Consider the following 83,945-nt stretch of genomic DNA (forward strand, 5'->3'; position numbering starts at 1 on the left):
TCGCCTTCGCGGGGGCCGCCTTCTTCGCCGCTGCCTGTTTGGGCACCGCCGTCTTCTTCGCGGCGCTCTTCTGCTGGGCGGCCGTGGGCTGCTCGAGCCCTGGACCCCCGCCTCGCCCACCCACCACCCGACACGGCCGGATGAGAGACGAGAGGCCCCCGCAGGCCCGACGGGTGAGAAGCGAGGGCCCGTTGTCGCCGTTGCCGGTGGGGCCGCCTTCACCTTCTCCTACGCCGAACACACCGAGCTCCTCACCGCCGCCGGTGCCGACGTCGTCGCCTTCGACCCCCTGCGGGACGAGGAACTGCCCGAGGGAACCGCCGGGTTGGTGATCGGCGGCGGGTTCCCCGAGGTGTACGCCTCCGAGCTGTCCGCCAACGAGCCCCTGCGCAAGGCCGTCGCCGAGCTAGCGGCGAGCGGCGCTCCCGTGGCCGCCGAGTGTGCCGGGCTGCTGTACCTGTGCCGGGAGCTGGACGGCCTGCCGATGTGCGGGGTGCTGGACGCCTCGGCACGGATGACCGAGCGGCTCACTCTGGGCTACCGGGACGCCGTGGCCGTGGGCGACAGTGTGCTCGCGTCCGCCGGGACGAGGATGCGCGGGCACGAGTTCCACCGGACCGCCGTGGAGCCCGGCTCGGGGGCGCAGCCCGCCTGGGGGGTCCGCAACCCCCGGCCGCGGGTCGAAGGTTTCGTACAGCGCGGTGTGCACGCGAGCTATCTGCACACGCACTGGGCGTCCGAGCCCGGTGTCGCCCGTCGGTTCGTGGAGAGGTGCCGGACGTCATGAGCAGCAGGCTGATCGGAGTCGGGGTCGGTCCCGGGGATCCGGAGCTGGTGACCGTCAAGGGCGTGAACGCCCTGCGGGAGGCGGACGTCGTCGTCGTGCCCGTGATGGACACCATGGAGCGCGGTCGGGCCGAGGCGACCGTGTTGCACTACGTGCCCGAGGAGAAGGTCGTCCGGGTCGTGTTCGCGCTGAACGAGCGCAGCGACCGGGGGCGGCGCGAGGCCGCCTGGGACGCGGCGGGCGCACGCGTCGCCGAACTGCTGCACGCGCACGGCGCCGTGGCCTTCGCGACCATCGGTGACCCCAACGTGTACTCCACGTTCACCTATCTCGCGCAGACCATCGACGCGCTCGTGCCCGGCACCGTCGTCGAGACCGTGCCCGGGATCACCGCCATGCAGGACCTCGCCGCCCGCTCGGGCGCCGTGCTGACCGAGGGCACCGAGCCGCTCACGCTCGTGCCCGTCACCGCCGGGGCGGCCGTGCTGAAGGACGCCCTGGCCGGGCCCGGCACCGTGGTCGCCTACAAGTTCGGGCGGCAGGCGCACGAGGTCGCCGAGGCGCTGCGGGAGACCGGGCGGCTCGCCGACGCCGTGTGGGGATCGGCGCTCGGGCTCCCGGAGGAGTCCGTGCGCCCGGCCGCCGAGCTGGACGAGACGCCCCTGCCCTACCTGTCGACGCTCATCGCACCCGCCCGGCGCGAGGGCGGACGGGGCGGCAAGCTCTGACCCGCCCGTCCGGCATCACCCCCCTTCACCCCTTGTACGAGAGGACCCATCCCATGGCCGACGCCCCTGCCGGCAAAGTGACCTTCGTCGGTGCCGGCCCCGGCGCCGCCGACCTGCTGACGTTCCGTGCCGCGCGCGCCATCGCCGAGGCCGACGTCGTGATCTGGGCGGCCAGCCTGGTCCAGGAGGAGGTCCTGGAGCACGCCCGTGAGGACGCGGAGATCCTCGACTCGGCGACCATGTCGCTGGAGGACGTGGTCGCCGTGTACGAGCGGGCCCGGGGCGAGGGGCTCAAGGTCGCCCGGATCCACTCCGGTGACCCGGCCCTGTGGGGCGGTACGCAGGAGCAGGTCGACCGGTGTGCCGGGATCGGCATCGCCACCGAGATCGTGCCCGGGGTGTCCTCCTTCTCGGCCGTCGCGGCGCTCGCCCAGCGCGAGCTGACCATCCCGGAGGTCGCCCAGTCCGTCGTGCTGACCCGGCTCGGTGGCGGCAAGACGCCGATGCCGCCCGGGGAGGAGGTCCGGGAGTTCGCCAAGCACGGCACCACCATGGCGGTGTTCCTCTCCGCCGCCCGCAGCGGGCAGCTCGTGCGGGAGCTGCTGGAGGGCGGTTACCCGACGACGACCCCGGTCGTGGTGGCGTACCAGGCGACCTGGCCGGAGGAGCTGGTCGTGAAGTGCACGATCGGCACGCTGGAGGAGACGGTCAAGGAGCACAAGCTCTGGAAGCACACCCTGTTCCTGGTCGGCCCGGCGCTGGACGCGCACGGCACGCGCTCGCACCTGTACCACCCGGGTCACTTCCACGGCTACCGCAAGGCCGACCCTCAGGCCCGGCGGGCGCTGCGCGAGCGGGGAGCGAGTACGTGATCACGGTGGTCGGCACGGGGACGGGGGCGGCGCCTTCCGACGACGTCCTCGCCGGTGCCGGGCTGGTCGTGGGCGGGCGGCGGCATCTCGACGCCGCCCGGCTGCCGGAGACGGCCGAGCGGGTCGTGCTCGGGCCTCTCGCGCCGGCCCTGGACACCATCGGCGCGTACGTCGCCGAGGACCGCCCCGTGCTGGTGCTGGCCTCCGGGGACCCCGGGTTCTTCGGGATCGTGCGGGTGCTGGCCGAGCGGTTCGGACCGGAGCGGCTGGACGTGCGGCCCGGGGTGTCGTCCGTCGCCGCCGCCTTCGCGCGGATCGGGCTGCCCTGGGACGACGCCGTGGTGGTGAGCGCCCACGGGCGGGAGCTGCGGACGGCCGTCAACGTGTGCCGGGCACAGGCGAAGACGGCCGTGCTGACCGGGCCGGGCGCGGGTCCGGCGGAGCTGGGTGCCGCCTTGCGGGACGTGCCACGGACGCTGGTCGTCGCCTCCGGTCTCGGCTCGGAGGCGGAGCGCGTGGAGCGGGTGACGCCCGCCGAGGCCGCCGCCCGCGACTGGGGAACGGCGGTGAACGTGGTGCTGTGCCTGGACGAGGCGCGGGCGCTCGGCGCCGTACGGACGGTCGCGGGCCCCGGTGAGCGGCCCGCCGGCTGGGCCCTGGAAGAGGCCGAGTTCGCCCACCGGGACTCGATGATCACCAAGTTCGAGGTGCGGGCGCTGGCCCTGGCCCGGCTGGGGCCGCGCCCGGGCGACCTGGTGTGGGACGTGGGCGCGGGCTCGGGGTCCGTGGCCGTGGAGTGCGCGCGGCTCGGTGCGGCCGTCACCGCCGTGGAGAAGACCGCGGACGGGGTCGAGCGGATCGGCGCCAACGCCACCGCGCACGGTGTGGACGTGCGGGTGGTGCACGGCGTGGCACCGGACGCGCTGGCGGATCTCGACGAGGCCCCGGACGCCGTGTTCGTCGGGGGCGGCGGGCGCGAACTGCCCGCCGTGGTCGCCGCGTGCGCGCGGCGTGCCCGGCGCACGGTGGTCGTCGCCATGGCCGCGCTCGACCGGGTACCGGCCGCGCGCGGGGCCCTGACGAGCGCCGGTTTCCGCTGTGACGGCGTGCTGTTGCAGTCGTCGCGGCTCGCGCCGCTGCCCGGGGACGTGACCCGGCTCGCGGCCACCAACCCCGTTTTCCTGCTGTGGGGCGTCCGGCCCCCGGCAGCTGTCGAAGAAGGAGTCGCTCAGTGATCGGCCTCATTTCCGCCACGGCGGCGGGAGCTGCCGCGCGGGACCGGCTGGCCGCCGCGTGGCCGGACCGCACGCGTGTGTACGAGGGTCCCGTCGGGGACGCCGTACGGGCCGCGTTCGCGCAGTGCGAGCAGCTCGTCTGCTTCCTGGCCACGGGGGCGGTGGTGCGGCTGGTGGCACCGCTGCTGTCCGGCAAGACCGAGGACCCGGGCGTGGTGTGCGTCGACGAGGGCGGGCGGTTCGCCGTGTCCCTGCTGGGCGGGCACGCGGGCGGCGCCAACGAACTCGCCCGCGAGGTCGGCGAGTTGCTGGATGCCGAGCCGGTCGTGACGACGGCCACGGACGCCGTGGACCTGCCGGGCCTGGACACCCTCGGCCTGCCCGTGGAGGGCGATGTCGCCGGGGTGTCGCGGGCTCTGCTGGACGGCGAGGCGGTGGCGCTGCGGGCCGAGGTGGCCTGGCCGCTGCCGCCGCTGCCGGTGACGGACGGGGGGCCGTACACGATCCGGCTGACCGACCGGCTCGTCGAGGCGGCCGAGCGCGAGGTGGTGCTGCGTCCGCCGACGCTGGTCGTCGGGGTCGGGGCGTCCAGGGGCGCCCCGCTGGAGGAGGTCCTCGGGCTGGTGGAGGAGTCCCTGCGGGAGGCCGGGCTGTCCGTGGCGTCCGTCGCGGAGCTGGCCACCGTCGACGCCAAGGCCGAAGAGGCCGGCATCGTCGGGGCCGCGCGGCGGCTCGGGGTGCCCCTGGTGACGTACTCCGCCGGGGAGCTGGCCGGGGTCGACGTGCCCAACCCGTCCGACGCGCCGCTCGCGGCCGTCGGGACGCCGTCCGTGGCGGAGGCCGCCGCGCTCGTCGGCGGGGGCGAACTCCTCGTCCCCAAGCGGAAGTCGGCCGCGAGCCCGGCGATGGCGACCTGTGCCGTCGTACGGCGGCCCGGGCGCGGGCGGCTCGCGGTGGTCGGGCTCGGGCCCGGCGCGCGGGACCTGGTGACGCCGCGTGCGCAGGCCGAGCTGCGGCGGGCTTCCGTGCTCGTCGGGCTCGACCAGTACGTCGACCAGATCCGTGATCTGCTGCGGCCCGGCACCCGGATCCTGGAGTCGGGGCTCGGGGCCGAGGAGGAGCGGGCGCGCACGGCCGTCGAGGAGGCCCGCAAGGGGCAGGCCGTCGCGCTGATCGGCAGCGGGGACGCGGGCGTCTACGCCATGGCCTCCCCCGCGCTGGCCGAGGCCTCGGACGACATCGACGTGGTCGGTGTGCCCGGGGTGACGGCGGCGCTCGCGGCCGGTGCGATCCTGGGCGCCCCGCTGGGCCACGACCACGTGTCGATCAGTCTGTCCGACCTGCACACGCCGTGGGAGGTCATCGAGCGGCGGGTGCGGGCGGCGGCCGAGGCGGACATCGTGGTCACCTTCTACAACCCCCGTTCGCGCGGCCGGGACTGGCAGCTCCCCAAGGCCCTGGGCATCCTCGCCGAGCACCGGACACCGCGGACGCCCGTGGGTGTCGTGCGCAACGCCTCGCGTCCGGACGAGTCCAGCCGGCTCACCACGCTGGGCGCCCTGGACCCGGCGACGGTCGACATGATGACGGTCGTGACCGTGGGCAACACGGCGACCCGGGACATCGCGGGGCGCATGGTGACCCCGCGCGGCTACCGCTGGCAGTCGGCGCAGGAGGGCTCCGAGTGAACCGAGTCGTTCATCCCATCGAGGTGGAGTCCTACCGGCGCATGCGCGCCCGGCTGGACACCTCGCACCTCCCGCCGCTGACCCGGGCGGTCGTGGAGCGGGTCGTCCACTCCGCCGCCGACCTCGACTACGCCTCCGACCTCGTCATGGACGAGGGCGACCTGGAGAAGGCGCACGCGGCGCTGCACGCCGGGGCGCCCGTGGTCGTGGACGTGGCGATGGTCGGCGCCGGCATCACCCGCCGCGAGACCGTCTGCCGCCTGAAGGACGCCGAGTCCGGTCCCGGGCTGACCCGGTCCGCGCACGCGATCCGGCTCGCTTACGAGCAGGTCGGGCCCGGTGCCCTCTGGGTGATCGGCAACGCGCCGACCGCGCTGGAGGAGCTGCTGACCCTCGACGCCGGCCCCTCGCTCGTCATCGGGCTGCCCGTCGGGTTCGTCGGAGCCGTCGAATCGAAGGCCGCGCTGCGCGAGAGCGGGCTGCCCGCCGTGAGCAACGTGTCCGAAAAGGGCGGGTCGGCGGTCGCCGCCGCCGCGCTCAACGCCCTGCTGTACCACCCCACTTCCGCCGAGGAGAAACTGTGACCACCCCGCCCGCCCTGCTCATCGCCGGCCACGGCACCCGGGACGACGCCGGAGCCGAGGCGTTCCGCGACTTCGTACGGCAGCTGGGGGCCCGGCACCCCGAACTGCCCGTCGCGGGCGGCTTCATCGAGCTGTCCCCGCCGCCGCTGGGCGAAGCCGTCACCGAACTGGTCGAGCGGGGCGTGCGGCGCTTCGCCGCCGTCCCGCTGATGCTGGTGTCCGCCGGGCACGCCAAGGGCGACATCCCGGCGGCCCTGGCCCGCGAGAAGGAGCGGCACCCGGGCATCTCCTACACCTACGGGCGTCCGCTCGGCCCGCACCCGGCGCTGCTGAACGTGCTGGAGCGGCGGCTGGACGAGGCCCTGGGGTCGGCGGGCCGCACGCCGGGGGACCGCTCCGACGTGACGGTGCTGCTGGTGGGGCGCGGCTCCACGGACCCCGACGCCAACGCCGAGGTGCACAAGGCGGCCCGGCTGCTGTGGGAGGGGCGCGGTTACGCGGGCGTCGAGACGGCGTTCGTGTCGCTGGCGGCGCCGGACGTGCCGAGCGGGCTCGACCGCTGTGTGCGGCTGGGCGCGCGGCGGATCGTGGTCCTGCCCTACTTCCTGTTCACGGGCATCCTGCCGGACCGGGTGCGGCACCAGACGGAGGGCTGGGCGGCCGCCCACCCGGAGACCGAGGTGCTGTCGGCCGACGTCATCGGGCCGGAGCCGGAGCTGCTCGACCTGGTCTGGGAGCGGTACGAGGAGGCCGTCAAGGGCGATCTGCGGATGAACTGCGACTCGTGCGTGTACCGCATCGCGCTGCCGGGCTTCGAGGACAAGGTGGGCATGCCGCAGCAACCGCACTTCCACCCGGACGACGACGACCACCACCACGGGCACGGTCACGGGCACCACCACGGCGCTCACTCGCATGCGCACTGAGAGCGGGCACGATCTGCGTCACCACGGGGACGCGGAGGTCCGTGACGACGGCCGGGCGCTCGTCGACCTGGCCGTGAACGTCCGCGCGGACACGCCGCCGGTCTGGCTGCGGGAGCACATCGCCGCGTCCCTCGGCGGGCTCGCGGCCTACCCTGACGGGCGTGCCGCGCGGGCGGCGGTGGCCGCGCGGCACGGACTGCCGGTGGAGCGGGTGCTGCTGACGGCGGGTGCGGCGGAGGCGTTCGTGCTGCTGGCTCGGGCGCTGAAGGTGCGGCGGCCGGTCGTCGTCCACCCCCAGTTCACGGAGCCGGAGGCGGCGCTGCGCGATGCCGGACACGCCGTCGGCCGGGTGCTGCTGCGGGAGGAGGACGGTTTCCGCCTGGACCCGGCGGCCGTCCCCGAGGACGCGGACCTGGTGGTCATCGGCAACCCGACGAACCCGACGTCGGTGCTGCACACGGCGGACGCGATCGTCTCACTCGCCCGGCCCGGGCGGGTGCTGGTGGTGGACGAGGCGTTCATGGACGCGGTGCCGGGCGAGCACGAGGCCCTGGCCGGGCGCGTCGACGTACCCGGCCTCGTGGTCCTGCGCAGCCTGACCAAGACGTGGGGGCTGGCCGGGCTGCGGATCGGGTACGTGCTGGCGGCGCCCGAGACCGTCGAGGACCTTCAGCGGGCGCAGCCGCTGTGGCCGGTGTCGACCCCGGCGCTGGCCGCTGCCGAGGCGTGTGTGGGGCCGCGGGCGCTGGCGGAGGCGGCCCACGCGGCCCACCGCATCGCCGCGGACCGCGCCCATCTGCTGGCCGGCCTCGCCCGCTTCGCTCCGGCCGGGCTGCGGGTGGCCGGGCCCGCGCGGGGCCCGTTCGTCCTGGTCCGCGTGGAGCGGGCCTCCGCGGTCCGCCGTCACCTGCGCGACCTCGGCTACGCCGTGCGGCGCGGCGACACGTTCCCCGGCCTGGACGAGGAGTGGCTCCGCCTGGCGGTACGGGACCGCACGACGACCGACGGGTTTCTGCGGGCTCTGGAGTCGGCGCTACAGCGCTGAGACCGGGGTCCATCCGGGCTCTGGAACAGGCTCGGCAACACCGGGGCAGGCGCTTCCAGAGGGCGGGCGCCCGGCAGACCAGAAGCGCCGAGGCCCCGGCCGCGCCGGCGGTCGACCGGGCCGAAGCACGGGGGGCCCCAGGTGGACCTGAGGTCCGAGCCCCAAGGCCTCCCTCCCCTGACCCCCGCCGGGGATCAGCCCCTGCGGCGGGACAGGGCCACCGCTCCCCCGCCCGCGGCGAGCAGGGCGACGGCGGCGCCCACCACGTACGGCGTGGTCGAGCTGCCGCCCGTCTCGGCCAGGTCCGCCTCGGCGGGTTCTCCCTGCGGCTTCACGTCGGCGGGCGGGGTGGACGGCTCGGCCGGGGGCGGTGCGGCGGATGCGGGCTGCGGGGTCTTGCAGGTCGCCTCTGCCAGCGTGACGGTGCCGTCGACCTCGGCGACATTCAGCTTCGCCGGGTTGACGGACACCTTGAGTTCGAGGGCGGTGGCGGCGGCCGTCCGGGCCGTGGTCCGGGTACTGGAGAGGTCCAGGCGCACCTCGCCGACGCCCGGAACCCTGACGTCCGTCGGGCCGCCCGCGGTCAGCGCCACGCGCTTGCCGAGCACGGTCACCGTGCCGGGCAGGCCGGTCGTGGCGAACGGCTTCCTCCCCACCTCGCAGGTGGCCCGGGCCGTGACCTGCTCGACCTCGATCAGGGACAGCAGCGGGAGGCCGGGGACGTGCAGGCGGGCCTTCGCCAGGGTGGTGACCCCCTCGGCCTTCGTGGCGGTGGCCGTGGCCCTCGCCTCGGCCACCTCCGCGCGCAGCACGCTGAAGGGCCGGCCGCCGTCCACCGCGTCGAGCGTGGCCGTCAGGGTGGTCTTCTCGGCGCTGCGCGGGGCCCGGACGTCGTTGAGGGAGACGGCGAGGGGGACGTTCACCGACTTGTTCAGCAGGGAGACGTCCAGGCCGGTGCGCAGGACGACGGCGCTCGCGCGGCCGTGGTCGCCGGTGGCGTGCGCCGGGCTCACGCAGGTCAGTGCCACGGGCCCGGCGGCGAGGGCCAGGGCGGCCGCGGCGGTCGTCAGCCGGCGTGCGGGCATGCGGAAGGAAGGGCTGTTCACGGTGGGGACTCCAGGGGAGACAGGCTCGGGACCCGGAAAGAATCGCCGCACCGCGCACACGGCGTCAGCGATGTGACGCCGTTTCACTCCAACGTGGCGAGACCGGGGATCCATTCGAATCCCCCGGCACAGGCGTTCCCCGCCATCACCCCACGGCTACCCGACCACGCGCCCGTTCAGCACCACCCGGCGCGGCGACGCCAGCACCCGTACGTCGGCGCGCGGGTCCTCGTCGTAGACGACCAGGTCGGCCGGGGCGCCCTCGTCCAGGCCGGGGCGGCCGAGCCAGGAGCGGGCCGCCCAGGTGCCCGCGGCGAGCGCCTCGACGGGCGGGATGCCGGCGGTGACGAGTTCACCGACCTCGGCCGCGGCCAGGCCGTGCGCGAGGCCACCGCCGGCGTCGGTGCCGACGAAGACCGGGATCCCGGCGTCGTAGGCGCCCCGGACGGTGTCGTAGCGGCGTTCGTGGAGCCTGCGCATATGGGCCGACCAGCGGGGGAACTTGCTCTCGCCGCCGTCCGCGAGCTGCGGGAACGTGGCGATGTTGACCAGGGTCGGGACGATGGCGACGCCGCGTTCGGCGAACAGCGGGATGAGGTCCTCGGTCAGGCCCGTCGCGTGTTCGATGCAGTCGATGCCCGCCTCGACGAGGTCCTTGAGGGAGTCCTCCGCGAAGCAGTGCGCGGTCACCCGCGCGCCCAGGCGGTGGGCCTCGGCGATCGCCGCCTCGACGGCCCCGCGGGGCCAGCAGGCCGAGAGGTCGCCGAGGTCGCGGTCGATCCAGTCGCCGACCAGCTTGACCCAGCCGTCGCCGCGCCGGGCCTCCTGGGCGACGTAGGCGACCAGGTCCTCCGGCTCGATCTCCCAGGCGTAGTTGCGGATGTAGCGGCGGGTGCGGGCGATGTGCCGTCCGGCGCGGATGATCTTCGGCAGGTCCTCGCGGTCGTCGATCCAGCGGGTGTCGGAGGGCGAGCCGGCGTCGCGGATGAGGAGGGTGCCCGCGTCCCGGTCGGTCAGGGCCTGCTTCTCCGCGACGTCCTCGGGGACCGGCCCGTGCCGGTCGAGTCCGACGTGGCAGTGCGCGTCGACGAGGCCGGGCAGGGCCCAGCCGACGACCGTGCGGACGTCGCGGGCGCCGGCGGGACGGTCGAAGGAGATGCGGCCGTCGACCATCCACAGCTCGTCCCGGACGTCCTCGGGCCCGACGAGCACCCGCCCCTTCACGTGCAGCACCGTGCGATCGCTCATGCACCGCACCTTAGTGAGCCGGCCACCCGGCCTCGAAGGGGGCCGGTCTCCCCGGGACGCGCCGCACGGGGGCCGGAGGGCCGCCGGTTACCCTCGATGCGATCGAACCTGTGAGTGAAGAGAGCACTGCCGTGACGCATCCGTTTCTGGACCTGGCCCCGCTCGGCGCGGACCGCTTCGCCGCGATCGAGGACCGTGTGGCGCGGCTGCTGAGCACCGAGCAGGACGTCGTGATCATGCAGGGCGAGGCGCTGCTGCCGCTGGAGGGGGCGATCCGCGCCGCGGCCGGTGCGGGCACGACGGCGCTGAACGTCATCACGGGGCCGTACGGGCAGACCTTCGGCGACTGGCTGCGGGACTGCGGGGCCACGGTGATCGACCTGGCGGTCCCCTTCCACACGGCGGTGACGGCCGAGGAGATCCGGCAGGCCTTCGCCGAACACCCGGAGATCGACTTCGTGTCGCTGGTGCACGCGGAGGCGGCGACCGGCAACACCAACCCGGTCGCGGAGATCGGCGAGGTCGTGCGGGAGCACGGGGCGCTCTTCTACCTGGACGCCGTGGCCTCGATCGGTGCCGAGCCGGTGCTGCCGGACGCGTGGGGCGTGGATCTGTGCGTGATCGGCGCGCAGAAGGCGATGGGCGGTCCGGCCGGGGTGTCGGCGGTGTCGGTGAGCGAGCGGGCCTGGGCGCGGATGGCCGCCAATCCGAAGGCGCCGCGCCGGTCGTACCTGTCGCTCCTCGACTGGAAGGAGCGGTGGATCGACGGCGGCCGCAAGACGCTGCTGCACGCTCCCGCCCAGCTGGAGATGCTGGCGCTGGAGGCGTGCGTGGAGCGGATCGAGGCGGCGGGACCGCAGGCCGTGATGGCCCGGCACGCGTCCGCCGCGGCGGCGACCCGGGCCGGTGCCGTCGCGCTCGGTGGCGGTCTGGAGCCGTACGTGTACGAGGCCCGGGACGCTGCGCCCGTGGCCACGACGCTGCGGGCGCCGTCCGGGCTGGTGGCGTCGGAGCTGGTCCGGCGGGCGCTGACGGCGGACCCGGCCGTGCCGCTGGCCGCGGGCGGGGGTGCGCTGGCCAAGGAGATGATCCGGGTCAACCACTACGGCGCGGACGCGACGCCCGGGGCCGTGCGCGCGAGTCTGGCGGCGCTGGGCGCGGCGCTGTCCGAGCAGGGGCTGACGGTGGACGTGGAGGGGGCGCTGCGGGCCGCCGAGGGGGCGTGGGGGTAGTCGTCGGCCGAGGTACTCCGGGGCACCGGTGACGGTGCCCCGTGTCATGCTCGCCGTATGACCGTCGACCCTTCCGCTGAGACCCCGGCCCTTCCCGACGGCCGCCCCGTCCCGCACGTGACCGGTGACGAGCGCGCCATGCTGGAGAGCTGGCTGGACTTCCACCGGGCCACGCTGGAGCTGAAGTGCGCCGGTCTGGACGACGCGCAGGTGCGGATCGCGGCGGCCGAGCCGTCGTCGCTGACCCTGCTCGGGCTGGTGCAGCACCTCGCGGAGGTCGAGCGGAACTGGTTCCAGCGGGTGGCCGGCGGGGTGGCCGTGGCGCCCGTGTTCGAGGACGCGACCGGCTACACGCTCGATCCGGCGCGCGGGCTCGGCGAGGCGCTCGGGATCTGGCGGCGGGAGATCGCGCGGGGGCGGGAGCTGTGCGCCGGGCTGCCACTGGACCACATCGGGCGGGTCGCCGAGGGACCGGTGCCCGGGATGGAGGTCAGTCTGCGCTGGGTGCTCATCCACATGATCGAGGAGTACGCGCGGCACAACGGTCACGCCGATCTCCTGCGGGAACGCATCGACGGAGTGACCGGGGCCTGAATTCCACGTGCTTTCCGCGCTATCTCACATGTAAGCTGGCACACAATTAATAAATTCTTTCAAGAACGGCTTCCCGTATTCTTCTGCCCGCTTTTCCCGGTCCTAAACGCGCAGATTTCGAGGACACTCGGAGGGGAAAGTCTGACAGCCCCCGCGCGGCCTGCACGGCTGTGACGCGTTACACACTGTGACCATTTTGCCCGGGAATTACCGGACAATATCGGGCATCTCGGCGCCCTGACGCGTGAACCCTCGCGCTCGCGCGATAACACAGACGGGGTTCATACGTAACCCCCATCGGCGATGCAATTTTGAATTTCGCTGGGTAAGTTCAATTCGCATGACTGCCGTACAAGCAGATCCGCAAATCGACCGCCCCACGGTGGCTGACGGAGCCGCACTCTGGCGGATGGCGAAGGACTCGAAGGTTCTCGACCTGAACTCGTCCTACAGCTATCTGCTGTGGTGCCGGGACTTCGCCGCCACCTCGGCCGTCGCCCGTGACGAGCAGGGCGAGCCGATGGGTTTCATCACCGGGTACGTGCGGCCGGACAGCCCGCGCACCCTGCTGGTCTGGCAGGTGGCGGTGGACGAGGCCCACCGCGGGCGCGGACTGGCCGCCGCGCTGCTCGACGGCCTGGTCGCACGGACCACGGCCGAACTGGAGGTGACGACGGTGGAGACCACCATCACCCCGGGCAACACCGCCTCGGAGCGCCTGTTCACGTCGTTCGCCGAGCGTCACGGCGCGCGGCTGGAGCGCGAGGTGCTGTTCGACACGGGCCTGTTCCCCGACGGGCCGCACGACGCAGAGGTGCTGTACCGCATCGGCCCGCTGCCCCACTGAGACTTCCCGCCCCACCCCACACCCGCAGACTTCCCCCACGTACCGAGGAGCGATTCGTCGTGACCATCACCCAGCCCGACCTGAGCGTCTTCGAGACCGTCGAGTCCGAGGTGCGCAGCTACTGCCGCGGCTGGCCCACCGTCTTCGACCGTGCGGTGGGCAGCCGCATGTACGACGAGGACGGCCATGAGTACCTCGACTTCTTCGCCGGAGCCGGGTCACTGAACTACGGGCACAACAACCCGGTCCTGAAACGCGCGCTGATCGACTACCTGGAGCGGGACGGCGTCACGCACGGGCTCGACATGTCGACCACCGCCAAGCGCACGTTCCTGGAGGCCTTCCAGAACCTGCTGCTGCGCCCGCGCGACCTGCCGTACAAGGTCATGTTCCCCGGCCCGACCGGCACCAACGCCGTGGAGGCCGCGCTGAAGCTGGCGCGCAAGGTGAAGGGGCGCGAGTCGATCGTGTCGTTCACCAACGCCTTCCACGGCATGTCGCTGGGCTCGCTGGCCGTCACCGGCAACGCCTTCAAGCGCGCCGGCGCCGGTATCCCGCTGGTCCACGGCACCCCGATGCCGTTCGACAACTACTTCGACGGCACGGTCGAGGACTTCCTGTGGTTCGAGCGGCTCCTGGAGGACCAGGGCTCGGGCCTCAACAAGCCGGCCGCCGTGATCGTCGAGACCGTGCAGGGCGAGGGCGGCATCAACGTGGCCCGGGCCGAGTGGCTGCGCGCCCTGTCCGAGCTGTGCGAGCGGCAGGACATGCTGCTGATCGTCGACGACATCCAGATGGGCTGCGGCCGTACCGGCGCGTTCTTCTCCTTCGAGGAGGCGGGCATCACGCCGGACATCGTCACCGTCTCCAAGTCGATCAGCGGATACGGCCTGCCCATGTCGCTGTGCCTGTTCAAGCCCGAGCTCGACGTGTGGGAGCCCGGCGAGCACAACGGCACGTTCCGCGGCAACAACCCCGCGTTCGTCACGGCCACGGCGGCCCTGGAGACGTACTGGGCCGACGGTTCCGCCATGGAGAAGCAGACCCGCAAGCGCGGCGAGCAGGTCGAGCAGGCGATGATCTCCATCACCGAGGAGAACCTGGCCGACGTGAAGGAGTACCGGGGCCGCGGCCTGGTGTGGGGCATGGAGTTCCACGACAAGGCCCGCGCCGGCAAGGTCGCCAAGCGCGCCTTCGAGCTCGGACTGCTCATCGAGACGTCCGGCCCGGAGAGCGAGGTCGTGAAGCTGCTCCCGGCGCTCACCATCACGCCCGAGGAGCTGGACGAGGGCCTGAGCATGCTGGCCCGCGCCGTCCGAGAGACCGCCTGACACAGCACCGAGAGCACCACCCATCTAGGAGGCATCGCAGCACCGTGATTGTCCGTTCGTTCAAGGAGATCGAAGGTACCGACCGGCACGTGAAGGCGGCGTCCGGTACGTGGGAGAGCAAGCGCATCGTCCTCGCCAAGGAGAAGGTCGGCTTCTCCTTGCACGAGACGGTCCTCTACGCGGGTACGGAGACGTCGATGTGGTACGCGAACCACATCGAGGCCGTCGTCTGCACGGAGGGCGAGGCCGAGCTGACCGACCACGAGACCGGGCTGACGCACACCATCACGCCCGGCACCATGTACCTCCTGGACGGGCACGAGAGGCACACGCTGCGGGTCAAGCAGGACTTCCGCTGCCTCTGCGTGTTCAACCCGCCCGTGACCGGACGGGAGGACCACGACGAGAACGGCGTCTACCCGCTGCTCACCGAGGAGGTGTGACGTTTCCATGACCGCCACCACCGACACCACCACCGGTATCCCCGACCTCTACCCCAGTCGGGGTGCCACCGAGGCACTGACCCCGCGCCAGGACCCGGTCGTCTGGGGCGCACCCGACGCCCCGGGCCCGGTCGCCCCGGCCGACCTGCTGTCCTTCGAGCGCGACGGCTTCCTGGCCATCGACGAGCTCATCACCGAGGACGAGGTCGCGGTCTACCGCAACGAGCTGAACCGGCTGGTGCACGACCCGGACATGCGTGCCGACGAGCGGTCGATCGTCGAGCCGAAGTCCAAGGAGATCCGCACGGTCTTCGAGGTGCACAAGATCAGCGAGGTGTTCGCCCGGCTGGTCCGCGACGAGCGGGTCGTGGGACGGGCGCGCCAGATCCTCGGCTCGGACGTGTACGTCCACCAGTCGCGGATCAACGTCAAGCCGGGGTTCGGCGCCAGTGGTTTCTACTGGCACTCGGACTTCGAGACGTGGCACGCCGAGGACGGTCTGCCGCGGATGCGCACGGTGTCGGTCTCGATCGCGCTGACCGAGAACTACGACACCAACGGCGGCCTCATGATCATGCCGGGGTCGCACAAGACGTTCCTCGGGTGCGCGGGGGAAACCCCGAAGGACAACTACAAGAAGTCGCTGCAGATGCAGGACGCGGGCACGCCGTCCGACGAGGCGCTGACCCAGCTGGCCACGCAGCACGGCATCAAGCTGTTCACGGGCAAGGCCGGTTCGGCGACGTGGTTCGACTGCAACGCCATGCACGGTTCCGGCGACAACATCACGCCGTTCCCGCGCAGCAACGTGTTCATCGTGTTCAACAGCGTGGAGAACACGGCGGTGGAACCGTTCGCGGCCCCGGTGCGGCGGCCGGAGTTCATCGGGGCGCGGGACTTCACGCCCGTGCGGTGACCACCGTCTGCGGTGACCGGTGACGTGACCGCCGTCCGCGGTGGGACAACCGTGTGACAGAGCTGCCGGGTGGGGCCTCCTCGTGTGGGACGGGAGGCCCCACCCGGTTCTGTCATGCCGCGAGCACCTCCAGGAGCCGGTCCACGTCCGCGGGCGTGTTGTAGAGGTGGAACGCGGCCCGCAGGTTTCCGGCCCGGTTCGACACCTCGATGCCCGCCCGGCTCAGTTCGCCCTGCCGCCGGCCGAGCCCCGGCACCGACACGATCGCCGACCCCGGTGCCGGCACGGGCTCCTGGCCCAGCCCGGCGAGCCCGGCGCGGAAGCGGTCCGCGAGGCCGACGTCATGGGCGTGCACGGTGTCGACGCCGATCTCCTCCAGCAGCTCCAGTGAGGCGCGCAGCCCCGCGTAGGTGAAGAGGGCGGGACTGACGTCGAACCGCCGCGCCGAGTGGGCGAGTTCCGCCACCGGGCCGTAGCAGCTGTCCCAGGGGACCTCACCGGCGACCCAGCCGGCGAGCAGCGGTGTCAGCCCGCCGAAGTCCTGCGGGGCGATGAAGAACGAGGCCCCGTGCGGGCCCATGAGCCACTTGAATCCGACGGCGGCGAGGAAGTCGTCGGCGTCGGCCTCCATCGGCAGCCAGCCTGCCGACTGGGAGGCGTCGACGTAGGTGCGGGCGCCGTGCGCCCGGGCCGCCTCGCGCACCGCGGCCAGGTCGGCGAGGCGGCCGTCGGCGGACTGTGCGGCGCTGACCGCGACGAGCGCGGTCCCGGGACGCACGGACTCGGCGAGCCGCTCCAGGGGCACGGCCCGCACCTTGAGGTCGCCGCGCACGTGGAACGGGTTCACCAGCGAGGCGAAGTCACCTTCCGCGGTGAGGACTTCGGCACCGGCGGGCAGCGAGGCGGCGATCAGCGCGCCGTACTCGGCGACCGAGGCCCCGGTCGCGACGCGTTCGGCCGGGACGCCGGCCAGCCGGGCGAAGGACGCGCGGGCGGCCTCCACGTCCTCGTAGAGGGGACCCAGGGGCGTGCCCTCGGCGCGCATCCGCACCGCCTGCTGCACGGCGGTGACGGTGCGGGCGGGCAGCAGCCCGTTGCTCGCGGTGTTGAGGTAGGTGTGCTTCGGGGTGAACTCGGCACGGACGAGGTTCTCGAAGGTCTCCATGGGACCACTCTGCGTCCCCGGGATCTCCCCGTCCATTGCCGATTTCTGCGTGATGCCGCTAAGGAGCGCTTATGGATGTGCTCCGAGCTGGGCGTTTCAGCGCTGGGGCACGGCGCAGCCGTCCGGGCCGCAGGCGTCCGCGTCCTCCGCGCCGTCGACGATCTCCAGGGGCGGGCGCTCGCCGTACGCCTGGGTCAGGGCCTGGGCGAAGACCTCGGCGGGCTGGGCGCCGGAGACGCCGTACTTGCGGTCGAGCACGAAGAACGGCACACCGCTCGCGCCGAGCTGCGCGGCCTCCCGCTCGTCGGCACGCACGTCGTCGGCGTAGGCCTCGGCGTCGGCGAGCACCGCACGGACGGCCGCCGCCTCCAGTCCGGCGGCGACGGCGAGTTCCACGAGCCGCTCGTCGTCGTCGAAGACGGAGCGCTCCTCGGCGAAGTTGGCCCGGTACAGCAGGTCGAGCAGCTGCTCCTGGCGGCCCCGCTCCTTGGCCAGGTGCAGCAGGCGGTGCATGTCGAAGGTGCTGCCGTGGTCGCGGCCCCGGGTGCGGTAGTCGAGGCCCTCCGCGGCGGCCTGGGCGCCCAGGTCGTCCTCCCCGGCCTCGGCCTGCGCGGCACTCATCCCGTACTTCTTGGTGAGCATCGTGATCACGGGCTGGACGTCGCCCTTGGCGCGGCCCGGGTCCAGCTCGAAGGAGCGGTGCACCACCTCGACGTCGTCGCGGTACGGGAAGTCCCGCAGCGCCTTCTCGAAGCGGGCCTTGCCCACGTAGCACCAGGGGCAGGCGATGTCGCTCCAGATCTCGACGCGCATGTCTCGGCTCTCTCCAGGTCGTACGGGTCGCGGAGACTCCCTCCGCCGAGTGCATGAACGTTCAAGCAGGCCGCTTCATTCCCCGGTCATTCCCCCGTCATTCCCCGGGCAGGACGAACCGCATCCGCAGATGGTGGTCTCCCGGCCCGGCCGGTTCCGCGACCCAGCCCTGCCTCCGGTAGAACCCCTGCGCCCGCAGGTTGTCCACGTGCACGTCGAGCACGGCCGTACGCCTGCCGTCGGCCTGCCACTCCTCCACACAGGCGGCGTGCAGCGCGCTGCCGGCTCCCTGGCGCCAGTGGTCGGGATCGACGTGGAACTGGAACAGTTTCACCGTGTCCGCCGGGGTGCCCTCGGGGACGCGGAAAGAGGCCAGCCCGACGATGCGGCCCTCCTGCACGACGCAGAGCACCCTGCCGTCCGGCCGGGTGAGGGCGCTGCGCCAGTTGGCGGACCAGTCGGTGCCGTCCTGCGGCAGCCCGTCGGGGTAGTACGTGGCGCGGGCCCGCGCATGCAGCGCGACGACGTCCGCCACCTCGGCGGGCAGGACGGTGCGGATCACACGGTCGGGGATCACTCGGTCGTTGATCATGCAACGGAGGACGAGAGCGGGCCGGGAGGCGGTTCCCGGCCGGGCCTCAGCTGCCGTCGCGCAGATCGTCCGGCCAGCTCGGCCTGTGCTCGATGTGGTCGTACGTCACCACGCAGCCCTCACCCATCGGGGACTGCGTCATGAAACCGACGAGGGCCGCGTCCGTCTCCTTCTCGTCGCCGAGGGTGAAGAGGCGGACGAAAGTCCAGCGCTCGCCGTCGCGGGATGCGTGGAAGGCGAAGGCGCGGCCGGTGCGGCTCACCCGCAGCCAGACGGAACTGCCGTCCACCGTGAAGGAGTTGGCGTCGTCGGAGTGCCCCCGGGTCACCACCGTGCAGACGGTGGGGACGTCCGGGGAGTACTCCAGGCAGAGCTTGGCCCAGGCCCGCTCCCCCACGTGGACGTAGAGCACCCCGGCGTCGAAGGCCGCGCCGAACCCGACGGTGACCTTGGCGATCAGCTGGAAGTCGCCCTCCGGCGCCCCGAGCAGCCGGGGCGCGTCGGACGCGGGGTCAAGACCCTCACCGGTGGGCGGCACGAACCGGTCCTGCCGCGCCCCGGCCCACCCGGTGAGCACGCCGTCCTCGTAGGACCAGTGACCGTCGGGCCCGTAGGTGCGCAGGGGGAAAGGGAGTTCGGGAAGTTCGAGATCCATTCGACCAAGTCTTTCAGGTCCGCCCCTCAGGGGCGCGGGGAACTGCGCGACAAGCCACAGCGAACCGCAAGCCGGCAACCCCCCACGCCCCTAAGGCGCCTACCGCTCCAAACGCCCGTTGAACCGCCGGGGCAGCCCCAGCGGGTTCTCATCCCGCAGCTCCTGCGGCAGCAACGCCTCGGGGGCGTTCTGGTAGGCAACCGGCCGCATCCACCGCTCGATCGCCGTCCCGCCCACCGACGTGGACGTCGACGTCGTGGCCGGGTACGGCCCGCCGTGGTGCTGGGCCGGGGCGACGGCGACCCCCGTCGGCCAGCCGTTCACCAGCACGCGCCCGGCCAGCGGCGTCAGCTCCGCGAGGATCTCGGCGCCCCGGCCCTGGCCGGCCGCCTCCTCCTCAGACAGCTGCACCGTCGCCGTGAGGTTGCCGGGCAGCCGCGACAGCACCGACTTCACCTCGGCCTCGTCCTCGTAGCGGGCCACCACGGTGACCGGCCCGAAGCACTCCTCCAGGAGCAGGTCGTGCTCGCCCTCCGTGGCCAGCCTGCTCGCCGGCACCGTGAGGAAGCCCGCACTGACGGTGTGCTCGCCGCCCGCGCCCGGGGTGACCGGGGAGTCGACGTCGGGCAGGCCCGCCCGCTCGGCGACGCCGGCCACGAAGTTGTCGCGCATGCGGTGGTCGAGCAGGACCCCGGCGTCGGTGTCGCTGACGGCGTCGGTGAGGGACTTGAGCAGCGCGTCGCCCGCGGCGCCGGCCGGCGCGAGGACGAGGCCCGGCTTCACGCAGAACTGGCCGACGCCCAGCGTCATCGAACCGGCCAGACCGGCGCCGATCGCCTCGGCCCGCTCGGCGGCGGCGGCCTCGGTGACGACGACCGGGTTCAGGGAGCCCAGCTCGCCGTGGAAGGGGATCGGGACCGGGCGGGCGGCCGCCGCGTCGAAGAGCGCCCGGCCGCCGCGCACGGAGCCGGTGAAGCCGGCCGCCGCGACCAGCGGGTGCTTGATCAGCTCGACGCCCGCCTCGAAGCCGTGGACCAGGCCCACGACGCCCTCGGGGATGTCGTGCCGGGTCGCGGCGCGGCGCAGCACCTTGGCGACGTACTCGGACAGGGCCGGGTGGTCGGGGTGGGACTTGACGACGACCGGGCAGCCGGCGGCGAGGGCGCTCGCGGTGTCGCCGCCCGCGACGGAGAAGGCGAAGGGGAAGTTCGACGCCGAGTAGACGGCGACGACGCCCAGCGCCACCTTGTACCGGCGCAGGTCCGGGATCGGTGGCGTCGCGGTGTCGTCGGGGTGGTTGATGACCACGTCGAGGAAGGCGCCCTCATCGACGATGTCCGCGAAGGCGCGCAGCTGGTAGCAGGTGCGGGCGAGCTCGCCGGTCAGCCGGACCGGGCCGAGCGCGGTCTCGGCGTCGGCGGTCTCGACGAGAGAGTCCTTGGCCGCCTGGAGCTCCTCGGCGGCGCTGCGCAGGAAGGCCGCTCGGACCGTGCGGTCCGCGAGGGCGCCGCGCGCCTCGTGCGCGGCACGGACGGCGGCGTCCACCTCCTGGGCCGTGGCCTCCACCGCAACCTGTTCACGCTGCTTCCCGGTTCGGGGGTCGACACTCCAGACTGGTGCTGCTGCCACCGCGGGTCCCTCCACACATGTATTGCCGCAGTACTGGGTCATCCACCAGGGACGTTCGATATACTGAACGCTGTCTCCGATGATGAATATGCTGTGGAGACTATTTCCCGTCCAACGAAGGGGTCAAGGGCGATGTCGGCTGGCGAGACGGGCGGCGGGGCGCAGGTCAAGTCCGCGGTGCGAACGGTTGAACTGCTCGAATACTTCGCCGGACGCCCCGGCATGCACTCCCTCGCGGCGGTCCAGGAGGCCGTCGGATATCCCAAGTCCAGCCTCTACATGTTGCTGCGCACCCTGGTCGAGCTGGGCTGGGTGGAGACGGACGCGACGGGCACGCGCTACGGCATCGGCGTGCGGGCCCTGCTGGTCGGCACCTCGTACATCGACGGTGACGAGGTCGTCGCGGCGGCCCGCCCGACCCTGGACCGGCTCTCGGACGACACCACCGAGACCATCCACCTCGCCCGCCTCGACGGCACGAACGTCGTCTACCTGGCCACCCGCCAGTCGCAGCACTACCTGCGCCCCTTCACCCGGGTCGGCCGCCGGCTGCCCGCGCACTCCACGTCCCTCGGCAAGGCGCTGCTGAGCACCTACTCGGACGAGCAGGTGCGCAAGATGCTCCCGGAGACGCTGCCCGCGCTGACCGAGCACACCATCACCGACCGGGAGAAGCTCATCGAGGAGCTGCGCCAGGTGCGGGAGCAGGGCTTCGCCGTGGACCGTGAGGAGAACACACTGGGGCTGCGCTGCTTCGGCGTGGCGATCCCGTACCGCACCCCGGCGCGGGACGCGATCAGCTGCTCGGTACCGGTGGCCCGGCTGACCCCGGCGCACGAGCAGCTGGTGAAGGACGCGCTCTTCGACGCCCGGGACCGGCTGACACTGGCCACCCGTAGGCTCTGAGGCATGAATGTCGAGCTGCGCCAGGTCCACGACAGCGATCTGCCGGTCTTCTTCCGGCAGATGAACGACCCCGAGTCCCTGAGCATGGCGGCCTTCACCCCGGAGGACCCCTCCGACCGGGCGGCCTTCGACACCCGGTGGTCCCGGCAGCGCTCCTCCCCCGATGTCGTCGCGCGGACGATCCTGGCCGACGGTGACGTGGTCGGCAGCGCGGCCGTGTACGGGGTGCCGGGCGAGCGCGAGGTGACGTACTGGATCGACCGCGCGTACTGGGGCAAGGGCATCGCCACGCAGGCCCTGCTGGCGCTGCTCGCCGAGGTGCCCGAGCGCCCGCTGTACGCGCGGGCGGCGGCGGACAACGCGGGGTCGCTGCGCGTGCTGGAGAAGTGCGGGTTCCGTGTGGTGGCGGAGGCCCGGGGGTACGCCCCGGCCCGCGGCGCCGAGATAGACGAGACGGTGCTCCTCCTGGAGGGCTGAGAGGAGCCTGCCGCCCCTCCCCCGCCCGGCGGAGGCGGATCGTCGCCGGGCAGGAGGTGCCCGCGGCCCCCGGCGCGGGAGCCTGACCGCATGCCCCAGTCGATCGCTCCCCTCGCCGCCCCCCACCCGGCCGGTGCCGGCCGGACCCGGCGCGTCCTGCGTGCCGTCGCCGTCGTCTCCTGTGCGCCGTACCTCGCCCTCAAAGCGGCCTGGATCGCCGGGAGTCACGTCGGGATACCCGCGGGCAGCGCGCTGCTGGACGACCGTCTCGCCATGGCCCTGATCAACGGTTTCTCGGTTCTGGTGGACAGCGGGGTGATCGTGCTGGCGCTGGTGCTGACCCGGCCGTGGGGGCTGCGGGTGCCCGCGTGGCTGCTCGTGTTCCCCGTGTGGGTCGCGACCGGGCTGCTCGCACCGATCATGGCCGGGTTCCCGGCGCAGCTGGTGGTGAAGTGGTTCGGCGGCGGTGCACCGTCCGCCGGCCGGGAGGCGTTCCTGGACGAGTGGGTGTTCGCCGTCGTCTACACGGGGTTCATCGCGCAGGGGCTCGCCCTCGGCGGCCTCTTCGCGCTCTACGCCCGGGACCGCTGGGGGCACTTGTGGCGCGGGCGGGTGCGGGAGCTGCCCGCCGGTTCCCTCGGCCCGGCCCACCGGGTGCTCGCCGTGCTCGCCCTGCCGCCGCTCACCCTCCACGCCCTGTGGGCCTGCGGTGTCTCCGCCGGGCTCGGCGAGGGCCGGGCCGCGGACCGGGGCAGTGACTTCTACGTCCTGGAGGCCCTGTACGTCGTGTTCCTCCTCGCGGCGCTCGCCGGTGCCGTGCTGCTGGCGTTCCGGCGCGGCGGGGCCCTGCCCGTGTCGGTGCCGCTCGCCCTGGCCTGGGTCGGCTCGGGTGCCGTGGCCTGCTGGGGCGGGTGGCTCTCGCTGGCCTCCCTCAGCGGCGTGGCGGACCTCGCCGACCGCCCCACGCCGCTGATGCATCTCGCCTACGCTGGCCAGATGCTCGTGGGCCTCCTCGTCGCCGCCATCGGCGCCTACCACGTCGCGGAGCGCTCGGCCGGGGCCGCGCGACGGGCGGCGTGAGCGCACTGGCCCGGCTGCTGTTCGGCCGCCGGGCACGCCTGCGGTGGATCCATCTGATCCTCGGCGGCGCGCTGGCCATGCCCTACGTCCTGGTCGGCTCGGTGGTCATCGGCCCGGTCACCGGCGTCACGGACGTCTTCGGGTCCTTGCCCCTCCAGCTCGGCTCGTTCGCCGTGGGCCTGCCGCTCGCGGCCGTCACCTCGCTGTTCCCGCTGACCCGGCCGCTGGAGTCGGCCGCCGTGCGCTGGCTGTGCGGCGTGGACGCGGACCGGCTCGCCCTCACCCCGGCGCGGACCCGGGACGAGAAGGGCCGTACGGCTGCCTGGTTCACGCTGCATCTCGGGTTCGGCGGGATCATCGCGGGGATGTCGCTGGCGCTGCCGCCGTTCGCCGCCGTACTGATCGTGCTGCCGGTCCTCGCGGGGCTGCGCGACGACCGGCTCGGACTGCCCGAAGTCCTCGATCAGGCCTGGGCGTTGGCGCTCGCTCCCGTCGCGGGCGCGCTCTCGCTGGTGGCCCTCGCCGGCTGTGCGGCCGGCAGCGGCGCGCTGCTGGCCCGCTGGGCGCCCGCGCTGCTCGGTCCCACACCCCGGGAGCGGCTCGCCGCCGCCGAGGCGCGCGCCGCAAACCTCGCCGTACGCAACCGGCTCGCGCGCGAGCTGCACGACTCCGTCGGTCATGCCCTGAGCGCGGTCACCCTCCAGGCGAGCGCCGCCCGCCGGGTCCTCGACAGCGACCCGGAGTTCGTCCGCGAGGCCCTCGCCGCGATCGAGGACACCACCCGGCGCACCGTCGGCGAACTCGACGCCGTGCTGGGTGTGCTGCGCGAGGGCGACGCCCCCGGCACGGCCCCGGCGCCTACCCTCGCCGCCGACCTCGACGGCCTGCTGCGGCGCACCCGGGCGGGCGGACAGCGGGTGAGCGCCACCGTGGACGCCGACCCGGAGGCACTGCCCCCGATGCTGTCCCGCGAGGCCTACCGCATCGTGCAGGAGGGGCTGAGCAACGCCCTCAAGCACGCCGGTGAGCGGGCCGCGGTGGAGCTGCGGATCGCGGTGACGGGCGGGGAGCTGGAGATCACCGTGGAGAACCCGGTGGACGGTCCCGCGCCCTCCCGCGCCGGCGGCGGCCACGGGCTGCGCGGCATGGCGGACCGGGCCAGGCTGCTGGGCGGCAGCGCGACGGCCGGGCCGACCGGGACGCAGACCTGGCGGCTGCACGCGACGCTGCCGATGACAGGGCCCGTAGGACGCGACCCGAATGACAGCCCGTACGACAGGCCCCGTAGGAGAGGACCCGCATGACCCGCCCGGCCCCGATCCGTGTCGTCCTCGCCGACGACGAGCGCATGGTGCGCACCGCGCTGCGCGCCATCCTGTCCGCCGAGCCGGACCTGGAGGTGGTGGGCGAGGCGGCCACGGGCGCCGAGGCGGTGTCGCTGGTGCGGGAGGTGGGGCCCGACGTCGTCCTCATGGACGTCCGGATGCCGGAGACCGACGGGATCCGCGCCACCGAGCAGATCCTCGCCACGATGGCCGAGCCGCCGCGGGTCGTCGTCGTGACGACGTTCGAGAACGACTCCTACGTGTACGACGCGCTGCGGGCCGGAGCGGCCGGCTTCCTGCTGAAGCGGTCGGAGGCGGACGCGCTGGTGCAGGCCGTCCGGCTGGTGGCGCGCAGCGACAGCCTGCTGTTCCCGTCGGCCGTGCGCACGCTCGCGACCGAGCACGCCCGCCCGCGCCCGGCACCGCCCGCGTGGGTGGCGAAGCTCACGGGCCGTGAGCGGGAGGTGCTGCGGCACATGGCGCAGGGGCTGACCAACGCGGAGATCGCCCGCCGGATGGAGGTCGGCGCGGCCACGGTGAAGTCGCACGTCGCGGCGGTGCTGGCCAAGACCGGCACCCGGGACCGCACGCAGGCGGTGATCGCGGCGTACGAGGCGGGCTTTCTGAACGGCGGATGAGAAAACCGCCTGCCGGATGAGAAACCAGGACGGACGGGAACGTTCCGCCCGGTGTGGCTCGTCCTCCTGTTCGGAATGAACAAGACGATCAGACGCGCTTCGGTCTTCGCACTGCTGTTGGTGTTCGCTCTGCTGGTCAGGGCGACCTGGGTGCAGTTCTACGAGGGCCAGGCGCTGGCAGACGACAAGGACAACCGGCGGAACGCGATCGAGACGTACTCGGCGCCGCTCGGGAACATCATCGTGGGCGGCCGGTCGGTCACCGGCTCGGCGCCGACGAAGACGGGCGACCTGAGGTACAAGCGGACGTACACGGACGGTCCGCTGTACGCGGCGGTGACGGGTTACGCGTCGCAGGCGTACGCCCCGACTCAGCTGGAGGGCATCTACACCGATCTGCTCAACGGCACGGACAGCCGGCTGAAGTCCGTGATGGACACGCTCACCAACCAGCGGGCCGAGCCGGGCAACGTGGTCACGACCATCGACCCGGACGTGCAGAAGGCGGCCTACAAGGCACTCGGCGACAAGAAGGGCGGTGCCGTCGCCGTCGATCCGAAGACCGGGAAGATCCTCGCGGTGGTGTCGACGCCCTCGTACGACCCGTCCTCGCTGACCGACGCCAACACCGCGGGGGCGGCGTGGCAGAAGCTGACCACGGACCCCGAGAAGCCGCTGGTCAACCGTGCGCTGCGGCAGCCGCTGCCGCCCGGTTCGACGTTCAAGCTGGTCGTGGCGGCGGCCGCGCTGGAGGACGGGCTGTACTCGTCGGTGGACGAGCGGACGGACAGCCCGGATCCGTACACGCTGCCGGGCACCAGCCGGGACCTGACGAACGAGAACCCGAACGCGCCCTGCACGAACGCCACGATCCGCACGGCGCTGGAGTACTCGTGCAACAACGTCTTCGCGAAGATGGCCGTGAAGCTGGGCCAGGACAAGGTGAAGGCGATGGCCGACAAGTTCGGCTTCAACGACGACGAGCTGGACGTGCCGGTCCGGGCCTACACGAGTGTGTACCCGTCGGACATGGACCCGTCGCAGACGGCCCTGACGGGCATCGGCCAGTTCGACGTCACCGCCACACCGCTCCAGATGGCCATGGTGTCTGCTGCCATAGCCAACGGCGGCAAGCTGGTGTCGCCGCATATGGTCTCCCAGATCACGGACAGCGGCGGTGACGTGCTGCGGGACTACGACGACGAGGCGGGCAGCAAGGAGATCGTCAGCTCCTCGACCGCCGAGCAGCTCCAGTCGGCGATGGAGACGGTCGTGAGCAAGGGCACGGGCACGAACGCCCAGGTGCCGGGCGCGACCGTGGGCGGCAAGACGGGCACGGCCCAGCACGGCGAGAACAACAGCCAGGTGCCGTACGCCTGGTTCACCTCGTACGGCAAGTCCGACTCGTCGGGCAAGGAGGTCGCCGTGGCGGTCATGGTCGAGCAGTCGGACGCGGCCCGCTCGGAGGTCAGTGGCAACGGCCTGGCGGCTCCGGTCGCCAAGGCGATGATGCAAGCGGCGTTGAAGAACTGAACCTCCGACGCCGATAAGCCGTCTGTACAGACGAGACGGGCCGCCCCCTTCCCCCCGGGGGCGGCCCGTCCTCGTGTCACCGGCCGCCCGGCGTCACTTCGCTCCGAGGAGCTGCTCGATCGGGTCGATCGCGAAGTACACGAGGAACAGCGCCGAGGTCCCCCAGAGCAGCCAGTGGACCTCCTTGGCCTTGCCGAGGACGGTCTTGATGACGACGTAGGCGAGGAAGCCGGCGCCGATGCCGTTGGTGATGGAGTAGGTGAACGGCATCACGGCGATGGTGAGGAACGCGGGGATGGCGATGTCGTAGCGGTCCCAGTCGATGTGCTTGACCTGGGTCATCATCAGGAAGCCGACGGCTACCAGGGCGGGGGCGGCCGCCTGGAGCGGGACGATGGTGAGCAGCGGGGTCAGGAACAGCGCGAGGCCGAACAGGCCGCCGGTGACGAGGTTGGAGAAGCCTGTGCGCGAGCCCTCGCCGACACCGGCGGCGGACTCGATGTAGGAGGTCGCCGAGGAGGCGGAGCCCGCACCGCCGGCGACCGCGGCGGCACCGTCGATGAGCAGCACCCGGCCGAGGTTCGGGACCTTGCCCTCCTCGTCGAGCAACCCGGCCTCGGCGCTGATGCCGACGACCGTGCCCATGGTGTCGAAGAAGTCGGACAGGATCAGGGTGAAGATCAGCAGGACGACGGTGATGACGCCGACGCCGGGGGCGCTGAAGGCGCCGAACAGGTCGAAGTCGCCGATGAGTCCGAAGTCGGGGGTGTCGACGAGCCGCTCCGGCCAGGAGGGTGTGGTCAGGCCCCAGGACTTGATGTCGGCGAGGGAGTTGATCACGATCGCCAGCGCGGTCATGGTGACGATGCTGATCAGGATGGCGCCCTTGACCTTGCGGGCGAGCAGTCCGATCGTCAGCAGCACGCCGAGGCAGAAGACGAGCATCGGCCAGCCGGCGAGCGTGCCGGTGCCACCCAGCTGAACGGGGACGGTGCTGTTGGCGGCGTCCGGGATGCGGCTGACGAACCCGGCGTCGACGAAGCCGATGAAGGCGATGAACAGGCCGATGCCCACGCTGATCGCCTGCTTGAGCGGCTGGGGTATCGCATGCATGACGGCCTCGCGCAGACCGGTCACCACCAGCACGCAGATCAGCAGGCCTTCGAGGACGATCAGACCCATCGCGTCGTCCCAGCTCATCAGCGGGGCGATCTGGAACGCCACCACGGCGTTCAGGCCGAGTCCGGCGGCGAGCGCCAGGGGCAGGTTGCCGCCGACGCCCATGATGATCGTCATGACGGCGGCCACCAGGGCGGTGGCGGTGGTGAGTTGGACGGCGTCCAGCTGGTGCCCGAACTTGTCCTTCGCGCTGCCCAGGATGATGGGATTCAGGACAAGGATGTAGGCCATCGTGAAGAACGTGGCGAAGCCGCCGCGGATCTCCCGGCCGAAGGTGGACCCCCGCTCGGAGATCTTGAAGAACCGGTCGACGCTGTTCGCCGCCGGTGGCGCGGCGTCGGACCGATCGGCCACCTTCTGCGATTCGGACATGGCGCGTGCTCCTTGATGCCTGGGTGATCGGTGTGCGGGTGCTGGCTGGATTTTCGTCGCGTTGAACCACGTTCAGGTTTTGTTCGTGTTACGAAATCGAAGTCCGGCCCGCCATACGACGTTCGAAGCTCCGTACGAACCATCCGACGATCGCTGCTACGCTTCCCGATCTCGTCCGGGCCTCTCCCGGATGATCACATGTCATCTACATGACAGCCACAAGGCGCCCCGGCCGGGAGCGCCCGCAGCCGCTGCGAGGAGAGGTCGCCCGTGGGCACAGTCGTCGACGACGCCGCCTCCGTGGAGTTCCACGCCTTCTTCGAGCGTCACTACGCCGAACTGTCGCGTCTGGCCTACCTGCTGACGGGTGAGTCGGACACCGCCGACGACCTGGCGGCGGACGCCTTGCTGGCGCTGTGGCACCGCTGGGACCGGGTGCGCGCGGCCGACCATCCGGTGGCGTACGCGCGCGGCGTGGTCGCCAACCTGGCCCGCACCCGCATCCGCAGCGCGGTGCGCGAGCGGCGGCGCATCGCGCTGTTCTGGTCGCAGCGCGAGGAGAACACCGAGAACCCGGACATCGCGGGCATGGTCGACGTGCAGGAGGCGTTGCGCAGGCTGCCGTTCCGCAAGCGGGCCTGTGTGGTGCTGCGGCACGCGTTCGACCTGTCGGAGAAGGACACCGCGCTCGCCCTCGGCGTCTCGGTGGGTACGGTGAAGAGCCAGACCTCGAAGGGAATGGCCGAACTCCAGCGGTTGCTGGGGACGCGGGGCGTGCCCCAGCGGATGCACGCGACGCTGGGTGCTCCGCGCTGCTCGCCCGCCGTGGAGGGCGTGCGCACCGGTGAGGGCGGAGGGAGGGACCGATGAGCATGCGGCGGGACGTGCACGAGGAGGTGCGCGCCCGGCTGCACGAGGCGGCCGGGGCGCACGAGCCCGACCGGGAGCGCATGCTGGCCCGGGTCGAACGCGGCATGGCCGGTCCGGCCGTTGCCGGCCACCGGGCGACGCGTCCGCCGGTGTTCGGCTGGATGCGGGTGGCCGGTGCGACGGCCGCGGTCGCCGGCGTCCTGGCGGTGGGCGGTTACGCGGTGGCATCGGCGGTGAAGGACGAAACCGCCCCGCGGCAGCAGGAAGTGGCCACGTCGGCGACGCCCACGCCGTCCCCCGAGGCGACGAGCCGGGCGCCCGCGCCTCCGGCTCCGGTGGAGCCGTCGCCGAGCCGGTCGCCCGAGCGCCGCGCGTCGAACCCGCCGCCGTCGAGGACGCCGAGCGCCCCGGCCGCCGAGCGGCCGTCCGCCGCCCCCACCGAGGAGGGGCCACTGTGGTCGGACGGTTCGGTCGACCCGCACAGCAACGACTTCTGGGCGCAGAGCAACATCACCCTCAGGACCCGCGAGCAACTGACCGCTCTGACCGTGCGCTTGAAGGTGGCACAGACCGGTGGGGTCTCCGACGCGGGCGCGTGGCGCTCCCTGCCCGAGACCGACTTCACCCTCGCGGTGGCCGAGCGGGACGGCTTCCTCGTCTACACCTGGACCCTCAAGGAGGGCCGTACGGTCCCGGCGGGCGAGTGGGTGTTCGCGGGGCAGTTCGACCACGCCCGCGGCGGCCGCGACGCGGGCGGGGACCGCTACGCGGTGACGGCCGCCGCCGGTTCGCGGCAGCTGTCGGTGGGCGGTTCCTTCGCCGCCGCGGAAGACGGCGACGGCGGCCCGTGAAAAAGTTCTGGAGACGCGGCAACCCTTTCCTCACCGGTGACGACCACCAGGCGCAAGGTCACCCATCTGAGGAATCGGTACATGACTGCACCAGCAGAACAGCGCGTCCGCCACCGCCGCAGCGTCACCAAGCGGCGGACGGTGATCGCCGCGGTGTCCGCGTTCGGCATCACGGGAGCGGCGGTCGTCACCACGTCGATGCTGTCGACGGCGGGCGCCGCGTCCTCCTGGCCCACGGACAAGGGCAAGACGCCCGTGTCGAAGACCATCCCGGTCTCCGGTGTGCGCGACGGCGGGATGAAGATGTTCTACGGCACCGGCGCGCTCGGTCAGGACAACCAGGACGAGGGCCAGGACCCGATCTTCGAGCTGGCCGACGGTGCGGTCCTGAAGAACGTCGTCATCGGCACTCCCGCGGCGGACGGTGTGCACTGCAAGGGCAGTTGCACGCTGCAGAACGTATGGTGGACGGACGTCGGCGAGGACGCGGCCAGCTTCAAGGGCAAGTCCTCCTCCGCGGTGTACAAGGTGATCGGCGGCGGCGCGAAGAACGCCGACGACAAGGTTCTTCAGTTCAACGGCGCCGGCACGCTGAACGTGTCGGGCTTCCAGGTACGCAACGCCGGCAAGCTGGTCCGCTCCTGCGGCAACTGCAAGACGCAGTACAAGCGCACGATCGTGCTCAGCGACATCGACGTGACGGCTCCGATGAACTCGATCGTCGGCGTGAACGCCAACTACGGCGACACCGCGGCGCTGTCGAAGATCCGCATCCACGGCGACAGCAAGAAGAAGATCAAGACGTGTGTGCGCTTCGAGGGCAACAACACGGGCAAGGAGCCCAAGGAGCTGACGCCGCCCGGTCCGGACGGCAGGAGCTGCAAGTTCAAGGCCTCCGACATCAGCTACTCGTAGGCACTGCCCCCCTGTGACTCCGGTTGGCCCTCGTCCCCCCTTGGGCCCACCGGAACGCCGGGTGTCCGGCCCCCCAGCCGGACGTCCCGGCACCTCGGCCCTCCGGAGCCCCCCTCCGGACGGCCGGACGGTACCGGCCGAGCCCCCCTCGGCCGGTCGGCCAGACGCCCCCGTCGCTTCGCACCGACGGGGGCGTCGCCATGCGCACGGGCGCGGCCTCACTCCATCGTCGAGCCGACGGCCGTGGAGCCGGTCGTCAGGAACGTCGTCCTGGGCAGGGAGCCGTCCGCCCGGCGGGGACCGTCCGCGCCGGCCGCGTCCGTCGCCCGGAAGGGCGGGGTGGCGATGCCGCTGTCCCAGGTGTTGCCGGCGGAGACCGCCGAGGGGCCGAGCCGCACCGCTCCGCCCTTGTCGCCGGCGGCGAGGTTCCCGCCCAGGCGGGCGCTGCCGGTGGCGAAGGAGAAGCCCCTCCCGGCATTGGCGTAGGCGGTGTTGCGGTGCAGGGCGACGGCGCCGGTGTTGGAGTTCCCGGTGAAGCCGTGCCGCGTGTTGTCCCAGGCCGCGTTGCCGGTGACGACGTGGGCGGCGGACGCGCCCCCGCCACCCAGCTCGAAGCCGTTGCCGTTGCCCTCGAAGGCCGTGTCGGGCCGGCGGTCCTCGCCGTTGCCGAAGGCCCAGGAGTCCTCGATGGCCACCGGCGAGGAGAACTGCCACAGGTCGAGGCCGTCGTCGGCGTTGCCGTACAGCCGGGCCCCGATGATCCTGTTTCCGGTGCCGGAGCCGAACTTGACCGCGATGCCGTCGGCGTTCCGGCCGCGGCCGGCCGGGTCGTGGTTGCCGTGGCTGTCCAGGTTCTGCACGAGGTTGCCGGTGGTGCCGTCGCCGCGCAGGGTGAAGCCGGAGTCGCCGTTGTCCGCGGTGACCAGGTTCCTGAAGACCCCGCCCACCGAGGAGGTGGCGACGAACCCTTGGGCCGGGGCGTTGACGAAGGCCAGGTCCTGGACGGTCCAGTGATCACCGGCTATCCCGGCCAGCCAGGAGCCGGGGGGCAGTCGGGATCCGTCGATCCGCACCTTCTCCCCGGCGTACGCCCGCAGGGTGATGGGCGCCGAAACGGTGCCGTTCGCGCTGGACTCCAGGGTGGCGGCCGGACGGTAGGTGCCGCCGCGGACCTGGATCACGGTGCCGGCGGTGGCGTTCCGCACGGCCGCGGCGAGCTGGGCCGCGGTGGAGACGGTGACCGTCGTCGAGGCGGCCCGTGCGCCGCCGGTCGTCAGACCGAGGTAGACACCGCCGGCCCCGGCGGCACAGGCCACGGCCGCGGCGATGGAGAGCGTACGGGTGCTGCGACGGCGTCCGGTGCTCGGCGGCACGGAGCGTTCCTTTCCTGGGGGGCGGGGACGGAAACGGTTCGGAGGGGCCCGCTCCGGCCCGTTTCCCGTCCGTCAGTCGCCGCCGCGCCGGAAAGGGTTGCCGCCGTCACGTGCACCGGAGGCGCCGCCGTTCCGAAAGTTTCGGAACCACGGGCCTCACGCCGACCCGTTGACGCCCTGCGTCCCTCCGGTGAAACTCCGAGGGCCGCTATCCAACAGAATCCCCCACACTCCGACAGGAAGTGTCATGCGCCCCCGCATCGCCCGCACGCTCCTGCTCCCCTTCCTGGCCCTGACCGGCCTCCTCATGACCCTCCTCACGGCACCGCCCAGCACCGCAGACCCCGGAGCCCCACCCGTGAAGCACAGCAAGTACGCCGGCTATCTCTTCGCCTACTTCACCGGCGAGGGCACCGCCGACGGCGAGCAGATCCGCTACGCCCTCAGCCGCGGCAACGACCCGCTGCACTGGCGCGAGCTGAACGCCGGCCAACCGGTGCTGACGTCCACGATCGGCGAGAAGGGCCTGCGCGACCCGTTCGTCATCCGCTCACCCGAGGGCGACAAGTTCTACCTGATCGCCACCGACCTGCGGATGTACCAGAACTCCAGCGGCAGCTGGGACCAGGTCCAGCGGCACGGCAGCAAGTCGATCATGGTCTGGGAGTCCACGGACCTGGTCCACTGGACCGACCAGCGCCTGGTGAAGGTCTCCCCGGACAGCGCGGGCAACACCTGGGCCCCGGAGGCCTACTGGGACGACGAGCTCGACGCGTACGTCGTCTTCTGGGCGTCGAAGCTGTACGCCGAGGACGACCCGGAGCACAAGGGCGACACGTACAACAAGATGCTGTACGCGACCACGAAGGACTTCCGGACCTTCAGCGAGCCGAAGATCTGGAACGACCCCGGCTACTCGGTGATCGACTCCACGGTCGTGAAGTACAAGGACGAGTACTACCGCTACACCAAGGACGAGCGCGACCCCGGCTCCTCCAGCCCCTGCTCGAAGTTCATCACCGGCGAGAAGTCCACCTCCCTGACCTCGACGACGTACGACTTCGTGGCCGACTGCATCGGCAAGGGCGCGATGGACCGGGGCGAGGGCCCGACGGTGTTCAAGTCGAACACCGAGAAGAAGTGGTACCTGTTCATCGACGAGTACGGCGGCCGCGGCTACCTCCCCTTCGAGACCACCGACCTCGCATCCGGCAAGTGGACCCCGTCCACGAACTACCAGCTCCCGGCGAGCCCCCGGCACGGAACGGTGCTCCCGGTGACGCAGCAGGAGTACGACCGGCTGCTGGCCGCCTACCCGTCCACCCCCACCTCGGTGACGGACGCGACGGCCAAGCACCAGAAGGGCTATGCGATCGTCACCGACAGCGCCTCGAAGGTCGTGCTGCCGATGGAGCCCAAGGCCGATCTGCGGGGCCTCGCCCCGAAGCTCTGGGTGGGTGAGGGTGCCACGCTGAGCCCGAAGTCCGGTACGCGCCGCGACTTCCGCAAGCCGCAGAAGTACACGGTCACGGCCGCCGACGGCACCAAGCGCACCTGGACGGTCGAGGCGGTCCGCACCCGCAGCCCGCTGCTCCCCGGCCTGAACGCCGACCCCGACGTGCACTATCTCGACGGCAGGTACTGGATCTACCCGACCACGGACGGCTTCCCGGGCTGGAGCGGCACCCGGTTCAAGGCGTACTCGTCGAAGGACCTGGTCAACTGGAAGGACCACGGCGTCATCCTCGACCTCGGGCCGGACGTGACCTGGGCCGACAAGAACGCCTGGGCACCCGCGATCGCCGAGCGGGACGGCAAGTACTACTTCTACTTCTGCGCCGAACAGCAGATCGGCGTGGCGGTGGCGGACTCCCCCGCCGGTCCCTTCAAGGACGCGCTCGGCAAGCCCCTGGTCGCCAAGGGCGGTTCGCTGAAGGGCCAGATGATCGACCCGGCGGTCTTCACGGACGACGACGGCCAGGCCTACCTGTACTGGGGCAACGGCCACGGGTACGTGGTGCCGCTGGACGACGACATGGTGTCCTTCGACGCGTCGAAGGTGCGGGACATCACCCCGGACAACTTCCGCGAGGGTTCCTTCGTGATCAAGCGGAAGGGCACGTACTACTTCATGTGGTCGGAGGACGACACCCGCAGCGAGAACTACCACGTGGCGTACGCGACGGGGCCGTCCCCGCTCGGCCCGTGGACCAAGCGCGGGACGATCCTTGAGAAGCGGCCCGAGTACGGCATCCTCGGCACCGGTCACCACTCGGTGGTGAACACCCCCGGCACCGACGACTGGTACGCCGTGTACCACCGCTTCGCCCTCAACGGGCCCGGCCGGCCGGGCGGCGACGGCATGCACCGCGAGACGACCATCGACCGCATGGAGTTCGCGGCCGACGGCAGCATCAAGCCGGTGGTGCCGACGCTGGAGGGCATCGAGCCGGTGCGGCGGTGAGCCTCACAGGACGTCGTCGAGCCAGCTGACGACCTCGTCCTGCATGGGTGCGGTGAAGACGTGGCCGAGCTCCGGCCACGTCTTCGTCCGTATCCGCTCCTCGGCGTGGTGCGAGCGCCAGACGGCACGCAGCCTGTCGTAGGCGATCCGCACGCCCTCGGCCGGGAACAGCGTGTCGAGTCCGCCGTCGAAGAACAGCATCGGCCTGGGGGCGGCGATGCTCGCCACGTCCGGGATGTCGAGGTGCCGGGCGAGGCCGGGGTGGAGCATGCAGTACGCCGACTGCCCGCGCAGCGTGTTGTTGCCGGGCACCATCATCTCCTTCAGGCCGGTCATCCAGCACATGCTCGCGGCGGCCGCGACGTGGTCGCTGAGGGCGGCGGTCTGCCAGGCCCGGTAGGCGCCCATGGAGAAGCCGACGGCCGCGACCCGCCGGGCGTCCACCCGGTCGAGTCCCGCCAGGAAGGCGGCGGCCCGCTGGTCCTCCCTGGCCATGAGCCCGGCGAGCGAGGAGCCGAGGTTGAAGAAGTTGGCGGCCAGCGCCTGCTGCTGCTCGTAGGCGAGGGGCCCGCGGTCACCCCATCCCAGGGCGTCCAGGCAGAGCACCACGTAGCCCCGCCGGGCCAGTTCGTCGCCGACGAACCGTCCGCTGAAGTACTTGTCCGCCCAGGCGCGGGCGGAGGCGAGACGGGTGTCGTCGTACCAGGGCCGGACGAGTTTCTCCTTGCCGATGTCGAACCGGGAGCCGTGGTCGTGCAGGAGCAGCACCGCGGGGAAGGGCCCGCGGCCGTGCGGGGTGAGCAGGGCGCCGCGGACCCGTTCGTAGCGGGTGAGGGAGACGGTCACCAGCTCGCGGGTGTACTCCCGCGTCCGGGAGCGGCTGGTGAACTCCGGTGCGTACGGCGTCCCGTCCTGCCGCTCGACGAGGAGGTGCTCCTCGACGGTGGCGCGGGCGGCCCGCCGCCAGGCGCGGAAGTCGCGGATCGGGGAGCGGCCCCAGGCCAGCGGGAAGGTCAGGGCGTCCTTGAGTGCCGGGTGGAAATCGGGCAGCGGACCGTCCACGACCGCCGCCTGTGCCCCGCTCACCGCTCCCCCGGCCAGCAGCGCGGCCCCCGCCCCGGCCACGAACGTCCGTCGCCTGAGCGCGTCATGGGCGTTCATGCGGCCTCCCGGCTCCGGCGTGCCGCAGTACGTATCGCTCGACGGCCGTCGGGGAGGTGAGGACGCGGTGGTCGGAACGCCGGGCGGGGTTCCAGCCGACGTCGCCGCCGAGGCCGAGTTCGGTCGGCTCGCCGTCGTTGGTGAGGGCGGCCTTGAGTTCGGCCCGCGTGTCCACCGTCCAGGTGCGGCCGCCGCCCGCCCCGCCGGTCGTGCCGGGGCCGGCCGAGGCCCAGCCGGTGGGGGCGCGGCCGGCAGGGGCACGTTCGGCGGCGGAGGCCGGTGCGGCCGGCCAGAGCGGGCAGAGGCCGAGGAGGAGCACGGCGGCCCTACGCATACGGCCGCCAGTCGCCCAGCCAGGCGGCGCGGGTCGCGGAGCGGGCCTGCCGGGGGGTGAGCTGTGGCCGGTTCTCGGGGACGGTGATCTCGGCGCCCGGGCCGGTGTTGCGGTACTCGGCGAAGCGCTGGTTCTGCCAGGGGTGGGCGTCGCGCATGGTGGCGTAGGGCGCGACCGCGTCGATGCCCGGCCCGAGCCGGGTGTCCCGCACGGTGAGCATGGGGCGGGCGGTGGTGTCGGAGCTGGGCACCCAGGGCCGGGCCAGTTTGTAGTAGCCGTCGGGTGCCTCGCTGCTGACGCTACTGCGGGTCACCAGGTAGCCGAGCGGATTGGCACCGGCGGTCGAGGGAGCGAAGACGAACCCGTAGGGGGCGCCGGCCAGGTCGGTCCTCGACAGGGTCCGGAAGTGGCACCGGTCGAAGACGGCGGTCGCCCGTCCGAAGACGAAGTCGACGTCGCCCTCGGCGTAGCAGTGGGTGAAGTACTGGCGGGCGAAAGTGCCGAGGGCCATGGAGTCGGCGTACAGGGTGTCCTGGTGGCCGAGGAACCGGCAGTGGTGGAAGGCGGAGCGGTCGCCCTGGACCTTGAGGGCGACGGCCTGGGTGCCGGTGGTCCCGGGGTGGTCGGCGCGCAGCCATTCGTTGGCGAAAGTGATCCAGCGGGCGGTGAAGCCGTCGGCCTGGACGGTGGCGGTGGCCGAGCCGGTGGTGCCGTGGGTGCCGCCACCGGGCTTGGGCGTTCCGGCCGCGTTGTCGTACACGATCACGACGTCACCGGGGTCCTCGCTCGCCCCGACCCAGGTCATCCCGGTGCGGGTGCGGTCGACGGCGACGGTCTGCCGGTAGACGCCCGGCGCGATGACCAGCGTGTATCCGCCGCCGTCGGCGGCGGCCACGGCGTCCCGGACCGTGGTGAAGTCACCGGCTCCGTCCGGGTGGACGTACAGGGTCCGGGGATCGCGGCGCGCGGCGGGCGATCCGTACCGGCAGAACGGCCGCGATCGGGTGCCGGCCCGCGCGGGGCCGGGGGCGAGGCCGAGGAGGGTGCCCGCCGCGGTGCTCGCGGCGAGGAACCCCCGGCGGGAGAGGGAGGAAGGGTCGGACTGCGAGAGCATGCGGCTGCTCCTTCGCGGTGCGGCGGGTGCGGGGTGGGAAGGGGCCGGGGCGGGCGCACCCAGGGGCGGGGGTGCGATGCGGGCCGCCCCGGCCGGTTGGGGTGGATCAGCAGAGGCGGCCGGCGCCCGCCCGGGCGTCGACGATGCCCGGGACTGCCTTCGCCGGGTCGACGTCCGCGCGCAGGCTCGGCGTCCAGCCGGCGCCCGACTGGAGCGCCTCCCCGGGGATCTCCGCGTTGTGCACGGCGATCAGGTCGACCGCCTTGCCGTTGACGATGTTGGAACCCGCGGTGACCGGCGCCTCGTTCCACTTCTTGAGGATCTTCGCCGGGCTGATGCCCCGCGCCAGCGTGAACGCGTTGTGCTCGGCGACGAGCCGGGACTCCTTGCCGATGCCGTAGACGTAGCCCCACTTCTGGCCCTTGGTGACCACGAAGTGGTTGTTGTACGAGTCGACCTGCCCGAACCGCACCCGCGGCGCCCGCTCGACGATGCCCTCGAAGCGGTTATGGTGCAGCGTGACCTTCAGCTTCCCGGTGTCGTCGGCGGTGGCGCTGTCACTGTTGCCGATCAGCATGGTCTTGTCGTGGTCCTTGAACGCGTTCCAGGACACGGTGACGTGGTCGGAGCCGCGCACGATGTCGAGCAGCCCGTCGTGCTGCTGGTAGGTCTTGCCGAAGTAGGAGGGCAGCGAGCTGTCGGGGTAGCGGCCGTCGGTCAGCGTGTTGTGGTCGACCCACACGTGTGTGGAGCCGTAGACCACGATCCCGTCGTACTCGCTGTTCCAGGCGCCGGTCCCGTTGTCGTCGGTGGGGTCCCACTGCGGGAAGCAGTCGATCGGGGCCTCGAAGGCGAGATTGCGGACGATGACGTTGTCCACGCCTCTGATCTGCAGACTGCCGCCGCGGATCCCGGAGCCCTTGCCGACGCCCACGATGGTGGTGTTGGCGGGCACGCTCGCCTTGATGGCCTTGTCCTGCGCGGCGGCGGACGCGGCCCGCAGGTCCTCCTGCTCACCGCTGACCGGCTTGTCGTGGCCCCAGACGGCGGGGTCGTAGGCGGCGAGGTACTCCCGGAAGTCGTACCCCTCGGCCGCGAACGCGTCGCAGCCCTGGGAGACGGCGTCGATGACGCCCTTGACCTTGATGACCCTGGGTGCGGTCCCGCCGTCCTTCAGCGCGGCCCTGAACTGCTCCCAGGTGGTGACGGTGTAGACGTGCTGCGCGTCGGCCGCCGCTCCGCCGGTGGTGCCGGTGCCGTGGGAGCCCCATCCGTCGCCTGCTCCGAGGGTCTGGCGCGCGATGTCCCGGGGCTGGGCCTGGGCTCCGGTGCCGCTCAGGGACAGCACGAGGGCGGTGCAGCCGAGGAGCAGGGCGGCTCTCGCGATGGCATGATCATGACACTTCGGTGCGTTCATGGTGCGGCTCTCTTCCTTCTTCGTCGAGGGGTGTTACGCGGCCGGTTCCGGCCAGGCGATCCAGGACTCGGGAATCCGCTCGTCCAGCCGCCGCACGTCACGCGGCCCGAGCACCCGGGTGCGCAGCAGCTCCCGCGCCACGAGCCGGGCCACCTCGATGGCCCCGGGCGGGTTGAAGTGCGTGTTGTCCTGCTCGGTCGCCGTCCAGTTGAAGTACTTCTTGGTCTCCTCGACCCCGAGCCGCTGCCACAGGGCGAGGGACAGCGCCTGGACGTCGAGCAGCGCGACCCGCTCCTCGGCGGCGAGGGCCCGCATGGCCGCCGGGTACTCCCCGTGGGTCGGCAGGGCCTTCCCGGCGGCGTCGAACCGCCGGCGTTCCACGGAGGTGGCGAGCACGGGCCGCGCCCCACGCGCCCGGGCGCCGTCGAGGTACATCCGCAGATACTCCTGATACGTCGACCAGGGCTCGGTGTACCGGGTGGGGTCTTCCCGCTTCTCGTCGTTGTGACCGAACTGCACGAGCAGCAGGTCCCCGGGCCGGATGACGGACAGGATCCCCTTCAGCCGCCCCTCGTCCACGAAACTCTTCGAACTCCGCCCGTTCACGGCGTGGTTGGAGACGGCGAGCCGGGAGTTGTGCAAGAAGAACGGAATCGCCATGCCCCACCCGGTCTCGGGCGCGGCATCGGCGTACTTCTGCGCGGCGGTGGAATCACCGGCGATATAGAGGGTGGGATGGCGACGTGCGCCGGCGTGAGCGGTTCCGGCCATGGAGTAGGCCAACGGCACGGCGGCCGCGGCGACAGCGACCTGTCTACGACTGAGAGACACGCAGAGTTCCTTTCAACGGGGATGGCTGTCGCACCTCAGGGGCGCGGGGAACTGCGCGAACAACCACGGGCGGCCCGCACCCTGAAAACCACGGGCCGCCTCACGGCGACAGCCAGAACTAGCCGTTCTGCTGGTTCCATTCCTCCTGCGCGGCGTTCAGCTGGTCGGCCATCGTGTCCAGGAACTCCTTCGCGCTCATCTTCCCCAGCAGCACCTTCTGGAAGTTCGGCTCGTTGTCCGCCTTGGAAATCGTGTTCCAGTCCGGCAGGTAGTAGGGCAGCTGCACGATCGTCGTCGACCCGTCCGACAACGCGTCGGCGGCCAGCTTCGTGGGCTCGGCCTTCGAGATCCACGGGTCCTTCGCCGCGTCCGTGTTCGACGGCACCTGCCCCGCCGCCTCGTTGAACTTCGAGTTCTCCGCCCTGGACGTGGCGAACTCGATGAACTTCCAGGCGGCGTCCTTGTTCTTGCCGCTCTTGAACAGCCCCAGGCCGTCCACCGGGTTGGACACCTGCACCCGCTTGCCGCCGGCACCGATCGGCTGCGGAATGCCCCGGAACTTCTCGGCCCCGAGCGCCTTCACGTGGTCCTGGTACGACCCCAGGTTGTGGTTCAGCATTCCGATGGTGCCGGAATCCCACTGCGCGACCATCTTGGTGAAGTCGTTGTTGAGGTCGGCGGCCGGAGTGACCTTCTTGTACAGCCCCGCGTACTTCTCCAGCGCCGCGACGTTCTTGGGGTCGTTGACCGTGGTCTTGTCACCGCTGGAATCCCAGAACGACGTGATACCGGACTGCCCGTACATCGCGTCCAGGGCCTGGGCGATGGAACCCGCACCCCCGCGGATGGTGTAGCCGAACTCGTTCTTGTCCGCGTTCGTCAGCTTCTTCGCGGCCTCGTAGAAGCGGTCCCACGTCGTCGGCTCCTGGAGCCCCGCCTTCTGGAACAGATCGGTGCGGTAGTACAGCACACCGTTGTTCGCGGAGGTGGGGATCGAGTACAGCTTGTCGTCCCCGCCCCCGGCGGCCTTCAGCGACTCGACCATGTCCTTGTTGAGCTTGCCGTTCAGCGACGATGTGCCGAGTCGCTCGTCGAGCGGCTCCAGCGCGCCCTGTGCGGCGAACCCCGCGAGCATCGCCGCGCCCACGCCGCCGACGTCCGGCAGGCCGCCGCCCTGGATGGCGGTGTCGACCTTCGACTGGTACTCGGTCGAGGCGATCCCGACGTAGTCGACCTTGATGTCCGGGTTGGCCTTCTCGAAGTCGGCGATGACCTCCTTCCAGATCTCGGTGCGGACGCCGCCGTTGTTGTCCCAGAAGACGATCTTGCCCTTGCCGCTTCCGTCGGCACCCTTGTCGCCGCCCGCTCCGCTGCCGTCGTCGCCGCAGGCGGTCGCGGTCAGCGCGAGCACGGCCCCCAGGGCGACGGCGGCCGAGGTCCGGCGCCCGCCTCTGCTGCTGGTGCGATTGCTGATCTTCATTGGTCGGCTCTCTTCTTCTGGATCCTGCGGAACTTGAGGGTGTGGAGGGTCAGTGGCGGATGTGCGGCGCCCAGCCGTCGCTGCCCGCCAGGTAGGCGGTGACGGTGTGGGAGCGCGCGTCCCGGTCGCTCATCTGCGGACGATCGGCGGTGACCGTCGCGCCCGGGCCGTAGTTGCGGTGTTCGGTGAAGCGCGCGTCCTTCCACGAGAAGCCGCTCATGTCCGTCCACGGTGAGGACTTGATCGCCGCGGGCAGCCGGGTGTCGCGGATCAGCACCTGGCCCACCGCGTTCGGCTCGCCGCCCGGGTGCCAGGGCCTGCCGAGGTGGAAGCTCCCGGCCGGCGCGTCGCTGACGATCTTCGAGCGGGTGATCAGGAAGCCGTACGGGTTGCCCGTCCACGTCGAAGCGGCGGTGACCCACCCGTTGTTGGTCGTCGACCCGCGGCTGAGCGCCTTGATCACGGACCGCTCGATCACGGTCGTGGCCCGCCCGTAGATGAAGTCGACGTCGCCCTCGATGTACGAGTCGCGGACGTACACCCGGCTGATCAGGTTCAGCTTGGGACTGTCGGTCATCAGGGTGTCCTGGTTGCCGAGGAAGGCGGTGTCCTCGAAGACGATCCGGTCGCCGGTCGTCTTCATGGCCAGGGCCTGCTCGCCCTTCAGTTCGACCGCGGCCTCGTCGAAGTCGTTGCTGAAGGTGAGGTTGCGGGCGGTGACGTCGTCGGCGGCGATCCGCACGGTGGCGCTGCCCGTCGAGCCGCCGTACTCCGCGGGCGTGTTGTGGACGATGACGGTGTCGGAGCGGTCGCGCCCGGTCCCCCGCAGCAGGATCTTCGGCTTGCTCGCCGGGATGAACACCTTCTCCCGGTAGGTGCCCGGTGCGACGGCGATCGTCACCGGCACGTCGTTGCCGTCGGGCACGGCGTCCACGGCTGCCTGCACGGTCGGGTAGGCGCCCGGGACGTCGAGGGTCACGCCGATCCGGCCCTGCGGACCGGAGAACTTCTTCACCAGGGCGGGGACCGCGGCGGCGGGATCGAGCCGGTAGTCGTAGAAGTCCCGCGGGTCGAAAGCGGCACCCCACTCGTCGGTCCGCCCGCTCGTCTTCCTCAGGATCGACCCCCGCTCCACCAACTCCGCGGTGGTGTCGGCCTGGTAGGGGTGCTGGACCCGGTCGTAGTAGCTGTTCTCGATGACCATCTTGCTGCGGCCCCGGGACCAGTTCCCGTACGTCCACACGGGGTCGCCGTCGGCCACCTGTGCCGACATGTAGTTGTTGTAGAGGTGCGCGTAGGCGCAGTTGTCCGCCGAGGGATTGCGCTGCTTCGTGCCGGTGAACCAGTTGTGGTCGATGGTGATCTGGGTCCGGACGTTGTCCGTCCAGCCGATCCCGAGCGCCTTGTTGTGATCGGCGAACTGGTTGTAGGAGACGGTGACGTACTGGCTGTCCTTGCGGATGTCGAGCAGACCGTCGCCCATGCGGGTGAAGCGGTTGTGGTCGATCCAGACATGGTGGACGGTGTCCATCTGGATGGCGTCGAAGTCGGAGGTCTTGCCGTCCCAGTCGCCCTCGACGTAGGAGTCGCGGATCGTCAGGTTGCGGATGATGACGTTGTGCGTGCCGGGCTTGAGGTGCAGTTCGCCGTGGACGATCTCGCCGGTGTCGCCGACGCCGATGATCGTCTTGTTCGAGGCGACGACGATGTCCGAGCCGAAGGGCTGGACGGCGACCGTGCCCGCCACCCGGATGACGTACGGCTCCTCGGCGGCCGCGTACTTGGCCAGCGACGCCTGGTCGGTGACCGTGACGACCTTGCCGCCCGCACCTCCCGTGGTGCCTCCGGCCAACGAGGCGAAGCCGTGGGCCTGGTCGGTCCAGCGGGCGGCCGCCGGTGTGTGGGTCGCGGCACGGGCGGGTTCGGCGGCCCTCGCCTCACCGGTCGCGCCCAGCCCCAGGGCGGCGACCAGGCCGGCTACGGCGGCCAGGGCGACACCCGGTCTCGGCAAGCGCTTGCTACGGAGGTGCGTCATTGCGGCTCCAACAGGCGTGAGGGAGGTGCGGATGCGGTTGTTTACCGGTCGGTGATCCGGAAGTGCGTGAACGTGGCGGCGCCCGCGTGACCCGGTCCGGCGGGCGCGAGGGCGAAGAGGCCGAGCAGGGCGCCGACCCAGCGCCAGGGGGTGGCGGCGAACACGGGACCCGACGGCCGGAAGCCGTCGCCGACGTCGGCGGAGAAGCGGCAGCGTGCCCCCGCACCGATCTCGATCCGCAGCCGGGCTCGGCCCTCCGGAGCGAGCCGGGGGTGGGCGGCGTCGCGTTCGCCCTCCGCCACGGCCTCGGCGAACCGGTGCACGAGGTGGACCGTGCCGTCCGTGCCGCGCTGGAGTCCGATCCAGCCGAACGCGTCCCCGAGGACCGCGAGTCCGGCCCGGGCCCCGGGCTCGTCGCTGTCGAGCCGCAGCTCCACTTCGGCGGTACAGGGTGCGCCGGGCAGCCGCTGGGTCAGCACATGGGGCAGTTTCCGCAGGTCGTGAGCGTCCTGCGAGCGGACGCAGGTCAGCCGCAGCCCGTCCCCGGAGTGCTGGGTCGCCCAGCCCTCGCCCGGGTTGGCCGTCCACTGCCACTGCCGGCCGTACCGTCCGCCGGGGAAGTCGTCGTCGGTGGCGGGCGCGGCGGGCGGCTGCGGCAGCAGGTCGGGGCGGCGGTGCTCGGCGACGGGGGCGCCGTCGTCCCCGATCACCGGCCACTCTCCCCCGGGACCCCAGCGCATCGGCTGGAGGTGGACGACCCGGCCGTGGGCGCCGCGCTGCTGGAAGTGCAGGAACCAGTCCTCCCCGGACGGCGTGCGCACCCAGCCGCCCTGGTGGGGTCCGTTGACGTCGGTGTCCTTCTGCTCCAGGACGATTCTCTCCTCGTAGGGCCCGAAGAAGTCGCGGGAGCGGAAGGCGCCCTGCCAGCCGGTCTCCACGCCGCCGGCGGGGGCGAGGATCCAGAACCAGCCGTCGTGGCGGTAGAGCTTGGGGCCTTCGAGGGTGAACCAGCCGGGTATGCGGTCCCCGTCGACGATCACCTTGCCCTCGTCGAGGAGGCCGGTGCCGTCGGGGCGCATCCGGTGGCCGGAGAGGCGGTTCTTGACGCCGGCGCGGGACTTGGCCCAGGCATGGACCAGGTAGGCCTCGCCGGTCTCCTCGTCCCACAGGGGGCACGGGTCGATCAGGCCCTTGCCCGCCTTCAGCAGGTGCGGGCGGGTCCAGGGGCCGCGGATCGCCGGGGCGTTGACCTGGAAGAGGCCCTGGTCGGGGTCGCCCCAGAAGATCCAGAAGCGTTCGTCGTGGTACCTGAGGGAGGGGGCCCAGACGCCGCAGTCGTGGCGGGGCGCCGCGAACTCCTCGGCCGGCTCCAGACGTTCCAGGGCGTGGCCGACCAGGGTCCAGTTGACCAGGTCCCGGGAGTGCAGCAGCGGCAGGCCGGGGGCGCGGCCGAAGCTGGAGGCGGTCAGGTAGAAGTCGTCGCCGACGCGGACGACGTCCGGGTCGGACCAGTCGGCGTTCAGGATCGGGTTGCGGTAGGTGCCGGAGGTCACGGGCTCACCGCCTTGCGGACGAGGGAGGCCGCGGCATCTCGGTCGAGGCGGCCGTCGGCGACGACGGTGACCACCCGGCGCACGACGGTCTCGCCCGGCTGGACCGGCACCCGTCGGTCGTGGGCCAGGGAGGAGCCGACCCCCGGGTACTCCTCCGTGCGCACGAACCACGGGTCGCGGCGGGTCCGTTCGGTGGCGCCGGCGAAGACCAGTGTCCAGGTGGCACCCCGCAGGGCGAGCCAGTCGGCGGGGTTGCCGTGGACCTTCTCCTCGCCGTCGGCGGCGGCCGTGAAGACCTCCGGCGCGCAGGACTCCTTGCGGGCCCGCCAGAAGAAGCCCCCGTAGGCGGCGCCCGGTCGTCCGTTGGTCGCGGGGCTGCCGATCGACAGCGGGTTCCCGGTGACGTTGGTGAGGGAGAACGTGAGGTCCAGCGCCCAGGCCCGGTCGGTGAGTTCGGTGGCCGCGACCGTCCGGCGTTCGCGCAGCAGCTCGCCGCCCGCGCCCACCCAGCGCAGCTCCTCCACGAAGCCGTCCGGGTCGCGCAGCTGGAAGGCGACGTGCCGCTGCGCGCCGTGGTTGTCGAGCTCGGTGGGGCCCTGGTCGCGGACGTAGGTGCGCCCGCCCCAGAAGTTGAACCCCTCGACGTCGGGAACGGCGACACCGACGCCGAGGTGGTGTGCGTGGTCGGCCGGGGCGAGTTCGGTCACGGCCGTGCCGGCCAGGGTGGTGACGGGGTGCAGATAGGGGCGCGGGGAGAGCCGGGCCGGCAGCTCCGGGCGGGTGACGTACCGGCCGACCGGCCGGCCCGCGACGCGCAGGACCACGGTGTCGTTGCTGGTCATCGGGTGCTCACCTCGTTCGACGGGGGCGCCCAGGGGGCGCCCAGCTCGGAGTAGAGGGAGAGGGTGTCGGCGGCGGCCGCGACGAGTCCGCCGATGCCCGGCACGACCCGGCGGTTCTCGCCGGGGACGCGGTGCCAGGCGGTGTCCGGCAGCGGAGCCGGGTCGGGAGCGGTGCGGATGGCCTCCACGACCTTCATGAAGGCGCCGGTCTCGTCCGGCGGGACGAGCAGGTCCGCGCCGGTGGTGAGGTGGTCGACGAGGTTCTCCAGCAGATCGGTGCGGCCGTGCTCGGACTCCTCCGGGCCGTGCCCCGCGCGCTGGAGCAGCACGCGGTCCTGCTTGTACCAGAAGGTGATCCGGCCGCTGCTGCCGTGCACCAGCACGTACGGCTCGTCCGCCTGCTCGGCGCACAGGGTCGCGGCGACGGTGACCGGGTGGCCCTGCGCGGTGGAGATCCGGACGCAGGAGGTGTCGTCGGACTCGATGGCGTTGGCGCGCAGCAGCTCGGTCTCGATGCCGGTGACGTCCTCGGCGCGGGTGCTGCCACCCAGGGCGAGGGCGGTGGCGACGGCGTGGGCGAGGGGGTTGGTCAGTGCCCCGTCGATCACGTCGACGCCGTTCAGCCGCCGTCTGCCCGCCCAGGGAGCCCGCCGGAAGTAGTCCTCGTCGCGCACCCAGGCACCGGCGCCGCCGAGCCCGACGAGCGTGCCGATCGCGCCCTTCTCGATCAGCTCGCGGACGGCCGTCAGGGCGTGCGAGCCCAGCGACTGGAAGCCGATCTGGCAGACGACCCCGGCAGCGGCGACCCCGTCGGCCATCCGGCGGAACTCGGCGTAGGAGGGGGCGGGCGGCTTCTCCAGGAGGAGGTGCACCCCCCGTTCGGCCGCCGTGAGGGCGAGGTCGGTGTGGGTCGGGATCGGGGTGCAGATCACCGCGACCCGGGCGCCGGTGGCGTCCAGCAGGGCGCCGAAGTCGGCGGACTGCTCGGGAGTGCCCAGGTCGCCCAGTTCCTCCTGGTTCAGCGGCGTCAGCTCGCAGATCCCGGCGAGCCGGACGATGCCCTTCTTCTGCAGGCGGCGGATGTTCTCGACGTGCCAGCGGCCGTGCCCGCGGGCTCCGGCGAGGACGACGGGCAGGGGCGTGCTCGGGCGATCGTTCAGGGGTTCGCTCATGGAGTCGATCATGCGACCGGTCATGGGATCCTCCCCGCACCCGCGCCGCGGGCCACCGCCCGGTCGGCCTCCCGGGCAGTGTCGATGCGCCCGTGCAGGGCGGGCGTCCAGCCGACGTCGGCCGTCAGGTCGCGCTCACTGCCGGAGTTGTAGGCAATGTGGATCGCGAGCAGGTCGACCGGGAAGCCGTTGAAGAGCGTGCCGCTCTGGTGCAGGGCGCTGCCGTTCCAGCTCTTGACCAGATCGGCGACCTCCACGTGGCCGGGCGCGTGGAAGGCGTTGTTCTCGGCGTAGATCTTGGACTCGGTGGAGACGCCGAGGGAGTAGCGGTGGTCGTCGCCGGTGATGTCGTAACGGTTGTTGTAAAGGTGCACCTGGCCGAAGCGGACGCGCGGGGCGCGCTGGACGACGGACTCGAAGGCGTTGTGGTGCAGGGTGACCCGGAGCCTGCCCCGGTCGCCGGTCGCTGTGTCACTGTTGCCGATCAGCATCGCCTTGTCGTGGCCGGCGAAGCGGCTCCAGGAGACGGTGACCAGGTCGGAGCCGTTCGTGATGTCCAGCAGGCCGTCGTGGCGCAGGTAGTTGCGGGCGAAGTGGGTGGGTTCCTCGGCGTCCGGGTGGCCCTTGTCGCTCAGGGTCACGTGGTCCACCCACACGTGGGTGGCGCCGGTCAGCCAGATGTTGTCGTAGGCCGTCTTCCAGTCGCCGAGGCCGCCGGTGTTCGGCTGCCAGACGGGGAAGCAGTCGTAGGCGTCGCGCAGGTCGAGGTTGCGGACGATGACGTTGTCCGCGTTCTTGATCTGGAGGCTCGCGCCCTTCAGGACGGCCGAGTCGCCGAGGCCGATGATGGTGGTGTTCGAGCCGACGGGCAGCACGATCCGCTCGGCCTGCCGGGCGGCGGAGGCCTGGCGGGCCTCCTCCTGGGGGCCGGCGGGCCTGGCGGAGCCCCAGGTGCGGGGGTCGTAGGCGGCGAGGTACTTCTTCAGGGCATAGCCGCCGGTGGCGTAGTCGGCGCAGTCCAGCCGGTCGCCGTCGTCGTCGGTGTTGGCGTCGATCGTCCCGGCGATCTTGATGATCTTCGGGATGTCGCTGCCGCCGTCGAGGGCCCGGACCAGCCTGGCCCGGTCGGTGACCGTGTACACATGGTCGGCGTCGGCCGCCGCACCTCCGGTGGTACCCGCTCCCTCGGCGGCCCAGCCGTCGTTCGCGGGGAGGGTGTCGCGGCCGATGTCCCGGGCCTCGGCGTGCGCGGGCACGCAGAGCACCCCCAACAACCCGGCCACGACAGTCAGTTGTCTGACCCTCATCCCTTCACCGCCCCCGCGCTGAATCCGGTGATCAGCCACTTCTGGATGAAGGCGAACACGATCACCACCGGCACGGCCGCGATGATGCCGCCAGCGGCGAGCGCGCCCAGGTCGACGCTGTCGGCGCTCATCAGGGAGTTGAGGCCGACGGGGATCGTCTGCTTGTCCTGGTTGTTCAGGAACATCAGGGCGAACAGGAAGTGGTTCCAGGAGTGGACGAAGGCGAACGAGCCGACGGCGATCAGACCGGGCCGCAGCAGGGGCAGCACCACGATCCGGAAGGCCGTCATGCGGTTGCAGCCGTCGACCCAGGCCGCCTCCTCCAGGGAGTACGGCACGTTCTTGATGAAGTTGCTGATGAGGATCATCGACAGCGGCAGCTGGAAGACCGTCTCGGCGAGGATGACACTGCCCAGCGAGTTGATCATCTGTAGTTCGGCGAAGATCTCGAACAGCGGCACCAGCAGCAGCGCGCCCGGCACGAACTGGGAGCAGAGCAGGGCCAGCATGAACGCCCGTTTGACCTTGAAGTCGAACCGGGCCAGGGCGTACCCGCCGGCCAGCGCGACAAGGGTGGTCATGAGCAGGGTGGCGACGCCGACGAGCACGCTGTTGGTGAAGTAGGTGCCGAAGCTGCGGTCCGTCCAGACCTTCTCGAAGTGGTCGAAGGTCATCGGCCAGGGCACGAGCGAGGTCGAGCCGGCCGGGCGCAGTGAGAAGAGCAGGATCCAGTAGAAGGGGACGAGGGTGAAGATCAGGTAGATGCCCAGGGGCAGGTAGATCTGCCAGCGGGGTGCCTCGTCCCAGGCGCGGTTCCTCTTCACGGGCCGGGTCGGTTCGGGGGTGTCGCGCACGGGGGCGGGCAGGGCCTTGGTGGCTTCCTTGACGCTCACTTGCTCTCGCCTCCGAACTTGCTCAGCCGCAGGTAGACCATCGAACAGAAGAGCAGGATCACGAACGCCACCGTGGTCAGGGCCGACGCGTAGCCGAAGTTGTGGGCGTCGACGGAGGTGTTGGCGATGTACAGCGGCAGCGTGGTCGTCTCGCCCGCTGGGCCACCGCCGGTCAGGGTGTAGAGCAGGTCGACGTTGTTGAACTCCCAGACCGCCCGCAGCAGCGTGGACAGGATGATGGCGTCCTTCAGGTGCGGCAGCGTGATGTGCCAGAACTGTTTGATGCGGCTGGCGCCGTCGACCTCGGCGGCCTCGTACAGGTCCTTCGAGACGGACTGGAGGTCGGCGAGGATGAGGATCGCGAAGAACGGCACGCCGCGCCACAGGTCGGCCACGACCGCCGCCGGGAACACCGTGGAGGTGTCCGACAGCCAGCTCGTGCCGTAGGAGCCGATGCCCATGTCGGCGAGGTAACGGGTGATGCCCGTCTGGGAGTTGTAGAGCAGCACCCAGATCGCGGAGGTCAGCACGCCGGAGACGGCCCACGGGGAGAAGACCAGGGCGCGTCCCAGGCCCCGGCCCACGAAGGTCTGGTTGACGATGAGGGCGAGGGCGAGGCCGAACAGCAGCTGGAGTCCGACCTCGACGACGACCCACTTGGCGCTGAAGACCAGCGTGTCCCAGAAGACGGGGTCCTCGGTGAAGGCGTGGACGAAGTTGTCGAAGCCCGCGTAGCCGTTCCGCCACGGCTTGGTGGGGTTGTAGTGCTGCAGGCTGTAGTAGAAGACGCTGATGACCGGGTAGGCGATGAACCCCAGCATGAGCAGGGCGGCCGGTGCGATCAGCAGGTACGGGAGCCTGCGCGGCGTGGCGGAGGCCCGGCGCCGCCGGGGTGGCGCGGGCGGTTTCGCCACGGCTGCGGCTTGGGCCATGACAGGGTCTCCGATCTCGGTACGGCTTGCTTTCGTGGCGCGGAAAGCGCTTTCTCGCTGTGCGTGGGTGCCACGTGAGGTGGCGTGGCGGGTGCGGTGCGCTGTGGCCGGGCGCGCGGTTCCCCGCGCCCCTCGGGTGGGTGCAGTCAGCCTGCGTACGGATCCGGGGCCGTGCCCGGGCGTGCCAGGAACTCGAAGTCGCAGCCTGTGTCGGCCTGAGTGATCTGGTCGTTGTAGAGGGCGCCGTAGCCTCGCTCGTGGCGAATGGGCGGTGGGGTCCAGTCCTTGCGGCGGCTCTCCAACTCCTCGTCGCTGACGTTGAGGTGGAGGGTGCGGGCTTCGACGTCCAGGGTGATCGAGTCGCCGGTGCGGACCAGGGCGAGCGGGCCGCCGATGTACGACTCGGGCGCGATGTGCAGGGCGCACGCACCGTAACTCGTACCGCTCATCCGGGCGTCGGAGATCCGGACCATGTCCCGTACGCCCTCCTTCAGCAGGCGGTCGGGGATCGGCAGCATGCCGTACTCGGGCATGCCCGGGCCGCCCTTGGGTCCCGAGTTGCGCAGCACCAGCACGCTGTCGGCGGTGATGTCCAGCCCGGGGTCGTTGATGGTGCGTTGCATGGTCTTGTAGTCGTCGAAGACGACCGCGGGACCGGTGTGCTTGAGCAGGTGCGGCTCGGCGGCGATGTGCTTGATGACCGCGCCGTCGGGGCAGAGGTTGCCGCGCAGCACGGCGACCCCGCCCTCGGCGGCGACCGGGTTCTCGCGGGTGCGGATCACGTCGTCGTCGTGGACGACGGCGCCCTCGATCTGCTCTCCCAGGGTTCCGTTGACGGTGGGCCGGTCCAGGTGCAGCAGGTCGGTGATCCGCGAGAGGAAGGCGGGCAGACCTCCGGCGAAGTGGAAGTCCTCCATGAGGTAGGTCTGTCCGCCGGGCCGGACGTTTGCGAGCACCGGCACGGTGCGGGCGATCCGGTCGAAGTCGTCGAGGGTGAGCTCGACCCGGCAGCGCCCCGCCATCGCGATGAGGTGGATCACGGCGTTGGTGGAGCCGCCGAGCCCGAGCACCGTGGTGACGGCGTCCTCGAACGCCTCACGGGTGAGGATCCGGGACGGCTTGAGCGCGGTCCAGGCGAGCTCCACGGCACGGCGCCCGGAGGCGGCGGCCATCCGCTCGTGCCCGGAGTCGACGGCCGGGATCGAGGAGGCGCCCGGCAGTGTCATACCGAGGGCCTCCGCCGCCGCGGTCATGGTCGACGCGGTCCCCATGGTCATGCAGTGCCCGGGCGACCGCGCCAGTCCGCCCTGAAGCTCCCGCAGTTCGCAGTCGGTCAGATTGCCGGCGCGGTGCTCGTCCCAGTACTTCCACATGTCGGTGCCGGACCCTAGGGTCTCGCCGCGCCAGTGGCCCGGCAGCATCGGCCCCGCGGGCACGAAGAGGGCCGGTACGTCGGCCGAGGCCGCGCCCATGAGCAGCGCGGGCGTCGACTTGTCGCAGCCGCCGAGCAGCACCGCCGCGTCGATGGGGTACGACCGCAGCAGCTCCTCCGTCTCCATCGCGAGCAGGTTGCGGTAGAGCATCGGGGTCGGCTTCTGGTACGTCTCGGAGAGCGTGGCGACCGGGAACTCCAGCGGGAAGCCGCCGGCCTGCCACACGCCCCGCTTGACCGCCTCGGCCCGCTCGCGCAGGTGGACGTGGCAGGGGTTGATGTCGGACCAGGTGTTCAGGACGGCGATCACCGGGCGGCCCTCGTACTCCTCGGCCTCGTAACCGAGCTGCCGCATCCGGGCGTTGTGCGACCAGGTGCGCAACTGTCCCTCGACGCCGTACCACTGGTGGCTCCTGAGCTGCTCGGGACGCAGTCGGCCGGTCATATCGACCACCCCGCGGCGATCGCGGCGACCTCGGCGCGCTGCTCTTCCCGGAGCGTGCGGCTCGGCGGGCGGACCTCGCGGCGGCACAGCCCGAGGGAGGCGAGGGCCTCCTTGACGACGGTGACGTTGTCGGCGGAGCCGTTCGCCGCGCGCAGCTCCTCGAAGCGGCGGATCTGCTCCCAGACCTTCATGGCGGCCCGGTAGTCGCCGGAGCGCAGCGCCTCGATCATGTTCAGCGAGACGGCCGGGGCGACGTTCACCAGCCCCGAGGTGAAGCCGGTGGCACCGGCGGAGAAGTAGGAGGGGGCGTACGGCTCGGCGAGCCCGGCCACCCACACGAACCGGTCAAGACCCGCGTCCCGGGCGAACGCGGCGAACCTGGCCGCGTCGGGGACGGCGTACTTCACGCCGATGACGTTCGGGCAGGTGTCGGCCAGTTCGGCGAGCCGGGCGCCGGTGAGCTGCGCGTTGCGGATGTACGGCACGACACCCAGCTCGGGCACGGCCTCGGCGACCGCGCGGTGGTAGTCGACCCAGCCGGCCTGGGAGACGTACGGGTGGACCGGCTGGTGGACCATCACCATCTGGGCGCCGAGCTCCCGGGCGTGCCGGGCGGAGGCGACGGCGGTGGGGATGTCGTGCCCGACACCGACCAGGACGACGGCCCGGCCCCCGGCCTCGTCGATCGTCAGCTCCGTGACGAGCCGGCGCTCTTCGGGGGTCAGGGCGTAGAACTCGCCGGTGTTGCCGTTCGGGGTGAGGGTCGTGATGCCGCCGTCGAGCAGGCGGCGCAGCAGGGCCCGGTGGGTGTCCCGCGCGACGGAGCCGTCCGCGGCGAACGGGGTCACCGGGATCGCCACCACGTCGGCCAGAGCCGCCCGCTGGGTCTCGAACGCCACGCTGCTCATGCCTGACCTTCCTGTTCCAGTCCTGCCTGGGGGAAAGCGCGCTGCACGAAGGACGCGATGTGGGCGTGCAGGGCACGCGCCGCGCCGTCGGCGTCACCGTCGAGGGCGAGCCGCAGGATCTCCCGGTGCTCGCCGGCCTCCCGCTCCCAGGAGGGCGAGGCGGCCCAGGCGACGGCGGAGACCAGGGCGGCCTGGTCGCGGACCTCGTCGAGCATCCGGCCGAGCAGCGGGTTGCCGCACGGCAGGTACAGGGCGCGGTGGAACTCCCGGTTGGCGAGGGAGCGTTCGGCGGTGTCGGTGGCGGCGTCGGCCCGGGTCAGCGCCTCGCGGGCGACGTCCAGGGAGGCGCCGCGCTGCACGGCGCGCCGCAGCGCCTCCGGCTCCAGCAGCAGCCGGACGTCGTAGACCTCGCGCGCCATGTCCGCGTCCACCAGGCGCACGGTGACGCCCTTGTACTGGTTCATCACGACCAGCCCGGTCCCGGCGAGGGTCTTGAGCGCCTCGCGCACCGGTGTCTTCGACACGCCGAACTGCGCGGCGAGTTCGGTCTCGACCAGCGCCTGTCCCGGCGTCAACTGCCCGGTGAGGATGCGGTGTTTGATCCCCTCCAGCACGTACTGCGTGCGGGAGGGGATCGGCGTGGGCACAGAGGTCATGCGCGCCTCTCGGATCTCGCGTCTCGTGGATCGCGTATCGGATCTCGCGTATCGCGTCTCATATATGACGTACGAAGTACGACGCGATGACGGTAGGAGGGCGCGTGGGGTTCGTCAATGCTTTCGACAGAGGAAGGTGCAATCGCTTTCTACGAAGTGCCGTCCGGGGTGGTGCGTTCTGACGGGATACGTCCTAGACGGCGCGCGTCCACCCCGGGTCCCGCCCGCTCAGTCCCACCGCACGGTCCAGCAGGGACGCGGTCGCGTCGACGGTGACGATCGGCCCGAAGATGGCGTCGCGCTGGGGGTCGTCGGCGGAAGCGGCGAGGAACTCGTGGCAGGCCCGGAGCGCGGCCGGGTCGGGGTGGTACGGCTGTCCGGTGGCGCGGGCCAGGTCCCAGCCGTGGATCACCAGTTCGTCGACGGCGACGAGACCCGCGATCTCGCCGGGCAGGTCGACGCCCCCGGCCCGGGTCATGCCGGTCCAGGCGGCGGGGTCGCGCCAGGCCTCGGCCAGTTCGGCGAGGACCTCGGGCAGTTCCTCGCGCCAGCCGGGCGCGAGGTCGGGGAGTGCGGAGTCCGGGCTGGTGTCGTTCGTGGCGCCGAGGTCCTTGCGGGCGGCGTCACGGAAGGCGGCGGACAGTCCCGCCAGGTGGCCGAGCAGGTGGCGCACCGCGTACTCGGGGCAGGGAGTCGTCCCGGCCAGCTGTTCGCCGCCGACGCCGGCGACGAGCTGAGCCAGGGCCTCCGTCTGCGGTCCGAGGTCGAGGGTCGGGCTGGTCCTGCCAGTGGTGCTGTCGGTCATGGGGCTGCTCCTCCGTGTGGCGTCCGGAAGGTAGACCGGCACCTGCCGCAGAACTCATCGCCCCCGCGACGCGTTCCCGCTCCCCGGCTCCGGCCCCGCACCACACGGGCCGGCCTGTGTGATGGCCGTAGCGCGCGGCCCACCGGGCGGGATGGCGCCCCCGACGGCCGGGGCGGGACGCGAATCCACCCGGCCATTGGGGCTCGGGTGCTTGCCGGGGTTGCCCTCCCTGACGTCCCTCACCGGTACCGGACAACGTGCAACCGGTGGACCCCCGCCGGGTCCAGGACGGCCGGCTCGCCCGACGAACCGTCGACCAGGACGACGCCGTCCTCCAAGCGGAGCGCGTTCACCAACTGCCCGACGGCCTCGCGTCCCCGGCCGTCCGTACGGCGAGCCCAGATCAACGCGCGGGCTGCGACCGGCAGCGCGGAGGCCGCCTCGACCGCCGCCGCCCAGTCCTGGTGCTCGGACACGGACAGCACAGGGCCGAGGTCGGCGAGCGTCGACTCGAACCACGCGGCGCGGGCGGGAGGCGGTGGCTTCGGTAGGTCGGCGCTTCCGAAGGTGCCGCCCGCGTCCCAGCGGGCGAGCCAGCCCCACGGGTCGGTGTTGGGCAGGCCGAAGGGTGCGGCCTCATCCTTCGGGACCACGACCGTCGCATCGAGCATGCAGTCCCGCCAGTGGCCTTCGCGCAGGAAACGACTCGTGTTGCAGGAGAGGACCCAGCCGCGCGTGGTCTCGTCCTGCGCCGTCGGGGCATGCAGTTCCACTTCGCCGTGGTAGGCGTCCTGAAGCCAGCGACGTGCCTTGTCGACCGCGGAGGCGAAGTCGGGCGCCGGGTGCTCCCACGGGGTGAGGCGCGGCGTGAACGCCCCCGGGCGCGCCCGGATCAGCACGAGCTCGCGGACCAGGGACGAGTCGAGGCGGGCGAGGGAGGAGGTCAGCGCGTCGAGGAGAACCACCTGTCCGTTGTGGTTGTGCGCGTAGAGCAGGTTGCCGGTCGCCTCATGTCCACCGACCTCCCGGCGGACCCAGACCACGCCACGGGTGTCCGGCCCGGTCTCCGTGACCGCCCGGATCACGTCGTCCCAATCGCCGACCCCGACTCGCGTGAACTCGGGGAAATAGCGGCGCGCAAGCCGGTCCCACCAGCCGGGCGCCTCGTCCGATGGCTGCCAGGGCAGAGGCGTGGACGGGGCGCCGTTGATCGCGGAGTGCAGCGTCACGACACATCCGCGGATGTTGATCCGCCGGGCCTGCGCCCCGGCCCGGCGAGCCGCGTCCTCCGGCGGTACGGGCTCCAGGTCAGCGAGTAGGCCACTGGGCGCGGGGTGGAAAGGGGTCCCGCCGTCCTTTGGTACGACGACCGACGCCGCCATCATCGGCGTCTCCGGAAACCCCGGCTGCGGCAGCGGCCGGCAGGCCATCAGCCATGCGGCGGCCGTTTCGTGCACGGGGTGCCCGACGGCCAGCCGCACGAGACCACCGTAGGTGGCGTTCAGCCAGGCGGTTGCCCGCTGGTCGGGAATCGACATCTTTTACTGCCCCCCCTTCGGCGGCCATCCATGAGGCCATTCACCCGTCTCACGCAGTTCCATGTACTTATCCGCCGGAAGATAGGTCGGGGAGAAGTGCGCAGCGGTGCCATCATGCGGTACCACGATGAGCGACGTGAACGGAGCCTGCGTGGGGTCGCCCGTATCGATGTGTTCCTTGAAATCGAAACGCACGGTCCAGCCATAGGTGAACCGGATAGCCGTATCCGGCAGCATTACTACCGAATCAGGCTTCTCGGGGAAAGCCTTGGTTTTCAGGTACTCGGCGGCCGCTGCCACAGCCTCGTCGCGACTCAGCACTTAGGAGCTCCCATTTCGATAAGGAATGTGTCCGATCGATGACACGTTTTTCTCCAGGATCCCGAGGGTTCCTGACTGCCCGTCGAGGAAAACGACTCCATGATTGGTATACACGGCGTTGAACACGTGGGCGCTGCCGTCGGGTCGGCTCACGTACACGGCACTTCTTGAACCCTCTCCGCGCGCCTGGATATCCCGGATGATGTCATCGTAGCTGTTCACCATGTCGTAGTGACCCTTGGCCCTGTCCTTGAGGCCGAGTTGCTCCGGGGGAATGTGATCTGGCTGCAACTTGGGCGCCGCACTCACTTCGACCCCGTCCAGCCTGCGGTCCACGGAGACCACGTTGTGACTGCAGTTGTCCCGGTAGCCGGGAGTGCCGGTATTGTTGACTTCTTTCATCCACGGAAATTCGCTGTCCAGAAACTCCTGGGCCTTCTGGGGGTCCACGGAGTCGTAATGGATGGCTTTTTCCTTGACGTGGTCCGTCGACCGCGCAAGGTCACTCCAGTCCTTCGGCGCCGCATCGGCGACCTCGTCCGCGACCTTCGCACCGTTCGGTGCGACCTTGGCGGTTCCGGCTCCGGTTTCCAACCCCTCCCTCATCGCAGCCCGCAGGCCGCCCCGCGCGAGCCCCGCACCTTTCGTGCCGATGAGCTCGGGAACCAGGCGGCCGATGAACTCGGACGGATCTTTCTTGAAGCCCTCCACCGCGGCGTTCAGCGCCCGCTCGGGGTGGGCCACGGTCGAGACCAGGCCGGAAAGCGTCAGGGAAATGTTCTGGAGGTACTCGGCAGGGTGGGTCAGGTTGTAGGGGTCGACCGGGTTCAGGCCGCGGGCGAAGCTGACCAGGCCCGCCGTTCCTTTGACGACACCGCCCACCACGTGGTTGAGCTCGACGCCGGTCGCCACGAGGCCGTCGACCACGTTGCCGGTCAGGCGGTCCAGCGGGGGCGGCTCCGCCGGGGCGTGGGTGAGGACCTTCTTGATGTCCGCCTCGGCGTCACCGGCGGCAGTGTTCCGCTGAGCGCGGGCCCGGGCCAGCTTCTCCCGCGCCTGCTGGATGGTGTCCTTGCCAGGATCGTGGAACGGCCCGGGAGTGGGGCCGGGCTCCTGGTCCGCCCGCACCTTGGCGTTGTAGGCGTCGACCTTCTGGTTGTACTCCCCGATGGCCTCCTCGGAAGCGCTCTTGCCACGCGCGTACAGCTCGATGGCCTCCTGCGCCTGCTGCTGCGCCCACTTCACGGTGCTCGCGTACGCGTCAAGCGCAGAGGCGGCGGCTTCGCAGGCGTCGGCGGCCTGGAGCCACTTCGAGGGGTGGACTCCGAACCTCTCGCGGAAGGTGTCCCCGGCCTTGCCGCGCCAGGCGGAGGAGTCGACCTTCTTCATCCCCGAGCCGACCTTGTCGAAGGCGGCGGAAAAGTCGCGCAGGTGCTTGGCACTGCTCCGGATCTTCTCGGGGTTGCCGTGGATCAGCTCGTTGGCCTCTTCGGTCCGGCCGAGCTGCTGCTCGCCCGGTGTGGCGCCGAGGTCGGACGCGACCTCGTCGCCCCAATCCTCCACCGCGTCGCCGGCATCCTCCAGGCCGACCCGGTCAAGGCCGTCACCGAGCCGGTCGGTCCCCCAGTCGATGCCCTCGCCGACGACCTTCTTGCCGGCGTCGACACCGTCCTCGAGAGCGTTCAGGCCGTCATTGACGCCGTCCTTCAGCCTGCCCAGGCCGCTGCCGATATCGTCGAGTACGCCCATCAGCCCTCGCCCCCGCCGCCCTGCATGCGGGCACGCTCCTCCGGCGAGGGGCCGAACTGCTCGTCCAGCATCCGCTCCCACGTGGCCTCCGAGACCCCCGCACGCTCGCGGATGCTCTCGGGCGCCTGCGACCCCATGCCGGCCAGGTTCTCAGACGTCATGACGTCCCGGCCCGCGTCCCGCCAACCCTGGGCGCTGGTCTCCCAGGCCCGGTCGAAGGACTCCTTGCTGTAGTCGGCGTCCCTGATCTGGGTGACCGGGTTGTTCGACCAGACCTCGCCCCAGTCCTTGCCGGTGATCTCATCCTCCGAGGCGTGTGGATTGCCGATCACCGAGTTGACGCCGACCTTCATCGCTCCTTCGACGTACTGGTCGGTTTCGTAGTACGTCCCGGCCGCGAGCCCTGTCTTCAGCGCGAACCCGTTGCCCTCCTGGATCAGCGAACGGACGCCCCACTCCCACCGCTCGCAGAAGGAGCCGAAGGTGCCGGTGAGACCCTCCGCGCCCAACTCGAGGCCGGACAGTGCGATGTCGCCGAAACCACGGCCCGCGCCGGCCTCACCGACCATGCCGAGCTCTTTCAACTCGCCCAGCGCCGCCGTCAGTCCCTTGGCGATCTCGTCGAGACCGATGGCCGCCAGATCATGGCCGTTGCCGCCGCCCCCCGTCATCGAGGCATCCCTCCTTGGTGTACATGGTCCACTGCGAACGCGTCGGGCACGATTCCCGTCACCGGGGGGAGCAGCAGCGCGTGTTCGGCACCGTCGGCCGCGTCCAGCGCCACCCCGCACGGCACGCCGGCCTCCGGTACCGCCACGTCCAGCAGCCGCGCCCCGAGGACCGTCCGGTACGTCCACTCCCGGTCGGCCTCTTCCCGAGCGAGCGCGTACCGGGACAGCGCCGACTCGTCGGAGAAAGCCAGGATCCAGCGAATCCCGCCGAAGTCGGCGGTGAGCCAGCCGCCGTCGCGCAGCGGGACCAACACCGCCGTGTCCCGGAACGCCTCCAGCAGCATGGCGAACCCGCGGCGCCGGGCGGCCACTTCCGCCTCGGTGGGCTCCGGCGCCCCAGGTGGCCTCGGGGCGCAATCCGGCTCAGCCGGTCGAATTTCCTCGCAGGAACCGGACTTGGCGGGAACAGGCTGCCGACCGGGAGCCACGGGTGACTCGGGCCGTTGGGTCAACTCTGCGTACTCGGCCAGTCGGGAACGCCGCATCGGCGTCTCCGGACCACCCCCGAAATCTGTCACGCCGCAACCTTTGCACAGGACACACCGACGCTTCTCCCCGGCCTCATGGGTCACTTGGGCGGGCCTTTGGACAGAGACAGACCCACCGACGGAGATGTCTTTACGGAACCTGCCCCATCCGCCACCCGGCGCCTTAGAGCCACGATGACCAAGCATGACAACCGAGACGACCTGGCCGCTCGTGCGCGTCCTGCGTGACCGCGACGCCGGGCTCTACCTCTCCGGCGTGGTGGTCTCCGGCTTCGGCACCTCGGCCCTGTGGCTGGCGTCCGGCGTGTGGGTCAAGGACCTGACCGGCTCGGACGGCCTGGCCGCGCTGTGCATGCTCGCCATGTGGCTGCCGACCCTGGCCGGTCCGCTGCTGGGCACCCTCGCCGACCGGGGCCGCCGCAAACCGCTGCTGATCGGCGTGAACGTGCTGCTCGGGGCCCTCCTGCTCACCCTGGTGGGCGTCGACGCCCCGGGCGACCTCTGGCTGCTGTACGGGGTGCTGTTCGTGTACGGGGCGGCGGGCGTCGTCCACGACGCGGCCGAGTCCGCGCTGGTCGCGGCCGCCGTCGACCGGTCCCTGCTCGCCGACTTCAACGGCCTGCGGATGACCGCCACCGAAAGCATGAAACTCCTGGCCCCACTGGCGGGCGCGGGCCTGTATGCGGCGTACGGCGGCGCGGGTGTCGCCCTCCTGGACGCGGCGACGTTCGTGCTGGCCGCAGGCCTGTACGCGGCGCTGCGCGGGCGGGAGGAACAACCCGCCCGGCCCCGGGACGGCCGCCGGCTGGGGACGGCCGAGGGGATCCGCCACCTGTGGGCCCACCCGGTGCTGCGCCCCCTGGTCCTGGCGGGCGGCGCCGCCATGCTGTGCGCCGGCCTGAACGGCGCGCTGGTCTACGCCGTCGTCGACGACCTCGGGCACTCCCCCGCGTACGCCGGTGTCCTGTACGCCGTGCAGGGCGCCGGGTCGGTCGCGGTCGGGCTGTTGTCCGGCGCCGCCCTGCGCCGGCTGGGGGCGCGGCGCTTCGGGGCGGCCGGCATCGCCCTGCTGGCGATCGCGGTGGCCCTGCGGGCGGTGCCGTCCGACCCGGTGGCGCTGGTGTGCAGCGCGGCGATCGGCGCGGGGCTGCCCGCCGTGCTGATCGCCGCGCTGACGTCCGTGCAGCGCGAGACGCCCGGTGCGCTGCTGGGCCGGGCCACCGCCACCGCCCACACGCTGGTGTACGCGCCCAACGTGGCCGGGCTGGCCGCCGGGGCGGCCCTGGTAGAGCTGGTGGACCACCGGCCGGTACTGGTCGCCCTGGGCGCGGCCCTGCTCGTGACGGCTGCGGCGCCGTGCACTCCCCCGGCCGGGGCCGAAGCCGTCCCGCACCGGTGACGGCCACCCCGCCGCCTCAACGCCCGGCGAGAACGGAGCGGACCACGCTGCCGACCCCCGCCGCGGCCCTGCTCATGACGGCTGCGGCACTGTACGCTCCCCCGGCCCGGGCCGAAGCCGTCCCCCACCGGTGACGGCCACCCCGCCGCCTCAACGCCCGGCGAGGGCGGAGCGGACCATGTCCAGATCGTCGTCGGACGCCAGCCCGGCGTGGTACAGCCGCAGTTCGGTGGCGCCCAGCCGGCGTGCCTCGGCGGCGTCGGCGGCGAGGGTGGCGGCGCTGCCGCCCATCCCCGAGACGACGGTGAAGTTGGCGGCGATGACGGCGCCCTCGCGCTCCTGCCGCGCGAACGGCGTGAGAGTGCCGGTGCCGCCCGCGCAGGGGACGACCACGCCGTCCGCGACGGACAGGATGTGCGCCGGGTCGACGCCGGGGTTGGCGCCGACGTGGTACGACACGGGATCCGCGTGCAGCAGCACCTGGAAGCCGTCGGGAGCGGCCGCCCGGACCGCCGCGACGGCCTGTTCCTGGAGCGTGCGGGCGGTTTCGTCACGGTACGCGCGCGTGGTGTTCGCGAGGGTCTCGCCGAGGAGCTTCTCGATGCCCGCCCAGGCTCCGTCGGAGGGCGCTCCCTGCCACACCGGCTCCAGCGCGGTCCGCACGGCGGCCGCCAGCCGGTCGGCGTCGAGACCGTGCCGGCCGTAGCCCTCCCGGCAGGAGGGGCAGAAGCACAGCGCCATCAGGTACTGCCCGGCGTCCCCGAGGCCGACGCCGCCGGTCTTGTCGTGGGCGTGCAGATGCTGGAGCCCGTACCAGCCGAGGGACTCCAGCTCGGTGCCGCGCGCCCCGGGCCGGACGGCGGCCTCGGCGGCCAGGTCGGTCAGGTAGGCGCGCGTGGCGGGCTGTGCGATGCAGGGCGCCCAGGGGTAGCGGTCGCCGTAGGCGTTGACGACCGAGGTGTCCGGGTGCTCGGCGCCCAGGCGGGAGTTGTGCGCGAGGACGACCCAGGTGTGCACCTCGAGACCCGCCCCGGCGAGGGCGGTGGCGGCCTCACCGAAGGCGTCCCCCGGGGCCCAGGCGCCGGCCGCGTAGGGCCGCAGCTCGCGCCCGGACCAGCGGTCGTCCGCCGGGTACAGCACGGCGGCGTGCTCGGCCGTGACGATGCGGTGGCGCGGGTGGCGGGGCGTGAGGGCGCGCGTGGAGTGGTAGGCCGCGGCCAGGGTCACCTGTTCCACGCCGAGAGCCGCGATCCGCGCGGGTGCCTCCGGATCCCCGTTGACGTCCCAGGGGTAGACGAATGTCGACGCCTTCACTTGGTCTCCTCCAGCAGCGCGTAGCCGCGCTCGATCACGTCGGCGAGCTGCTTCACATGATCCTCGCTCGGCTCGTGCAGCGGGGGCCGCACCTCCCCGACGTCGAGGCCGCGCAGCCGTACGCCGGCCTTGACCAGGGCGACCGCGTAGCCGCGGCCCCGGTCGCGCAGTTCGACGAACGGGCGGTAGAAGCCGTCCAGCAGCTTCACCACGGTGGCGTCGTCGCCGGTCCTGAGGGCCTGGTGGAAGGTCAGGGCGATCTCCGGCGCGAAGCAGAACACGGCGGACGAGTAGAGCGTGACGCCGAGGGCGCGGTAGGCGAGCTGGGTCTGCTCGGCGGTCGGCAGGCCGTTGAAGTAGAGGAAGTCGCCCGGGACCTCGGAGCGGACGGCGCTGACGACGCGCTGCATGAGGTCGAGGTCGCCGAGCCCGTCCTTGAGGCCGATGATCCCGTCCGTGCGGGCCAGGCCGACCACCGTCTGCGGGGTGAACACGGCGTTGTCGCGCTGATAGACGATGACCGGCAGGGCGGTCGCGGCGGCCACTTCGCGGTAGTGCCGCAGCAGCCCCTCCTGCCCGGCGACGACGAGGTAGGGCGGCAGGGCGAGCAGCCCGTCAGCCCCGGCGGCCTCGGCGAGGCGGGCGTAGCGCACGGCGAGCGCGGTGCCGTACCCGGCGCCCGCGACGACCGGCACACGACCCTCGGCGGCCTCGACGGCGACCCGGACGCAGGCCTCGAACTCCTCGGGCGTCAGCGCGTGGAACTCGCCGGTGCCGCAGCAGGCGAACACGGCGGCGGCTCCGGCTTCCACCCCGCGCCGGACGTGCGTGCGGTAGGTGTCGAGGTCCACGGAGCCGTCGGGTCCGTAGGCGGTGACCGGGAAGAACAGCGGCCCGCTGGGGATGTCGAGTCGTGTGGCGAGAGGGGCTGGCGTCACAAGCTCTCCCGGCTCCATATTCATGATTGGCGTCTATATTTCTGAACAACTCCACGCTAAGGCGCCGCCGTGGTGCCGGTCAAGCGCGCACACCCGCGACGCACCTGCGGATTCACCCCCTCCGCGGCATACTTGACGGGCTCGCCCCAGCTCCTTAGCGTGTCCACGCATATGAATGCCGTGCGCTCATGTGCACGCTTGGTGATCAGCACGGTTGGCGATCAAGGAGACCCGAGGATGCCCGCTCCCCGCACCGTCCTGCTCACCGGCGCCGCCGGCGGCCTCGGCACCCTGATGCGGGACCTGCTCCCGGCCTACGGCTACGACCTGCGCCTGCTGGACCTGCGCCCGGTCGAGGGCGAGCTCGACGCGATCACCGCCGACCTGGCCGACCGGGACGCCGTGCGCGAGGCCGTCCGGGGCGTCGACGCGATCCTCCACCTCGCGGGCATCTCCCTGGAAGCGCCCTTCGAGAAGATCCTCAAGGCCAACATCGAGGGCACCTACCACCTGTACGAGGCCGCCCGCGAGGAAGGCGTCGGCCGGATCGTCTTCGCCTCCTCCAACCACGCCGTCGGCTACACCCCCCGCCCGCAGGGCGACGACCCGCTCATCCCGGTTGACACCCCGCGCCGCCCGGACACCTTCTACGGCCTGTCCAAGTGCTTCGGCGAGGACCTCGCGCAGCTCTACTGGGACCGGCACGGCCTGGAGACGGTCTCGGTGCGCATCGGCTCCTGCTTCCCCGAGCCGACCAGCGTGCGCATGCTCTCGGTGTGGATGAGCCCCGCCGACGGCGCCCGCCTCTTCCACGCGGCCCTGACCGCCGAGCACGTCGGCCACACCGTCGTGCACGGCTCCTCCGCCAACACCCGGCTGTGGTGGGACCTCACCAGCGCCCGGGCACTCGGCTACGAGCCGCAGGACGACTCCGAGCCGTACGCCGAGAAGCTCATCGCCGAACAGGGCGAACTCCAGGACGGCAACGAGGCGCACGCCTGCCTGGGCGGCCAGTTCGTGACGGACCCGCCGATCTGGCCGTACTGACCGGACGGAGGCCGAACCAGGGCGGGCGGGCAGCAAACGGGCCCGCCCGCTCGGGCATCCGGGCACTGTCCGGAAGCAGTCGGGCAGCGCCGCCAGGGGCGCGGGGAACTGCGCGACCAGCCACAACTCACCCGCAGACGGCCACGGCCGCCCCTTGGCGCTGCGCGCATCCGCACGACCGAACGGGCACACCCGGGCAGGATCCCGCCCGCAACAGACCTGGCCACCACGGAACACCCCCTGTAGAACTTCCCCCAAGGCCCGACCGGAGGCCCGAACGGGCAGCACGGCAGGAAGTGGGGTGACGGCCATGAACAGAACCGCTGAAGAACGCCAGCGCGAGATCGTGCTGGCCGCACGCCGGGACGGCGCCGTCGACGTCACCGCCCTCGCCACCGAGCTGGGCGTCGCCAAGGAGACGGTACGGCGGGACCTGCGCGTTCTGGAGGACCACGGTCTGCTCCGCCGCACCCATGGCGGCGCCTACCCCGTGGAGAGCGCCGGCTTCGAGACGACGCTCGCCTTCCGGGCCACCAGCCACGTCCCCGAGAAACGCCGGGTCGCGGCCGCCGCGGCCGAGCTGCTCGGCGACGCCGAGACCGTCTTCGTCGACGAGGGCTACACCCCGCAGCTCATCGCCGAGGCGCTCCCCCGGGACCGGCCGCTGACCGTGGTCACCGCGTCCCTGCCGGTCGCGGGCGCCCTCGCCGAGGCCGAGCACGTCTCCGTGCTGCTGCTCGGCGGCCGGGTGCGGCGCGGCACCCTCGCCACCGTCGACCACTGGACGACGAAGATGCTGTCCGGCTTCGTCGTCGACCTGGCGTTCATCGGCGCCAACGGCATCTCCCGCGAACACGGCCTCACCACGCCCGATCCGGCCGTCAGCGAGGTCAAGACCCAGGCGATCCGGGCCGCCCGGCGCGTGGTCTTCGCGGGCGTCCACACCAAGTTCGGAGCGGTCAGCTTCTGCCGGTTCGCCGAGGTGGGCGCGCTGGAGACGATCGTGACGAGCACCCTGCTGCCGACCGCCGAAGCCCACCGCTACTCCCTGCTCGGGCCCCAGGTCATCCGCGTCTGACAGACACCACACCGACGTCCCCCACCGGGCGCAGCCACGCCCTGTGCTGCCCCTTATCTCCCCATACATCCAGGAGCGATCCATGCGAACCCAGAGCCGACGACGGCCACCGCGAGCCCCGCTCGCCCTGGCCGCCGCAGGGACGCTGCTCGCCCCGCTGCTCTCCGGCTGCTGGGTCGGCGCGGGCGGGGCCGGTTCCGGCGGCGACGCCATCAACGTCCTGATGGTCAACAACCCGCAGATGGTCGAGCTGCAGAAGCTGACCCGTGCCCACTTCACCAAGGAGACGGGCATCAAGGTCAACTTCACGGTCCTGCCCGAGAACGACGTCCGCGACAAGATCAGCCAGGACTTCGCCAACCAGGCCGGCCAGTACGACGTCGCCACCCTGTCCAACTACGAGATACCGATCTACGCCCGCAACGGCTGGCTGCGCCAGATGAACGGCTACGTCTCCAAGGACCCGGCCTACGACGAGCAGGACGTCCTGAAGCCGATGCGCCAGTCCCTCACCGCGGACGACGGCAAGCTCTACGGCCAGCCCTTCTACGGCGAGTCGTCGTTCCTGATGTACCGCAAGGACCTGTTCGACAAGAAGGGCCTGACGATGCCCGCGCACCCCACCTGGCGGCAGGTGGCGGACCTCGCGGCGAAGGCCGACGGCGCCGAGCCCGGCATGAAGGGCATCTGCCTGCGCGGCCTGCCCGGCTGGGGCGAGGTGATGGCCCCGCTCACCACGGTCGTCAACACCTTTGGCGGCACCTGGTTCGACAAGGACTGGAAGGCACGGCTCGACTCCCCCGCCTTCGAAAAGGCGACGAAGTTCTATGTCGACCTGGTGCGCGAGCACGGCGAGTCCGGCGCCGCCCAGTCCGGCTTCGCGGAGTGCCTGAACAACATGACCCAGGGCAAGGTCGCCATGTGGTACGACGCCACCTCCGCGGCCGGTTCCCTGGAGGCCGCCGACTCCCCGGTCAAGGGCAAGGTCGGCTACGCCCCCGCCCCCGTCGAGAAGACCGAGTCCTCGGGCTGGCTCTACACCTGGGCCTGGGGCATCCAGAAGGCCTCCCGCAACCCGGACGACGCCTGGAAGTTCGTCTCCTGGGCGTCCGGCAAGGGCTACGAGGAACTGGTCGGCGACGAGGTCGGCTGGTCGAACGTCCCGGCCGGGAAGCGGGCCTCCACGTACGCCAACGCCGACTACCGCAAGGAGGCCGCCGCCTTCCAGGAGATGACCAAGGAGGCCATCGAGAAGGCCCGGCCGAACGACCCCGGCGTACAGCCACGGCCCGCGCCCGGCATCCAGTTCGTCGGCATCCCCGAGTTCACCGACCTCGGTACCAAGGTCTCCCAGGAGATCAGCGCGGCCATCGCCGGACGCCAGTCCGTCGACTCGGCCCTGAAGAAGGCCCAGGCGCTCGCCGAGAAGATCTCCGAGGAGTACGAGGGACGATGACCGCCACGACCACGGCCCCCGTGGCCGCACCCCGGACGGGCACCCCGGCCCGCCGCCCCTCCGCCCGGCTGCGCGCCTGGGCCACCCGGGCCCCGCTGCTGCCCGCCCTGATCTTCATGATCGTCGTCACCCAGCTGCCCTTCGTGGCCACGCTGGTGATCTCCTTCTTCGACTGGAACAGCCTCTACCCGGACGCCCGGCACTTCACCGGCCTGGACAACTACCAGGAGGTCCTCACCGACCCGGACCTGCGTCACTCGGTGTGGACGACCGTGCTGCTGACGGTGGCCGTGGTGCTGGCCAGCCTGGTGCTGGGACTGGTCCTCGCCCTGCTGCTGGACCGGCGCTTCCGCGGCCGGGGCATCGTACGGACGCTGCTCATCGCACCCTTCCTGGTGGTGCCGGTCGCGGCGGCCCTGCTCTGGAAACATGTGCTCTACAACCCTGAATACGGCCTGTTCAATGGGCTGTTGCACTATGTGGGCGGACCACAGCCCGACTGGATCTCCAGCACCCCGCTGCTCGCCGTCGAGGCCTCGCTGGTCTGGCAGTGGACGCCGTTCATGATGCTGATCCTGCTCGCCGGGCTCCAGAGCCGCGACCACGAGCAGATCGAGGCGGCCCGGGTCGACGGCGCGAGCGACTGGCAGATCTTCGTCCACCTGACGCTCCCGCACCTGCGCCGCTACCTCGAACTGGGCGCCCTGCTGGGCTCGATCTACATCGTCCAGAACTTCGACGCGGTCTTCACGATCACCTCCGGCGGCCTCGGCACCGCCAACCTCCCCTACACCGTCTACCAGAGCTTCTACCAGGCCCACGAGAACGGCCTCGCCTCGGCCGCGGGCGTCCTGGTGGTCATCGGCTCCATCGTCATCGCGACCTTCGCCCTGCGCGTGGTGTCGTCCCTGTTCCGCGAGGAGGTGTCCCGCGCATGAGCACGACCGCACCGCACGCCCGCCGTGTCCGTGGAAAGGGGGCGGGCCTGGGCCTGCTGGCCTGGCTGCTCGGCATCGCGTTCTTCCTGCCCATCGCGTGGATGGCGCTGACGTCCTTCCACTCGGAGACGGACGCGGCGACCAACCCGCCGTCCTTCGCGGCCGCCCTGACCCTGGACGGCTACCGCGAGTTCTTCGGCGCGGGCGGCGGCGCGAGCCCCTGGCCGGCCTTGATCAACTCCACGGTCGCCTCCGTGGCGTCGACCCTCCTCGTCCTCCTGCTGGCCTTCCCGGCGGCCTACGCGCTGTCGATCAACCGGGTCCGCAAGTGGACGGACGTGCTGTTCTTCTTCCTCTCCACGAAGATGCTGCCGGCCGTGGCGGGCCTGCTCCCGATCTACCTCTTCGCCAAGAACGCCGGGATGCTCGACAACATCTGGCTGCTGGTCATCCTCTACACCTCCATGAACCTGCCGATCGCGGTGTGGATGATGCAGTCCTTCCTCGCCGAGATCCCGGTCGCGGTGATCGAGGCCGCCCGGGTGGACGGAGCACGGCTGCCCACGGTCCTCGCGCGCGTGGTCGCCCCGATCTCCCTCCCCGGTATCGCCGCCACGGCGCTGATCTGCTTCATCTTCAGCTGGAACGAGCTGCTGTTCGCCCGGGTGCTCACGGGTGTGGTCGCGGAGACCGCCCCCGTCTTCCTGACCGGCTTCATCACCAGCCAGGGCCTGTTCCTGGCGAAGGTGTGCGCCGCGTCGCTCGTCATCTCCCTGCCGGTGCTCGCCGCGGGGTTCGCCGCCCAGGACAAGCTGGTCCAGGGCCTGTCGTTGGGAGCCGTGAAATGAAGGCCGCCGTCATCGAGTCCGTGGGCAAGGCCGTCGTCGCCGAGGTCCCCGACCCGACGCCCGGCCCGCGCGAGGTCGTGGTCGAGGTCGCGGCCTGCGGCCTGTGCGGCACCGATCTCCACATCCTCCAGGGCGAGTTCGCCCCGAAGCTGCCGATCGTGCCCGGGCACGAGTTCGCGGGCGAGGTCGTCGGGATCGGCACCCGGGTCACGGAGGTGGCGGTGGGAGACCGGGTCGCCGTCGACCCGTCCCTCTACTGCTACGAGTGCCGCTACTGCCGTACCGGCCACAACAACCTCTGTGAACGCTGGGCGGCGATCGGCGTGACCACGGCCGGAGGCGCGGCCCGGTACGCCCTCGCACCGGTGGCGAACTGCGTGAAGCTCCCCGACCACGTCCGCACCGAGGACGCGGCGCTCATCGAGCCCCTCTCCTGCGCGGTGCGCGGCTACGACGTGCTCCGGTCCCGTCTGGGCGCGCACGTGCTGATCTACGGCTCCGGCACCATGGGTCTGATGATGCTGGAGCTGGCCAAGCGCACGGGCGCGGCGAGCGTGGACGTCGTCGACGTGAACCCGGCCCGGCTGGAGACCGCCCGCGGCCTCGGCGTCTCGGCATCGGCGGCGAACCCCGACGAACTGGACCGTCCGCAGGGCTGGGACCTCGTCATCGACGCCACCGGCAACGCGGCGGCGATCCAGGACGGCCTGGACCGGGTGGCGAAAGCGGGCACGTTCCTCCAGTTCGGCGTGGCCGACTACGCGACACGGGTGACGATCGACCCGTACCGCATCTACAACCAGGAGATCACCATCACGGGCTCGATGGCGGTGCTGCACAGCTTCGAGCGGGCCGCGGAGCTCTTCGCCAACGGCGTCCTCGACCCCGGGGTCTTCATCAGCGACCGCGTCCCGCTGGAGCGGTACCCGCAGGCGCTGGAACAGTTCGCGGCGGGGGTCGGCCGCAAGATCGTCGTCGTGCCGTAGGGAGCGGACCACCGCGGGCGGGGGCGGGGGCGGGCGAAATTCGCTGGGACGCCCGCTCCCCGCCTCATACCCTCACGGCATGCCGAGACCTCACGGATTCACCTACGAGCAGCACGCGGGCGGCACCGTCCGCATCAGCCACCACGGCCGCCCCGCCACCACCCTGAACGGCCCCCGGGCCGACCGGTTCCTCGCCGAGGTCGAGACCTCCGACCCCCAACTGGTCATGGCCCGCTGGACCGGCAACTACAAGCGGGGCAACGAACGCACCGCCCGCGACCACCCCCGCAATCGCCGCTGAGGCCCCGGCGATCGCCGGTGACCCGATTGGCGGCAAGGTAAGGGAACGGCAAAACCACCTCGCTCGTTCACCCGGCATGACAGCTATGACCCCCGGCTCGAACATCCCCCTGTCCGCCGCCCGCGTGACGGTGGACGTCGCCGCCCCGGTGCGGCTCGACGTATCGGGCCTGCTGCTCACCGCCGACGGCAAGGTGCGCTCCGACGACGACTTCATCTTCTACAACCAGCCGTCGGGCCCCGGCGTGACGTACCGCTCGGGCGGCGGCAGCGCGCCCGACGCGATCGTGGTCGACACGGCGGCCCTCCCTCCGGGCATCGAGAAGATCGTCGTCACGGCCAGTCCGGACGCCGCGGGCCAGACCTTCCAGGGCATCGAGCCGACGGCCACCATCCGCAACGCGGACGACGGCTCCGTCCTGGCCACGTTCACGCCGCCGCAGCTCGGCAGCGAGACGGCCCTGGTCATCGTGGAGGTCTACCAGCGAGGCGGCCAGTGGAAGGCCCGGGCCGTCGGTCAGGGGTACGCCAACGGCCTCGCGGGCATCGCCACCGACTTCGGTGTCACGGTGGAGGAGCCTGCCGCGGCCGCTCCGCCCCAGCCGGTGACCCCGCCGCCGGCCCCCGTGCAGCCGCCGGCCCCGCCCGTCTCCACCCCCGCCGCGCCCCCGGCCGCCCCGGCCACGCCTCCGCCGCCCGCGCCCGGCGCCGGGAAGATCAACCTCGACAAGGGCCGCGTCAGCCTCCAGAAGAACCAGACGGTCTCCCTGGTCAAGGGCGGCCGCCCCCTGCTGTCCCAGGTGAAGATGGGTCTCGGCTGGGAGCCGGCGTACCGCGGCAAGGACATCGACCTGGACGCCTCGGTCATCGCCTACGGGCCGCAGCGCAACCACATCGACAGCTGCTACTTCGGCAAGCTCCAGATCGTGGGCGGCGCCATCCGCCACTCCGGCGACAACCTCACGGGCGAGGGCGGCGGGGACGACGAGGTCATCACCGTCGACCTCGGGCGTCTCCCCCAGGAGGTCACCGGCCTGGTCTTCACGGTCAACTCCTTCTCCGGCCAGAAGTTCACGGAGGTGGCCAAGGCGTACTGCCGCCTCCTGGACGGCACGACCGGCGAGGAACTGGTCCGCTTCGATCTCACCAGCGCCGAGGCGCAGACCGGCGTGATGATGGCCAAGCTCATCCGCCAGTTCTCCGGCGAGTGGGACATGACGGCCATGGGCGACTTCGTGAAGTCCCGCACGGTGAGGGGCATGGTGAAGCCCGCGGCGCAGGCCCTGTAACCCGCAGAACCGGCCCCGGGACGCCCCCTCACGCCAGGGGGCGTCCGGCTCGCCGGGTCAGCGGGGCCCCGCCCCCAGCCCCTCCATCAGCAGCGTCAGGTACCGCCGGAGGTGCCGGCCCTCGCCGTCCGCCAGCTCCGACGCCGTCGCCACCCCGTGTGCCAGCCGCAGCACATCGCTCGACTCGACGTCCGCCCGCAGCGTGCCCTCCGCCTGCGCCGCCCGGACCAGCCGCCCGGCCGCGCCCTTCACCGAGTCGCCGCAGGCCGTGGCCACGGCCGTACCGCTCCCGGTGACGGCCGGTCCCAGCAGAGTCTTCAGGCCGCGCATCCGGATCAATCCTGCGCCGAGCTCGTACAGCCACTCTCCCAGCGCCTCACCCGGCGGCAGTTCCTCCGCCAGCACACCGGCCCGGGCCGCGATCGCCTCGACACGCTCCAGATACGCGGCCTCCAGAAGCGCCTGCCGGGTCGGGAAATGCCGGTACAGCGTGCCGGAGCCGACCCCGGCCCGCTTGGCGATGTCGTCGAGCGAGGCGCCCTCCCCGTGCTCGGCGAAGGCCTCCGCGGCGACCGTCAGCAACCGCTCGTGGTTGCGCCGGGCATCCGCCCGCATGGGCCTGACCTGCGCCACGCGACCTCTCCTCACGAACCGGAAACTTTCTCCGCACTCTACCGAGACGGCGCACCGGCACCCGGTCCCTACATCTTCATCGCCCCCGCCGCCAGGTCCCGCAGGAAGTGCCGCGCCCCGAACAGGAACACCACGATCAACGGGATGACGCTCATCAGCGCACCGGCCATCACCAGGGCGTAGTCCGCGTTGTAGAGGACGTTGAGGTTCGCCAGCGCCACCTGGAGCGTGACCTTCTCCGGGTCGATCATCACGACCAGGGGCCAGATGTAGTCGTTCCAGAGGCCGATGAACGTGAAGATGCCGAGGAAGGCCAGGGCCGGGCGGAAGAGGGGCAGGGCGACCTGCGCGTAGAGGCGGAAGAAGCCGGCGCCGTCGATGCGCCCGGCGTCCAGCAGTTCGTCGGGCAGGGAGTTCTGGGCGTACTGGCGCATCCAGAAGATGCCGAAGGCGTTGGCCGCGCCGGGAATGATCAGCGCTTTCAGCGAGCCGGCCCAGCCGAACTCTGCGATGGTGACGAACTGCGGCACCAGAGACAGCTGCGCGGGGATCATGTATGTGACCAGCAGCATGCCGAAGAGGAACTTCTTCGCCGGGAACTCGTACTTGGCGAAGGCGAACGCCGCGAGGGAGTCGAAGAACAGCACGAGCGCGGTGCCGACGACGGCCACCACGACCGTGTTGAACAGCGAGCCGAAGAAGTCGATGGTGTCGAGCACCCGGCCCATGTTGTCCAGCAGATGCGGGCCCGGCACCAGCTTGGGCGGGTAGTCGTAGATGTCCTGGGTGGTGCCGGAGGCCATCACCACCAGCCAGTAGAAGGGGAACAGCGAGATCAGCACGCCGAGCAGCAGCACCGCCCGGACGCAGATCCGGGAGAGCCTGCTGCCGGAGCCGATCGCCAGTCCCGCGGTTCCGGTCGCCCGGTGTTCAGCGGCCATCACGAACCCCCTTGCGGCGCAGCAGTCCGGCGATGCCGGGCCGGCGGTCGTCGCGATCGGAGCCGGACACCAGCCGCCAGTTGATGATCGTGAACACGGCGATGATGGCGAAGAGCAGCCAGCCCATGGCGGCGCCGTAGCCGAACTGGTGCTCCTTGAAGGCCTTCTGCCAGAGATAGAGCACGATGGTCATCCCTTCCTGACCGGGTCCGCCCGTGGTGCCGACGTCGGTCGACTGGAAGAGCACCTGGGACTCCGTGAAGATCTGCAGGCCGTTGATGGTGGAGGTGACGGCCGCGAAGAGCACCACCGGACGCAGCTGCGGCAGCACGACCCGGAACAGGGTCTGCCAACTGCTGGCACCGTCGACGCGCGCGGCCTCGAAGTGCTCGGTCGGGATGGCCTGGAGGCCCGCCAGGAAGATCAGGGCGTTGTAGCCGACCCACCGCCAGATGATCATGATGGACACGGACGACTTGATGCCCCACTCGGAGGACAGCCAGCCGATCCCGTCCAGACCGACGGCCCTGAGCAGCGCGTTGGCGAGACCCGCCTGGGCGAAGACCGAGCCGAAGACGATGGTCATGGCGACCATCGAGGTGATGTTGGGGATGAAGTACGCCACCCGGTAGGCACCGGCGAAGCGGACCTGCGAGTGCAGCATGAACGCCAGCACGAGCGCCAGGAACAGCATCGGAACGGTCGACAGGAACCAGATCTCGAAGGTGTTGAGCACCGAATGCCAGAACACCTGGTCCCGCAGCAGCCAGCCGTACTGCTTGAGTCCTACGAAACGCATGTCCCCGATGCCGTCCCAGTCCTGGAAGGACAGGTACATGGAGAAGACCACCGGGAAAGCGCCGAAGACGGCGAAGAGCACGTAGAACGGGGAGATGGCGAGCAGGGGCGGGCCATACCTCCGGCGTCCGCCGGGAGGGGTGGATCCGCTACGACGATCGGCACGCCGCTCGTCCGCCGCCGGCGCACCAGCCGGATCGAGGACCGTGGCCATGTCAGCTCACCCCCAGCCGTGTCAGCGCGGTCTCCGCCGTGTTCACGGCGTCCCGCCAGGCCCGGTCGGGGTTCTTGCCGAGCGTCTCGACATTGGTCAGCTCCTGGAAGAAGGGGGTGTTGGCGGTCTCCTCGTAGGGGCTGAAGTAGACGACGGGAGCCTTCTGAGCGGCCGGGCCGAAGACGTCGATGGGCTGCTGACCGCCGAAGAAGGGGTCGGGCGTGTGCATCGCCGGGTCGGCGTAGGAGGCCGGAGTGGTGGGGAACAGGGCCATCTCCTGGTAGCTCTTGAGCTGGTTCTCCGGGCTGAGCAGCCACGTCAGGAAGGCGAAGGCTTTCTCCGGTTCCCGGCAGTAGCGGGTCAGCGTCACGTAGGAGCCGCCGTAGTTGCAGGGGCCGTCCGGCAGGGTGGTCAGCCGCCACGCACCTGAGGTCTTCGGCGCGGTGTCCTTCAGGCCGTTGATGGCCCACACCGCCGTGGTCATGGTGGCGATGCGGCCGCCGCTCATGGCCGCGTTGAAGTCGGGTGTGCCGTCGGTGATCCTGGCGCTGAGGCCTTGGCGGAGGATGTCCACGGACAGGTCCCAGGCGTGCCGGATGTGCTCCTGATCGCCGATGAAGCGGTCGTCGGCGTCCACGAACTGCTTCGGACTCTGAAGCAGCACCTGCTGGAAGACGTTGCCGATGTTGCTCACCAGGTAGGGCCGGCCCGGCCCCTTCCGCCGCAGTGTCCGTCCGGCGGCTATGAACTCCTCCCAGCCCGAGAGCTTCTCGGCGACGTCCGCCGGCTCGTGGGCCAGTCCGGCCTGCTCGAACAGGTCGCGGCGGTAGTAGAGGGCGGTGGGACCGGCGTCGAGGGGGAAGCCGATCATCCGGCCCGTCGGGGTGAAGCAGGCCTTCCACTTCCAGTCGAGGTACCGGTCGCGGACGGAGTCGGCGCCGAGGTCCCGCAGGTCGAGGAACTCGTCCTCGTCGGGGAAGAACGTGGCGAGGTTGTCGTTGTTGACGACCGTCAGATCCGGAACGTAGGCACGTGCGGCCAGACTGGTGCGCACCTTGGAATCGATGTCGCCGTCCGGGATCTGAGAGCCCTTCACCTTCAGCCCGGGGACGCCGGGGACGCCCCGCCGGGCGGTGGCGAGGAGCTTGTCGCTCAGCGAGCCCTTCCAGTACCAGAGGCTGAGGTGGCCGGAGCCGGCGGAGGCCGATCCCTCGGCGGTCCCGCATCCCGAGAGCGTCAGCAGGCCGGCGCCCGCGCCGCCCAGGGAGGCCCCCAGAAAGCGTCTGCGGGACATCGTTCGGTGTTCCATGGGCGCGCACTCGCTTTCCGGGCCTGCGCAGCCGGGGCACAGCGCTGCCGCGGGCCCGTTCACACGGGGGATGGGGGGAAGGCTTCCGGGATGAGGAAGCGAAGACAACGATGTCGACGGGCGACTGAGGGTCGGGCCGACGATCTCGCGGTGGGGGATTCTGAGCGTACGTGAACGTTCACGTGAGCGGTGCCGTCGAGTATCGGTGGGCTCGAAATCCGGTGTCAAGGGAACGGCGCGGCCGATCTGCCCCAGGGCCGGGCGGCCGGAACGTCAGGCGGAGTCGCGCACCACGAGTTCGGGTGTCACCCACGCGTCGGCGCCCCGCAGTGGCTCCTCGCCCGCGCGCAGCCGGGCCACCTGCTCCACGGCCAGCCGTCCCAGCTGCCGCTTGTCGATGTGCAGGGTGGTCAGGGCGGGTTCGACGAGCTCGCCCAGCGAGAGGCCGTCGAAGCCGAGCACGGCCACGTCGTCCGGAACGCTCCGGCCGCTGCGGCGGGCGGTGCGCATCGCCCCGACCGCAATCAGGTCGTTGAAGCCGAAGACCGCGGTGACGTCGGGCCGCTGGGCCAGCAGCCGCTCCATGCCGGCCTCACCACCGGCCACGCTGTGCTCGGGGCACATCACGACCCAGTCCTCGTCGACCGGCAGTCCGAGCCGCCGCGCCTGCTCCACGAAGGCCTGCCGACGCGGACCGGGACCGTGCACGCCGTCCAGCATGCCGATCCTGCGGTGCCCGGCGCGGAACAGGTGGTTCATGCCCTGCTCGACCCCGGTGGCGGCGTCGATGCCCACGGCCGCGAACCGGGTCTGCTGCGGCCCGCGCTCCAGCAGCACCAGCGGTACGCCGCCGAGATGCCGGGTGAGCACGTCGTCCGGGTCCTTGAAGTAGCCCACGACGGCATCGGCCTGGTGGGAGAGCACGTCGAGCGCCTCCCGCTCCCGGGCCTCGTCGATCCGGGAGTCCCACACGACGACCTGCCAGCCCCGCTGCTCAGCCGCCTCCAGCACACCGGCGGCCACCTCGGGGAAGAACGGGTTGCGCAGGTCCGGGATGACCAGGCCGGCCGTCACCGCCCCCTTCTGCACGAGCCCGCGCGCGAAACGACTTGGACGGTAGTCCAGCAGCCGCGCCGCCTCCAGCACCCGCTCCTTGGTGCCGGGATCGATCTCACCCTTGTCGTTGACCGCCCGGGAGACCGTCTGGCGGGACACCCCGGCCAGGCGGGCGACGTCGTGGATCGTGGCCCGGCGCCGCACACCGTCGGGCCGCTCGGCACTCGGCTCCGCACGCTGATTGTCCGTCCACACGTCCAGCACTGTATCCGGCGCCGCGGCCCACACGGCAGGGGCAGCCGGACGAACACCTTCCGGTCCGGGCAAGGCCCCCCACCGCCCGCAGCCGCCGGACGACGCAAGGGGACGTGTCGGGGGTGTCCGCCCGCAGCGGTTGGCGCGTCGACGAACAGTCAGTCGGTATGAAGGTCCATCGCGCCGTTCCGAGGACGGACACCCCGCGGCGCGGCCCCGACCCACCACCCGGCGAGGCGAAGACCGCACGCGGCCGCAGCCGGTCGATCACCCCGCCCGGCACCCCCGCACCCGTCAGTCGCCGAGCTCGGTGAACAGCGTCAGCTGAAGGGCGCCGGGAGCTTCGAGCCGGGAGTTCAGCGAGTTCCACGGGGTACGGGTCGGCTCGGCGACGACCTCGGCTCCCGCGGCGGCCAGCTTCGCCGTGGTGGCGACGGAGTCGTCCACCTGGAAGGCGACCCTGATGTGCCCGGCCACCCGCCGCCCCACCTCGACCTCGTCGATGAACGCGGCATGGTTCGGGTCGGTCAGCTCCAGGGTGGCCCGCCCGGCGTCGAGGATCGTGACCCGCCCGTCCTCCGAGGCGAACGCGCCCTGCTCTCTCAGTCCGAGCACGTCCCGGTAGAAGTGCAGCGCGGCGTCGTAGTCCGCGGCGGTCACCACCAGGCGGAGTTCGCGAACGGCCGGCTCTTCGGACATGGGGGCTCCTCCAGTACGTCGGGTAACGGCGACAACCCGACGGCCCCCCGGGTGATTCCCGTACACGGCCGGCCCGACGGCCGGCGGCGGGCGGCGGGCGGTCAGAACAGCGCGCTGTACGCGTTCAGCGCCGGCTGCCCGCCCAGGTGGGCGTAGAGCACCGTGGAGTCCGGGCCGATCTCGCCCCGCGACACCAGGTCGACCATCCCGGCCATGGACTTGCCCTCGTAGACGGGGTCGGTGACCATCCCCTCGGTCCGGGCCGCGAGCCGCATCGCCGCCAGGGTCGCCTCGTCGGGGATGCCGTACGTGCCCGCGTGGTACCGCTCGTCCAGTTCGACGTCGGACTCGGTCAGCTCGCGCTGCACACCGATGAGCTTCCCGGTGCGGTCGGCGATACGGGCGATCTGGCCCCGGGTAGCAGCCGGTTTCGCCGAGGCGTCGACGCCGAGTACGCGCCGGGGCCGCCCGCCCGTCTCCTCCAGAGCGGCGAACCCGGCGACCATGCCGGCCTGGGTCGACCCGGTGACCGAGCAGACCACGACGGTGTCGAAGAAGACGCCCAGCTCCCGCTCCTGCTCGGCGACCTCGTACGCCCACCCGGCGAAGCCGAGGCCACCGAGCGGATGGTCGGAGGCACCGGCCGGGATGGCGTACGGCTTCCCGCCGCCCTCCTCGACCTCCCTGAGCGCCTGCTCCCAGCTCTCCTTGAAGCCGATGCCGAACCCGGCCCTCACCAGCCGCACGTCGGCCCCGGCCAGCCGGCTGATCAGTATGTTGCCGACCTTGTCGTACACGGCGTCGGGCCAGTCCACCCAACTCTCCTGGACGAGGACGCACTTGAGTCCGGCCCGGGCGGCGACGGCCGCGACCTGGCGGGTGTGGTTGGACTGCACGCCCCCGATGGACACGAGCGTGTCGCAGCCCTGGGCGAGCGCGTCGGCGACCAGGTACTCCAGCTTGCGGGTCTTGTTGCCGCCGTACGCGACACCGGAGTTGCAGTCCTCGCGCTTGGCCCAGAGGGACGCACCACCGAGGTGCGCGGTGAGCCGCTCCAGGGGGTGGACGGGCGAGGGACCGAAGAGCAGGGGGTAACGCTCGTACGAGGCAAGGGACATGGGTCCTCCCTGGGTCGGGGGTCGTCTCAGTCGGCGAGCTCTTCGAGGCCCCGCCAGATCTCCGCGGTGGCGAGAACCGCCCCGTCCACGTCACCGGCGGCACATGCCTCGATCAGCCGCTCGTGCAGCCCGGCCGAGCGGCAGCTGCCGCCCTCTCCGAAGCGCTGTCGCTCCAGGCGGCGGATGAGCGGGGTGTAGCGGGCGACGGTCGCGGCGGCCGCCCGGTTGCCGCTCACCCGGACGAGGACGTCGTGCAGTTCGTCGTCGGCCCGCAGCGCCGCCTCCACGTCTCCGGTGCGCACGGCTGCGGCGAACCGCTCGTTGGCGGCGCGCATCGCGGTGAGGTGCGCGGCAGCCAGCCGGGGCACGGCGACCCGCGTCACGAGCTCGTGCAGGGCGCCGACCACGGCGGCGGCGTCCCGGACGTCGGCGGCCACCAGCGGGGTGACCCGGGTGTAGCTCTGCGGCTTGCTCTCCAGCAGCCCTTCGTCCACCAGCCGGGAGAACGCCTCGCGCACCGGTGCCCGCGACAGTCCGAGCCGCTCCGCGAGGTCGGCGTCCCGCACCACCGCGCCGGGTTCGATCTCTCCGGCGACGATGGCGTCCCGGATCGCCGCGTACGCACGCTCCCTGAGCAGGGTGCGGGGCACGGGCCGGATGGCTTCCATGGACTGAAATGTTAGATGTCAGCTTCTTCGCCGACAAGGCGGTGACCACGGCCTGCGTTGGTCACTTGGTCGCGGACCGATGCGGCCGGTCGCCCCGGCTACTGCACTCCCTTAGACAGTGCGCGATCTGCCACCGCTGCGCAGGTCGTATCGCCTGCTCCCGTGACCAGGCCATTGACCACGAACAGGCCGGAAGGGCTCACAGCGACGCCGTAAACGGCACGGACGCCGGCTGAGGAAAGGCTCTTGACGCGATCCAGAGCCACGGACTCGTCATAGCCATGCATCTCACTGCGTGCCGGGGCGACGTGCCCGACAGTTGACTCAGCCTCTGCAGCCTGGACGCCTTGTACCAGATCAGCGCTACGCTTCCACTGCCACGCCTGCCGTCCCGTCCGCCGTTGCGTCACCCACTGCTGGCTGGACGCTGCTTCGACGACGCGACCAGAGGCGAATCCGATCCTCATCACCTCTTGCGACCTGCCACCGAAAGTAGTGTCCGGTACCCGGGCAACGAGTTCACCGACTGAATGATCTCGCGGGCCTTGATTCGCTCCGTACCGAACCGGCCTGGTGTCCCACTGCTTGCTGAAGGAAAGGACTGGGAGGCGCTTGGCGACCACGTCCTCGATCGCGCGCACCGATCCGTCGGGCAGCCACACGCGTGAGCCCTCCACAAGCCCGCCGTGCCAGACCGCTTCCAAAGCCCACCCCGCATCGAGCGACAACCAGTGCAAGGACAGGCACTATTCGGATGCAGGGGCGAGCTTGGAAAACCGATCACTAGCCACTCGTATGAGGGACTTGTCCCTTACCGGCTCTGGCGCTTCCAGGGACCGGTGATCGCGAGCAGGATTCCCGGGTCCTGGATGTTGGCGTAGAGGGTCCTGCCGTCGGGTGAGAAGGTGACCCCGGCGAACTCGCTGTACTCCGGCTCCTCCTCGGTGCCGATGTTCAGGTCGTTCCGGGCGATCGGGTACGTGCGGCCCCTCTCGGTGGCGCCGAAGAGGTGCGAGACGCCCTCGCCGTCCTCGGCCAGCACGATGCCGCCGTACGGGGAGACGGTGATGTTGTCGGGGCCGTCGAACGCGCCGTCCTTCGACGGGTCGGGGTTCACCCCGAGCAGCACCTTGAGCGTCAGCGTGCGCCGCTTGGGGTCGTAGAACCAGACCTGGCCGTCGTGCCGGACGGGGCTCTCGTCACGGGCGTAGGAGGAGACGATGTAGGCGCCGCCGTCGCCCCACCACATGCCCTCCAGCTTGCGGGCCCGGGTGACCTCGCCGTCGGAGAACTGCTTGCGCACGGGGGTGGTGCGGGCGTCGCGGTCGGGGACGTCCACCCAGTCGACGCCGTAGACGGTGCCGGTCTTCGTGGCGCGGGACAGGTCGTCGACGAACGTGCCGCCGGAGTCGAAGCACTTGGGGGCCTGGAGGACACCGGCGTCGTCGGCGAGCTCGCGGAACTTCCCGGGGCCGTACGCGAAGCCCTGGGGCGGGGTCCAGCGGAAGAAGAGGCCGTTGGGGCCGGAGGCGTCCTCGGTGAGGTAGGCGTGGCCACGCCGGGGGTCGATGACGACGGCCTCGTGGTCGTAGCGGCCGAAGAACTTCAGCGGCTTGGGGGCACGGTTGGCGCGCCGGTCGCAGGGGTCGACCTCGAAGACGTAGCCGTGGTCCTCGGTCATGCCGTTCACGCCGGCCTTGTCGGAGTTCTCCTCGCAGGTCAGCCAGGTGCCCCAGGGCGTACTGCCGCCGGCGCAGTTGGTGGAGGTGCCGGCGATGCCCACCCACTCCGCGACCCGTCCGTCGGGGCGCACCTCCACGACCGTGCAGCCGCCGGCCGCGGCCGGGTCGTAGACGAGGCCCTCGGTGAGCGGGACCGGGTACTTCCAGTTGGCGCGCGGGCCCTTCAGCTCGTGGTTGTTGACGAGCAGCGTGGTGCCGCGGGGGCCGTCGAAGGCGGCGGTGCCGTCGTGGTTGGAGGGCGTGGGCTCGCCGGACTCCAGCTTCGTCCTGCCGCTGTGGGTGATGATCCGGTACGTGAAGCCGGCGGGCAGGGCGAGGATGCCCTGGGGGTCGGGGACCAGCGGGCCGTAGCCGACCCCGTGCCGGGCGTCCGCCGCCTCGTCGCCCGCGCTGTCGGTGTCCGTGGACGCGAGGGCGTTCGGTGCGGTGGCGAGGGCGCCGACACTGCCCGCCAGCGCGACCCCGGCACCGGTGATCGCGGAGGTTCTGGCGAAGTCCCTGCGGGTGAGCGACATGGTGTCTCCTGTGACGGTGAGGATGCCGTGGGAGGTGGCGGACCTCGTGCGGCAACACCGTCCCGCTCATCCTTGAACGCCGGTTGAACAACACCCTGGGGGCGCGGGGAACTGCGCGACAAGCCGAGACGGCGCCGCGCCCGCGAACCGGGATCAACCCCCCTGTTGGGATCGCGCCTTGAACGCCGCCTTCCGCGCTTCCTTCGCCACCTTCTTGTCGGGATGCAACCGCCCCATCGCCTCCAGCACATCGGCCGTGGCCGGGTGTTCGACCCGCCACACGGCGTCGAAGAAGCCACCGTGCTGCCGCGCGAGTCCCTCGACCAGCGCCCGCAGCTCCTCGGAGTTCCCCTCGGCCGCGAGCTGCGCGGCCACCGTGTCGATGGTCAGCCAGTACACCATCGCCTCGGACGGCGCGGGCACGTCCACCGCACCGTGCTCGGTCAGCCAGACGCGGGCGAGCCCACCCAGCTCGGGGTCGTCGAGCACCTCCCGCAGGGCGGGTTCGGCCGAGGTGCCGACCAGCGACAGGGCCTGCTGGCACCGCAGCCGCCGCAGCGGCGCCCCGGCATCCGAGCCCCGGGCCGCCGCGAGCAACTCCCGGGCCGCCGCGAGCGATTCGCGCCGCTGGAGCCACTGCTCGGTCTCCGCCTGCGCCGCGCCCGGCGGGAACTGAGCCGTGCCGTCGAGCAGTGCGTCGGCTCCCTTGTCCGCGAGGTCGCCGACGGCCGGCGCCGCGTAGCCCGCCTCCATCAGCCGTGCGCGCATGCCGTAGAGCCCGAGCGGGGTGAGCCGGACCATGCCGTAGCGGGAGACGTCGGTGTCGTCGACGGGTGCGGCGGGCTCCTCGTCGGCATCGGCCATGAGCGCCTCGTCGACGGGCTGGTACGCGACGAATCCCACCGGCTCCAGCATCCGGAACTGGTCGTCCAGCCGCATCATCGCGTCGGAGACCTGCTCCAGGACGTCGTTGGTGGGCTCGCCCATGTCGCTGGGCACGATCACCGAGGCGGCCAGCGCCGGCAGCGGCACCGGAGCGCCGGGCGCGTCCTCGCCGGCGGTCAGCAGGTAGAGGTTGCCGAGGACGCCGTCGAGGAACTCGGCCTCGCCCTCGGGGTCCCAGTCGAGGGCGGAGAGGTCGACCTCGCCCTCCTCGTCCACCAGCCCGTCCAGGTCGGGCACGCTCGCGTCGGCGAGGACGGTCTCCACGGCGGAGAGCCACACGGCGAGCACGTCCTGCGGCGAGCCGCCGGTGAGCAGGGCCAGGTCCTCACCGGCCGTCACGGTGCCCTCGTCCTCGTCGACGACCTCGACGAGCCCGGCGTCCACGGCGACCCGCCACGCCTCGCTCGCGTCGGCGGCGGCGTCGTCCCCGCTCAGCCCGAGTGCCTCGGCGGCCGCGGGCAGCTGTTCGTCGACGAGCCCTCCCCCGGCGTCGACGCGGGTGTCCGGCCCGGCCCAGCGGGCGAGCCGGGCGGCCCGGGACAGCAACGGTGTGGACAGCGCGTCGCGCGCCAGCTCCGCTTCGGTGTGCAGCCGCACCGGCGGCAGGGGGGAGCTGTCTGACATCGGCTGTTTCTCCTAGCGCGCCTCAGGTGACTCAACCGCTCAGCCTAGACGGATTTCCACCCATGCCGCCCACTTCATCTCCCCGTCGGCTGCCGTACATGGCCGAAACCTTGACAAGTGACATGAACAGGCTGGAGATTGACGCGCGTAGAAGTCGGCGGACACTTGTTCACCGGGCCGGCCCCACCAGGTCCATCCGTCTGCCGCGCGCTACGCGCGTCACCGCATTCCGCCCCACAGATAGCGGCAGTCAGCCATCCCGCCCTTTCCGCCCTCGTCCCGGCGCCCTGTCACGTCCCCGGAGGGAATCCCGTTGCCGAGCAAGTCGTCCGCGCGTCTCGCCGCGCTCACCGTCGCCGCCGCGTGCTCCGCGGCATCCACGATCGTCCTCACCAGCCCCGCGCACGCGGAGTCGGTGCGCATCCACGACATCCAGGGCAGCACCCGGATATCCCCGTACGCGGGCCGGCAGGTCACGGACGTGGCCGGAATCGTCACCGGCATCCGGACCTACGGCTCGTCCCGCGGCTTCTGGATCCAGGACCCGGACGCGGACGCCGACCCGGCGACCAGCGAGGGCGTCTTCGTCTTCACGAGCTCCGCACCGAAGGGGGTCGCCGTCGGTGACGCCGTCACGGTCAGCGGCACCGTCACGGAGTACGTCCCCGGCGGAGCGACCTCCGGCAACCAGTCGGTGACGGAGATCACCAAGCCGACGACCACGGTCGTCTCCAGCGGCAACGCGCTCCCCGCCGCCACGTCGATCACCTCCCGCTCGGTCCCCGCCGCCTACGCGCCGCCCGGCGACCCGGCCGCGGGCGGCTCGGTCAACGCGCTCCCCCTGAAGCCCTCGAAGTACGCCCTGGACCACTACGAGGCGCTGGAGGGCATGTCCGTCCGCGTCACCGACACCCGTGTCGTCGGCGCCACCGACCCGTACACCGAGCTGTGGGTGACGGTGAAGCCGCACGAGAACCGCAACCGTCACGGCGGCACGGTCTACGGCTCCTACGACGACCAGAACACCGGCCGCCTCCAGATCCAGTCCCTCGGCCCCACGGCGGACTTCCCGAAGGCGAACGTGGGCGACACCCTCACGGGCACCACCACGGGTCCCCTGGACTACAACCAGTTCGGCGGCTACACCCTGGTCGCGAGCGAGCTGGGCACGCTGAAGAGCGCGGGCCTGGAGCGGGAGACGACCCGCAAGCAGCGCTCCTCCGAACTCGCGGTCGCCACCTACAACGTCGAGAACCTCGACCCGGCCGACGGCACGTTCGCCGCCCACGCCGCCGCGATCGTGAACAACCTGAAGTCGCCCGACATCGTGTCCCTGGAGGAGATCCAGGACAACAACGGCGCGAAGAACGACGGCACGGTCGCCGCCGACCAGACCCTGACCAAGCTGATCGACGCGATCGTCGCGGCCGGCGGCCCGAAGTACGACTGGCGCTCGATCGACCCGGCCGACGGCAGCGACGGGGGCGAGCCGGGCGGCAACATCCGCCAGGCGTTCCTGTTCAACCCGGAGCGGGTCTCCTTCGCGGACCGCGCGGGCGGCGACGCCACGACGGCCACCGGCGTGACGAAGATCCGCGGCAAGGCGCACCTGACGCTCAGCCCGGGCCGTATCGCCCCCGCCGACGAGGCCTGGAAGAACAGCCGCAAGCCGCTGGCCGGCGAGTTCGTCTTCCGCGGACGCTCGGTCTTCGTGATCGCCAACCACTTCAACTCCAAGGGCGGCGACCAGGGTCTGACCGCCCAGTACCAGCCGCCGTCGCGCAGCTCCGAGACGCAGCGCCACCGGCAGGCCACCCTGGTGAACGCCTTCGTCAAGGACATCCTCGACACCCAGAAGAACGCGGACGTCGTCACGCTGGGCGACATCAACGACTTCGAGTTCTCGCAGACCGCGAAGCTCCTGGAAGGCCGCGGCGAACTGTGGTCGGCGATCAAGTCGCTGCCCAGGAACGAGCGTTACTCGTACGTCTACCAGGGCAACAGCCAGGTCCTCGACCAGATCCTGATCAGCCCGTCGATCCGCCGCGACTGCGACTTCGAGTACGACAGCGTGCACGTCAACGCGGAGTTCCACGACCAGATCAGCGACCACGACCCGCAGATCCTGCGGTTCCGCCCGTAAGCGGCCCGTGGGGCGGGCCGGACATGCCGTCCGGCGACAAGGCGAAGTCCTACCCCGCGCAGCTCTCCGGCGGTCAGAAGCAGCGTGTCGGCATCGCCCGCGCCCTCGCCGGCGACCCGAAGGTGCTGC

At 71.5% G+C, this 83,945-nt stretch carries 76 protein-coding genes and 2 pseudogenes; 35 read left to right on the forward strand and 43 right to left on the reverse strand.

What is annotated here, in order from left to right:
- From AB0E85_RS25005 to cobC, 8 genes and pseudogenes are all read left to right on the forward strand, one after another.
- Window positions 1–787: pseudogene (locus AB0E85_RS25005) on the forward strand (cobyrinic acid a,c-diamide synthase); the annotation flags it as partial.
- On the forward strand, window positions 784–1,515 hold the full coding sequence (gene cobI, locus AB0E85_RS25010; RefSeq protein WP_361931149.1) for a precorrin-2 C(20)-methyltransferase: 732 nt from the start codon (window positions 784–786) through the stop codon (window positions 1,513–1,515). The pseudogene AB0E85_RS25005 and the gene cobI, both read left to right, overlap by 4 nt.
- 53 nt (window positions 1,516–1,568) lie before the next feature.
- Window positions 1,569–2,387, forward strand: coding sequence for a precorrin-4 C(11)-methyltransferase (cobM, locus tag AB0E85_RS25015; RefSeq protein WP_361931152.1), 819 nt, complete (start codon window positions 1,569–1,571; stop codon window positions 2,385–2,387).
- The gene (gene cbiE / locus AB0E85_RS25020; RefSeq protein ID WP_361931155.1) at window positions 2,384–3,622 is read left to right on the forward strand and encodes a precorrin-6y C5,15-methyltransferase (decarboxylating) subunit CbiE; all 1,239 of its coding nucleotides are present in this window, start codon (window positions 2,384–2,386) and stop codon (window positions 3,620–3,622) included. The genes cobM and cbiE overlap by 4 nt, the downstream gene beginning before the upstream one ends.
- Window positions 3,619–5,310: a precorrin-3B C(17)-methyltransferase gene (gene cobJ, locus AB0E85_RS25025; protein WP_361931158.1), complete on the forward strand. Its 1,692-nt coding sequence runs from the start codon at window positions 3,619–3,621 to the stop codon at window positions 5,308–5,310. The genes cbiE and cobJ overlap by 4 nt, the downstream gene beginning before the upstream one ends.
- Window positions 5,307–5,894, forward strand: a complete 588-nt coding sequence (locus AB0E85_RS25030; protein WP_361931161.1) for a precorrin-8X methylmutase — start codon at window positions 5,307–5,309, stop codon at window positions 5,892–5,894. Before cobJ ends, AB0E85_RS25030 begins: the two co-directional genes overlap by 4 nt.
- A complete protein-coding gene (locus AB0E85_RS25035) occupies window positions 5,891–6,820 on the forward strand; it encodes a sirohydrochlorin chelatase (RefSeq protein WP_361931164.1) in 930 nt (309 codons plus the stop codon). Before AB0E85_RS25030 ends, AB0E85_RS25035 begins: the two co-directional genes overlap by 4 nt.
- The gene (gene cobC / locus AB0E85_RS25040; RefSeq protein ID WP_361931167.1) at window positions 6,810–7,865 is read left to right on the forward strand and encodes an Rv2231c family pyridoxal phosphate-dependent protein CobC; all 1,056 of its coding nucleotides are present in this window, start codon (window positions 6,810–6,812) and stop codon (window positions 7,863–7,865) included. Before AB0E85_RS25035 ends, cobC begins: the two co-directional genes overlap by 11 nt.
- Window positions 7,866–8,059: 194 nt before the next feature.
- On the opposite strand, the gene AB0E85_RS25045 is transcribed toward cobC, so the two are convergent.
- Together AB0E85_RS25045 and AB0E85_RS25050 are read right to left on the reverse strand one after the other, a co-directional pair.
- Complete coding sequence (locus AB0E85_RS25045; RefSeq protein ID WP_361931170.1) at window positions 8,060–8,971, reverse strand: SCO1860 family LAETG-anchored protein; 912 nt, start codon at window positions 8,969–8,971, stop codon at window positions 8,060–8,062.
- A gap of 156 nt (window positions 8,972–9,127) precedes the next feature.
- Window positions 9,128–10,219 (reverse strand): amidohydrolase family protein, encoded by a 1,092-nt coding sequence (locus tag AB0E85_RS25050; protein WP_361931173.1) that lies wholly within the window; start codon window positions 10,217–10,219, stop codon window positions 9,128–9,130.
- A 131-nt stretch (window positions 10,220–10,350) separates the two neighbouring features.
- Between AB0E85_RS25050 and AB0E85_RS25055 the strand changes: the two genes are divergently transcribed.
- The 6 genes from AB0E85_RS25055 to thpD all read left to right on the forward strand — a co-directional run bounded on the left by AB0E85_RS25055 (window position 10,351) and on the right by thpD (window position 15,582).
- On the forward strand, window positions 10,351–11,451 hold the full coding sequence (locus AB0E85_RS25055) for an aminotransferase class V-fold PLP-dependent enzyme (protein ID WP_361931176.1): 1,101 nt from the start codon (window positions 10,351–10,353) through the stop codon (window positions 11,449–11,451).
- A 57-nt stretch (window positions 11,452–11,508) separates the two neighbouring features.
- The gene (locus AB0E85_RS25060) at window positions 11,509–12,045 is read left to right on the forward strand and encodes a DinB family protein (protein WP_361931178.1); all 537 of its coding nucleotides are present in this window, start codon (window positions 11,509–11,511) and stop codon (window positions 12,043–12,045) included.
- Between the two features lie 340 nt (window positions 12,046–12,385).
- Window positions 12,386–12,892, forward strand: a complete 507-nt coding sequence (ectA, locus tag AB0E85_RS25065) for a diaminobutyrate acetyltransferase (protein ID WP_030852474.1) — start codon at window positions 12,386–12,388, stop codon at window positions 12,890–12,892.
- 59 nt (window positions 12,893–12,951) lie between these two features.
- Window positions 12,952–14,223, forward strand: a complete 1,272-nt coding sequence (ectB, locus tag AB0E85_RS25070; RefSeq protein WP_361931180.1) for a diaminobutyrate--2-oxoglutarate transaminase — start codon at window positions 12,952–12,954, stop codon at window positions 14,221–14,223.
- A gap of 44 nt (window positions 14,224–14,267) precedes the next feature.
- Window positions 14,268–14,666 (forward strand): ectoine synthase, encoded by a 399-nt coding sequence (locus AB0E85_RS25075; RefSeq protein WP_003989364.1) that lies wholly within the window; start codon window positions 14,268–14,270, stop codon window positions 14,664–14,666.
- Between the two features lie 7 nt (window positions 14,667–14,673).
- Complete coding sequence (thpD, locus tag AB0E85_RS25080) at window positions 14,674–15,582, forward strand: ectoine hydroxylase (protein WP_361931183.1); 909 nt, start codon at window positions 14,674–14,676, stop codon at window positions 15,580–15,582.
- Window positions 15,583–15,694: 112 nt separating this feature from the next.
- Here thpD and AB0E85_RS25085 read toward each other — a convergent pair whose 3' ends face one another.
- The 5 genes from AB0E85_RS25085 to AB0E85_RS25105 all read right to left on the reverse strand — a co-directional run bounded on the left by AB0E85_RS25085 (window position 15,695) and on the right by AB0E85_RS25105 (window position 20,436).
- Entirely contained in the window at window positions 15,695–16,747 is a 1,053-nt protein-coding gene (locus tag AB0E85_RS25085; RefSeq protein ID WP_361931185.1) for an aminotransferase class V-fold PLP-dependent enzyme, read from the reverse strand.
- Between the two features lie 96 nt (window positions 16,748–16,843).
- Entirely contained in the window at window positions 16,844–17,560 is a 717-nt protein-coding gene (locus AB0E85_RS25090; protein WP_361931188.1) for a DsbA family oxidoreductase, read from the reverse strand.
- A 97-nt stretch (window positions 17,561–17,657) separates the two neighbouring features.
- Window positions 17,658–18,152 carry a GNAT family N-acetyltransferase gene (locus AB0E85_RS25095; RefSeq protein WP_361931191.1) on the reverse strand — a complete coding sequence of 165 codons (495 nt, stop codon included), beginning with the start codon at window positions 18,150–18,152 and terminating at the stop codon, window positions 17,658–17,660.
- A gap of 46 nt (window positions 18,153–18,198) precedes the next feature.
- On the reverse strand, window positions 18,199–18,807 hold the full coding sequence (locus AB0E85_RS25100; protein ID WP_361931194.1) for a DUF1349 domain-containing protein: 609 nt from the start codon (window positions 18,805–18,807) through the stop codon (window positions 18,199–18,201).
- A gap of 99 nt (window positions 18,808–18,906) precedes the next feature.
- Window positions 18,907–20,436 (reverse strand): aldehyde dehydrogenase (NADP(+)), encoded by a 1,530-nt coding sequence (locus AB0E85_RS25105; protein ID WP_361931197.1) that lies wholly within the window; start codon window positions 20,434–20,436, stop codon window positions 18,907–18,909.
- A 132-nt stretch (window positions 20,437–20,568) separates the two neighbouring features.
- Here AB0E85_RS25105 and AB0E85_RS25110 point away from each other — a divergent pair, with 132 nt between their 5' ends.
- The 6 genes from AB0E85_RS25110 (at window position 20,569) to AB0E85_RS25135 (ending at window position 26,395) form a co-directional block, all read left to right on the forward strand.
- Entirely contained in the window at window positions 20,569–21,342 is a 774-nt protein-coding gene (locus AB0E85_RS25110; RefSeq protein WP_031109054.1) for an IclR family transcriptional regulator, read from the forward strand.
- Between the two features lie 3 nt (window positions 21,343–21,345).
- Window positions 21,346–21,819 carry a GNAT family N-acetyltransferase gene (locus AB0E85_RS25115; RefSeq protein ID WP_361931200.1) on the forward strand — a complete coding sequence of 158 codons (474 nt, stop codon included), beginning with the start codon at window positions 21,346–21,348 and terminating at the stop codon, window positions 21,817–21,819.
- Window positions 21,820–21,909: 90 nt separating this feature from the next.
- Entirely contained in the window at window positions 21,910–22,899 is a 990-nt protein-coding gene (locus AB0E85_RS25120) for a hypothetical protein (RefSeq protein ID WP_361931203.1), read from the forward strand.
- Window positions 22,896–24,203, forward strand: coding sequence for a histidine kinase (locus tag AB0E85_RS25125; protein WP_361931206.1), 1,308 nt, complete (start codon window positions 22,896–22,898; stop codon window positions 24,201–24,203). The genes AB0E85_RS25120 and AB0E85_RS25125 overlap by 4 nt, the downstream gene beginning before the upstream one ends.
- Window positions 24,200–24,862 (forward strand): response regulator transcription factor, encoded by a 663-nt coding sequence (locus AB0E85_RS25130; RefSeq protein ID WP_361931208.1) that lies wholly within the window; start codon window positions 24,200–24,202, stop codon window positions 24,860–24,862. The genes AB0E85_RS25125 and AB0E85_RS25130 overlap by 4 nt, the downstream gene beginning before the upstream one ends.
- A 75-nt stretch (window positions 24,863–24,937) precedes the next feature.
- On the forward strand, window positions 24,938–26,395 hold the full coding sequence (locus tag AB0E85_RS25135) for a penicillin-binding transpeptidase domain-containing protein (RefSeq protein WP_361931211.1): 1,458 nt from the start codon (window positions 24,938–24,940) through the stop codon (window positions 26,393–26,395).
- 93 nt (window positions 26,396–26,488) lie between these two features.
- Here AB0E85_RS25135 and AB0E85_RS25140 read toward each other — a convergent pair whose 3' ends face one another.
- Window positions 26,489–27,946 carry an NCS2 family permease gene (locus AB0E85_RS25140; protein ID WP_361931214.1) on the reverse strand — a complete coding sequence of 486 codons (1,458 nt, stop codon included), beginning with the start codon at window positions 27,944–27,946 and terminating at the stop codon, window positions 26,489–26,491.
- A 270-nt stretch (window positions 27,947–28,216) separates the two neighbouring features.
- On the opposite strand from AB0E85_RS25140, the gene AB0E85_RS25145 reads away from it, so the two are divergent.
- From AB0E85_RS25145 to AB0E85_RS25155, 3 genes are all read left to right on the forward strand, one after another.
- Window positions 28,217–28,816, forward strand: a complete 600-nt coding sequence (locus AB0E85_RS25145; protein ID WP_361931217.1) for a SigE family RNA polymerase sigma factor — start codon at window positions 28,217–28,219, stop codon at window positions 28,814–28,816.
- A complete protein-coding gene (locus AB0E85_RS25150; protein ID WP_361931220.1) occupies window positions 28,813–29,667 on the forward strand; it encodes a hypothetical protein in 855 nt (284 codons plus the stop codon). Before AB0E85_RS25145 ends, AB0E85_RS25150 begins: the two co-directional genes overlap by 4 nt.
- A gap of 81 nt (window positions 29,668–29,748) precedes the next feature.
- Complete coding sequence (locus AB0E85_RS25155) at window positions 29,749–30,582, forward strand: pectate lyase (RefSeq protein ID WP_361931223.1); 834 nt, start codon at window positions 29,749–29,751, stop codon at window positions 30,580–30,582.
- Between the two features lie 218 nt (window positions 30,583–30,800).
- Here the strand turns inward: AB0E85_RS25155 and AB0E85_RS25160 are convergent, their stop codons facing one another.
- On the reverse strand, window positions 30,801–31,955 hold the full coding sequence (locus tag AB0E85_RS25160) for a right-handed parallel beta-helix repeat-containing protein (RefSeq protein WP_361931225.1): 1,155 nt from the start codon (window positions 31,953–31,955) through the stop codon (window positions 30,801–30,803).
- Between the two features lie 247 nt (window positions 31,956–32,202).
- On the opposite strand from AB0E85_RS25160, the gene AB0E85_RS25165 reads away from it, so the two are divergent.
- Window positions 32,203–34,419, forward strand: coding sequence for a family 43 glycosylhydrolase (locus AB0E85_RS25165; RefSeq protein ID WP_361931228.1), 2,217 nt, complete (start codon window positions 32,203–32,205; stop codon window positions 34,417–34,419).
- A 3-nt stretch (window positions 34,420–34,422) separates the two neighbouring features.
- Here the strand turns inward: AB0E85_RS25165 and AB0E85_RS25170 are convergent, their stop codons facing one another.
- The 22 genes from AB0E85_RS25170 to AB0E85_RS25275 form a co-directional block, all read right to left on the reverse strand.
- Window positions 34,423–35,580 (reverse strand): dienelactone hydrolase family protein, encoded by a 1,158-nt coding sequence (locus AB0E85_RS25170; RefSeq protein ID WP_361931231.1) that lies wholly within the window; start codon window positions 35,578–35,580, stop codon window positions 34,423–34,425.
- Window positions 35,567–35,914: a hypothetical protein gene (locus tag AB0E85_RS25175; protein WP_361931234.1), complete on the reverse strand. Its 348-nt coding sequence runs from the start codon at window positions 35,912–35,914 to the stop codon at window positions 35,567–35,569. Before AB0E85_RS25175 ends, AB0E85_RS25170 begins: the two co-directional genes overlap by 14 nt.
- Entirely contained in the window at window positions 35,907–37,028 is a 1,122-nt protein-coding gene (locus tag AB0E85_RS25180; protein WP_361931237.1) for a pectinesterase family protein, read from the reverse strand. The genes AB0E85_RS25175 and AB0E85_RS25180 overlap by 8 nt, the downstream gene beginning before the upstream one ends.
- Before the next feature lie 106 nt (window positions 37,029–37,134).
- Window positions 37,135–38,445 carry a pectate lyase gene (locus AB0E85_RS25185; RefSeq protein WP_361931240.1) on the reverse strand — a complete coding sequence of 437 codons (1,311 nt, stop codon included), beginning with the start codon at window positions 38,443–38,445 and terminating at the stop codon, window positions 37,135–37,137.
- Between the two features lie 33 nt (window positions 38,446–38,478).
- Window positions 38,479–39,276 (reverse strand): rhamnogalacturonan acetylesterase, encoded by a 798-nt coding sequence (locus AB0E85_RS25190; protein ID WP_361931243.1) that lies wholly within the window; start codon window positions 39,274–39,276, stop codon window positions 38,479–38,481.
- Window positions 39,277–39,394: 118 nt separating this feature from the next.
- Window positions 39,395–40,756: a sugar ABC transporter substrate-binding protein gene (locus AB0E85_RS25195; RefSeq protein WP_361931246.1), complete on the reverse strand. Its 1,362-nt coding sequence runs from the start codon at window positions 40,754–40,756 to the stop codon at window positions 39,395–39,397.
- 49 nt (window positions 40,757–40,805) lie between these two features.
- Window positions 40,806–42,791 (reverse strand): pectinesterase family protein, encoded by a 1,986-nt coding sequence (locus AB0E85_RS25200; protein WP_361931249.1) that lies wholly within the window; start codon window positions 42,789–42,791, stop codon window positions 40,806–40,808.
- 41 nt (window positions 42,792–42,832) lie between these two features.
- Window positions 42,833–44,344 (reverse strand): family 43 glycosylhydrolase, encoded by a 1,512-nt coding sequence (locus AB0E85_RS25205; RefSeq protein WP_361931252.1) that lies wholly within the window; start codon window positions 44,342–44,344, stop codon window positions 42,833–42,835.
- Entirely contained in the window at window positions 44,341–45,186 is an 846-nt protein-coding gene (locus AB0E85_RS25210) for a PmoA family protein (protein WP_361931255.1), read from the reverse strand. Before AB0E85_RS25210 ends, AB0E85_RS25205 begins: the two co-directional genes overlap by 4 nt.
- Window positions 45,183–46,382, reverse strand: a complete 1,200-nt coding sequence (locus AB0E85_RS25215; protein WP_361931258.1) for a Gfo/Idh/MocA family oxidoreductase — start codon at window positions 46,380–46,382, stop codon at window positions 45,183–45,185. The genes AB0E85_RS25210 and AB0E85_RS25215 overlap by 4 nt, the downstream gene beginning before the upstream one ends.
- Entirely contained in the window at window positions 46,379–47,665 is a 1,287-nt protein-coding gene (locus AB0E85_RS25220) for a pectate lyase (protein WP_361931261.1), read from the reverse strand. Before AB0E85_RS25220 ends, AB0E85_RS25215 begins: the two co-directional genes overlap by 4 nt.
- On the reverse strand, window positions 47,662–48,531 hold the full coding sequence (locus tag AB0E85_RS25225) for a carbohydrate ABC transporter permease (protein WP_361931344.1): 870 nt from the start codon (window positions 48,529–48,531) through the stop codon (window positions 47,662–47,664). The genes AB0E85_RS25220 and AB0E85_RS25225 overlap by 4 nt, the downstream gene beginning before the upstream one ends.
- Before the next feature lie 23 nt (window positions 48,532–48,554).
- A complete protein-coding gene (locus AB0E85_RS25230; protein WP_361931263.1) occupies window positions 48,555–49,490 on the reverse strand; it encodes a sugar ABC transporter permease in 936 nt (311 codons plus the stop codon).
- A gap of 146 nt (window positions 49,491–49,636) precedes the next feature.
- On the reverse strand, window positions 49,637–51,367 hold the full coding sequence (gene araD / locus AB0E85_RS25235; RefSeq protein ID WP_361931266.1) for an L-arabinonate dehydratase: 1,731 nt from the start codon (window positions 51,365–51,367) through the stop codon (window positions 49,637–49,639).
- The gene (locus AB0E85_RS25240; RefSeq protein WP_361931268.1) at window positions 51,364–52,275 is read right to left on the reverse strand and encodes a dihydrodipicolinate synthase family protein; all 912 of its coding nucleotides are present in this window, start codon (window positions 52,273–52,275) and stop codon (window positions 51,364–51,366) included. Before AB0E85_RS25240 ends, araD begins: the two co-directional genes overlap by 4 nt.
- Entirely contained in the window at window positions 52,272–52,931 is a 660-nt protein-coding gene (locus AB0E85_RS25245; RefSeq protein WP_361931271.1) for a GntR family transcriptional regulator, read from the reverse strand. The genes AB0E85_RS25240 and AB0E85_RS25245 overlap by 4 nt, the downstream gene beginning before the upstream one ends.
- 193 nt (window positions 52,932–53,124) lie before the next feature.
- A complete protein-coding gene (locus AB0E85_RS25250; protein ID WP_361931274.1) occupies window positions 53,125–53,736 on the reverse strand; it encodes a TIGR03086 family metal-binding protein in 612 nt (203 codons plus the stop codon).
- Window positions 53,737–53,975: 239 nt separating this feature from the next.
- Window positions 53,976–55,274 (reverse strand): YrhB domain-containing protein, encoded by a 1,299-nt coding sequence (locus AB0E85_RS25255; RefSeq protein WP_361931277.1) that lies wholly within the window; start codon window positions 55,272–55,274, stop codon window positions 53,976–53,978.
- Window positions 55,275–55,277: 3 nt separating this feature from the next.
- On the reverse strand, window positions 55,278–55,595 hold the full coding sequence (locus AB0E85_RS25260) for a YrhB domain-containing protein (RefSeq protein ID WP_361931280.1): 318 nt from the start codon (window positions 55,593–55,595) through the stop codon (window positions 55,278–55,280).
- Window positions 55,596–57,344 (reverse strand): putative T7SS-secreted protein, encoded by a 1,749-nt coding sequence (locus AB0E85_RS25265; protein ID WP_361931283.1) that lies wholly within the window; start codon window positions 57,342–57,344, stop codon window positions 55,596–55,598.
- Window positions 57,344–58,015 carry a hypothetical protein gene (locus AB0E85_RS25270; RefSeq protein ID WP_361931286.1) on the reverse strand — a complete coding sequence of 224 codons (672 nt, stop codon included), beginning with the start codon at window positions 58,013–58,015 and terminating at the stop codon, window positions 57,344–57,346. The genes AB0E85_RS25265 and AB0E85_RS25270 overlap by 1 nt, the downstream gene beginning before the upstream one ends.
- On the reverse strand, window positions 58,012–58,560 hold the full coding sequence (locus AB0E85_RS25275) for a hypothetical protein (RefSeq protein WP_361931289.1): 549 nt from the start codon (window positions 58,558–58,560) through the stop codon (window positions 58,012–58,014). Before AB0E85_RS25275 ends, AB0E85_RS25270 begins: the two co-directional genes overlap by 4 nt.
- A 187-nt stretch (window positions 58,561–58,747) precedes the next feature.
- On the opposite strand from AB0E85_RS25275, the gene AB0E85_RS25280 reads away from it, so the two are divergent.
- The gene (locus tag AB0E85_RS25280) at window positions 58,748–59,962 is read left to right on the forward strand and encodes an MFS transporter (RefSeq protein WP_361931292.1); all 1,215 of its coding nucleotides are present in this window, start codon (window positions 58,748–58,750) and stop codon (window positions 59,960–59,962) included.
- Window positions 59,963–60,112: 150 nt separating this feature from the next.
- Here AB0E85_RS25280 and AB0E85_RS25285 read toward each other — a convergent pair whose 3' ends face one another.
- Together AB0E85_RS25285 and AB0E85_RS25290 are read right to left on the reverse strand one after the other, a co-directional pair.
- The gene (locus tag AB0E85_RS25285) at window positions 60,113–61,276 is read right to left on the reverse strand and encodes a hypothetical protein (RefSeq protein WP_361931295.1); all 1,164 of its coding nucleotides are present in this window, start codon (window positions 61,274–61,276) and stop codon (window positions 60,113–60,115) included.
- The gene (locus AB0E85_RS25290; protein WP_361931298.1) at window positions 61,273–62,214 is read right to left on the reverse strand and encodes a 5-dehydro-4-deoxyglucarate dehydratase; all 942 of its coding nucleotides are present in this window, start codon (window positions 62,212–62,214) and stop codon (window positions 61,273–61,275) included. The genes AB0E85_RS25285 and AB0E85_RS25290 overlap by 4 nt, the downstream gene beginning before the upstream one ends.
- 237 nt (window positions 62,215–62,451) lie before the next feature.
- Between AB0E85_RS25290 and AB0E85_RS25295 the strand changes: the two genes are divergently transcribed.
- The 8 genes from AB0E85_RS25295 to AB0E85_RS25330 all read left to right on the forward strand — a co-directional run bounded on the left by AB0E85_RS25295 (window position 62,452) and on the right by AB0E85_RS25330 (window position 70,156).
- A complete protein-coding gene (locus tag AB0E85_RS25295; protein WP_361931301.1) occupies window positions 62,452–63,261 on the forward strand; it encodes an NAD(P)-dependent oxidoreductase in 810 nt (269 codons plus the stop codon).
- Window positions 63,262–63,571: 310 nt separating this feature from the next.
- Entirely contained in the window at window positions 63,572–64,339 is a 768-nt protein-coding gene (locus AB0E85_RS25300) for a DeoR/GlpR family DNA-binding transcription regulator (RefSeq protein ID WP_361931304.1), read from the forward strand.
- A gap of 82 nt (window positions 64,340–64,421) precedes the next feature.
- Entirely contained in the window at window positions 64,422–65,795 is a 1,374-nt protein-coding gene (locus AB0E85_RS25305) for a sugar ABC transporter substrate-binding protein (RefSeq protein WP_361931306.1), read from the forward strand.
- Window positions 65,792–66,733, forward strand: a complete 942-nt coding sequence (locus tag AB0E85_RS25310) for a sugar ABC transporter permease (RefSeq protein ID WP_107458681.1) — start codon at window positions 65,792–65,794, stop codon at window positions 66,731–66,733. The genes AB0E85_RS25305 and AB0E85_RS25310 overlap by 4 nt, the downstream gene beginning before the upstream one ends.
- Entirely contained in the window at window positions 66,730–67,581 is an 852-nt protein-coding gene (locus AB0E85_RS25315) for a carbohydrate ABC transporter permease (RefSeq protein ID WP_062926145.1), read from the forward strand. Before AB0E85_RS25310 ends, AB0E85_RS25315 begins: the two co-directional genes overlap by 4 nt.
- The gene (locus tag AB0E85_RS25320) at window positions 67,578–68,567 is read left to right on the forward strand and encodes a zinc-dependent alcohol dehydrogenase family protein (RefSeq protein WP_361931310.1); all 990 of its coding nucleotides are present in this window, start codon (window positions 67,578–67,580) and stop codon (window positions 68,565–68,567) included. The genes AB0E85_RS25315 and AB0E85_RS25320 overlap by 4 nt, the downstream gene beginning before the upstream one ends.
- Window positions 68,568–68,646: 79 nt before the next feature.
- Window positions 68,647–68,868, forward strand: a complete 222-nt coding sequence (locus tag AB0E85_RS25325; RefSeq protein WP_361931313.1) for a hypothetical protein — start codon at window positions 68,647–68,649, stop codon at window positions 68,866–68,868.
- Window positions 68,869–68,953: 85 nt separating this feature from the next.
- The gene (locus AB0E85_RS25330; RefSeq protein ID WP_361931347.1) at window positions 68,954–70,156 is read left to right on the forward strand and encodes a TerD family protein; all 1,203 of its coding nucleotides are present in this window, start codon (window positions 68,954–68,956) and stop codon (window positions 70,154–70,156) included.
- Window positions 70,157–70,213: 57 nt separating this feature from the next.
- On the opposite strand, the gene AB0E85_RS25335 is transcribed toward AB0E85_RS25330, so the two are convergent.
- From AB0E85_RS25335 to AB0E85_RS25380, 10 genes are all read right to left on the reverse strand, one after another.
- On the reverse strand, window positions 70,214–70,789 hold the full coding sequence (locus AB0E85_RS25335; RefSeq protein ID WP_361931316.1) for a helix-turn-helix domain-containing protein: 576 nt from the start codon (window positions 70,787–70,789) through the stop codon (window positions 70,214–70,216).
- Window positions 70,790–70,857: 68 nt separating this feature from the next.
- Window positions 70,858–71,730: a carbohydrate ABC transporter permease gene (locus AB0E85_RS25340; protein WP_361931318.1), complete on the reverse strand. Its 873-nt coding sequence runs from the start codon at window positions 71,728–71,730 to the stop codon at window positions 70,858–70,860.
- The gene (locus AB0E85_RS25345; RefSeq protein WP_361931321.1) at window positions 71,720–72,742 is read right to left on the reverse strand and encodes a sugar ABC transporter permease; all 1,023 of its coding nucleotides are present in this window, start codon (window positions 72,740–72,742) and stop codon (window positions 71,720–71,722) included. Before AB0E85_RS25345 ends, AB0E85_RS25340 begins: the two co-directional genes overlap by 11 nt.
- Before the next feature lies 1 nt (window position 72,743).
- Window positions 72,744–74,036 carry an extracellular solute-binding protein gene (locus tag AB0E85_RS25350; RefSeq protein WP_361931323.1) on the reverse strand — a complete coding sequence of 431 codons (1,293 nt, stop codon included), beginning with the start codon at window positions 74,034–74,036 and terminating at the stop codon, window positions 72,744–72,746.
- A 288-nt stretch (window positions 74,037–74,324) separates the two neighbouring features.
- Window positions 74,325–75,362, reverse strand: coding sequence for a LacI family DNA-binding transcriptional regulator (locus AB0E85_RS25355; RefSeq protein WP_361931324.1), 1,038 nt, complete (start codon window positions 75,360–75,362; stop codon window positions 74,325–74,327).
- A gap of 294 nt (window positions 75,363–75,656) precedes the next feature.
- A complete protein-coding gene (locus tag AB0E85_RS25360) occupies window positions 75,657–76,061 on the reverse strand; it encodes a VOC family protein (RefSeq protein ID WP_361931326.1) in 405 nt (134 codons plus the stop codon).
- Between the two features lie 101 nt (window positions 76,062–76,162).
- Window positions 76,163–77,179 (reverse strand): 1-aminocyclopropane-1-carboxylate deaminase, encoded by a 1,017-nt coding sequence (locus AB0E85_RS25365; RefSeq protein ID WP_361931329.1) that lies wholly within the window; start codon window positions 77,177–77,179, stop codon window positions 76,163–76,165.
- Window positions 77,180–77,205: 26 nt separating this feature from the next.
- On the reverse strand, window positions 77,206–77,847 hold the full coding sequence (locus AB0E85_RS25370; RefSeq protein ID WP_361931332.1) for a GntR family transcriptional regulator: 642 nt from the start codon (window positions 77,845–77,847) through the stop codon (window positions 77,206–77,208).
- An 811-nt stretch (window positions 77,848–78,658) separates the two neighbouring features.
- Window positions 78,659–80,104, reverse strand: coding sequence for an alkaline phosphatase PhoX (locus tag AB0E85_RS25375; protein WP_361931335.1), 1,446 nt, complete (start codon window positions 80,102–80,104; stop codon window positions 78,659–78,661).
- Window positions 80,105–80,257: 153 nt separating this feature from the next.
- The gene (locus tag AB0E85_RS25380; protein WP_361931338.1) at window positions 80,258–81,673 is read right to left on the reverse strand and encodes a hypothetical protein; all 1,416 of its coding nucleotides are present in this window, start codon (window positions 81,671–81,673) and stop codon (window positions 80,258–80,260) included.
- Window positions 81,674–81,986: 313 nt separating this feature from the next.
- Between AB0E85_RS25380 and AB0E85_RS25385 the strand changes: the two genes are divergently transcribed.
- Window positions 81,987–83,816 (forward strand): endonuclease/exonuclease/phosphatase family protein, encoded by a 1,830-nt coding sequence (locus AB0E85_RS25385; protein ID WP_361931341.1) that lies wholly within the window; start codon window positions 81,987–81,989, stop codon window positions 83,814–83,816.
- Window positions 83,817–83,851: 35 nt separating this feature from the next.
- Window positions 83,852–83,945 (forward strand): annotated as a pseudogene (locus tag AB0E85_RS25390) (ATP-binding cassette domain-containing protein); the annotation flags it as partial.

This window comes from Streptomyces sp. NPDC029044, from assembly GCF_040637495.1.
Taxonomy (GTDB): domain Bacteria; phylum Actinomycetota; class Actinomycetes; order Streptomycetales; family Streptomycetaceae; genus Streptomyces.

What these genes read in the sequence shown, in the direction of transcription:
- cobI (WP_361931149.1), top strand. Translation starts at nt 784, where the DNA reads ATGAGCAGCAGGCTGATCGGAGTCGGGGTCGGTCCCGGGGATCCGGAG.
- cobM (WP_361931152.1), top strand. Translation starts at nt 1,569, where the DNA reads ATGGCCGACGCCCCTGCCGGCAAAGTGACCTTCGTCGGTGCCGGCCCC.
- cobC (WP_361931167.1), top strand. Translation starts at nt 6,810, where the DNA reads ATGCGCACTGAGAGCGGGCACGATCTGCGTCACCACGGGGACGCGGAG.
- AB0E85_RS25050 (WP_361931173.1), bottom strand. Translation starts at nt 10,219, where the DNA reads ATGAGCGATCGCACGGTGCTGCACGTGAAGGGGCGGGTGCTCGTCGGG.
- AB0E85_RS25060 (WP_361931178.1), top strand. Translation starts at nt 11,509, where the DNA reads ATGACCGTCGACCCTTCCGCTGAGACCCCGGCCCTTCCCGACGGCCGC.
- ectA (WP_030852474.1), top strand. Translation starts at nt 12,386, where the DNA reads ATGACTGCCGTACAAGCAGATCCGCAAATCGACCGCCCCACGGTGGCT.
- thpD (WP_361931183.1), top strand. Translation starts at nt 14,674, where the DNA reads ATGACCGCCACCACCGACACCACCACCGGTATCCCCGACCTCTACCCC.
- AB0E85_RS25085 (WP_361931185.1), bottom strand. Translation starts at nt 16,747, where the DNA reads ATGGAGACCTTCGAGAACCTCGTCCGTGCCGAGTTCACCCCGAAGCAC.
- AB0E85_RS25090 (WP_361931188.1), bottom strand. Translation starts at nt 17,560, where the DNA reads ATGCGCGTCGAGATCTGGAGCGACATCGCCTGCCCCTGGTGCTACGTG.
- AB0E85_RS25095 (WP_361931191.1), bottom strand. Translation starts at nt 18,152, where the DNA reads ATGATCAACGACCGAGTGATCCCCGACCGTGTGATCCGCACCGTCCTG.
- AB0E85_RS25100 (WP_361931194.1), bottom strand. Translation starts at nt 18,807, where the DNA reads ATGGATCTCGAACTTCCCGAACTCCCTTTCCCCCTGCGCACCTACGGG.
- AB0E85_RS25110 (WP_031109054.1), top strand. Translation starts at nt 20,569, where the DNA reads ATGTCGGCTGGCGAGACGGGCGGCGGGGCGCAGGTCAAGTCCGCGGTG.
- AB0E85_RS25115 (WP_361931200.1), top strand. Translation starts at nt 21,346, where the DNA reads ATGAATGTCGAGCTGCGCCAGGTCCACGACAGCGATCTGCCGGTCTTC.
- AB0E85_RS25120 (WP_361931203.1), top strand. Translation starts at nt 21,910, where the DNA reads ATGCCCCAGTCGATCGCTCCCCTCGCCGCCCCCCACCCGGCCGGTGCC.
- AB0E85_RS25130 (WP_361931208.1), top strand. Translation starts at nt 24,200, where the DNA reads ATGACCCGCCCGGCCCCGATCCGTGTCGTCCTCGCCGACGACGAGCGC.
- AB0E85_RS25135 (WP_361931211.1), top strand. Translation starts at nt 24,938, where the DNA reads ATGAACAAGACGATCAGACGCGCTTCGGTCTTCGCACTGCTGTTGGTG.
- AB0E85_RS25140 (WP_361931214.1), bottom strand. Translation starts at nt 27,946, where the DNA reads ATGTCCGAATCGCAGAAGGTGGCCGATCGGTCCGACGCCGCGCCACCG.
- AB0E85_RS25150 (WP_361931220.1), top strand. Translation starts at nt 28,813, where the DNA reads ATGAGCATGCGGCGGGACGTGCACGAGGAGGTGCGCGCCCGGCTGCAC.
- AB0E85_RS25155 (WP_361931223.1), top strand. Translation starts at nt 29,749, where the DNA reads ATGACTGCACCAGCAGAACAGCGCGTCCGCCACCGCCGCAGCGTCACC.
- AB0E85_RS25165 (WP_361931228.1), top strand. Translation starts at nt 32,203, where the DNA reads ATGCGCCCCCGCATCGCCCGCACGCTCCTGCTCCCCTTCCTGGCCCTG.
- AB0E85_RS25170 (WP_361931231.1), bottom strand. Translation starts at nt 35,580, where the DNA reads ATGAACGCCCATGACGCGCTCAGGCGACGGACGTTCGTGGCCGGGGCG.
- AB0E85_RS25175 (WP_361931234.1), bottom strand. Translation starts at nt 35,914, where the DNA reads ATGCGTAGGGCCGCCGTGCTCCTCCTCGGCCTCTGCCCGCTCTGGCCG.
- AB0E85_RS25180 (WP_361931237.1), bottom strand. Translation starts at nt 37,028, where the DNA reads ATGCTCTCGCAGTCCGACCCTTCCTCCCTCTCCCGCCGGGGGTTCCTC.
- AB0E85_RS25185 (WP_361931240.1), bottom strand. Translation starts at nt 38,445, where the DNA reads ATGAACGCACCGAAGTGTCATGATCATGCCATCGCGAGAGCCGCCCTG.
- AB0E85_RS25195 (WP_361931246.1), bottom strand. Translation starts at nt 40,756, where the DNA reads ATGAAGATCAGCAATCGCACCAGCAGCAGAGGCGGGCGCCGGACCTCG.
- AB0E85_RS25200 (WP_361931249.1), bottom strand. Translation starts at nt 42,791, where the DNA reads ATGACGCACCTCCGTAGCAAGCGCTTGCCGAGACCGGGTGTCGCCCTG.
- AB0E85_RS25210 (WP_361931255.1), bottom strand. Translation starts at nt 45,186, where the DNA reads ATGACCAGCAACGACACCGTGGTCCTGCGCGTCGCGGGCCGGCCGGTC.
- AB0E85_RS25215 (WP_361931258.1), bottom strand. Translation starts at nt 46,382, where the DNA reads ATGACCGGTCGCATGATCGACTCCATGAGCGAACCCCTGAACGATCGC.
- AB0E85_RS25220 (WP_361931261.1), bottom strand. Translation starts at nt 47,665, where the DNA reads ATGAGGGTCAGACAACTGACTGTCGTGGCCGGGTTGTTGGGGGTGCTC.
- AB0E85_RS25230 (WP_361931263.1), bottom strand. Translation starts at nt 49,490, where the DNA reads ATGGCCCAAGCCGCAGCCGTGGCGAAACCGCCCGCGCCACCCCGGCGG.
- araD (WP_361931266.1), bottom strand. Translation starts at nt 51,367, where the DNA reads ATGACCGGCCGACTGCGTCCCGAGCAGCTCAGGAGCCACCAGTGGTAC.
- AB0E85_RS25240 (WP_361931268.1), bottom strand. Translation starts at nt 52,275, where the DNA reads ATGAGCAGCGTGGCGTTCGAGACCCAGCGGGCGGCTCTGGCCGACGTG.
- AB0E85_RS25245 (WP_361931271.1), bottom strand. Translation starts at nt 52,931, where the DNA reads ATGACCTCTGTGCCCACGCCGATCCCCTCCCGCACGCAGTACGTGCTG.
- AB0E85_RS25250 (WP_361931274.1), bottom strand. Translation starts at nt 53,736, where the DNA reads ATGACCGACAGCACCACTGGCAGGACCAGCCCGACCCTCGACCTCGGA.
- AB0E85_RS25255 (WP_361931277.1), bottom strand. Translation starts at nt 55,274, where the DNA reads ATGTCGATTCCCGACCAGCGGGCAACCGCCTGGCTGAACGCCACCTAC.
- AB0E85_RS25265 (WP_361931283.1), bottom strand. Translation starts at nt 57,344, where the DNA reads ATGGGCGTACTCGACGATATCGGCAGCGGCCTGGGCAGGCTGAAGGAC.
- AB0E85_RS25270 (WP_361931286.1), bottom strand. Translation starts at nt 58,015, where the DNA reads ATGACGGGGGGCGGCGGCAACGGCCATGATCTGGCGGCCATCGGTCTC.
- AB0E85_RS25275 (WP_361931289.1), bottom strand. Translation starts at nt 58,560, where the DNA reads ATGCGGCGTTCCCGACTGGCCGAGTACGCAGAGTTGACCCAACGGCCC.
- AB0E85_RS25280 (WP_361931292.1), top strand. Translation starts at nt 58,748, where the DNA reads ATGACAACCGAGACGACCTGGCCGCTCGTGCGCGTCCTGCGTGACCGC.
- AB0E85_RS25295 (WP_361931301.1), top strand. Translation starts at nt 62,452, where the DNA reads ATGCCCGCTCCCCGCACCGTCCTGCTCACCGGCGCCGCCGGCGGCCTC.
- AB0E85_RS25300 (WP_361931304.1), top strand. Translation starts at nt 63,572, where the DNA reads ATGAACAGAACCGCTGAAGAACGCCAGCGCGAGATCGTGCTGGCCGCA.
- AB0E85_RS25305 (WP_361931306.1), top strand. Translation starts at nt 64,422, where the DNA reads ATGCGAACCCAGAGCCGACGACGGCCACCGCGAGCCCCGCTCGCCCTG.
- AB0E85_RS25310 (WP_107458681.1), top strand. Translation starts at nt 65,792, where the DNA reads ATGACCGCCACGACCACGGCCCCCGTGGCCGCACCCCGGACGGGCACC.
- AB0E85_RS25315 (WP_062926145.1), top strand. Translation starts at nt 66,730, where the DNA reads ATGAGCACGACCGCACCGCACGCCCGCCGTGTCCGTGGAAAGGGGGCG.
- AB0E85_RS25320 (WP_361931310.1), top strand. Translation starts at nt 67,578, where the DNA reads ATGAAGGCCGCCGTCATCGAGTCCGTGGGCAAGGCCGTCGTCGCCGAG.
- AB0E85_RS25325 (WP_361931313.1), top strand. Translation starts at nt 68,647, where the DNA reads ATGCCGAGACCTCACGGATTCACCTACGAGCAGCACGCGGGCGGCACC.
- AB0E85_RS25330 (WP_361931347.1), top strand. Translation starts at nt 68,954, where the DNA reads ATGACCCCCGGCTCGAACATCCCCCTGTCCGCCGCCCGCGTGACGGTG.
- AB0E85_RS25340 (WP_361931318.1), bottom strand. Translation starts at nt 71,730, where the DNA reads ATGGCCGCTGAACACCGGGCGACCGGAACCGCGGGACTGGCGATCGGC.
- AB0E85_RS25345 (WP_361931321.1), bottom strand. Translation starts at nt 72,742, where the DNA reads ATGGCCACGGTCCTCGATCCGGCTGGTGCGCCGGCGGCGGACGAGCGG.
- AB0E85_RS25350 (WP_361931323.1), bottom strand. Translation starts at nt 74,036, where the DNA reads ATGTCCCGCAGACGCTTTCTGGGGGCCTCCCTGGGCGGCGCGGGCGCC.
- AB0E85_RS25360 (WP_361931326.1), bottom strand. Translation starts at nt 76,061, where the DNA reads ATGTCCGAAGAGCCGGCCGTTCGCGAACTCCGCCTGGTGGTGACCGCC.
- AB0E85_RS25365 (WP_361931329.1), bottom strand. Translation starts at nt 77,179, where the DNA reads ATGTCCCTTGCCTCGTACGAGCGTTACCCCCTGCTCTTCGGTCCCTCG.
- AB0E85_RS25370 (WP_361931332.1), bottom strand. Translation starts at nt 77,847, where the DNA reads ATGGAAGCCATCCGGCCCGTGCCCCGCACCCTGCTCAGGGAGCGTGCG.
- AB0E85_RS25375 (WP_361931335.1), bottom strand. Translation starts at nt 80,104, where the DNA reads ATGTCGCTCACCCGCAGGGACTTCGCCAGAACCTCCGCGATCACCGGT.
- AB0E85_RS25380 (WP_361931338.1), bottom strand. Translation starts at nt 81,673, where the DNA reads ATGTCAGACAGCTCCCCCCTGCCGCCGGTGCGGCTGCACACCGAAGCG.